Here is a 115,343-nt window from a genome sequence, read left to right on the forward strand (position 1 = left end):
GGACCCGGACAGCCCGTTCGGCGACTTCTACGTCTGGAGCGACACCGACGAGAAGTACCAGGACGCCCGGATCATCTTCGTGGACACCGAGGAATCGAACTGGACCTTCGACCCCATCCGCCGGCAGTTTTTCTGGCACCGGTTCTTCAGCCACCAGCCGGACCTGAATTTTGAGAACCCCAAGGTTATCGAGGCCCTGTTCGACGTGGTGCGTTTCTGGCTGGACCAGGGGATCGACGGATTCCGCGCGGACGCCATCCCGTACCTCTTTGAGGAGGAGGGCACCAACTGCGAGAACCTCCCCGCCACCCACGACTTCCTTCGGAAGCTGCGGACCATGGTGGACGAGAGCTACCCCGGGCGCGTCATCATTGCCGAAGCCAACCAGCCGCCCAACGAGGTGGTGGAGTACTTTGGCACGGAAGAGCAGCCCGAGTGCCATATGGCCTTCCATTTCCCGATCATGCCGCGCCTGTACTACGCCCTCCGGGACCAGAAGGCAGCGCCCATCATCGAGACGATGCAGGACACGCCGGACATTCCCGAGGGCGCACAGTGGGGCACCTTCCTGCGGAACCACGACGAACTGACCCTGGAAATGGTCACCGCCGATGAGCGCGCAGCCATGCTGGGCTGGTATGCGCCGGATCCGCGGATGCGGGCCAACATCGGAATCCGCCGCCGGCTCGCGCCCCTCCTGGACAATTCGCGGGCGGAGATCGAACTGATCAACGCCCTGCTCCTGTCGCTTCCCGGCAGCCCGTTCCTGTACTACGGGGACGAAATCGGCATGGGGGACAACATCTGGCTTGAGGACCGCGACGCCGTCCGCACACCCATGCAGTGGAACCCCGACCGGAACGCGGGCTTCTCCAACGCAGACCCCGGCAAGCTGTACCTGCCGGTGATCCAGTCGCTGGTCTATAACTACAACATGGCCAACGTCGAGGCTGAGGCTGCGCACTCGGGCTCCCTGCTCCGCTGGACCCGGCAGATCCTCAGCGTCCGCAGGAACCATCCGGCTTTCGGCCTCGGTACTTTCAAGCACGTCGAGGCCGACCATGACGCCGTCGTGGCATACCTCCGGGAGTTGCCGAACGGCAATTCCGCGGGGGTGGACGGTGAAACAGTCCTGTGTGCCTTCAACCTCTCGCAGCATCCAGTGGCCGCCAGGCTGCGCGTTCCCGACTACGCCGGGCGCGGCCTTCGGGATGTGTTCGGCGGCCAGCCATTTCCTGGCATCAACGAGGACGGGACGCTGACGCTGACCCTGGGCAGCCACGATTTCTTCTGGCTGCGCGTCCGGTCGGCAGCGTCCAATCCTTCGTCCCCCTATACGCAGGCAATGCCGATCCTCTCGATTGAGAACTGACATGAACCAGCCCATCCTTACTCCCGCCCTGACCGCGCTGCTTCAGGAATGGCTTCCGAGGCAACGCTGGTTCCCCGTCAAGACACCCGGCTTCGAGGTGGCCCAGGCGGGCAGCCTGGGGCTGGAGGATCCTTCCGGCCATGCGGCGCTCGCAGTGTTCCTGCTGAAGGTCACCACCAAGGGGGCCGACGGCGGCCGGCGCACCGAAGTGGTGCAGGTCCCCTTGAGTTTCCGGCCGGCACCGGCGGCGGGCATGGAACGGGCGCTCATCGGTGAAGCCGCGGGAACGGATCCTTCCAGGCCCTGGATCTACGACGCAGTGCACGATCCGGACTTTGTGGGGGCGTGGCTTGAACTGATGCGCGGCGGGGAGAAAGCGCCCAGCGGCACGGCCGCCGGGTTCCGCAGTCCGGGGGACCACAAGCTGCCCACCGCCCGGGGCGTGGTCAAAGTCCTTTCGGGGGAGCAGTCCAACACTTCAGTGATCGTGGACGACGGCGAAGCTGCCACTATCGTGAAGTTCTTCCGCGTCCTGTCAGAAGGGACCAACCCCGAAGTCGAGGTGGGGGCCGCCCTCACCTCTGCGGGTACTGCTGAAGTCCCGGCCACCCTCGGCTGGGTCCGCGGCGAGTGGCTGGCGCAGGGCGTCCCTTCCCCGGATGGGACTGCTACGGGTTCCCGGCACGCGGAGGGGGAGTTGGCCGTAGCGCATGAGTTCCTGGCCGGCGGGCTTGATGCCTGGCGCCTTGCTGTTGATGCGGCGCGGTCCGGAATCGACTTTACGGCGGAGGCGCGCGCCCTCGGCGCCGCCACCGCAACGGTGCACCGCCGGCTGGCCGAAGCACTTGGCCAATCCAAGGAGGCCGAGCCCGGCAAGGTGATCGCGCCGGGAGTAGCCCAGCGGGTCCGGCAGGCCTGGGCGGAAGCCGCCTCCGCCGTCGGGCCTTACGACGCAGCCCTGGACAACCTGCTGGACGGGCTCGACGGCGTCCCTGCAGGTCCGCTGCAGCGGATCCACGGAGACCTCCACCTGGGCCAGATCCTCCAGGTGCCCGGGCAGGCCGGACAACCGCCCCGGTGGGCAATCCTCGACTTTGAAGGCGAACCGCTGCGTCCCATCGCCGAACGGAATTTCCCCGACGTTCCCCTCCGCGACGTGGTGGGGATGCTGCGGTCCTTCGACTATGCGGCAGGGGCCGCGCAGCGCGAGCAGGAAGGCGCGCAGGTGCCCGCCTCCTGGGTTGACGAGTGCGCCGCCGCGTTCCTTGCCGGCTATGCGGAGGTCACGCCCGGCACCGTGGACAAGGACTCGCCCCTCTTTGTGGCATTGTGGCTGGACAAGGCACTCTACGAAGTAGTTTATGAAATGCGTAACAGGCCCGACTGGCTGGCGATCCCCGTGAACGCCGCCAGGCGGCTCCTCAGCGGTAACGGCGCCGGCGACCAGGCCGGGGCAGCATCGGAAGGTAACGAAATGACAGGCTCAGCACGAACCGACCATCCGGGGGTGCCGCTGCATGTGGATGCAGGCATCCTTGGCAGGATCGCGAACGGCGAACACCACGCCCCCCACTCCGTCCTTGGCGCGCACCTCGACGACTACGGCCACGTCACCATCCGTACCGTGAAGCATTTGGCCGAGTCCGTCACCGTGATCACCGCCGCGGGTGAAATTCCGATGGAACATGAGGCCCACGGTGTCTGGGTGGCCGTGATGGAGCCCCTGCAGCAGGGCCACGTCCCGGACTACCGCCTTGCCGTCACCTACCCGGGTGCCGAACCCGTCACCGTGGACGAGCCGTACCGGTACCTGCCCACCGTGGGTGAAGTGGACCTTCACCTCATCGGCGAAGGCCGGCACGAGAAGCTGTGGCAGGTGCTGGGCGCGCACGTCCAGCACTACAAGTCCTCACTCGGCGACGTGGACGGCGTGTCCTTTGCCGTCTGGGCGCCCAACGCCCAGGCCGTGCGGATCAAGGGCGATTTCAACGCCTGGGACGGGCGCGAGAATTCGCTCCGCTCCCTCGGCTCCTCCGGGGTCTGGGAAATCTTCATTCCCGGTGTAACAGCGGGGGCGTGCTACAAATTCGAGATCCGCACCAGGTCCGGCTACTGGGTGGAAAAAGCCGATCCTCTCGCCTTCGGAACCGAGGTCCCGCCGCTGACGGCCTCGCGGGTTGTGGAGCCCTCGTACGCCTTCAAGGACGACGAGTGGATGGAGGCCCGGGCCAAGCGGGATCCGCACAACTCGGCCATGAGCGTCTACGAAGTGCACCTCGGTTCCTGGCGCCTGGGGCTGGGCTACAAGGAACTGGCCAAGGAACTGGTGGACTACGTCAAGTGGCTGGGGTTCACCCACGTGGAGTTCATGCCGGTGGCAGAGCACCCCTTCGGCGGCTCGTGGGGCTACCAGGTCACCTCGTACTTCGCACCCACCTCCCGGTTCGGCCACCCGGACGAATTCCGGTTCCTGGTGGACGCACTCCACCAGGCCGGGATCGGTGTCCTGCTGGACTGGGTGCCCGCGCACTTCCCGAAGGACGCCTGGGCCCTGGCCCAGTTCGACGGCGAGCCACTCTATGAGCATGCAGATCCTTCCCTGGGTGAACACCCGGACTGGGGCACGCTGATCTTCGACTTCGGCCGGACCGAGGTCCGCAACTTCCTCGTGGCCAACGCGCTGTACTGGCTGGAGGAGTTCCACATCGACGGCCTGCGCGTGGATGCGGTAGCTTCCATGCTCTACCTGGACTACTCCCGTGAGGAGGGGCAGTGGCGGCCCAACCGCTTCGGCGGCCGGGAGAACCTGGAAGCGATCTCCTTCCTCCAGGAAGTGAACGCTACCGTGTACAAGACGCACCCCGGAGCGGTGATGATCGCGGAAGAATCCACGGCTTTCCCGGGCGTGACTGCTCCCACCGCGCACGGCGGCCTGGGGTTCGGCCTGAAGTGGAACATGGGCTGGATGCACGACTCCCTCAAGTACGCCTCCGAGGACCCGGTCAACCGCAAGTGGCACCACGGCACCGTCACGTTCTCCCTGGTCTACGCCTTCACGGAGAACTTCCTGCTGCCCATCAGCCACGATGAGGTAGTCCACGGCAAGGGCTCCATGCTCCGGAAGATGCCCGGCGACCGTTGGCAGCAACTGGCCAACCTGCGCGCCTTCCTGGCATACCAGTGGGCCCACCCCGGCAAGCAGCTCATTTTCATGGGCACGGAATTCGGGCAGGAAGCGGAATGGTCCGAACAGCACGGGCTCGACTGGTGGCTTGCGGATATTCCGGCCCACAAGGGAATCCAGCTGCTGACCAAGGACCTCAACGAGCTCTACGCCTCCACGCCGGCGCTCTACAGCCGCGATAACGAACCGGGCGGCTTCCAGTGGATCAACGGGGGAGACGCGGACCGCAACGTCCTGTCGTTCCTCCGCTGGGACAAGGAGGGCAACCCCCTGGTCTGTGCCATCAACTTCTCCGGCGCACCGCATGCCGGCTACACACTCGGAGTCCCGGAGGCCGGTGCCTGGACTGAGGTGCTTAACACCGATGCCACCACCTACGGCGGATCCGGTGTGCTCAACAACGGTGAACTGAAGGCGACCGGGGAGGGGCAGGACGGACAGCCGGCCACGCTGAGCGTCACCTTGCCGCCGCTGGGTGCTGCGTACTTCAAGCCGGCGGCGCCGACCGCCGGCTGACCCTCGGTTTATTTGTGCCGGAAGGGCCCGGGATCCTTGTGATTCCGGGCTTTTTCGTGGCCAGATACCCTACCCAGAGGCGCTGCGGGCAGGGCCGGTTGGCCATCCCGGAAGAGTGGTGGTAGAGTTTATTTCCGCGCTGCTCCACGGAGTCAGACGGAAAAACCGACCCTCAAACCTCAAGTTGATGAGGGTCGCGGAGGCCGGTTTGACAAGTGAGAAGCCAGCCGGTAAGTTTGAAAAGTTGCTCCGGAGCGATCCTGAATGTTTGGTTTGGGTGGTGTCGGGTGTGTCTGTTGTTTGAGAACTCAATAGTGTGCCAAGTTTGTTGATACCGATTTTTTATTAAATTGGTTGGATTTGCCGGGCTGCCCGCCCCTGTGGGTGGTCTGGTTTTTACAGCTGGTTTCAAATTTTGTGCAGCTTTTGGTCCCGTTTTCCCGGGGCTGGGGGTTGTGTCTGTTTTTCTTCAACGGAGAGTTTGATCCTGGCTCAGGATGAACGCTGGCGGCGTGCTTAACACATGCAAGTCGAACGATGATCTCCAGCTTGCTGGGGGGATTAGTGGCGAACGGGTGAGTAACACGTGAGTAACCTGCCCTTAACTCTGGGATAAGCCTGGGAAACTGGGTCTAATACCGGATATGACTGATCATCGCATGGTGGTTGGTGGAAAGCTTTTTTGTGGTTTTGGATGGACTCGCGGCCTATCAGCTTGTTGGTGAGGTAATGGCTCACCAAGGCGACGACGGGTAGCCGGCCTGAGAGGGTGACCGGCCACACTGGGACTGAGACACGGCCCAGACTCCTACGGGAGGCAGCAGTGGGGAATATTGCACAATGGGCGCAAGCCTGATGCAGCGACGCCGCGTGAGGGATGACGGCCTTCGGGTTGTAAACCTCTTTCAGTAGGGAAGAAGCGAAAGTGACGGTACCTGCAGAAGAAGCGCCGGCTAACTACGTGCCAGCAGCCGCGGTAATACGTAGGGCGCAAGCGTTATCCGGAATTATTGGGCGTAAAGAGCTCGTAGGCGGTTTGTCGCGTCTGCCGTGAAAGTCCGGGGCTCAACTCCGGATCTGCGGTGGGTACGGGCAGACTAGAGTGATGTAGGGGAGACTGGAATTCCTGGTGTAGCGGTGAAATGCGCAGATATCAGGAGGAACACCGATGGCGAAGGCAGGTCTCTGGGCATTAACTGACGCTGAGGAGCGAAAGCATGGGGAGCGAACAGGATTAGATACCCTGGTAGTCCATGCCGTAAACGTTGGGCACTAGGTGTGGGGGACATTCCACGTTTTCCGCGCCGTAGCTAACGCATTAAGTGCCCCGCCTGGGGAGTACGGCCGCAAGGCTAAAACTCAAAGGAATTGACGGGGGCCCGCACAAGCGGCGGAGCATGCGGATTAATTCGATGCAACGCGAAGAACCTTACCAAGGCTTGACATGAACCGGAAACGCCTGGAAACAGGTGCCCCGCTTGCGGTCGGTTTACAGGTGGTGCATGGTTGTCGTCAGCTCGTGTCGTGAGATGTTGGGTTAAGTCCCGCAACGAGCGCAACCCTCGTTCTATGTTGCCAGCACGTGATGGTGGGGACTCATAGGAGACTGCCGGGGTCAACTCGGAGGAAGGTGGGGACGACGTCAAATCATCATGCCCCTTATGTCTTGGGCTTCACGCATGCTACAATGGCCGGTACAAAGGGTTGCGATACTGTGAGGTGGAGCTAATCCCAAAAAGCCGGTCTCAGTTCGGATTGGGGTCTGCAACTCGACCCCATGAAGTCGGAGTCGCTAGTAATCGCAGATCAGCAACGCTGCGGTGAATACGTTCCCGGGCCTTGTACACACCGCCCGTCAAGTCACGAAAGTTGGTAACACCCGAAGCCGGTGGCCTAACCCCTTGTGGGAGGGAGCTGTCGAAGGTGGGACTGGCGATTGGGACTAAGTCGTAACAAGGTAGCCGTACCGGAAGGTGCGGCTGGATCACCTCCTTTCTAAGGAGCACCTACGGATTGTTCATGCCATGTATGTGGTGTGGGGGTTTGTCAGGAGTAAAAGCCCGTTGCGCAGACGCAAGTTCTGCGGCGGGTGCTCATGGGTGGAATATCAACGAATAGCGGCTGCTTGTGTTTCTTTCTTGTCTAGTACGGATGCTTTGGTGTCCTGGAACGGCGGGGTTGGGGTGCGGGTGGTTTAGTGTTTGGCACACTGTTGGGTCCTGAGGCAACAGGGCCGGGGGTTGTTCGTGGCTTTGGCTGTGGTTCCCCTGGGTTTGTTTGTTTCTGGTTTCCTGGCTGCACCGATCATGCGCGGAGGCCCTTTCGGGGGTTGTTGTGTGGGGTGTGTGGTTTGGGGTTGTTGTTTGAGAACTACATAGTGGACGCGAGCATCTTTTATAAGAAGCAATTTCCAAGAATATGAACCTGGATCTGGCTGCGCTTGGTGATGACTGGCCTCTTTTTGGGGGTTGGTGGTTGTTGGGTGTGGTTGGTTTTCGTGGTTCTCTCGTGAATTAGTTTTTTGATCTTTTGTGGTCAAGTTTTTAAGAGCACACGGTGGATGCCTTGGCATTAGGAGCCGAAGAAGGACGTAGGAATCTGCGATAAGCCTGGGGGAGTCGATAACCGGACTGTGATCCCAGGGTGTCCGAATGGGGAAACCCCGCCAGACGCGCGAGTGATCTGGTGACCCGCATCTGAACACATAGGGTGCGTGGAGGGAACGCGGGGAAGTGAAACATCTCAGTACCCGCAGGAAGAGAAAACAATAGTGATTCCGTTAGTAGTGGCGAGCGAACGCGGATCAGGCTAAACCGTTCCATGTGTGATAGCCGGCGGGCGTTGCATGGTCGGGGTTGTGGGACTTTCCGTTCTGTCTCTGCCGGGACAGTGGGGTGTGATGTGCAGGCATAGGTGAACGGTCTTGAAAGGCCGGCCAGAGAGGGTGTGAGCCCCGTAACCGTAATGTTGTGTACCGCCTGGAGAGTATCCCAAGTAGCACGGGGCCCGAGAAATCCCGTGTGAATCTGTCAGGACCACCTGATAAGCCTAAATACTCCCTAATGACCGATAGCGGACCAGTACCGTGAGGGAAAGGTGAAAAGTACCCCGGGAGGGGAGTGAAACAGTACCTGAAACCGTGTGCTTACAATCCGTCGGAGCAACCTTAGTAGTTGTGACGGCGTGCCTTTTGAAGAATGAGCCTGCGAGTTAGTGTTACGTCGCGAGGTTAACCCGTGTGGGGAAGCCGTAGCGAAAGCGAGTCTGAATAGGGCGTTGCAGTGGCGTGATCTAGACCCGAAGCGAAGTGATCTACCCATGGCCAGGTTGAAGCGACGGTAAGACGTCGTGGAGGACCGAACCCACTTCAGTTGAAAATGGAGGGGATGAGCTGTGGGTAGGGGTGAAAGGCCAATCAAACTTCGTGATAGCTGGTTCTCCCCGAAATGCATTTAGGTGCAGCGTTGCGTGTTTCTTGCTGGAGGTAGAGCTACTGGATGGCTAATGGGCCCTACAAGGTTACTGACGTCAGCCAAACTCCGAATGCCGGTAAGTGAGAGCGCAGCAGTGAGACTGTGGGGGATAAGCTTCATAGTCGAGAGGGAAACAGCCCAGACCACCAACTAAGGCCCCTAAGCGTGTGCTAAGTGGGAAAGGATGTGGAGTTGCCCAGACAACCAGGAGGTTGGCTTAGAAGCAGCCATCCTTAAAAGAGTGCGTAATAGCTCACTGGTCAAGTGATTCCGCGCCGACAATGTAGCGGGGCTCAAGTACACCGCCGAAGTTGTGGCATTCAGATTTTTGCTAAGCCCTTGTGGTTCAGGCGTCTGGATGGGTAGGGGAGCGTCGTGTGGGCGGTGAAGTCGCGGTGTAAACCAGCGGTGGAGCCTACACGAGTGAGAATGCAGGCATGAGTAGCGAAAGACGGGTGAGAAACCCGTCCGCCGAATGATCAAGGGTTCCAGGGTCAAGCTAATCTGCCCTGGGTAAGTCGGGACCTAAGGCGAGGCCGACAGGCGTAGTCGATGGACAACGGGTTGATATTCCCGTACCGGCGAAAAACCGCCCATGCTGAACAGGGGATACTAACTGCCCGAGACCTGCCCGATCACCCTTGTGGTGTGAGGGTTTTGGTGGAGCGCAGGACCTGATCCTGGGAGGCAAGCGTATTAACAGGTGTGACGCAGGAAGGTAGCCGAGCCGGGCGATGGTTGTCCCGGTCTAAGGATGTAGGGCGAACGGTAGGCAAATCCGCTGTTCATGATGCCTGAGATCTGATGGGACCCCCGTTTGGGGGGATTTGGTGATCCTATGCTGCCGAGAAAAGCATCGACGCGAGGTTTTAGCCGCCCGTACCCCAAACCGACACAGGTGATCAGGTAGAGAATACTAAGGCGATCGAGAGAATTATGGTTAAGGAACTCGGCAAAATGCCCCCGTAACTTCGGGAGAAGGGGGGCCCCAACCTTGATGGACACAAGCTGTCCGGAGGGGATCGGGGCCGCAGAGACCAGGGGGAAGCGACTGTTTACTAAAAACACAGGTCCGTGCGAAGTCGCAAGACGATGTATACGGACTGACTCCTGCCCGGTGCTGGAAGGTTAAGAGGACCGGTTAGCCTCACGGCGAAGCTGAGAATTTAAGCCCCAGTAAACGGCGGTGGTAACTATAACCATCCTAAGGTAGCGAAATTCCTTGTCGGGTAAGTTCCGACCTGCACGAATGGAGTAACGACTTCCCCGCTGTCTCAACCATAAACTCGGCGAAATTGCAGTACGAGTAAAGATGCTCGTTACGCGCAGCAGGACGGAAAGACCCCGAGACCTTTACTATAGTTTGGTATTGGTGTTCGGAGTGGCTTGTGTAGGATAGGTGGGAGACGTTGAAGCCCGGACGCCAGTTCGGGTGGAGTCATCGTTGAAATACCACTCTGGTCACTTTGGACATCTAACTTCGGCCCGTAATCCGGGTCAGGGACAGTGCCTGATGGGTAGTTTAACTGGGGCGGTTGCCTCCTAAAAAGTAACGGAGGCGCCCAAAGGTTCCCTCAGCCTGGTTGGCAATCAGGTGTCGAGTGTAAGTGCACAAGGGAGCTTGACTGTGAGAGAGACATCTCGAGCAGGGACGAAAGTCGGGACTAGTGATCCGGCGGTACATTGTGGAATGGCCGTCGCTCAACGGATAAAAGGTACCTCGGGGATAACAGGCTGATCTTGCCCAAGAGTCCATATCGACGGCATGGTTTGGCACCTCGATGTCGGCTCGTCGCATCCTGGGGCTGGAGTAGGTCCCAAGGGTTGGGCTGTTCGCCCATTAAAGCGGTACGCGAGCTGGGTTTAGAACGTCGTGAGACAGTTCGGTCCCTATCCGCTGCGCGCGCAGGAAATTTGAGAAGGGCTGTCCTTAGTACGAGAGGACCGGGACGGACGAACCTCTGGTGTGTCAGTTGTACTGCCAAGTGCACCGCTGATTAGCTACGTTCGGATGGGATAACCGCTGAAAGCATCTAAGCGGGAAGCTCGCTTCAAGATGAGATTTCCATACACCTTGTGTGTGAGAGGCCCCCAGCCAGACCACTGGGTTGATAGGCCGGATGTGGAAGCGAGGACTAACGACTCGTGAAGCTGACCGGTACTAATAGGCCGATAACTTACACCACACACCATCCACCGTGAACGGACTCTTCAAAGACGTTCACACCAGGTGATGGTAAAAAGAAACAAGACTGCTTGCGTCCACTATGTGGTTCCCAAACAACAAACCAAACCAATGGTTTCGTTGCCACAGGAACACACAATTGAATAACAACACCACTGCTGCATCACTGCAGAACATGTTGTAACCACAGATTTCCCACACCACCCCGCAAAGGGTGTGTGACGGGTAGAAGGGTTACGGCGGTCATAGCGTGGGGGAAACGCCCGGTCCCATTCCGAACCCGGAAGCTAAGACCCACAGCGCCGATGGTACTGCACCCGGGAGGGTGTGGGAGAGTAGGTCACCGCCGGACATAAATTAAAGAGTAGGGCCCTGACAAACGACGTCAGGGCCCTACTCTGCTTTAACCCCCCAAACCACCAACACGCCCCATCACCTCCCGCACCCATCCAGGGAACGCCCCATCACCTCCCGCACCGATCCGCGAAACCCTCCACCACGTCCCGCGCCACATCCCGGAACGCCCCATCAGCTCCCGAGCCCACCGGGCGAACGCACTATCACCAGGGGGAGCAGCGCCGCCGTCGAACTCCTGGAAGTGATGGGGCGTTGGGTCGGAGCCTGCAGGACGTGATGGCGCGTCGCCTCAAAAGCTGCAGGACGTGATGGAGCGTTGTGGGAAGGGGCTGCACGGGTAGAGTTGGGCACCATGAACAGCCTCTTCAGCCACGGTGCCGAGCCCTTCGGAAGCGACGATCAAGCGCCCGCCGGGCTCCTCGAACCGGTGGTCAACACAGTGATCGTGCCCGGGTCCGTTGCCCACGCCTTCGCCGGGTTTACCGACCATACGCACCTCTGGTGGCCCCTGGAGTCATTTGGCATCTACGGCGCCGGTTCGTATGTTGAGTTTGAGGAAAACCTCATCCTGGAGACGGCGGACGACGGCCGGACCAGCACCTGGGGAACACTCGACGACTGGCAGCCGCCATTGTCGTTCCACGCGACCTGGCACCCGGGCTCCACGGCGCTCTGGTCAACCGAGCTGCGGGTGGCCTTCCGCGCGGTAGGGGAGGGCACGGAGGTGCGTGTCTTCCACGACGGCTGGGAGGGGGCCGAGAACCCCGGCGCGGAGCGTCAACGGTACGTGGAGGCGTGGCCCGATATTCTCGCCAGGTATGCCCGCTTTATGGGCGCCCCGGATGCAGGCGGGAGTGAGGGCCGCTAACGGCCGCGCGGGGCCCGGGGGACGGCTGTACTTGTCCTGATCACAAACTCCGTGGGGAACTCCTGGTCGGCTTCCTGCGGGATGGATCCATCGGCGGCATCCTTCGTGCCGGCCTCGAGCAGCTGCAGCGCAGTGGCAGCCGCCAGAACGCCCTGCCTGCGGGGAGCCTGGTCTACCGTGGTCAAGCCGAACGTCTCGCCTAGCTCGTGCCCGTCCATTCCCACCACCGAGAGATCCTGCGGTACCTGCAGCCCGAAGTCCCGGGCCGCGAGGATGGTGCCAACTGCCATTTCGTCCGAGGCCGCGAAGACAGCGGTTGGCCGTTCTGCGGCGCTGCCCAAAAGGCGGCGAGCCGCGGAGTACGCGCCCTGGACGGTGAAATCCGCACTGATCTGCCATTCCGGCCGGATCTCCAAACCGGCCGCCGTCATGGCCTTCTGATAACCGCCCTGGCGGATGCCGGGCAGCTTGAAGTCCTGGTTCAGGGCCGCATCACCGGTGACATGGGCTATCTGCGTATGTCCAAGCCGGATCAGGTGGTCAGTGGCCATCCGGGCGAGCCGTTCGTCGTCGATCCTGATGGTGGAAGCCCCCGGCAGGGTGCCGCCGATACCCACGATGGGACGGTGGACAGCCAGCAGCTGCTGGATTTCGGCGTCACTCAGGACCAGGGCCACTGCGATGACCGCGTCCAGGCGCTTCCGGAGGAGGAAATCGTTCAGCACGCTGCGGCGGCGCTCGGGCTGGTCGCCTACGTTGTACAGCGTCAGGTCGTAGCCGGCATCCAGCAGCGTCTCAGACACACCCTCCAGAACGGAGGAGAAGTACCAGCGGTGGATGGACGGTACCACCAGGCCGATGTTGTGGTTCCGGCCGGAAGCAAGGCTGGAGGCATGGTAGGACGGGACGAACCCCAGTTCCCCCGCCGCCTCCAGCGCCAGCTTCTTGCTCTTCGCAGAGACATTGGACTTTCCGCTCAGCGCCCGCGAGACAGTGGCGATGGATAGCCCGGCCCTGTCTGCGACGTCCTTGATGCCCGCCATGCTCACCCTGCGGAAGAGATGCGGATCCAAGCCGTTTCGCCCGACCCCAGCAGGCCTTCCGAATGCGAGGAGGTACTGCGGACGAGGACCTGCCCGGAAGGCATCTCCAGCGGCTCGTGGTTGAGGTTCATAAGCACCAGCGTAGCGCCGTTGACATACGCCAAGGACGAACATGTGCACCAGTCCTCCGCCCACGCCAGGGACCCCCGCCCCAGGTCCAGCTCGCGGCGCACCGCGAGCATGGTCCGGTAAAGAGCAAGGTGCGACGACGGCGAAGTGGCCTGCACGTCCCGCGCCAATTCCCCAAATGAGGCAGGAATGGGCAGCCAGGGGTCGTCACCGTGGCCGAAGCCGAGGTGGGTTTCGGCGGCGCGCCACGGGAGGGGAACCCGGCAGCCGTCCCTGCCCAGACGTTGCCCGCCGGTACGCGCGAACGTAGGATCCTGGCGGAGGTGCCCGGGAATATCAATGCCGTCGGGCAGGCCAAGCTCCTCGCCCTGGTAGAGATACGCCGCACCGGGCAGCCCCAGCATAAACAGCGATGCGGCTGCGGCCCGCTGTCTTCCCAGATCGGTGTCGGGTTGTGGATCTGCCGGGCCGATGCCGTCGCCATCCCGTGGCCCCTGCCCGTTGTAGCCGAAGCGGCTGGCATGCCGGACGACGTCGTGATTGGACAGCACCCAGGTGCTGGGAGCACCCACGCCGTCCAGGATGGTCAAGGAGTCCGTGATGACCGAGCGAAGCCGGTACACGTCCAGTCCCGCGTGCAGGTACGGAAAGTTGAATGCCTGGTGCATTTCGTCCGGCCTGACCCAGTGGGCGAGGCGGGGCAGGTCGACGCTGGCTTCCGCGCAGAGGATCCGGTCAGGGCCGTATTCGTCGAGGATCCTGCGCCAGTTACGGTAGATGTCGTGGATGGCCGGCTGGCCGAACATCGGGGCCTCATGGCCGGGGAAGCCGTCTGAACTTCCGCCGTCGGCCCGCCCGCCCCAGGCGGGGAGTCCGGGCGCCTTCACCAGCGCGTGCGCTACGTCCACGCGGAAGCCGGAGACACCCCGGTCCAGCCAGAACCGGAGGATCCGCTCGAATTCGCTGTGGACGGCCGGGTTGTCCCAATTGAAGTCGGGCTGGGAGGAGTCGAAGAGGTGCAGGTACCACTGGTCCGGCCGGCCGTCCGGGTTGGTCACCCGGGTCCAGGCGGGCCCGCCGAAGTGGGACTGCCAGTTGTTGGGCGGCTTGTTGCCCTCGGGGCCGGTGCCGTCCCGGAAAATGAACATGTCCCGTTCAGGGCTGCCGGCAGGTGCGGCGAGGGCCGCCTGGAACAGGGCGTGCTGGTCGGAGCAGTGGTTGGGAACGAGGTCCACGATGACCCGCAGGCCCAGCCGGTGGGATTCGGCCATCATCACGTCGAAGTCCCCGAGCGTGCCGAAGATCGGGTCCACGTCGCAGTAGTCACTGACGTCGTATCCGGCATCCCGCTGGGGGGAACGGTAGAAGGGGGACAGCCACACGGCGTCCACCCCGAGGTCCGCCAGATGGGGCAACTCTTCCGTGATGCCCGCAAGGTCTCCCACGCCGTCGCCATTCAGGTCACGGAACGAGCGGGGGTACACCTGGTAGATCACGGCAGATCGCCACCAGCCCGGCAGGTTGTCGGCAGGGTGGATCAGGGTCAGCGGACCCGCGGCGGGTGTCAGGGTTTCAACAGACATGAGCCCAAGCTTAGGTCGCGTTACCGCCTTTATGGAAACGCTTCCACGATTGCTTAGAGCCGCCTTCGCGTCCATATCACTGTTTCTGCTGGTCAGGACTGGAAGCGCTTGCATGAGTGTTACAGGCTCCGGCCAATAGACTGATGGAAAACGTGCGACGGCGGATGGAGGCCTTGTGGGAAGCGTGGCAATCGAGGAGCTGGAGACCATCCTGTCGGCTGGCCAGGTGGACCGGGAAGAGATCACCCTTCGCCGGTATGCGGTGGACCAGGCACCCGTCCTTGATTATCAGCTCCCCTTGGCGGTGGTGTTTCCCGAGTCCGTGCCAGACGTGCAGGCAGTGGTACGGATCTGTGCGGCCCGCAAGGTGACGATTGTGCCCCGTGGAGCGGGAACGGGAGTGTCGGGCGGCGCCCATGCCACAAAAGACTGCATCATCCTGTCCCTCGAGCGGATGGACCGGGTCCTGTCGCTGAGCCCGGACGATGAAACAGCAGTGGTGGAGCCGGGCGTCATCAACGCCGTGCTCAATGAGGCTGCCGCGGAACATGGGCTGATGTACGCGCCGGACCCCGCCAGCTTTCGCAGCTCAACCATCGGCGGAAACGTAGCGACGAATGCCGGCGGTCTGCGCTGCGCCAAGTACGGCGTCACCCGGGACTCCGTCCTGGCGCTGGACGTCGTCCTCGCGGACGGCTCGCTCCTGCACACCGGCCATCAGACCTTCAAGGGCGTTGCCGGGTACGACCTCACCGGGCTCTTTGTGGGGTCGGAAGGGACGTTGGGCATCGTGGTGGGCGTGACCGTGCGCCTGAAGTACCTACCCCGGGACGTGCACACTGTCGCCGCCTTCTACCCGGACTTCCGCCAAGCCGCAACCGGGGTCCTGGCCGTGGGCAGGGCACGGGTCCAGCCGGCCATTATGGAACTGCTCGACGGCGGCACGCTGGCCCAGCTGGACAGCATCCACGGCTCGGACCTGACCGCCCGCGGAAGCTCCCTGCTGCTGATCCAGACGGACGGCTTCGGCGCCGCGGCCGAGGCCCGGATGGTCCGGGAAGTCCTGGCAGCCGGCGGGGCAACTGTTACCACTGAAGCCAGTGCGGAAGCGGAACGGCTCGTGGAACTGAGGCGCCACAGCCGGGGCGTGGAAGTGGACGACGAGTTCCGGGTGGGGGAGGACGTTGCCGTTCCCCGCTCGCGCCTGGTTGACTACGTGGCCGCCCTGGAGGTCATGGCCGTGAAACACGACGTGCACCTCAAAGTGGTGGCACACGCCGGCGACGGGAACCTGCACCCGACTTTCTGGATCGACCGCAAGGACAACGCGGTGGACGGCGAGGCGCTGGGGAGGCTCCATCGGGTACTGGACGAATCCATTACGGCAGCCCTGGGCATGGGTGGCACCATCACCGGCGAACACGGCGTGGGCCAGTACAAACTGCGGTGGCTGGGCCAGGAACAGCCCGAACCGCTCCGGGAACTCCAGCGCCGGATCAAGGACCTGTTCGATCCGGCAGGGATCCTGAACCCCGGAAAGGCGATCTAGCGTTTAGTCGTCAGAGTCCGGGTATTCGTCGACGTCCTCGTCGTCGCCGTACCGCGACTCCTCAGTCTCCACTTCGAGGATCTTCAGCAGCCCGGTGGGCGGGTCCAGCATGATGGCCGCTTCATCCCGGCGGTGCCGCAGGATGGAGTCGATGTAGGACTGGACGGCCTCCGCCAAGGGAATGTGCCGCTCCTGCTTTTCGGACATGTACCAGCGGTGCTCCAGGACCTCGTGCACCGCTTCGGCCGGCTCCAGTTTTCCGGAGAGGTCGCGCGGAATGGACCGGACGATCGGCTCGAAAATCTGGCTGACCCACAGGTGGGCACTGTATTCCTCGTCCATGTCCGGGTTGTTGTCCGCCCGGAAGGAATCCATGTCATTGAGCAGCCGCCGCGCCTGGTTCTCCTGGGCGTCCAGGCCGGTCAGCCGCAGCAGGCGCCGCATGTGGTGCCCGGCGTCCACCACCTTGGGCTGGAGCTGGATGGTGGTCCCGTTCTGGGTAGTCTTGATGGCGTACTCCTCGACGTCGAAGCCGAGTTCGTTGAGCCGCCGGATGCGCGCTCCCACCCGCCAGCGTTCGCCGAGTTCGAAGGATTCCTTCTCCGTCAGTTCCGCCCACAGGCGGCGGTAGCTGTCCATAATGAGCTCGCTGGTGGCTACGGGGTCCACCTTTTCCTCGATCAGCCCGCCGTCCAGCAGGTCCATCAGCTCTCCGGCGATGTTCACGCGGGCAATTTCCAGATCGTACTCGCGCTGGCCCATGGAAAGGTCCGGATACAGCTCACCGGTTTCGGCGTCCACGAGGTAGGCGGCAAAGGCGCCGGCGTCGCGGCGGAACAACGTGTTGGACAAGGAGACGTCGCCCCAGTAGAAGCCGATCAGGTGCAGCCGCACCAGCAGCAGCGCCTGCGCGTCGATGAGCCTGGTGAGGGTGTCCTTGCGGAGCATCTGGGAGAAGAGGGCGCGGTAGGGCATGGAGAACTTCAGGTGCCGGGTGACCAGCACTGGGTTCAGCGGCCTTCCATCCAACGTGGTGCGGCCTGTGATGACGGCAACCGGCTCCACGCACGGAACGTCCAGCCGGGCCAGTTTGCGGAGCATGTGGTACTCATGCCGGGCGACGTGCTCGGAGGTTTCCTTGATGGCGATCACCGAACCGCCGAGGTGGGCGAACCGGACGATGTGCCGGGAGATGCCGCGGGGAAGGGCGGCCAGGTTTTCTGCCGGCCAGTCCTCCAGCGCGATGTGCCACGGCAGGTCAAGCAGTTCAGGATCAGCCGCTGCTGCCGTGATGTTCAGCGAGCTGGAGACCGAGGCGATCTTGCCGTCATCGGCACTCGCCGCAACGAACCGGGGCAGTTTGCCCACCTGCGCATAGTCGGTGGGTTCGTCGTGCCACTGGGCGCTGTATTCCTCGGTCATATTTCAATTCTTCCGTACATGGGCGCGGCCAGCTAATTCTTCTGCAGGAACGGTTAAAAGGCCGACGGCGGCCGTCCAATAAGGAGGCCGCCGTCGGTAATTCAGCGCCGGTGGTTAGGGCGCCGGTGGGGATTAGTCGCCCAGGCGCAGGCCGGTCTTGGTGTCGAACAGGTGCACGTGGCCCGACTGCGGACGGACGTAGATGGACTCGCCCTTCATCGGAGGGCGGCGGCCGTCGACGCGTGCCACGATGTCGTGGTCCTTGCCGTCAAGCGTGGTGTGGCCGTACACGTAAGCGTCGGCACCCAGCTCTTCGACGACGTCGACCTCTACCTTCAGGCCCTCGCCGTGGGGAGCGGTCTCGAGGTCTTCGGGACGGCTTCCGAGGGTAACGGTGGAGCCGTGTGCTTCTTCGAGGACGTCGCGCGGTACAGGGTAAACCGTGCCGCCGAACTGGACGCCGCCGTCGACGACGGGCAGTTCCAGCAGGTTCATGGCAGGGGAGCCGATGAAGCCGGCAACGAAGACGTTCTTGGGCTTGTCGTAGAGGTTGCGCGGGGTGTCAACCTGCATCAGGAGGCCGTCCTTCAGCACAGCGACGCGGTCACCCATGGTCATGGCCTCGACCTGGTCGTGGGTCACGTAGACCGTGGTGACGCCGAGGCGGCGGGTCAGGGATGCGATCTGCGTACGGGTCTGCACGCGGAGCTTGGCGTCCAGGTTGGACAGCGGCTCATCCATGAGGAAGACCTGCGGGTTACGGACGATGGCGCGGCCCATAGCAACACGCTGGCGCTGACCGCCGGAGAGTGCCTTCGGCTTACGGTCCAGGTAGGGCTCAAGGTCAAGGAGCTTTGCAGCTTCACGGACGCGCTCGGCGCGCTCTTCCTTGGAAACGCCTGCGATCTTCAGGGCGAAGCCCATGTTGTCGGCCACAGTCATGTGCGGGTACAACGCGTAGTTCTGGAAAACCATCGCGATGTCGCGGTCCTTCGGCGGAACGTCGGTGACATCGCGGTCGCCAATGAGGATACGGCCTGCGTTGACGTCCTCGAGGCCTGCGAGCATGCGCAGGGAGGTGGACTTACCGCAACCGGAGGGTCCAACGAGGACTAGGAATTCGCCATCGGCGATGTCGATGTTGAGCTTATCGACGGCGGGCTTTTCTGTGCCCGGGTACAGACGCGTAGCGTTATCAAAAGTAACTGTAGCCACAGTTATCAATCCCTTCACCGGCAGGTACGTGCCGGACGATCCGTTGTGAATGGTTCATGTTTGTTCAGTTTTGTGGTGCAGATGCTCCCCGGCCAAGGCCAGAGAGCATCATGTGACGCCGCACGGTACTTGTGCGCCACATCACAAAGAAGAGTATGTCAGATACTGTTCGAATTGGTGCGAATGTTACGAACGTCACAAGTGAGCTTCGTAACTGTCACCCCTGCGGGTCTTCCTCCGCGACGGCGAGGCTCCGTTCCTGGAGCAGGACTTCGAGCATCTCCGCCACATGGACAGGAGCTTCCACACGGTACTGCGCCTGGGTGAAATCAAGGCCCACTTTGATGCCCACGTCGCCGGGCTCCAGCCGGGCAAGCGCATCCTCATCAGTGGTGTCGTCGCCGGCGAACAGGACGGCGCTGGCACCGCTGATCTGCCGCAGGAACGTGACGCCCTCGCCCTTGGACGCGTTCACCACAGAGGTTTCCAGGACCCGCTTTCCGTCCTTGAGGAAAACGCCTTTGCGGTCCTGCAGCAGCGAGCGTGCAGCTGCCACCGCATCCTCGGCCACGTCGTCCGCGGCCTGGCGGGTGTGCAGCACCACGCCCGCCGGCTTGTCCTCCAGCATGGTGCCCGGCGCTTCCGCAACAATGTCGGCGAGGATGCTGCGCACCTCGGCGAGGAGTGCTTTCTGCTCATCTTCCAGCGTCAGCCCGGCCGACCCGGGGCCGAGCCACGCTTCTGCCCCGTGGCTGCCGATCAGGAGTGTGTCCACCGGTGGCGAAGCGACCTGGCGCAGGCTGGCGAGGGCGCGCCCGGAGATGAGTGCCGTCGTCGTGCGCGGCAGCACGGCGAGCCCGGCGAAAGCTGTGGCCGCCCGGGGAAGCGGCCGCGCGTCGTCGGCATGCCCCACGATGGGCGCCATGGTTCCGTCAAAGTCCATCGCCACCAGCAGGTGGTCTGTCCGGGCGATGGCGCGGATGGCTTGGCGGAGCTCCGGCGTCAGCGCCAGCTTGCCGTTTCCGGTCCGGTTCTCACGTGTCATCGCGGACCACTTTCTCCTTCAACGCCTGCAGGAAGTCCGCGGACCAGTGGTCCACGTCGTGCTCCAGGATCTGTTTCCGCATGGCCCGCATCCGCCGCGACGCATCCCGGGGGGACATCTCGACGGCGCGCATGATGGCATTTTTCAGGCCGTCGATGTCGTGCGGGTTCATCAGCAGGGCCTGCTTGAGCTGGTCCGCTGCGCCGGCGAACTCGCTGAGCACCAGCGCGCCGTCGTTGTTGGTGCGCGCCGTGACGTATTCCTTGGCCACCAGGTTCATGCCGTCCCGCAGTGCGGTGACCAGCATGACGTCGGCCGCCAGGTACAGGGCCACCATTTCCTCCACCGGGTAGCTGTGGTGCAGGTAGCGGACGGCCGTGTTCTCCAGGGTGTCGTAGGTACCGTTGATGTGGCCCACCGTGCCCTCCACCTCTTCACGGAGGAGCCGGTACTGCTCAACGCGTTCACGGCTGGGGCTGGCCACCTGGATCAGGGTGGCGTCGCTGACGGACAGCTTGCCGTCGGCCAGGAGTTCCTCGAACGCCTTCAGCCGGTGCCGGATGCCCTTGGTGTAGTCCAGGCGGTCCACACCCAGCAGGATGGTTTTCGGATTTCCGAGGTCCTGGCGGATCTGCCGTGCCCGCTCAATGATTTCCGGTTTGGCGGCCAGCTCGCTGATCTGCCGCACGTCGATGGAAATGGGGAACGCCTGGGCCCTGGCGATGTGGGTGATTTCCCCGTCCTGGCCCTTGACGTGCACCTGCTGCTGCTTGACGCTGGCGCCCAGGAAGCGGCGGGCCGAGCGCATGAAGTTGCCTGCGTCGCTGGGCCGCTGGAAGCCCACCAGGTCAGCACCGAGGAGGCCATCGATGATGGCCTGGCGCCAGGGCAGCTGGGCGAAGATCTCGGGCGGGGGGAAGGGGATGTGGTTGAAGAAGCCGATCTTGAGGTCGGGCCGCGCTTCCCGGAGCATCCGCGGCACCAGCTGCAGCTGGTAGTCCTGGATCCATACCGTCGCGCCGTCGTCGGCATGGCGTACGACGGCGTCGGCGAACCTTTTGTTCACCATGCGGTAGGCGTCCCACCAGGTGCGGTGGAACTCCGGCGGGGCGATCACGTCATGGTAAAGCGGCCAAAGGGTGGCGTTGGAGAAGCCTTCGTAGTAAAGCTCGACGTCGTCCGCGCTGAGCTGGACGGGCACCAGGTCCATGCCGCCGTGGCTGAAGGGTTCCACGGTCTCGTCGGGGGCGCCGTGCCAGCCCACCCAGGCGCCGTCGGTCTTGGTCATCATGGGTGCCAGCGCCGTCACCAGTCCGCCGGGGGATCGCCGCCACCCGGAGCCGTCGTCGCCGTTTTCGCCGGGAGCGACGCGGTCCACGGGCAGCCTGTTCGAGACCACCATGAAGTCATACTTGGTCTCCGCGCTTTCGCCCGCGCCGGCGGCGCCTGGTGCGGCTGCGGCGGCGGAATTTTCCTGGACAGGTGTTTGCATTGCGGCCCCCTGGGGTTGCTTGTGCCTCTTAGCCCACCCTAACGGGAGGGAATCTTCGGTGCTATTCGTCTTTTGGCCGGCCCGTAAGAATACTTGAACCAGCAAGCTCTCAGATTTCTCCCCTAAAATGAGGGGGTTGCCACGAAATGGTCCCCCTCGTCGATCGACCCAAGGAACACATGAGCCCCGCAAACGAAGTACGTAAGTCCAAGGCTGAGCGCACCGCGGACGCCCGCGAGAAAGCGCGGCTGATCCGCGAAGAGCAGCTGAAAAAGGACAAGCGCAACAAGCTGCTGATCGGGTGGGGGATTGTGGCTGCCGTGGTGGCCATCCTGGTGGTGGTGGCACTGGTTGTCACCACGTCGATGAAGCAGAACGGACCGGTTGCCGACCAAGGCCCGACGCCGGCCAACGGCAACGCCCACGGCGGCGTTACGCTGCTGGCCAACACGGAAGTTGCCAAGCTGGACCCTGCCACGGTTGACGCAGCCGCTGTTGGCGAACCCCCGCAGGCTGCGCCGGCCGAAGTGGTGGCTCCGGGCGCCGAGGCCGAAGCAGGCAAACCGGTGAAGGTTGTCCTCTACATCGACTTCATCTGCCCGGTCTGCAAGAATTTCGAGGCCCAGTACAACGAACAGCTCACGTCCCTGCGCAACGAAGGCAAGATTACGGTCGAATACCGCGCGCTCGGATTCCTCGACAGCCGCTCCACCACGAACTACTCGTCGCGGGCAGCCAACGCCGCCGCCTGTGTTGTGAACGAATCGCCGGAGAAGTACGCGGAGTTTGTGGACGCACTCTTCGCCAACCAGCCTGCAGAAGGCGGCGCAGGGCTCTCAGACGACAAGCTCAAGAGCATGGCCTCGGACATCGGCGTTGACATCAACAGCTGTGTGGACGAAAAGACCTACCGGCCCTTCGTAAAGTTCACCACCAAGGAGGCCTCAGCGATCGGAGTCACCGGCACGCCGAGCGTCTTTGTGGAAGGCAGGCAGTGGGGCAAGGGCGCCAGCGCCCAGACCCCGTTCCCCGAGTTCCTCCAGGCCGCGATCGACGCCAAGGCCTAAGGGTTCTGTACAGGGCCCGCCTCCGGATCAATTCCGGAGGCGGGCTCTTTCCTTTGGCCCCCCTGTCTTGACCGCCAACGAGGCCGGCGTTTTTACCACCGGGAGGACTTGGGCTAACCTTATCTAGCGTCGTTCAGGCGCCCGCCCGCAAGGGCACGCCTCCTTAGCTCAGTTGGCCAGAGCACCGCTCTTGTAAAGCGGGGGTCGTCGGTTCGAATCCGACAGGGGGCTCTATTTTTTTGCCCGATCCCGGCCCTGCCCGGCCTGCTAACCGCCCGACGGCGCTATGTTGTGGTTCAGGCGCAGGAGATTCTGCGGATCGTAGCGGTCCTTAAGGGCCACGAGGCGCTGGTACTTTTCCTGTCCGTAGGCGCTGCGCGCGGCGTCCGGCGCCTGCACTCCCAGCTCCGCCCCCAGGAAGTTGACGTATTCGCCCTGCTCCGCGAACGGCTGCATCACCGCGTAGGCTTTGCGGGCGAATGCTGTGAGCCGTTCGTCTTCGGCGGGATCGCGCCAGAATCCGTAGACGTTGAGCCAGTACCGCGCGGACCTGTTCGGGAACGCCGTGGCGTCTTCCGGCACCCGCCCGAACACGCCCTCCAGGTGATGGATATCGATGCCCGTTCCCTCCCATGCCAGCCCGGAAGCGAAGCCAACCACAACATCCACCACCTCCTCGTCCAGGCGGGAGAACGAAAGGTTCTTCCAGTAGCCGCGTGAACCCTTGGGGAACACGGCGTCCATAACGCTTTGCCAGTCCGGCCACGACGTCGGTCCCACCTCCTCGCCGTCCGGCGGAGCAGCGACGCGGAGCTGGTCCACGAGCCGCAGACCTGCCTGGTGGTCTTCGGCTACCCACGCAAATCCAATGCTCATCCAGGGCTCGCTGCCCATGCCGAACTCTGGTGGGAGTACCACGAACGAGATGATGGAGTTCATCTCGTCGGGCAGATCCCTGGTCCACGCATCGAAAGCGAGAAGGGCATGGCGCCAGTTGTCCGGGCGGTAGAAGAGATTCCCACCCAACGGCGCGGCCGGCAACGCGAGGGCGCGGAAGGTAAAGGAGGACACCACGCCGAAGTTTCCGCCGCCGCCGCGCACTCCCCAGAACAACTCCGGGTTCTCCTGGGCGCTGGCGCGGACATGCTCCCCGGCGGGAGTGACCACCTCCACAGCGTCCAGGTTGTCCAGGCTCAAGCCTCCGCTCCGGGTCAGCCAGCCCACCCCGCCGCCCAAGGTGAGTCCTGCCACTCCCGTTCCACTGATGACCCCTAGGGGTACTGCCAGGCCATGCGCGGCGGTGGCCCGGTCCACGTCCCCAAGGGTCGCTCCGGGTTCGACGGCAACAAGCCGGCTTTCGGCGTCGACGCTAACGCCCCGGTGCGATCCCAGGTCCAGGACCAGGCCGCCTTCCACAGTGCCGTGGCCGGCGATGTTGTGCCCGCCGCCGCGGACGGCCAGGGCGAGGCCTGTGCGCCGCGCGCTCTCCAGGACGACGTCGATGTCCGCTACGGCCCCTGCCCTTGCGATGGCACGCGGACGCAGGTCGATCATGCCGTTCCATACCGCACGGGCTTCCTCATACTGGGCATCTTGCGGCTCGATCAACGATCCCTGCAGCCGCCCGCGCAACTCGTGCAGGGACTGCTGGAGCTCAGGTTCCGCCTGGTGTTCATGAACAGTGGCCATCGCTGATACTTCCAGATCAAGGGCGAAAAGAATCCACCGGGAATACCGATGCCTGAGTTTAGGAGTGGCCCTTGAACGGGTCAACAACTTCTTTTTGCAGGAGCCCACCCGGGTATTACCGCACCGGATTAATCTGGGCGAGACCAGGACGAAACGCACCCACAACAATGGCTGCGTAGCCTCGCAGGCATGACAACCCGATTTCCCGCCCGAGTCCGGACCTGGCTGGCGGATGCCTTCTACTACGAGACCCCCGGACAGGCGGCCGACGCTATGGCCGATGCCACCCGTTGGGGGTGGCTGCCGGCGCTCAGCGGAGTGGCGGCGGGGGCGGATCAGGCCCGCGGAAAGCACTCAGAAACCGCATCACAAGAGGCTGGATTGTCCGGTTGAGCACACTATTGCGCGGGTAAGGGCATTATGACCTAAACTGCTTCACTGAGGTGCCTGAAATGGCGCTGTGCAGCAACGAAAGTGAACACGCTATGGCTACCGATTACGATGCTCCACGCAAGCAAGAAGAAGAGTCTCCCGGCGACTCACTCGAAGCCCTCCAGGCCTCCCGCGGCGGCAACGCCCAGACCGCGGTTATCGACGTTGACGAAAACGACACGGCCGAGGGCATTGACCTGCCCGGCGCCGATCTTTCCAACGAGGAACTGACGGTCATCGTTGTTCCCGAGCAGTCAGACGAATTCACCTGCTCATCGTGCTTCCTGGTCCGCCACCGCTCTCAGGTGGCCCGCGAGAAGAACGGCATGAAGTACTGCCGCGAGTGCGAAGGCTGAAACTTCAAGGGCAAGACAGCGCCGGCCACCCCTTCGGGTGACCGGCGCTGTTTCGTCTTTCCGCCGCGCCGTTATCCGGCATAACGGCCGGGTCCAGAAACGGCACCGGAACGGTTAAGGACAGCCGCAAATGGCCCCTGGATTTACAGCCGCGTGACACGGATCCGGTGTTCCTTACGGTTGCGCGCCGAAGCGGCTACAACCCTCGTTTCGGGCACCTGACACTCCTACGCTTGAGCTATCCAACCGCACCACTTCCTCTGGATGGCACCCACAATGAAAAAGCTCCTCCTCTGGCTCACGGCGCTCCTCGCGGCCGTCGGGCTGGGAATCCTGGCACCGGGGCCCGCCTCGGCAGCCACATCGTATTGCGGTCTCACATGGGGATCCCTGGCCAAAACCGGGCCGGATCTGAGCACCGCCTCCGTCACCAACGTCCGCACGGGGCAGCATTACTGCTTCGACCGGATGGTGGTCGACCTCAACGGCCCCGTCAAGGGCTACACCGTCCGCTACGTCCCGGACATCGTCCAGGACGGCTCCGGCTTCACCATTCCGGTGCAGGGCAATGCTCGCCTGCAGGTCACCGTGAACGCACCCTCCTACGACCAGAACGGCAACGTCACCTACAACCCCGCCGCCAAGGCCGAGCTGTCCAACGTGGCCGGCTACCAGACCTTCCGGCAGGTGGTCTACGCCGGAAGCTTCGAGGGTTACACCAGTATCGGTATGGGCGTCCGCGCCCGGCTGCCGTTCCGGGTCCTGACACTGGACGGCCCGGGTTCGGGGTCCCGGCTGATAGTGGACGTGGCCCACTTCTGGTGACGATCACTGCACGGCGACAACCGTGCAGCGGTAACCGCAAAAAAGGGTGCCGCACCCCGCTGATCCGGGATGCGGCACCTTTTTCCGTGCGCTTGCTAGGCCCTATTCCGGCACCACCAGGGCCGGGGTGTCCTGCTTCAGGGTCTCGCCGCGGAAAAAGCCGGGGTGCGTGCGGGACATGACGAGCATGACGACGGCGCCCAAGGCCAGGATGCCGATGCCCAGGATGAACACCAGGCCCACGCCGAAGACCTCGGAACCACTGCCGAACTCCGGCGCCAGGCTGTCCACGGCGGTCTGGGCGAACACCACGAACAGGCCCACGCCGCCCACCACCGGGCAAACCAGCCGGAGCACGAAGTGGCGCACGCTGTTGAACAGGCTGTGGCGGAAGTACCAGGTGCAGGCCAGTGCGGTGAGGCCGTAGTAGAAGCAGATCATCAGGCCCAGGGCCAGGATGGTGTCGTTCAGGACGTTTTCGCTGAGCACGTGCATCACCGCGTAGAACCCCGCGGACAGGATGCCGGCCGCGATGGTGGCGTAGCCCGGTGTCGCAAAGCGCTTGCTCACGCGGCTGAACGGTTCCGGCAGCGCCCCGTAGTGGGCCATGGCCAGCAGGCTCCTCGATGGCGACATGAACGTGGACTGCAGGGAAGCCGCGGAGCTGGAGAGCACGGCGAGGGACATCAGGATGGCGAACGGTCCCATGATGGGCGAGGCCAGTGCCGTGAAGATGTTCTCGTGGTTTTCGACGTTGTTCAGGCCGTTGCCGGTATCACCCACGCCGGCGAACATCATGGTGGCGATGCTGACCAGGAGGTAGATGGCCAGGACGATGACAGCCGTCAGGGTGCCGGCCACGCCGGCGGTCTTCTTGCCGTTGGCGGTTTCCTCGTTGACCGTCAGGCAGACGTCCCAGCCCCAGTACACAAAGATGGACAGGGAGATGCCGGCGGCGATCTGGCCGAAGGTTTCGATCTTGGTGACGTCGAACCAGTCCCAGCTGAACGGGATCGCCGTTTCAGACGCGGACCAGTTGGCGAACGCCATGCCCACGAACAGGCCCAGCACCAGCAGCTGGAACCCCACCAGGCCGTACTGCACCACTTTGGTGGTGTGCAGGCCGCGGTAGCTGACCCACACTGCAAGGGCCACGAACACGAAGCAGGTGAGCACGTTCAGCGGCTTGTTGGCTGCGAGGTCAGCCAGTTCGGGTGAACCGGTGAGCTGGGAGAGGAAGAGGTAGAAGAAGTCGACGGCGACCCCGGCCAGGTTGGACAGGACGATGATGTTGGCTGCGAGGAGGCCCCATCCGCCCATCCAGCCCACCCAGGGGCCGAACGCTTTGGTGACCCACGTGAAGGTGGTGCCGCTGTCCGGGGAGTCGGCGTTGAGCTCCCGGTAGGCCAGGGACACCAGGATCATCGGGATGAACCCAATGAGGAAGATGACGGGCAGTTGCAGCCCTGCTTCGTTGACGGTGGGGCCCAGCGCGCTGGTGAGCGTGTAGGCCGGGGCGATGGTGGAAATACCAAGGACGACGACGGCGAGGAGTCCCAGCTGCCCGCCCTTCAGGCCCTTGGGGCTAATGCCGTGGGCGGTGCCGGAGGCATGCCCGCCTGCGGCGGGGGTACCGGTGCGGATGGTTTCTGTCATGACACCACTTTCTGGGAGGCAGCGGGCTGCTGTTGGGTGATGCAGTGGATCCCCCCGCCGCGGGCAAAAAGCTTGCGCGCGTCGATGGCGACAATACGCCGTCCGGGGTAGGCCTCCGCCAGGATCTGCAGGGCCTTGTCGTCCTGGGGGTCGTTGAAGCTGCAGGCGATGACGCCGCCGTTGACCACCACGTGATTGATGTAGCTGTAGTCCACAAAGCCCTCATCGTCCCGCAGGGTTTCGGGGGCGGGGACCTCGATGATCTTCCACTGCCGGCCGGCGGCGTCGGTGGTGCCCCGGAGGAAGTCGATGATTTCCCGGGAGACCTCGAAATCGGGGTGTTCCGGGTTTTCCTGGGAGTGGACCAGGAGCGTGCCGGGCGAGGGGATCGCGGCCACAATATCCACGTGGCCGCGGGTGCCGAACCGCTCCGAGTCCCGGGTCAGGCCGCGCGGCAGCCACACCACATGGGTGGCGCCGATGGTGCGGGCAAGTTCCCGCTCGACGTCGGCCCGGCTGAGGTCCGGATTGCGTCCGGGATCCAGCTGCACGGTTTCCGTCACCAGCACCGTTCCCTGGCCGTCCACCTGGATGCCGCCGCCCTCGTTGACCAGTGCTGACACGATGTGCCGGGCTGCGGAGCGGCCGGCCACCTCGCCGGCGATCAGCGCGTCCTTGTCCCACTGCGCCCAGTCCTGGCCGCCCCAGCCGTTGAACACCCAGTCCACGGCACCGAGCCGGCCGTCGCCGTCCAGGACGAACGTGGGCCCGATGTCGCGCATCCATGCATCATTCAGCGGGGCGGCGAGCACCTCAACGTCAGGGTGCAGGTAGGCGGCGGCCGTGCCGACGTCGTCGGGATCCACCACCATGGTGACCGGCTGGAACTCGACGGCGGCGTTCGCCACGGCAGCCCAGGTGGACCTGGCAGCATGGGCGGCCTCCGCGGATTCGCCGAGCGTGTAGCCGCCAGCCGGGAAAGCCATCCACAGCCGCTCCTGGCGGGCAGTTTCGGCAGGCATCCGCCACTGCCCGGTGCTGGCTGCGGCCTGCTGCAGCGCGGTCATGAGCAGGCCTCTGCGAAGCCGCGCTCGCCGCCCAGGAGTTCGTTCGGGCGGACGGGTTCGGTGAGGCGGGCGTAGGTGTCCGGGCGGCGGGTGGCCAGGAACGGGAACAGGGTCAGCCAGTCCTTCCGCTGGTCCAGGTCGAGGTCGGCCACGAGGACCGCGGACTCGTCCCGCGGCGCTTGGGCAAGGATCCGGCCGTAGGGATCGGAGATGAAGGACGAGCCGTAGAAGTTCAGGGTCCCTTCGCTGCCCCACCGGTTCGGGGCGATCATGAACAGGCCGTTGGCAATGCCGTTGCCCACGATGACCTGCTGCCACAGCGGCTGGGTGTCGAAGTCCGGGTGGTCCGGTTCGGAGCCGATCGCGGTGGGGTAGACCAGGATTTCCGCCCCGCCCAGGGAGTACAGCCGTGCGACCTCGGGGAACCATTCGTCCCAGCAGGTGGGCATTCCCAGCCGGGCGCCGCCAAGTTCCGCGGGAGCGTGGACTTCATAGGCGTCGGCGGCGGCCGGTCCCTGGCGGAAGAACTTGTCCTCGTAGTATCCGGCGGTGACGGGGATGTGGAGCTTGTGCGTCCGGGCCAGGAGCTCTCCTTCAGGGGAGACCAGGATGGCGGTGTTCAAGCCCAGGCCGTCGTCCGTGCCGTCCGGGTCTCCCGCGCGCTGGTACAGGGACGCATGCACGGATACTCCGTGGCGGCGGGCAGCATCGGCGGCGAAACGGAAGGTGGGGCCGGTGAGCAGGTCTTCGGCGGTGTCCGAGGGCCGGGTTCGGGTGGGGCCTTCGGACGGGTCGTTGTGCGGGCGGGTGTCTGCCGGGTAGCGCGAAAGCGTCAACTCCGGCAGGAAGACCACGGAGGCTCCCAGCCGTGCGGCCCGGCCGATGCCCTCGTCCAGTTCGGCCTCGACGGCGGCGCTGTCCGCTTGCCACCGGTGCTGGACCACGCCGACGCGCAGGGAGGGCCGGGCGGACGGCGTTGTCCGGGCCAGGGAAGCGGGTGCGCCGAGGCAGGAAATTTCAATCATGTTTGCTACTCCAGTGAGACGACGGTCACTAAATGAATGACGTTCATTTAGTATGAGGTGCGACGGGCGCGGATGCAAGGGGAAATATGAATCACGTTCTTTTATGTCGGCTGATGGGGAGTTAGTAAGCTCACTGAGAAATTGCCGTACGCCCCTCTGTTGCTCGATGAAGGGCTGGTAGCGTCGGGATTACTGGACCAATCGAGGAGGATGCATGAAAGCTTCACCGACACTGACCAACAACCTGCAGGCTGTGCTCGCGGACCTGATCGAACTGCACATCCAGGGCAAGCAGGCCCACTGGAACATCGTGGGAACCAACTTCCGTGACCTTCACCTGCAGTTGGATGAGATCGTGGACGCCGCCCGCCAGTTTGCCGATGATGCTGCCGAGCGGATGCGGGCACTGCACGCCCTGCCGGACGGGCGCAGTTCCACCGTGGCTGAATCCACCAGCCTCGCTCCTTTTCCCGAGGGCCTCATCAGTACCAAGGACGCCATCGAGCGCATTGTTGCCGCCCTTGAGGCTGCGGTAGGCACCATGCGCAAGGTCCATGACGAGGTGGACGAGGAGGATCCCACGACGGCGGACCTCCTGCACGAGTTCATTGCCAAACTCGAGCAGTTCGCATGGATGGTCAATGCCGAGACCATGAAGGCCACCGCGAGCGTCACCGCCCCGGACGCGCAGTAGCCCGTTCCGGCGCACGTAGCTATCCAGCGCCCGGCTCCGGACTTCCTGTCCGGACCCGGGCGCTGCGTTTTGCCGGGAAGTATTCAGGCGGCGTGCTGCCTTATCCGGCCTTGGGCACTTGCCGCAGGACGACGGCGGCAAGTACTGCCGCCGTCGCCATCAGCACCAGCCCGATCGCCGCAGTGACGTGCACACCCGAGTCGAAGGCTGAGCCGGCGGCCTGCCGGACGGCATCCGCCAGGGGAGCAGGCAGTCCCGCTGCCAGGTCCATGGCTCCGGCCAGAGTCTCGCCGGCATGGGCGGTGCCCTGGCCGCCGGCAGCTTCCGCGACGCCGGCCGGCAGATGCAGGTTGTGCTGGTAGGAGGCCGTGAGGATCGAGCCCAGCACCGCGGTGCCCAGCAGGGCGCCCACCTCGTACCCCGTCTCAGAGATAGCCGATGCCGCACCGGATTTTTCCGCCGGCACGCTGCCCAGGATGAGGTCATTGGAGATGGTCTCCGCCGTCCCCACGCCCAGCGCCAGGACCAGCAGCGCTGCGAGCAGGAGCGCCGGCCCGTTGGAATGGCTCCCGAAAGTCACCAGGCTGTACCCGCCGGCGCTCATGCCGAGTCCGGCTGCCACCACAAAGCCGGGACGGACCTTGCGGACCAGGGGCACCACCGCCAGGCCTGCCGCCACGGTAGCCAGCAGCGCCGGAATCATGGCCATTCCTGCGGCCGAAGGGGACATGCCTTCGAGGAGTTGCAGGTGCTGGGCCAGGAAGAGGATAAAGCCGTTGAAGGAGAACAGGGCAAGGACGTTCGCCGTGATGGCCGTGCTGAACACCCGGTTTTGGAACAGGGACATGTCCAGCAAGGGGCTGTCCAGCCGCTGTTGCCGGCGGACGAACGCGGCGCCCATGGCCAGTCCGAAGGCTATGCTTCCCAGGGCCAGGGGTGCCGGTCCCTTGGTGGCGTATTCCTTGATGCCGTAGACCACCGGCACCATGGTCAGCAGCGAGAGCAGGATACTCGGCGCGTCCACCCTGCCCGGCGAGGGGTCCCGGGATTCCGGAATGAACGCCGGGCCGAAAGCCAGCAGCGGCAACATGATGGGCACCGCCACCAGGAGCACCGCTCCCCACCAAAATTGTTCCACGAGCCACCCGCCGAAGATCGGCCCGAGGGCCGCGCCGCCGGAAAACCCGGCCGCCCAGATGGCGATTGCCAGCCGGCGGCGGTTGGGGTCCGGGAAGATGTTGCGGATCAGGGACAGTGTGGAGGGCATCAGCATCGCGCCGAAGAAACCCAGGGCGGCCCGGCCCGCTATCAGCCAGCCGGCAGTGGGGGCGAATGCCGTTGCGGCTGACACTGCCGCGAAGCCGATGCTGCCGATGATCAGGAGCCGGCGCCGTCCGATCCGGTCGCCCAGGCTCCCCATGGCAACGAGCAGTCCCGCCAGCACCAGCGGGTAGGCGTCCACGATCCACAGAAGTTCCACGCCGGAGGTGCCTAGGGCCCGGGCAATCGCCGGCAGGGCAAACGTCAGGGCTGTGTTGTCGACGGCGACGAGCAGGACCGGGAACATCAGCAGTCCCAGGGCAAGCCAGTCGCGCCAGGTGCCCCGGGTTAAATCAGGGTGGCGGGCTGCCGGGGCCTTCAGTGTGGTTCGGTCCTGCTGCGGGGTGGAGAAAGCGGTCATCCAATTAACTATACCGTCCAGACGGTACAGTTAAGAAACGGGATCCGGACAATGCATGATTGGAACCATGGCCAGAAAACCCGTTGCGCGAGATGCAGTCCTCGATGCCTTTGAAGAACTCCTGATCGACGTGGGGGAGCGCGCCGCCACCCTGGACGCGGTGGCGAAACGGGCAGGTGTCTCCAAAGGCGGGCTGCTGTACCACTTCCCCAACAAGGAGGCGCTGATCGCGGCGACCCTTGAGCGGCTGGACCGCCTGGCGGGGGAGGATCTGGGCGTCATGGAATCCGCGCCCGAAGGCGCGGCGGCCTATTTCATCCGGTCATCGCTCTGGTCCGACACCCCCATGGACAGGTCCTTCGTGGCCGCCACGCGCCTCGCTGAAGTGGCCCACGAGGAGGCCCGCCGCCGCTTCGCCGCCATCCAGCGGCAATGGCTGGAGCTCATCGGCAGGGATGTGGGCCCGGCAATGGCAAAGGCCGTGCTGTACATGGGGGACGGGCTGTACTTCAACGCCATGTGGGAGAGCGGGCCGTCCGGAAAGGCCGGCAACCGGCAGGCCGAGGTGGACGAACTCCTGGCCGCCGTCGAGCGGCTCAGGGGCTAGCAGCCATTTGCTCCACGGCTGGCGGCATAGGAGAATTGGTCAATGTACGGGCCGCCTCCGGGCTCCCGTGACAACCCAAATGAATAGCCTTTGATCTGCGGCGGGAGAGTTCTGCCAGAAGGTACAAGCAGGCGCCGTAGGAGCAATACCTCCCCAGGAATCTCACAGGCCCATGTACCGCCGCGGCGAGGCACCTCTGGAAAGCAGCACGCTGTCCGCCCCGGTATCCGGTCCCGGATACTTGGACTGCCGTGCTCACCGACGGTGCAAGCGGGGCCGGCGAAAGCAGGCACCGCGGAAACTCTCAGGTCCAGTTACAGAGCGGGGAGGACCCGAATCGATGTGGCGTACCCTTCGCCGCCTTAGTTATGGAGTTCCTCGTGACTGTTTCTCCGGCCCCCGCCTCCCCGGCCCCCGTCGCTCCGGCCGCCACTGCGCCGGCTGCCACCTTTGTTGACCGTCACATTGGCGCCCGCCGCCAGGCTGACGTCGACACCATGCTCAAAGCCGTGGGCTACGACACCGTGGACGCACTGGTTGACACCGCGGTGCCCAAGGACATCCGCCAGGATTCGGCACTGGAACTGGCTGGCGCCCTGAGCGAGGTGGAGGCGCTCGCCGAACTTCGCAGGCTGGCCGCGAAGAACAAGACCGCGGTGCAGATGATTGGCCAGGGTTATTACGACACGGTGACGCCGCCGGTGATCCGCCGCAACATCCTTGAGGGTCCGGCCTGGTACACCGCCTACACGCCCTACCAGCCCGAGATCTCCCAGGGCCGCCTCGAAGCGCTGCTGAACTTCCAGACCATGGTCCAGGACCTCGTTGGCCTGCCCATCGCCAACGCCTCCCTGCTGGACGAAGCCACGGCAGTGGCCGAGGCCGTGCTGATGATGCGCCGGGCGAACAAGAACAAAGAGGCGCACGACGGCAAGACGGTGCTGGATGCCGACTGCCTGCCGCAGACCATTGCCATCGTCAAGGGCCGCGCCGAGGCGCTGGGCTTCGAGGTGGAGGTCGCTGACCTCACCCAAGGCCTTCCCGACGGCGTCATCAACGGCGTGGTGCTCCAGCAGCCCGGCGCCTCCGGCCGGGTATTCGACCACAGCGCAGTGATTGCCAACGCCAAGGAGCGCGGCGCACTTGTCACCGTCGCCGCGGACCTCCTCGCGCTGACCCTCATCACTCCTCCGGGCGAGCAGGGCGCGGACATCGCCGTCGGATCGGCGCAGCGCTTCGGCGTCCCGCTGTTCTACGGCGGCCCGCACGCAGCCTACATGGCCGTGCAGAAAGGCCTGGAACGCTCCATGCCCGGCCGACTGGTGGGTGTCTCCAAGGACTCCGCGGGCGTCCCGGCCTACCGCCTTGCCCTGCAGACCCGCGAGCAGCACATCCGCCGCGAGAAGGCCACCTCCAACATCTGCACGGCCCAGGCGCTCCTGGCCATCGTGGCCTCAATGTACGCCGTGTACCATGGCCCCGAGGGCCTGAAGGCTATCGCCCGGTCCGCCCACGCCCATGCCGCGACGCTCGCCACCTCCCTGAAGGCCGCCGGCTTCGACGTCCTGCACACCAGCTTCTTCGACACCGTCACGGTCTCCGTTCCGGGCAAGGCCGCAGGCATCGTCGCAGGCGCTGAGGCCCGGGGCATCAACCTGCGCAGCATCGACGCGGACACGGTGGGCTTCTCCACCGATGAAACCACGACGCCGACCATTGTCGACGCCGTCCTTGAAGCCTTTGGTGCCCGGCTGGCCGAGGTTACGGACGCGTTTGGCCTGGACGCCGCCGTCGAGCGTTCCTCCGACTTCCTGCAGCACCCGGTGTTCAACACCCACCGGTCCGAAACGCAGCTGCTGCGCTACATCAGGAAGCTCAGCGACCGCGACCTGGCGCTGGACCGCACCATGATCCCGCTGGGTTCCTGCACCATGAAGCTGAACGCGACGGCCGAAATGGAAGCCATCTCCTGGCCCGAGTTCGCGTCCATCCACCCGTTCGCCCCGGATTCCCAGACCGAAGGCTGGCGCGAGCTGATTGCGGACCTGGAAGCCCAGCTGACCGAGATCACCGGGTACGACCAGGTGTCCATCCAGCCCAACGCCGGCTCACAGGGCGAACTCGCCGGCCTGCTGGCCATCCGCGGCTACCACCACTCCCGGGGAGACCAGCAGCGCAACGTCTGCCTGATCCCGGCTTCGGCCCACGGCACCAATGCTGCCTCGGCTGTCCTTGCGGGCATGAAGGTTGTTGTGGTAGCCACGGCTGCTGACGGCACCATCGACCACGCCGACCTCTACGCCAAGATCGAGGCCAACAAGGATGCCCTGTCCTGCATTATGATCACTTACCCGTCCACGCACGGCGTGTACGACGCCGACGTGCGCGAAGTCTGCGACGCGATCCACGCCGCAGGCGGACAGGTTTACATTGACGGCGCCAACCTCAACGCCCTCGTTGGCCTGGCCCAGCCGGGCAAGTTCGGCGGCGACGTGTCCCACCTGAACCTCCACAAGACGTTCTGCATCCCGCACGGCGGCGGCGGACCCGGCGTCGGCCCCGTTGCTGCCAAGGCGCACCTGGCCCCGTTCATGCCCGGAAACGCGGCCACCTGGACCGAAGGCAACGACGTCCCGATCTCCGCGTCCAAGTACGGCTCCGCCGGCGTGCTGCCCATTTCCTGGGCCTACGTGAAGCTGATGGGTGGCCAGGGACTTACCGAAGCAACCAAGTCTGCCCTGCTCGCCGCGAACTACATCGCCGCCCGCCTGAACGACTTCTTCCCGGTCCTGTACACGGGAGAAGGCGGCCTGGTGGCGCACGAGTGCATCCTGGACCTGCGCGAGCTGACGGCCAAGACGGGTGTCACCGCCGAGGACGTGGCCAAGCGCCTCATCGACTACGGCTTTCACGCTCCCACCCTGGCGTTCCCCGTTGCGGGGACCCTGATGGTGGAGCCCACCGAGTCCGAGGACCTCGGCGAGATGGACCGCTTCATCGAGGCCATGATCTCCATCCGCGCCGAAATTGACCAGGTGGCGCACGGTGAGTTCTCCGTGACTGACAGCCCGCTGCGCAATGCCCCGCACACCGCGGCGGCCGTCATCAGCAGCGACTGGGACCGCGCCTACCCGCGCGAGCAGGCCGTGTTCCCGGTGAAGTCGCTCAAGCAGGACAAGTACTTCCCGCCGGTTGGGCGCATCGACGGCGCGGCCGGCGACCGGAACCTGATCTGCTCCTGCCCGCCGCTTTCCGAGTTCGAGAACTGAGGGCCCGGGCCATGACTGAGAAGTACACCGCTCTTTACGAGGAGCACAAGAAGCTGGGAGCCTCCTTTACCGACTTCGGCGGCCGGCAGATGCCCCTGAAGTACAGCTCCGAGCTCGCCGAGCACCACGCCGTCCGCAAGAGCGCCGGGCTGTTCGACCTGTCCCACATGGGCGAGGTCTGGGTGACCGGCCCGGATGCGGCGGCGTTCCTGGATTATGCCCTCGTGGGAAAGATTTCCGCCATGCCGGTGGGCAAGGCAAAATACTCCCTCATCTGCAACGAGGCCGGTGGCATCATCGACGACCTCATCACGTACCGCCAGCCCACAGCTGCCGACGGCACCGACGTTTTCCTTGTGGTTCCTAACGCGGGCAATGCCGGAGTGGTGGCTGCTGCCCTGGCCGGGCGGGCTGAAGGATTTGATGCCCAGGTCGACGACGCCTCCGCAGCCACCTCCCTGATCGCGGTCCAGGGCCCGAAAGCGCAGGAGCTGCTGCTCCGCCTGGTCCCCGCCGCCCAGCACGGCCTGGTGACCGAGCTGAAGTACTACGCCGCAGTGGAGGTTCCGATCCTCGTCGGCGGTACCGGACTGGACCTGCTGCTCGCCCGCACCGGCTACACCGGCGAGGACGGGTTCGAGATCTTTGTGTCCGACGACCACGCCGTCGGCCTGTGGCAGGCGCTCGTCGCCATCGCGGACGACGGGGAGCTGACGCCCGCGGGCCTCGCCTGCCGCGACTCCCTCCGGCTCGAAGCGGGGATGCCCCTCTACGGGAACGAGCTCTCCCTGGAGGGTGACCCGTTCGCAGCAGGCCTGGGACCCGTCGTCGCACTGTCCAAGGAAGGCGACTTCGTGGGCAAGGCCGCACTGGCCGCCAAAAAGGAAGCAGGCGCCGGCAGCACCACCGGGCGCAGGCTCGTGGGGCTCAAGGGATTGGGCCGCCGCGCCGGCCGCGCCCACTACCCGGTCCTCAAGGATGGCAACGTCGTCGGCGAAGTCACTTCCGGCCAGCCCTCGCCCACCCTTGGCTATCCCGTGGCCATGGCCTACGTCGACGTTGAGCTCACCGGACCCGGCACGGCACTGGACATCGATCTCCGCGGCAAAGCAGAGCCCTTCGAAGTCGTCGACCTCCCGTTCTACAAGCGCACCAGGTAGTTTCCGGTTTTTGGTTGCGTCCGGTCCCAGCGGACCGGACTTTTCACGCGTGCTGCTCCTTCGTCGCTTTGACGCACGCTTTCGAAAAGCCCGGCTCCGCCGGGCCCTCAAGGTCACGTCACCACCTCGGTGGTTGAGCCTGTCGAAACCTTCGGGTTGCGTCCGGGCCCGTCGGGTTCGGCCTCCTCTGCGTGCTCGGTCGCGAAGACGCCCGCTGCGCGGACGTGACGCTCCCTTAGACGCACGCTGCCGGAGGCCGCACCCGAAGGGGCCCGCAAAGCTCACCACCCCCGGTGGTTGAGCCTGTCGAGACCCGAGGGGTGCGTCCGGGCCCGCCGGACGGGACTTTTCACGCGTGCTGCTCCTTCGTCGCTTTGACGCACGCTTTCGAAAAGCCCGGCTCCGCCGGGCCCTCAAGGTCAGGTCACCTGCGAGCATGGGGCCACGCCGTCCGGGTTCCCTGGCCGAGCTTGCGAGGTCAGGGAGACGGTGGGGAGTACGCGGAGGAATTCGGCCACCCACCACCAACCCAGCCACAAAGATTTGCACCACAGTTTCAAGAAGCAAAGGAAAAACACATGGCTAAAGTTGCCGCTGAATTGCAGTACTCCGACGAGCACGAGTGGGTGGCCCGGGAGGATGGAAACCTGGTTTCGATCGGGATTTCCGCTGTCGCAACGGATGCGTTGGGCGACATTGTGTACGTGGACCTGCCCGAGGTGGGCTCTGCTGTGACGGCGGGGGAGACCTGTGGCGAGGTGGAATCCACGAAGTCTGTTTCTGATTTGTATTCGCCCGTGACGGGTGAGGTGGTGGAGATCAATACTGGAGTTGTGGATGATCCCGCCCTGATCAACAACGATCCGTACGGAGCCGGCTGGCTCTTCAAGGTAGCTGCCGAATCCGAAGGGCCCCTGCTGTCCGCTCAGGACTACGCGTCCAAAAACGGCGGGGACCTGTAGAACCTTTGCTGTCGGTTCTACAGGTTCAACCACCGGTGATTGAGACTGTCGAAACTCTCGGCAAGCCCAACCACCGACCCCCTTTTAGTTAGGAACTGACCATGGCTGTTGGTGTCTTTGATCTCTTTTCCATCGGGATCGGGCCTTCGAGCTCGCATACGGTGGGGCCGATGCGGGCTGCCGCTGTCTTCGCCGAGGAGCTGAAGTCCACCGGAGCCCTGGACCGGGTGGCGTCGCTGCGGGTTGACCTGTACGGCTCGCTCGCGGCGACCGGCCACGGGCACGGCACCATGACCGCCATCCTGCTGGGGCTGGAGGGCTTCCATCCGGAGCTGATCCTGCCGGAGGAGGTGGAGGAGCGGCTGGCAACGATTGCCGAGACCGGGATCCTGCAGCTGGCCGGTGCCGTGCCCCTGCCGTATGGGGTGAAGGATATGGTGCTGCGGCCGCTGACCATCCTGCCGCGGCACACCAACGGCATGGCCTTCACTATCTTTGATGCCGAGGACGAGATCCTTCACACAGCAACGTTCTTTTCGGTGGGCGGCGGGTTTATCGTCCGGGAGGGCGAGGAGGACGCGGCACAGCAGCAGCTGGAGGAATCCAAGAAGGAACTGCCACTGCCCTTCCGCACAGCGGCGGAACTCCTGGGCCGCTGCCAGAGCAAGGGCCTCTCGATCGCCGACATCATGCTGGTCAACGAGAAGGCCTCCCGCTCGGAGGAGGACATCCGCGAAGGCCTGCTGCACATCTACTCGGTGATGGAGGGCTGTGTGCAGACCAGCCTGAAGCGCGACGGCGTGCTGCCCGGGGGGCTGAAGGTCCGCCGTCGGGCGCCGGACTGGTACGACCGGCTGAAGAAGGAAAGCTCACGGCCGGACGCTGAGGGCCAGGACCAGGAGTTCCATGACCCGAAGTATTGGCAGGAGTGGGTTAACTTGATTGCCCTGGCGGTGAATGAGGAGAACGCGTCGGGCGGCCGGGTGGTCACCGCACCCACGAACGGGGCCGCGGGGATTATTCCGGCGGTGCTGTACTACGCGCTGCACTTTGCCCCGGGGATGGAGAACGCCAGCCAGGAGGACCGCGACGACGTGGTGGTCAGGTTCCTGCTCGCTGCCGGCGCCGTCGGGGTGCTGTACAAGGAGCAGGCGTCCATTTCCGGTGCTGAGGTGGGCTGCCAGGGCGAGGTGGGCTCGGCGTCGTCCATGGCCGCGGCAGGCCTGGCCGAGGTGATGGGCGGAACCCCTGCCCAGGTGGAGAACGCCGCGGAGATCGCGATGGAGCACAACCTGGGCCTGACGTGCGATCCGATCGGCGGGCTGGTGCAGGTGCCCTGCATCGAACGGAACGCGATCGCTGCGGCGAAGGCGATCAACGCGGCGAAGATGGCCCTCTGGGGCGACGGCTCCCACCGGGTCTCGCTCGATGAAGTGATCGTGACCATGCGCGAAACCGGCAAGGACATGAGCTCCAAATACAAGGAAACGGCCATGGGCGGCCTCGCCGTCAACGTAGCTGTGTGCTAGCGGCGGCCTTAGCCCAGGCCGCGGTGACGGGCCCGGTCAGTTGTTGAGGGCAACCCACCAGTTCAGCGTGCCGGCGAACACCAGCCAGGACACGTACGGCAGCAGAAGCAGGCCTGCCATGCGGCTGATGGGGCCGAAGGACAGTACCGCCACCGCGACGGCGGCGATCAAGGCAACGATGATGGCCAGCGCCAACCACAGAGCAGCTCCGCCGATAGCGGGATAAAGCCCGAAGAATACCGGGGTCCACGCAAGGTTCAGAGCCAATTGGATTCCGTAAACCTTCAAAGCGCGCGGGGTCCCCGGGGCATGCTTCCGCCAAACCAGCCAGGCGGATACGGCCATCGCCGTGTACAGAAATGTCCAGACCGGGCCGAAGATCCAGTTGGGCGGCGACCAGGGAGCCTTGTCCGCAGTGGCATACCAGCCGTTCACGCTGTTGAACGTGGCCAGTGACCCGAGACCCGCAACGACGAACGACGCTGCCAGGAAGCCAGCCAACACCAGGACCTGCCTGCCGGTGCCCGGCCGTTCCGCATCCTTGGTCCGGGCTGGTTTCACTTCTCCGGGATACGGCTGCATGCCTCAACCCTTGCCAGGACCCTTGCTGGAGTCAAGGCAACAGGCCCGTCCGCAGCAGCGGCAAAAGGGCGCCGGCCCCACCCCGCTGAAAAGGCCCCGCGCCGGCAGGCTTTAGACTTGAGGCTGCATGTCCGCACGCAGCCACGAGTACAGAACCGCGCACAACCCCCGATTGGACACGGCCCCCTTGCGAGAATTCACTGCACGTTTTGCCACCGACGAGGAAATTGAAAACTGGGACAAGCACGTCACGGCCAATCCCAATGGCGGCAACATGCTGCAGTCCGCCGCCTACGCGTCGGTGAAGAACGGCACTGGCTGGAGGGTCCGGTTCCTGGTACTGGAAAGCCCCGGCTCAGCCAGCTACAACCTGGTGCTGGAGAAGACGTTCCCGCTCCTGGGCCGGCTCTGGTACCTTATCAAGGGCCCTGACCTCGCAGCAGCCGGAGACCTCAGCGGGGCACTCGAAGCCTGCGCAGCGTTCGCCCGGGACAGGAAGCTCAACGTCTTCACCATCAAGATCGAACCGGACATCGTGGACTCCGTCGATGCCCAGGCCCAGCTGTCCGCCGCCGGCCTGGTGAAGGCGCCCAACATCCAGTCCAACGACTCCACCGCGCTGCTGGATATCTCCGGCCCGGAAGAAGCGGTCTTCAAAGCAATCTCCTCCCGGGCCCGCAACGCCATCCGCCGCGCCGAGCGGGAAGGCTGCGAGGTGCTCCGGAAAGAACCCGGCCCCGAAACCTACCGTGCGTTGTATGACCTCATGGCGGACACAGTGAACGCCAAAGGTTCCATGCCCCTGCGCAGCTACGAGTACTACGCTGCGTTCTGGGACGAGTTCTGCAACCGCGGCCAGGGCAATTTCTTCTTCGTCTACGAGGACGGAAAACCCAGCGTGGGCGCGTTCGTGATCAACTACGGCGCCAAGGCAACCTACAAGGACGGCGGTTCCACCCAGAACCGCAAACAGTACGGCGATTCGCATCTGGTCCAGTGGGCCGCCATCCGGCGGATGCAGGAACTGGGCTGCACCGAATACGACTTCTGCGGCACCCCGCCCGCCTCCCTGATCAAGGACAAGAGCCACAACCTGTACGGCATGGGGATGTTCAAAACGAGCTTCACCAAAACAGTCACAGATTTTGTGGGCTGCCACGACTACATCCTTGCCCCGCTCCGCCACCGTCTCTGGGTCGGCGGCGCAGAAAAAGTCTTCCGCCGAATCGAAACAGCGCGGACCGGCCAGCAGTTCTACTGACCGCCGCCCCGGCGCAGGCTGAACCACAACAGGCTGACCCTCAACAGGCCGAAGTGGAGCCGCGCCACAACACCCGTCCCTGACCCTGCGCCTGACCCCTAGGCCGAACACCGTGAATAAGGAAATCCCTTGAATCCAGTCACCACCGGCACCGATCTTGAATTTGCCATCCTCAGCGACTCAGAGTTCGAGGCCTTTGCAGTTAAGCACCCGCAAAACAGCTTCCTCCAGTCCGTTGACTTCTCCCGGTTCCAGCGCGCCCGCGGGCAGCAGGTGGAGCTCTTCGGCATCCGGCGAGGCGGCGAACTGGTGGCTGCCGGGAAACTGAACTACACCACCACCCGCTTGGGGTACACGGTGTGCGAATGTGCCAAGGGCCCCCTGATGGACTATGCGGACCTCGAACTGGTGCGCGACGTCGTCGCACTCCTCCGCGGGCGTGCCGCCGAACGCAAAGCCGCGGAGCTGCGGATTTCCCCCAACCTCAAATACATCGCACGCGACGAGGATGGCGCCGAACACCCGGAGAATGAGGACAACCGCCCGCTGGTGGCACAGCTTTCCGGGCTCGGGTTCCAGCACCAGGGACTGGACATGAACTTCGTCAACGTGAACTGGATGTTCATTAAGAGCCTGGAAGGGATCAAAGACGCAGAAGAACTCATCATGGGCACCAGCTACCGGACCCGCAAGGCCATCCGGAAAGCCGAGAAAAACGGTGTCTTCCTGGAACAGGCCACGCTGGAAACCCTCGACGACTTCTACAGTGCCCTGAGCAAGGCCGGGGACGAAAAGGGGTTCGTTTACCGCGAACGCGCTTACTACGAGCATCTGCTCCGCACCACGTCCCCGGAGTTCACCAAACTCATGATGGCCAAGATCGACATTCCGGCCTACCGGAAATCCATCACGGAGCGGCTGGCCGCGGAATCGGCCACTGCGGCCGGGCTCCGCCGCGAAGTGGAAGAGACTGGCAGCAAGAAAAAGGCCAACCGGCTCAAAGTAGTCCAGGACCTCGTGGACAGCTACGAGCGGAGCCTCAAGGACATCGAACGCTTCCCCGACTCCGTAGGCGTTGCCACCGTGGCCGCCATCCACTTCGTCTGCTACGGGGACGAGGTGGTATGCGTGATCGGCGGCACCGTGCAGGACTACATCTACTTCAACGGCGCCACCTCCCTGTACTGGGGAATGATGCTGCACGCGCTGGAAAAGGGCTACGCCCGCTACAACTTCTACGGAACGTTCGGCATCTCGGGACAGGACGAGGAGGGCCACGGCGGCTACGAGTTCAAGAAGGGCTTCGGCGGCGAAGTGGTCCAGCTGATGGGTGACTTCGTGATGCCGGTCCGGCCGGCCGTCTTCCAGGCGAACCGCCTGGCCCGGACCGCGGTGGCCGCGGCCCGCACAGTGCTGGGCAGGCTGCCTTTGAGGCGTTCGGCCTGAAAGACTGTCCACAGCACCGTACCGGTTCACAGCACCGCACTGGGAGGAGGCAACCATGACTAACCGGCCGGAACACCCCGGGCGCAGGCCGCACACGGACGGACTGCCCAAGACCGAGCCCCTGACCCCGTCCCAGGCGCGGCAGAACGCCGCCGCAAAAAGAATGCTGCGGCGGCTGGTGCAGGGCGAAAACCCGCCCACCGCCCCCTTGAGCATCGTGGACCGCCTTACCGGCAGCCCGTACGCCAACCCGATGATCCAGGTGGGCGGCGTTGACACCTCCGCCCGGAAGACCCTCGACTTCGCCCTGCACCTGGCCGAAACCATGTTCCGCTACGGCGCCGGTGCTCTCGAGGTTGAAACCAGCATCATCGCCGTCACCGCGGCGCTGGGCCTGAAAAACATCGAAGTGGACATCACCAACCAGTCCGTGGGCATCAACTACGCCCCGAAGGACCAGACGCCCATCTCCCTGCTGCGGGTGGTGCGTTCCTGGACGAACAACTACGCGGGTCTGGCCAAGGTCCACCAGCTGGTGACGGATATCGTGGCCGGCGGCGTAGGCCGTGACGAGGCGATCCGCCGCCTTGGCGAGGCCATCACCAGCCCCAAGCCCTTCCCCCGGTGGCTGGTCACGGTGGCGTTCGGCACGTTCGCGGCGGCTTTTGTGGGCGTCCTGGGCGGCGGCCCGGTATCGTCTGTCATCGCCTTCGTCGTCAACATCGGCATCAGCCTGCTGGCCCGCCAGCTGGGCCGGTGGCGGGTGCCGGACTTCTTCATCACTGCCAGCTGTTCGTTTGTTGTGACCCAGCTGGCGCTGGTGCTCTGGCAGTTCGGGCTGACAACGTCTCCCGCCATCGTGGTGGTGGGCGGCATCCTCCTGCTCCTGCCCACGGGACGCCTCGTCTCCTCCGTGCAGGATGCGATCAACGGCTTCCCGGTCACGGCAGCTGGACGTTTCCTGTCCACACTGCTGACGTTCGGTGCCATCGTGGCGGGCATCGCCGTCGCGTTTGTGGTGGGGGAGCTGACGGGGATGCAGCGCATCGACGTCACGCAGACATTCCCGCCCGCCTACGACCTCTGGGTCCTGGTGCTCTTCGTGGCGGTGGCCGTGATGGCCATCGGAATCACGGAACAGACCAGCTGGAAGCTATTGCTGCCCACGGCAGGCGTGGGAGTGGCGGGCTACTTCGTCCTGCTCGCTGCCGGCCAGCTGGGAGTCGGGGACCGCTTCTCACCCGCCCTCGCTGCGGTGGTCATCGGCCTGCTGGCCCGGGTGGTTGCCCTCCGGATGGGGGCACCGCAGCTTGTGGTGGCCGTGCCGGCAGCATTGATCCTGTTGCCGGGCCTGACGATCTTCCGGTCCATGTACGTGCTCACCATCGAGGAAGCCGAGATCCTCCTCGGCGCCGGGGGAATGCTCAACGCCGGCGCGATCGTCCTGGGAACGGCGGGCGGGATCGTCCTGGGTGACACCCTCGCGAGGCCGCTGACCCGGAGCCTGGCGAGCAATGAGCGGCGCCGAGCCCGGCGCCGCTGACTGGATCTGCCGCTGATGGGTACCGCCTAAATCTGGCCGACCGGCAGCTTCTTCTCCGCCTGGAACACGTCCTCCACGCGGCCCTTGGCCCAGTAGCCCGAGAGCGAAACCTGCTTGCGGTCCAGGCCGCGCTGCTTGAACAAAACGTCGCGCAGGGCCTTCATGTAGCCACGCTCGCCGTGGGCGAAGACGTCCACGCGGCCGTCGGGCCATTCCGCGTCCGCCACCGCCTGGACCAGGAGGTTGCTCTCGCCGGCGGGGACTCCGTTGCGCCTGAGCCAGTGGAGTTCCACTCCGGCGGGGGCCGCGATGTGCTGGATGTCGGCGTCGGAATCGACTTCAAGGAACGCCAGGCCTGTCGCCTCGGCGGGCAATGATTCCACGCATGCCGCGATGGCCGGGAGCGCCGCCTCGTCGCCGGCAAAGAGGTACCAGTCCGCCTCGGGCGCGGGGTTGTAGGCGCCACCCGGGCCGGTGAACGTCACGGTGTCGCCGGGCTGCGCCGTGGCCGCCCAGGGACCTGCCAGGCCTTCGGCGCCGTGCACCACAAAGTCGATGGCCAGTTCGCGCGCGGCAGCATCCACCCAGCGGACGGTGTAGGTGCGGGTGAAGGGCCACTGCTCCCGCGGCATGGTTTCGCGGATGCTCCACAGATCCAGCGGGGAGGAGTATTCGACGCCGGGCTGCGGGAAGACCAGCTTGATGTACCGGTCCACAAAGTCATTGTTGGTGAAGTCCGCAAAGCCGTCCCCGCCGGCAACAATCCGAACCATATGCGGGGACAGTTCTTCCCGGCGGATCACGGTGAGGTTGACCTGCGGACGGCTTTTTTTGGTGGCGCTGGTGGCGGCGGGCATGGTGCTCATAAGGCAAGCCTAAGCTAGGGGACTGGCGGGAGCTCCCAGGTTACGTCCAGCGCACCCTGGGCGCGCAGGAGTTCGTTGACGCGGCTGAAGGGGCGGGAGCCGAAGAAGCCGCGGGACGCGGACAGCGGGCTGGGATGCGCGCTTGCCACCACGGGGGCCCCGTCCAGGAGCGGCCGGAGGCCTTCCGCGTCCTTTCCCCACAGCACGGCAACGAGGGGCATCGGTGACCCGTCCGTACGGTGCCTGCGTGCCACCGCGGTGACGGCCGCCGTCGTGATTTTCTCCCAGCCTTTGCCGCGGTGGGAACCCGCTGAGCCCGCCCGCACCGTCATGACCCGGTTCAGGAGCAGCACGCCCTGGTCAGCCCACGCGGAAAGGTCCCCGTGCACCCGGGCCGGAACTCCGAGGTCCGCTTCCAGCTCGCGGTAGATATTCGCGAGGCTCCGCGGGATGGGCCGCGTGTGCGGATCAACGGAAAAGGACAGCCCCACCGCGTGCCCCGGCGTGGGGTAGGGATCCTGGCCCACGATGAGGACCCTGACGTCCGCGAGCGGCTGCCGGAAGGCCCGCAGGACGTTCGACGGCGCCGGCAGGACATGGTGCCCCGCTGCCACTTCGCCGGCAAGGAAGGTGAGCACGTGGCGAAGTTCCTCCTCGACGCCCGCCAGCGCTTCTGCCCAATCGGGTGCCATCAGCTCGTCCAGGGGAAGCCGCGCGAGCTCGGCGAAACCCGGCGCGTCTGCCGGTTCCTGCGCCAGTTCGAACAAGGCATCTGATTCAAACACCGTCCCATTCTTGCAGGGGCGCCCTTGGCAAGGGGCCGGCAGCCCTTCCTGCCTGCAAATGACATGGGTGTTCTTCGCCCGTTAGCATGGGGGTCAGACATTTTCGCAAACAGCAAAAGGAGCGTGCAGTGGCGGAACCAGCTCGGGAGCACCTGCCGGAGCAGGAACCACGGCATTCGCTCCTGGCCGACTTTACGCTCCGTGACTCGCCGCTGAGCGAGCGGGACCAGCAGATGCTTGCCCTGGAGCGGCAATGGTGGAAGTACGCCGGGGCCAAGGAACAGGCCATCCGGGAGCTCTTTGACCTGTCTGCGACGCACTACTACCAGCTGCTGAATGCCCTCATCGATACCGAGGACGCACTGGCCCACGATCCCATGCTGGTCAAGCGATTGCGTAGACTACGTACGTCGCGTCACCGTGCCCGTACCGCACGGCGCCTGGGGTCCGACGCGTAAGACGCTCCCGCTGTGCCCTCCAGCAGCAAACCAACAAGGATGTCATCCACCATGACCAGATACGCCCGCGATGAATTCGACAAGGTCCCGGAGACTGCTTCGCGACAAGGTGTCCACCGCACGGCTTCCGCCCCTTCCCGGGTACGGTTGTGGCCGATCCTTGCGGTGGGCGTAGCCGCACTGGCCATCGGACTGGTGTCCTTCCTGATCCTCCCGAAGCTCGGTTTCAGCACCGCCGGCGACCAGGCATCCGTCAGCCAGGAGGCAGCGCCACTGGCCGGCACCGGTTCCACGCCTTCGGCGACTCCGGACACGTCCCCCTCAACCGAAGCACACCCCTCCGCTTCGGTTGAACCCGAACCGAGTGCCGAGGCCGAACCGGAGCCGAGCGCATCTGCCACGGCCCCGGCCTTGATCAACAAGGCGCAAGGCGTTGCCATTTACAACGCCACGGGGACAGCAGGGCTGGCCAGCCGGGTTGGCGGCACGGTCCAGGCTGATGGCTGGACGCTGGGGCAGGTGGGCAACTGGTCCGGCTCCCCGCAGCGAACCTCCATCATCTTCTACTCGGGAGCAGGCCAACTCGCCGGCGCCCAGGCCCTGGCGGACCTCCTGGGTATTCCCACGATGGTGAACAGTACCGAATTCCAGGTACCCCTGGTTGTGGTGCTCGGCCCCGGTTACCGATAAACAGCAATTGTCTTTATGGGCAAACAGCACGGGGATGTCCCTGCCTGGGTACCGGCTGTTACGCCTGAATAACTATTGCCGGTTGTCCCGGAGCCGTCCCGCTCCGGCCGCCATTGAGTTGGCTAGAGTGATTTTCAGGTTCGGTCCGGGCCAGCCGGCACAGCGGCGGGGACGCCCGGACACAATTGAAAGAGTGGTCGGACATGGCACTGGGAACCGTCAAATGGTTCAACGCGGAAAAGGGCTACGGCTTCATTACCGTCGACGGCACGGGCGATGACGTCTTTGTCCACTGGTCCGCAATCCAGGGCGAAGGCTACCGGGCCCTCGACGAAGGCCAGCGCGTGGAGCTCGAGGTGGGCGAAGGCGAGAAGGGCCCGCAGGCCGAAAGCGTCCGGCCGGCCGAGTGAACACCGCTTTCCTGCGTCCCGTGGACATCCGCCGGACGGTCCTGGCCGCGGCGGCCTGTTCTATCCTGGCCCTGGCAGCCTGTTCCGGCGCCACCGGCAATGCGCGGGTGGAACCTGTGGAGGCGTCCGGAGACGGCACTTTGAGGGTGGGGCTGATCCTGGACAGCACCGGCGACAACGCCTTCCTGAACGCACCGCAGCTGGCGGCCGCCAAGCTCGCAGTGCAGGAGATCAATGCCGCCGGCGGCCATAAAGGCAAGCCGGTGGAGCTCCTTCCCACCGGATCCGGGCAGGATGCGGCCGGGCAGGCCCAGGCCCTCGTTGCCGCTAAGGCTGACGTTGTCATCGGCCCCACCGATTCCAGCCACGCCGCCGCCGCCATCGACATCCTCTCCCGCGCCCGGACTCCGCTGATCTCGCCTGCCAACACGGCCGCCGGGCTGAGCACCGCCAACAGCGGCGGCTATTACTTCCGGACCGCAGCTGCCGACGTGGCGCAAGGCCCCGTCCTCGTGAAGCTCGCCAAGGACGCCGGCGCCAACACTGTTGCGGTGATGTACCAGGAAGGCTCCTACGGCAAGGACTTGTCTGCCGCCGTCGCCGCCTCTGCCGGGGAGGCCGGCCTGGCAGTGGCCGCCACTGCCGGCTTCAAGCCGGGCGAGGCGGGCAGTGCCGCTGCTGCCGTGGACAGGGCCAACGCGGACGCGGTAATAGTCATCGCCCGGGATGGTGCGCAGGGCGCCCTGGCCGAACTGGGCAATGCCGGCGTGGACGGGAAACGGATCATCCTCAGCGACGGCGCCTTCGCGCGATACGGCTCCCGCCTGCCGGCCAAGTCACTCGACGGCGCCCGCTCGGTGGTTGCCGGGCAGCTCCCCGAGGCGGACTTCCAGGCCAGGCTGCTCACGGTGGATCCGGGCCTGAAGGATGTATCCTTTGCGGCCGAGGCCTATGACGCCGTGACCGTTGCTGCCTTGGCTGCCGCCCGGGCGCAGGACGACGCGGGCCGCTCCATCGCCGCCAACCTGATCGCTGCTTCCGGAGGAACGGTGGAAGGATCCACCGGGAAACCGGCGGCCGACGCCTGCCTCACCTACAAGGACTGCCGGGCAGGGCTGATGTCCGGCCCGGATATTAATTACGACGGCGTGTCGGGCCCGGTTGCCTTCGACGCCAATGGGGACATCACCACCGCCACCTTCACCGTCTACACCTATGGGGCGGACAACAATCCTGCGCCCAGCGGCCGGGAGACTGCCGGGCGGGCTGCAGGCTGACCCGCCCGGGCCCGGCCTCACTGTTGGCCCGGCTTCGCTGTTGGCCCGGCTTCGCTGTTGGCCCGGCTTCGCCGTTGGCCCGGCTTCGCCGTGGGCTAAACAGGGAGACTGTCCGGCTTCTTTCGCTTGCACTCTCACGTGGGGAGTGCTAATTATTGAGTTAGCACTCTGACGTACCGACTGCTAAGCAAAGCTGGTTCCGGCCTGCGGCGCGCTGCACCGGTCGAGGAGCGAAGAAACACCTAACTGGAGTGAGATCCGCACCCGGAGGCATACAGAGGCCAACGGCGAAGGATCGTCCGTCGCGGGCACTGCAGCGAAGGTTCATTCTTAACGACTGTCCCGAAAGGACTATTGCCGTTATGGCCAAGATCATTGCATTTGATGAAGAGGCACGCCGCGGCCTTGAGCGGGGACTGAACATCCTCGCCGACGCCGTTAAGGTCACCCTCGGCCCGCGTGGACGCAACGTCGTCCTCGAGAAGAAGTGGGGCGCCCCCACGATCACCAACGATGGTGTTTCCATCGCCAAGGAGATCGAGCTGGACGATCCTTACGAGAAGATCGGCGCCGAGCTGGTCAAGGAAGTTGCCAAGAAGACCGATGACGTCGCTGGCGACGGTACCACCACCGCTACTGTGCTGGCACAGGCACTGGTGAAGGAAGGCCTGCGCAACGTTGCTGCCGGCGCCGACCCGCTGTCCCTCAAGCGCGGCATCGAGAAGGCTGTTGAAGCCGTCACCGCCGAGCTGCTGAACTCCGCCAAGGAAATCGAAACCAAGGAAGAGATCGCCGCTACGGCATCCATCTCCGCCGGCGACGAAGAAATTGGTGCCCTCATTGCCGAAGCCCTGGACAAGGTTGGCAAGGAAGGCGTCATCACCGTCGAGGAGTCCAACACCTTCGGCCTGGAGCTTGAGCTCACCGAAGGCATGCGCTTCGACAAGGGCTACATCTCCGCCTACTTCGTCACTGACGCCGAGCGCCAGGAAACGGTCCTCGAGGATCCGTACATCCTGATCGTCAACTCGAAGATCTCCAACGTCAAGGAACTGGTTGCTGTCCTCGAGAAGGTCATGCAGTCCAACAAGCCGCTGCTGATTATCGCAGAGGACATCGAGGGCGAGGCCCTGGCCACCCTGATCGTCAACAAGATCCGCGGCACCTTCAAGTCCGTTGCCGTCAAGGCTCCGGGCTTCGGTGACCGCCGCAAGGCGCAGCTGGCCGACATCGCCGTCCTCACCGGCGGCCAGGTCATCTCCGAAGAAGTTGGCCTCAAGCTGGAGAACGCCGGCCTGGAGCTCCTGGGCAAGGCACGCAAGGTTGTTGTCACCAAGGACGAGACCACCATCGTCGAAGGTGCAGGCGACGCCGACCAGATCGCCGGCCGCGTGGCACAGATCCGCGCCGAGATCGAGAACTCCGATTCGGATTACGACCGCGAGAAGCTGCAGGAGCGCCTGGCCAAGCTGGCCGGCGGCGTTGCAGTCATCAAGGCCGGTGCCGCAACGGAGGTTGAGCTCAAGGAGCGCAAGCACCGCATCGAAGACGCAGTGCGCAACGCCAAGGCTGCAGTTGAAGAAGGCATCGTCGCCGGTGGCGGCGTGGCCCTCATCCAGGCCGGTGCCAAGGCATTCGCCAACCTGCAGCTCTCCGGCGACGAAGCAACCGGTGCGAACATCGTCCGCGTTGCCATCGACGCCCCGCTGAAGCAGATCGCCTTCAACGCCGGCCTGGAGCCGGGCGTTGTGGTTGACAAGGTCCGCGGCCTGCCCGCTGGCCACGGCCTGAACGCTGCAACCGGCGAATACGTCGACCTGCTGGCTGCCGGTGTGAACGACCCCGTCAAGGTAACCCGCTCTGCCCTGCAGAACGCGGCCTCCATTGCCGGCCTGTTCCTCACCACCGAGGCAGTCGTGGCTGACAAGCCCGAGAAGAACGCTGCCCCGGTTGGCGGCGGCGACGACATGGGCGGCATGGGCGGCTTCTAAGCCTTCCCTGCCGGGCCTGGTCCCGCGAGAACATAAATGCGGCCCCCTTGAAAGAGGGGGCCGCATTTTGCGTTCGAAGCCTTTTTACTTCCTGGCGCTGGCCAGCATTCCTTCAACTTCCTTTTTGAAGGCGTCAGCAGCTGCCTGCGGCGTGAGCCTGTCGTAGAGGACTTCATCGGTGTACCGCTTGACCACGTTCTGCACGCTGCCGGCCCCTACAGGGGGAACTGGGGGAGCCCCCTTGATATCCGGGCCGAGATCCTTCAGGAAGCTGACCACCATGGTGTCCGCCGGCTTGAGAGTGGGCTTGATGGCTTCGACGATCTCTGAATTGGTTGGGACGCCGCGGTCCGTCATCAGGATCGCTCCGGCTTCGGGGCTGTTGGCCAAAAAGTTGATGAACGTCGAGGCTTCCTTGGGGTGCTTTGACCGTGAGGAGGCGGACCAGAACATACTGGGCTTGTAGTACATGCCGTTCTGAGCGGCAGAACCGTCAACGCTGGGTGCCCGGAGCATCTTAATCCTGCTGCCGGTAGTAGCCTCGAGCGATCCGAGCTGGTTGGTCCACCACCAGGCCATGCCAACCCTGTTGGTGCCGAAGAGGCTTTCTTCCAGTCCGGCACCGGCGTCCTCGGTGGCGACGGTGGCCGGCGGACTGGCCTTCGAATCTCGCTGTTCCTTCAGGCGCTCCCAGAACGAGGCAGCAGTGGACGTTTCGAAGGCCAGCTTCCCGTCCTCTGAATAAAGATTCTCGCCGTGCTGCCGCAGCCAGATGATCAGGTCGGCTTCATTGGTGCCGTAGGCCGCACCGTAGTTCTTGCCGTCGCCTGCGGCACTGATCTTGGCGGCCGTGGCCATAAAGTCATCCCAGGTCCACTTGGTGTCATCCGGGAGGGGAACGCCGGCTGCGTCGAAGACTTTGGAATTGGCCATGATGACGTAGGCGTTTTGGCCGGTGCTGATCCCGTACTGGGCGTCGTCGTACTGGCCGGAAGCCAAGCCTTCTTTGTCCAGCTTGGAGGTATCGATACCGTCCTGCTTGGACAGATCAAGGAGGGCTCCGCGTCCGCCGTATTCGGCGATGTACTTCTGGTCCATCTGGATGACGTCCGGCGCGTCGTTCGCCGCAGTCTTGGTGGCGAGCTTGTCCCAGTAGCTGGCCCACTCACCAGGCTCGGATTCGATCTTGATATTCGGGTGTTCCGCTTCAAAAGCGTCAATGACCTTTTCGGTCTGGGAATTGAGGTACTCGTTGCCCCACCAGGCAAACCGCAGGGTGACTTCCTCGTTGTTGCCGGAACCGCCGGACGTGCCACAGCCCGTTGCGAGGAGGGAAAAGGCAATGGCCACTGCGCCGAGCCGGATCTTTCCCCGCCTGCCGGTTGGAATCGTCATTGATGTGCCTTTCTCGTTCTGTTGACCACACATTCTCCTGGCCCGCGAAGGGCAACTTCGCCTGCTTCGCCCGGATCCGAGAAAGCGTTTTCTCGTATGACATCCGATTGTGCCGGTGTCCCGATGCCTTCGTCAAGCATTTTCGGTAAACGCTTTCCCTTGCGGGCGCGCCCGCGCGAGCGGCCGCAGCTGTCGCCAGGCGCGCGTTGCAGCGGGAGGTGTGGGAGGGCCGGGACCAGCGCATTTCGGGCGTCTTCTGGCAGGATGGACCGGTGACGATTACTGCAGCGGCCGACGGTTCGGCTTTGGGAAACCCCGGCCCGGCGGGCTGGGCCTGGTACGTGAACGACGACTGCTGGCGCGCCGGCGGGTGGCCTCACGGTACCAATAACCAGGGTGAGCTGATGGCGGTCCTTGATCTTCTGCGGGCTACTGCCCACCTGCCCCAGGAGGACCTGCACATCCTCTGTGACAGCCAGTACGTCATCAACTCGATCACCAAGTGGATGCCGGGCTGGAAACGTAAGGGCTGGCGGAAGGCCGATGGCAAGCCAGTGCTGAACGTGGACCTGCTCAAGGAACTGGACCGGGAACTGGCGGGGCGGAAATACAGGTTCGAGTGGGTCAAGGGGCACGCAGGGCATGACCTGAACGAAGCCGCGGACGAGCGGGCGCGAGCCGCGGCCACGGCCTACCAGCAGGGGGTGGCTGCCCGCTCCGGGCCGGGATTTCCCGGCACCCACCACCTTTCCGCATCCGGAGCCCATGCAGCCGGTGCCGTTTCAGCCACTGCCCAGACTTTGGCAGCACCACCCCGTGAACCCGACCTCTTCAGCCAGCAGGAGCTGGCGCAGCAGGCCGCCTCAGGGCGGAAGACTCAGGAGCCGGCCCTTCCCCGCCAGAGCATCAGCCCGGAATCCACCAGCCAGCAGGACTTCGCGCAGCTGGACTTTGCCCAGCTGGACGACGGGGCCTTTGACCTGGCTGGGGCATCTGGCCAGGCCCAAACGGCACCGCCTGAAGCGCTGGTGGAGGAGCTGGAGCGGGAACTGCTGGGCCCCCTGGTACGCGGCGATATCGGCAGGACAGCTGTCCTCCTGCACCCCGACTTCCTGGAGATCGGCAGCTCGGGCCGGGTCTGGACCAGGGATGCCATGATGATGGCCCTCGAGGAAGATCCCGGCGAGCGGACCGACATTGAGATCCTTGGCGCGGACCGGATCGGCCCCGCCGCGGTCCTGTTGACCTACCGGAGCTTCGCGCGCTCAGGCACAACGCTCCGAAGCTCGCTGTGGGTGCTGGACGGCGACCGGTGGCGGCTGCGGTTCCATCAGGGCACTCCCGAAGCCTGACGCGCGCACTCCGGGCGCCTCGCCGCCCGGTTGGCTCAGCTGAACCGCTGGGTGTTTCCCTGCTCCGCCTGGGCGTAGGTGGCGGCCGCCGACGCCAGGGCCATATTGATCGAGGCGAGGGAAGCTTCCACCCTGCCCTGGGTAAGAGTCCATTCCGTGACGAGGGCCTGGAAGTTGGTGGCTGCGGAGCCGCGCCAGGATCCCTGGAGCTCGTCCAGTCCCCGTTTCATGGCCTGGACGTCGGCGCTGATCCGGTCTACCGTGGCCTGGACGTTGGCCGATTTGAGCTGCAGGAGTTCGGTGTCGACGGAGATGATGCTCATGGCAATGCCTTTCGCAGTACGGGCAGCGTTTGCTCCCATGCCCGGCTGGTCCGGGCAACTGCAACAAGCCTATGGATGCGCATCTTCCCGCGGCCACGACCGGAGCCTATATGTGGATAACCTCGCCGTCGACGCCCTCGGCTTTGGCCTGCACCGGCGCGTCCTCGCGCTGCGGAAGGCTGACCACCAGTGTGGCCCCGCCGCCGTCGGTATTCTCCACCCGGACAGACCCGCCGTGGGAGCCCACAATGGCTGCCACAATGGCCAGGCCCAGGCCGCTGCCGCCCGTCTCCCGCGTGCGCGACGTGTCTGCACGGTAGAAACGCTCGAAGACCTTCGACGCATCTTCCTCGGAGATACCCGGTCCGTGGTCCCGGACTTCAATGACGGACCTCTGGCGCCCGTCCTCTGACGCGCGGACGCCAACAGCCAGCTCAATGGGGGTGTCATCGGGGGTGTAACGCAAGGCATTGCCCACAAGGTTGCCCACCACCTGGCGGAGTTTGGCCTCGTCGCCCAACACGGGTGCGGGAGCTGCCTTGCCGCCGTCGAGCCCGACCAGGGAGATGACCCGCGCACGGGAGCTGGCCTGTGTGTCCACCACGGCATCGTGGGCAATCAGCTGGAGGTCGACAGGCTTTTGCTGCAAGGGCCGCTGCTCATCGAGGCGGGCGAGCAGCAGCAGGTCCTCCACCATGGAGCCCATGCGCTTGGCTTCGCTTTCGATCCTGCCCATGGCGGTGGCAACGTCTTCGTCGGTGGCCAGGGCGCCATGCCGGTAGAGCTCGGAGAAGCCGCGGATGGTCACCAGCGGGGTCCGCAGTTCGTGCGAGGCGTCGGCAGCGAACCGGCGCATCCTCGCCTCCGACGCGGTGCGTGCGGCAAAGGCCGATTCGATGTGGGCGAGCATGGCGTTCAGGGAACTGCCCAGCCGGCCCAATTCCGTGTGCGGGTTGTCCACATCGACCCGGCGCGACAGGTCACCGGCGGCAATGGCCGCGGCAGTCTTCTCCACCCGTGCCAGCGGCCTGAAGGACCGGCTGACCGTCCAGCTGCCGATCAGCGATGCCAGCAGCAGCGTCAGCAGGCCCACTCCGGCCACCACCAGGTTGGCGTGCTTAACGACATCATCCACGTTTCGCAGGGGCAGCCCGATCACCACCACGGCGGGCTCGTCATTGCTCAGGACGTTAACCGCCACCACGCGCCAGTTTTCCCCGTCGGTGCCGCGCACCTGGAAGGGGACCCGGCCCTGGGACTCTGCCTGCGCCACGGACATGTTCGCGATGTCCGGATGGTTCTGCTTGTCGCCGCCGAAGGGGTAGGGCTCCTGCTGGTCCCGGTACAGGATCAGGGAATAGTCGGTGGGGATGATGGGGTTCGTCGGCGTCTGCAGCTGACTGAACGACTGCTGCTTTGCCGCCAGGGCGACGGCGGCGTACAGCTTGTCATCCACCTGCTCCTGAAGGTAGCTGTGCAGCAGCGTCAGGGTGACGCCGCCGGTTGCCGTCAGTGCCACCACCAGCAGGCCCATGATCATTGCTACCAGCTGGGACCGCAGGGAGGCTGTTTTCCACCGCTTCAACAAGGTCAGCGCTTTTCGGCCGTCCGCAGCACGTAGCCCACGCCGCGCTTGGTCTGGATCAGCGCCGGAGCCTCCGGATCGAGGTCAACCTTCCGGCGCAGGTAGGAGATATACGACTCAACGATGGACGCGTCACCGTTGAAGTTGTACTCCCACACGTGATCCAGGATCTGCGACTTGGACAGCACCCGGTTGGGGTTGAGCATGAGGTAGCGGAGCAACTTGAACTCGGTGGGGGAGAGTTCGATGACAGTGCCGCCACGGCGCACTTCGTGGGCATCGTCGTCGAGTTCCAAGTCATCCACGCGGATGACGGCGTCGTCGTCGAGCATGGGCTGGGTCCGGCGCAGGACGGCGCGGATTCTCGCCACTACCTCGTCCAGGCTGAAGGGTTTGGTGACGTAATCGTCGCCGCCAACAGTGAGGCCGGTGACTTTGTCCTCGGTATCGTCCTTGGCGGTCAGGAACAGGACAGGGAAGTGCTTGCCTGATGCGCGCAGTCGGCGGGTGACGGTGAACCCGTCCATGTCCGGAAGCATCACGTCCAGGACGGCGAGGTCCGGTGCGTGCAGGTCCGCAGCGGCAAGGGCGTCGCGTCCGTTGGCTGCGGAAACGACGTCGAATCCGGCGAACCGCAGGGAGGTTGAGAGCAGTTCGCGGATGTTGGGCTCGTCGTCCACCACGAGGAGCTTCGCTTCAGGGCCGTTCTTGTTCATGCTCCCATCATGCTCCCATACTCTGGGAGTTGTCTGGATATTCGTTGGGAGCCTGTTGTGAAGAGCAAACGTGAAGATTCAGTGGAAAGAGGAGCGGTTCACCAAAACATCGTGCCCGGCTCGCCCTTGAATGGCCCAACCACCCGGCTGGTGATCCACCCGGCATAGAAAGCACCAGCTTGGGGACGGACGCGCTCACCGTCCACCTCGCAATAGTCCATCCTGCCCGGGTACAGTGCCACATGCCCGGTCAACGTTGTGTAGGGCGGCGCAGGCTGCGGATAGAACCATCCTGCCGCAGCAGCCAACAGGCCACCGCCGCGGATGTTCAGGTACTGTCCTGTCCCCTTGAACTCGCAATAGCTGGTCCCTGAGGCAAGCTCCAGTGTTGCGGGCCTGAAGGCTTCCCGGGAGAAGTAATAGACCGGCGGGTGGCTGGTCTCCAGAACGCGCACTGACTCCGTGACGTCGAGGATGAGCTCTCCGCCAAGGGCGACCCGGATCCGTTCCTGGCTCGGCTCAACGCGTGGGGGACGGGGGTAGCCCCAGACAGATTCCTGGCCAGGCTGCGGTACAACGGGTTCCACAGGGTGTCGCATGCTTCCAGTATGCAATGGCTGAGCAGAACTGCGGCGGGTGGTCCGGGTGCGACAACCGGGGATACGGCTACTCCGCCGTTTCCACGTCCTTGGCGTCCATGATCCGGTAGGCATAGCCCTGCTCGGCGAGGAAACGCTGGCGTTTGGCGGCGAAGTCCTGGTCCAGGGTGTCCCGCGCCACCAGCGAGTAGAACCGGGCTGCCCGGCCGTCCTTCTTGGGACGGAGCAGCCGGCCCAGGCGCTGCGCTTCCTCCTGCCGCGACCCGAAGGAACCCGATACCTGGATCGCCACCGACGCTTCCGGGAGGTCGATGGAAAAGTTGGCCACCTTGGAAACCACGAGCGTCTGGATCTCGCCGGCACGGAAGGCATCGAAGAGCTTCTGGCGCACCTTCACGGAGGTGTCGCCTTTGATGACCGGCGCCTGGAGGCGCTCGCCGAGCTCGTCCAGCTGGTCGATGTACTGGCCGATGACCAGCAGCTGCTCCCCGGTGTGCCGGGCCACGAGCTGCTCCACCACCTGCGTCTTGGACTCCGACGTGGCGCAGAGCCGGTACTTGTCGGCGTCGTCCGCCATGGCGTAGGCGACGCGCTCATCCCGCGGCAGGTCCACCCGGACCTCCACGCAGTCCGCGGGGGCGATGTAGCCCTGGGACTCGATGTCTTTCCACGGCGCGTCGTAGCGCTTGGGTCCAATCAGGCTGAAGACCTCGCCCTCGCGGCCGTCTTCGCGCACCAGTGTTGCGGTGAGGCCCAGGCGGCGCCGGGCCTGCAGGTCCGCCGTCATCCGGAAAATCGGGGCAGGAAGCAGGTGGACCTCGTCGTAGATGATCAGGCCCCAGTCATGCCCGTCCACCAGTTCAAGGTGCGGATACAGGCCGCCGCGCTTGGTGGTGAGCACCTGGTAGGTGGCAATGGTCACTGGCCGCACTTCCTTGACGGCGCCTGAATACTCGCCGATTTCTTCCTCGGTGAGGGAGGTGCGCCTGAGCAGCTCATCCTTCCACTGCCGGGCGGCCACGGTGTTGGTGACAAGGATCAGGGTGGTGGTGGAGCCGGTTGCCATCGCCGCCGCGCCCACTAGGGTTTTGCCCGCCCCGCAGGGAAGCACCACGACGCCGCTGCCGCCGGCCCAGAAATTATCACTGGCCATCTGCTGGTAGGGCCGCAGTTTCCAGCCGTCCTCGTTCAGCGCGATCAGGTGCGGGGTGCCGTCCACATAGCCGGCCAAATCCTCGGCGGGCCAGCCGATCTTGAGCAGGAGCTGCTTCAGCTGGCCTCGCTGGGACGCGTGCACCACCACTGTTTCGCCGTCAATCCGCGGGCCCAGGAGCGGCTGGATCTTCTTGGACCGGATCACTTCCTCAAGCACCGGGTAGTCGTCCGTCCGCATCACCAGACCGTGCTGCGGGTCCTTTTCCAGGCGCAGCCGGCCATAGCGCGACATGGTCTCCTCGACGTCGATCAGCAGCGAATGCGGCACCGGGAAGCGCGAATACTTCAGCAGTGTGTCCAGGACTCTTTCGGCGTCCAGGCCGGCGGCCCGGGCATTCCACAGGCCCAAGGGCGTCAACCGGTAGCTGTGGACATGCTCGGGCGCACGTTCCAGTTCGGCGAACGGCGCTATGGCGTGCCGGGCTTCGGCGGCGAGCTCATGGTCCACCTCAAGGAGGATGGTCTTGTCGCTCTGGACAATCAGGGGTCCGTCGTTCACTCGGGAGAGTCCTTCACTGGCGCAGTTCCTCTGCGGCCTCAATATCGATAATGCGGTGGATGGACAGCACCCGTTCGGTGTCCTTCGCAGGGTCGAAGACCCGGACGCGTCCGCCGCTCACTGAGAGGGGAACAACAATTTCGAGGTTGGCATTCCCCATGCCGTCCACCACGTTCATGCTGATCCGCTGCTTCAGCCGGATGGCGCGCTGCAGGGCTTCCAGCCCCAGCTGGGTGGCTGCTTCGGAGCCAATGTCCGCCTGCCCCGGGTGGTGGCTTACGACGGCGACAGGGCGGTGGCGGAGCACGTCCAGTTGAGCTTGCACTTCCTCCGCTTCCGGCGCGGTCCGTGGGGCGGTGTATACGGGCCGGGAAGGGGTGTGCGGCGCAGGGACGCGCCGGAGCCGGAGTACAGGCTGTTCGGATTCGTCCAGCGATGGCGAGAGACCCAGGCTGCGCAACACCTGCGCTGTTTCGCGTGGGGCAGCGGAGGAGATGAGGACCGTGGGAGCAATCCGTACCAGGCCGAGCCCCTCGGTTTTGGGCCCTTGCAGCAGGTCAAGCAGCGCCCCTTCGTCCTCGCTTTGGATAAAGCTCCCGGCGGCGCCCACCCGCAGCCGGCCGTGCCGGGCGGCCGTGTCCTCCACGAGGTACTGCAGCGGCTGCGGGACGGCCGTGGCTGAGTGTTCCCGCAGGAACTCCAGCAGGGCCTGGGCATTATGTCCGGCGTCCAGGGCCCGGCGGATGGAACCGGGCGAGAACCGGTAGATGGTGGCCGGCCCCTGTCCTTCCGCGTCCGCCATCAGCAGCAGTTTCTCCGTCAGGGCCGGCGCAAGGTATCCGGGGGCCACAGCAGTCAGGTCCGCCTGGAGCAGCACGTGGTTCAGCTCGGCCGGCAGGTGCTCGCCCAGGATGGCGAGTGCGGCGTCCGGATCATCGGCGGCGATGGCGCTCCCCAGCTGGCTCAGCGCTCCGGAGCCCAGCAGACCGAGGATTTCGGCTTCGGCCAGCACTCCGCGGATCAGGGAACTGAAGCGCCGGGCCATCCGCGGCTGGGCCCACTCGGCGCGCTGCAGGACCGCGGCTGCGTCCAGCACCGGCGCAGTTCCGTCCGGTGCCGCCGCTTCCTGGGTGAGTTCGTTGAGAATCTCCAGGATCCGCTTGCGCACCACCGGGGCGTCAGGCCGCTGCGCCTCCGCCGACAACGCAATAACGGTGCTCCCCGATGCGGCGCGGTGCCCCGCCGCTGCTCCCGGAGTTCCGCTGATGGGCTGCCCCACCATGGACGGTACGCGCTCGCTGGCCAGCCAGGCGTTCACCAGCCAGAGCCATTGTTCCTGCCGGGGCAGGACGAGCCACTCCAACTCGGGCGGCTGGATCCAGGACGAGGAGTCAACGTCCAGCCGGATCAGGCCCGCGAGCCCGCAGAGCTCCAGGAGCAGCCCGACGCGTAGCTGGTCGATCCGGAGCACATCAGCGAGCCGCCTCATCTCGCGGACGCCCACACCTCCGCTCCGGAGGGTGGCCAGCGGTTGTTCCTTCACAGCATGCAGCATTTCGCCCACGAGCCGCAGGGTTTCTGCGATGGCGCCGAGCGCCGCGTTCCGGCGCAGGGCGGCGCTGGTGCGGCCGAGCTCGGGGACCGGCGGTGACAGTGTGAAGTCATTGATGATGGCGCCGCCGCGCAGCGACAGTCCCACGCTGTGGGGCAGTTCCACGTGGGCGGCGTCCAACGGCACCAGCAGGCCCCGGGCCAGGAGCCAGTCGACGGGGCCGACGTCGGATCCCTCGGTGGTGATGGATGCCTTGCGTTGCGCCTGGGGGACGGCACCCATGGCCCAGTTCCGGAATTTGGCGAGCAACGCCGTCGTGCGTTCCGGAGCGGTGGACAAGATATCCTGCAACGCCTCAGGGGAGGACGTCCAGTGCTGCAGCGCCAGCGCTGCCTCCATGGGCGTGGTGGCGCCATGGATGGCGACGCCCCTCCGGTGCAGTTCGGAAACAAGCTGAACCGCCCGTTGCGCGAACGCGGGCTGGAGGCGCACCAGCTCCGTGTAGCTTCGCCCCAGTCCGGCGGGATATATCCCCACCACGTCCTTCAGGCTGCCCACGGGGAGGTAGTAGCGCTGCTTGCCGGCGGGAGTTCCGTGCGGGGGTTCGGCGCGGTGTACCAGCGCGAGGTCCTGGAGTGACGCCAGGATCCGCTCCACGGCTGCGAGGGTGGATCCTGAAATCAGGTGGCGGAGGCCCGCGGCTGAAGCGCTGTGCTTCGTGTCGGTGTTCGTACACAGATGGAGGGTTTCCAGGACCTGCATCTGGGGCCGGTTGAGGCGCTCCAGGGCGCGCTGGACGCTGACCCTCCCGCTGGCCCTGGCGGCCAAGGCGGCGAAATCCGGCACGGCGGGGGAGATGAGGTCCGGCCGCGCGTCGAACAGCGACCGCAACGAGTCGTCGCTGCGGGCCTCCAGGTCCTTGCTGAGCGCGCGAATAAGGGACATCAGTCCAACGTTACCGCCCGTCCGGTTTTCCTGCCCGGCGGCGCCCGGCAACGCTGTCCAGGACAAGGAACAGCATCAGGAGGAACGCCAGCGGCAGGCCGTACAGCGCGGCATAGGTGACCCAGGCCGGAGCCACCGAACCTGCGAAGGCAAAGGCCATGACGGCTGCCACCGCTGCCAGCGAGAGCACGGCAATAACCGCGGCGAAGATCGTCAGGGGCCGCCGGTAACGCGAGGGTGTCATGGACGTAACGCTAACAGCCCGGTCCGACAGGGCCGGCATGCGTTCCGGGAGGCTAGGGCGCGGGTGGGGGGCCCACGCCCGTAGGGTTCCCTGGCCGAGCTTGCGAGGCTAGGGCGCGGGTGGGGAGGTGCCGCCGAAAGCAGGATTAGGGGATGGGGCAGGATAACCTTGAGGGATACAGACCAACACGGTCTCCAGCCGTCATACCCTGAACCCGCACAACAATGCGGATGCGGTGACAGCTGGCCGTGTCTCAAGACGTCAGAACGAAGAAGGTTGATTACGTGCCTACCGGCAAGGTCAAGTGGTATGACAAGGACAAAGGCTTCGGTTTCCTCGCGGGCGAAGACGGCCAGGAAGTGTTCCTGCCTAAATCCTCGCTGCCAGAGGGTGTAACGGAGCTTAAGGCCGGCACCCGCGTTGAATTTGGTGTCGCAGACGGCCGCAAGGGTGCGCAGGCCCTGGGGCTGCGCGTGCTCGATAAGACGCCGTCCATCGCCAAGGCGAAACGGCCCAGCGCCCGGGACCTTGCCCCGCTGGTCCAGGACTTGGTGAGCGTGCTGGACAACCTGTCCGGAACCCTCTCCAAAGGCAAATACCCGGAAGGCAACAAGGGTAAGGCCATCGCCGCCGCCCTGCGCAAGGTTGCCGACGAGTTGGACGTTTAGCCCTGATGAGTTCGGAAGCTGATCAGCAGGAGCCGGCTGCGGAGTCGCAGGAGTTGGTGTCCCTGGAGCCGGTGTCCCCGGAACCGGAGCCGGAGGGGACCGTTTCGGCCGCCGCGTCACCGGCCCCTGCTGCCGTGAGGACTGCGAGGCCGCGCGCCGGTGTGCCGGCATGGCGCACCGGAAAGCCCGACGCCTTCCTTGCCGCCGCCGTGGAAACTGCCCGAAGCGCGATCGAAGGCATTACGGCGCCGGCGGATATCGGGCGCCACCTGGGAGCCAAGAGCGAGGGCGACCGCCTGGTGACGCACCTCTTTGAATCCCGGTTGCCCGGCTACGGCGGCTGGCAGTGGTTCGCGGTCCTGACGCGGAACTCACGCTCCAAGGTTGTGACGGTCAATGAGCTGGGCCTGCTGCCGTCCGAGGACTCCATCCTGGCCCCGGAATGGGTTCCCTGGGCGGAACGTGTCCGGCCTGAAGATGAGCAGGAACCTGAGCGGGAACAGGAACCGGAAACAGAAACAGAAACAGCCGAGGCTGGGCCGGCGGAAACCGATGCTGCGGAAGATGCTGTTGGAGGGCCTGAAGGCCAGGAATCTGAGGCAGGCGCACCTGAAGCGGGTGCCTCTGCAGCTGCTGAGCCGGACCAGTCCGCCGAGGGCGACGCCGGCACTTCCTGACCGGGACGCTCTCATGGAGCGCTCCTCCGAAGACAGACAAAAGGCGCCGCCCGGGGAAAACCCGGGCGGCGCCGTCGTACTTAATGCCTCAGCGCCCTGGTGGCTTGGGGAGGGGCAACTGACCCGGCTGGCGGACTGCGCGAGCAGCCCGCAGCCCGCGCCGGTTCGGTTGCTTGTGCAGTCCTACTTGCGCAGCTCGCCCACCACGTAATCGATGCTTGCCAGCAGGGCGGAAACGTCGGCGGGCTCGATGGCCACGAACGTTGCGATCCGCAGCTGGTTGCGGCCCAGCTTCCGGTAAGGCTCGGTGTCCACCACGCCATTGGCGCGCAGAACCTTGGCAACCACGGCCGCGTCCACGGAGTCATCGAAGTCGATGGTGGCGATGACGTTGGAGCGCTCGTCCGGGTTGGTGACAAAGGGAGTGGCGAACCCGGAGGCGTCAGCCCAGCTGTAGATGCGGCCGGCGGAGTCAGCCGTGCGGGCGGACGCGAAGTCCAGGCCGCCGTTGGAGTTCAGCCACTGCACCTGCGCGTCCAGAGTCACCAGGGTGGACAGCGACGGGGTGTTGTAGGTCTGGTTCAGGCGCGAGTTGTCGATGGCCGTCTGCAGATCCAGGAAGTCCGGAATCCAGCGGTCGCTGGCCTTGATCCTCGCTGCCCGTTCCAGGGCGGCCGGGGAGAAGAGCCCAAGCCAAAGTCCGCCGTCGGAGGCAAAGTTTTTCTGCGGCGCGAAGTAGTAAACGTCACTCTGGGCAACATCGACATCCAGGCCGCCTGCGGCAGAGGTGGCGTCCACCAGGACCAATGCACCTTCGTCCGCGCCGGCAACGCGCTGCACAGGGGCCGAAACGCCTGTGCTGGTCTCGTTCTGCGGCCAGGCGTAAACATCCACGCCTGCTTCTGCCTGCGCCGAGGGGCGGGTACCGGGTTCGGACTTGATGATGGAGGACGCGTCCAGGAAGGGGGCTTTGTTGGTGGCTGCGGCGAATTTGGAGCCGAATTCACCAAAGGACAGGTGCTGTGCCTTCTTCTCCACCAGGCCAAAGCTTGCAATATCCCAGAAGGCGGTGGAACCGCCCACGCCGAGCACCACCTCATACCCTTCGGGTGCGCGGAAGAACTGGCTCAGGCCTTCCCGGACAGAGCCCACCAGGTTCTTGACAGGGGCCTGGCGGTGGGACGTGCCGAGGATCTTCTTTGACGCGGCTGACAGCGCATCAATCTGTTCCTGCCGGACTTTGGAGGGCCCGGCGCCGAACCGTCCGTCCTTCGGCAGGAGGTCGGCGGGAATAGTGATGCTGGTTTCGCTCACAAGTGCTCCAATTTCGGCGTGGACGTAACTTTGGTCCGGACGGGTGTTGGCGGCCGGCAGTCGGCGGTGACTGCAACCAGGGCCTTCCTCATTCTGCCTGAAGCGCTGATTCGGCGGGAACCCGGGCCGTCATAGTCCAGCCAATGAGACGCCTGCGTAGCACAGGCGCGAACTATTCGGACAAAGTCAAAATAGGCTAAGCTTTTCCACGGACTACGTCGCAGTCAAGGCGATACGGTGGGACAACGCAAGGTACTGCGCTCGAGGAGCTGAGCTGGATGACGGATCTGATCGACACTACGGAAATGTACCTTCGGACCATTCTGGAGCTTGAAGAAGAGAACATCGTGGCTCTTCGTGCGCGCATCGCCGAGCGGCTCCGCCACTCCGGGCCCACCGTCTCCCAGACCATCGGCCGGATGGAGCGGGACGGCCTGGTGGTCGTCTCCGGAGACCGGCACCTTGAGCTCACCGAAACGGGGCGGAAGCGCGCCACGGAGGTCATGCGCAAGCACCGCCTTGCCGAGCGCCTGCTCGCCGACGTCATCGGTCTCGACTGGGCCTACGTCCACGACGAAGCCTGCCGCTGGGAGCATGTCATGAGCGAACGCGTGGAGCGGCGCATCTACGAGCTGCTCAACCATCCCACGGAGTCTCCGTACGGGAATCCGATTCCAGGCCTGGCAGCCTTGGGCGGTTCTCCGTCACTGGGCCTTGCCGACGGTGCCATCAGCCTCCTGGAAGCGATGAAATCCTATGGTCCGGCATCAGAGGTGACCGTGAGCCGGCTCGCGGAGCCCATCCAGGTGGAGCCGGAGCTGCTGTCCCAGCTTGACGAGGGCGGTATCCGTCCGGGCGCCGCCGTTTCACTGGAGCGGGTGGGTGATTACATTTCGGTGCGCGTTCCCGGCATTGAGGGGGCCCTGGAGCTGCCGCCGGAGGTTGCTGCGCACGTGTTTGTGGCCATCCGCCAGCCCGCGGGCTAGGGACGGCGTACCCCATAACGGGGTGTTTAGGCAAAGATAACGGAATTGTTACTAAGGGGCTTAAGCCTCTATAGTTGAACCAAGCGTTGATATTAAAGCGTTACCTGATCTGGAGCCGAGCTCTGCCAGCGGATCAGGAGCACGAGTCGTAACTGGCAGAGGCGGGGGAACCACAACCGGCAGCGGGGGACTGTCTTGGGGTGAAGTCCGTCAGCAGCAAGCCTCTTCCAGCGAAGGATCCTTAACGGGATATCTCTGTGCCGAAGCTTGCTTACGGCGGACCGGGTCTTTGAACTCTCTGACCTGAATCCGACAGCTAACTTCGCAGGCTTTCCAGAGAGGAACCGTTCTTGACCATGCAGAATTCCAGGGGACGCCGCCGCGCGGCGGGCCCTGCTTCGACACCGCGCGTTGTCGAAGTCATCACCTCGGAGCGCCCACGCGATCCGCACCGTGATGCTCGCCGGCGTCGGGGTCCCCTCCGCCAGGTGACCGAATTCGCAGCCGCCAGCGGCATCGGCCAGAAGGCCGGCATAGCGCTTGCTGCCACCGGCCTGGTCCTCACCGTGACAGTCCCGGCCACCAGTCCTGTTATGGCCACTGACGCCTCGGGCACCGCCCCCGTTGCCGCCTCCTCCGTGACGCCCCAGCCCCAGATTTCCGCGGAAGCCGGGGCCCAGATCGACTTCAGCCGCTCCGCCGTGGTGACCCAGGCTGATCCGGACGGGAAACTGAAGCAGCTGCTCAGCGCGCAGTCGGCCGGCGCTATCAGCCGGGCCGCCTCGGCCGGAAGCCTCGGCGCCCCGCTGGCCGTGATGACCACCGCATCGCCATTCGGCTACCGGGTCAGCCCCATCACCGGCGGCACCGGGGACTTCCACCGCGGACAGGACTATGTGGCCCAATGCGGGACGTCCGTCATGGCTGCGGCCACCGGTACCGTCACGTTTGTGGGCTGGCACCAGTTCGGCGGCGGGAACCGCGTCGTGATCGACCACGGCAACGGTCTGGAAACCACCTACAACCACCTGTCGTCCTTCAACGTCAAGGAAGGCCAGACGGTCTCCCGCGGGGAAGTTGTGGCGCTCAGCGGCACTACGGGGGCGTCCACAGGCTGCCACCTCCACTTCGAAGTCCAGGTCAACGGCGAAGTGGTTGACCCCACCGTCTGGCTGTAGTCAAGTGACGGTGAACTATCAGATGATCTTGACTTGCCGTGACCTGAATGTGACATTCAGTCAAAACTGCTGTACCGTCTAACTCGCGTCAACTTTTCCGAAGTTGACGCTCTTGTGCGGATTGCCTAACTCTGCCACCGCTCAAGGTCCGTTCGCATGACATCGTCTGGCAGGGGCGGGGGAACCAATTTTGGCCTTTCCAGCGGGAAGGCCTTGGGGTTAAGTCACAAAGCTTCCTTGGAAGCCGCGTGGCCGGGTGACTCCCATCCGAATCCGACAGCTCACCTCGCAGGCATTGGGAGAGGCTACCTTCGTGTCTTCACGCCATAATTCTGCGCGCCACCGTGCGCAAACGGTTCGTACCAACCCCTTGGACGCGGTGTCCAAGGCTGTTAGTGCCAATGCCGGGACAGTTGGTCGCCAGGCTGCCGTTATCGCAGCTGCTTCCGGCCTCATCCTGACCATGGGCTTGCCGGCCACCGCCGCAGACACCAACGCTGGTGTGTCCGCCTCAACGGAGTCCGGGTCGGCGCAGACCGCCCTTGCCGTTACTGCGGCCCCCACGGCCACTGTCTCTTTCGAGCGCCCCGTGGTCAAGACCACAGCCGCTCCCAAAGTGCAGGCCGTACGCACCCAGTCCACAGACTCGGGTAACGGAACCGCTGCCACCGGAACCGCTTCCTCCGCCAAGGAGAAGTTGGCCGAAACCGTCTCCTCCGCCTCCACCTCAGGCATCGCCGCCATCGCGTACACCGGCATCGGCCACTCGTACGTGTGGGGCGGCACCAGCCCCGTCACCGGCTGGGACTGCTCGGGCTTCACCCAGTGGGTCTACGCGCAGGCCGGCATCAGCATCCCACGCACCAATGCATGGACTGCCATGACGCCCACATCCACTCCTCAGGCGGGCGACCTGGTGATGCAGAATGGCGGCGCACACGTTGGCATCTACGTCGGCAACGGCATGATGATCAGCGCCCTGAACCCCTCCCAGGGAACGCTGCTGCACGCCGTGGCCGCAACCGGCTCCTCCGCGTTCTTCACTATCTCCAAGGGCTAGTTCTTCGACCTTCGGGTCCAAGGGCTTTTTCTATGCCCAAACACACTTTTCGCTAAATCACCACATCCCCGTTCGGGACGTGCCGGCGTACCCCCAAGATGCCGGCACGTCCAAAACCCCCTGTCTGCCTACAAGGCGACAGGGGAAAACGAAAGAGAGAACTGATGACTACTCGTGCAACCGCACGGCATCGCGCCGAGGTCACCAAAACCAATTCGCTGGCCATCATTGCCAAAGCTGTGGGCGAGAACGCCGGCGGCGTCGGACGCCAGGCGGCAGTGATCGCTGCCGCGTCCGGCCTGGTCCTCACCAGCGGCCTGGCCGCCAACGCTGCCGACGCCAACGTCCAGCGTGACTCTGCCCCGGCCTCCAACCTGGAAGTTGAATCAACGGTTGAGGCTCCGATTTCGGCTGAGTCCACCATTGCCATTTCCTACGAGAAGCCCGCAGTGACCACCACTCCGGCTCCCGTTGTGGAAGCGCCGGAGCCCGAGGTTCAGGTTGAGGTCCAGGAAGCAGCCGCTCCGGCTGCCAAGCCCGTCGTTGCCGCCAAGGTGACCGCATCCGCTCCTGCCGCAGCCCCTGCCGCTTCGGCGAGCGGCAAGGGTGCAGCTATCCTCTCCGCCGCCTACGCCCAGCTCGGTGTGATGCAGGACTGCACCATGCTGGTCACCAACTCCCTGGCCGCCGTCGGCATCAACTTCCACGACTGGCCCGCCGGCTACCTCTCCCTGGGCCGCACCGTGAGCGCCGCCGAAGCGCAGGCGGGCGACCTGATCTACTACGCCGACGGTGGCGCCGGAATGGCACACATCGCTGTCTACGCCGGAAACGGCCAGGCAGTGCACGGCGGCTACAACGGCAACCAGACCGTTGTTTTCAGCGCCAACGTTGGTTCCGGCCCGGTCTTCATCCGCGTCAACTGACATCCCCGGCCCGTTGATTCGGGCTGACGGAATTGAACACAACCCCTGCCCAACGGCAGGGGTTGTTTCGTTTAAGCGGCATGTCGCCCCGGTCACCGCGGCCGGACACGGCGGGGGCTGTAGGCCGCAATTAGCCGATAGTGCACTTCTTTGTTTACTCTTGTGGTGTCGATCCATAGCCCGGATATGCCGGGGGCAGCCGGCCCTCGTGCCCCTGACGGGTGCGGCCGTGAAGAGGTACGTGCATGCGCACTCTCGTTCTGAATGCTGGATATGAACCGCTGGCGGTTATTACCTTCCGCCGGGCGCTGGTGCTTGTGCTTACGGGCAAGGCGAGCGTCGTGGCCGAAGGGGACGATCCTGTCGTGGGACCCCAGGAGATTCTGGGCCGCCCGTCCGTGATCCTCCTGAACCGCTACATCCGTCCCAGATACAACCAGTCCACGGCTGTCAGCAGACGCGGCGTGCTCCGGCGTGACGGGCACAAGTGCGCCTATTGCGGAAAAGCTGCGCACACTATCGACCACGTCCACCCCAAGTCCCGCGGCGGAGCGGATTCCTGGGAGAACCTCGTGGCCGCATGCCTTCGGTGCAACAACGTCAAAGGTGATCACACCCCGGCGGAGATGGGCTGGAAGCTGCGGTTCGTGCCCGAGCCTCCGCACGGCACCATCTGGCAGATCAAGGAACTCGAGAAGCCAACCCCTGCCTGGGATCCGTTCCTGCTGCCGGAGCGCGCTGCCTGAAAGACCTCGGGCTTGGCTCGGGTGCGCTCCCGATTAGGCTGGGGGAGTGGAGCAGAACAGGTTGGACTTCGACGCCCTGGTCCTTGCCGGCGGCAGGTCTTCCCGCCTGGGCGGGGTACCTAAGCAGGGGCTGGTCTTTGAAGGCGCCACCCTGCTGCAGCGGTCTCTTGCGGCATGCTCCGCCGCGTCCCTGACAGCAGTGGTGGGCCCGGATCCGGGGCCGTTGCCTGCGGGGGTGGTCGCCTGCCGCGAGGAGCCGGAGTTCGCAGGACCGGCTGCTGCTGTCGCGGCCGGGCTCGAAGCGCTCGGCCGGGCCGGCGGCGGACGGGATTTCACGTTGGTGCTGGCCTGCGACATGCCCCGGGTTACCGGCGCCGTGCAGGCATTGGCGGAGTCCCTCGCCTTGGCGGGGTATGCCGGCGACGGCGTGATGGCCTGTTCCGAAGACGGTACTGCCCAAATGCTGGTGGGTTTTTACCGCACGGACGGGTTAAAAAGAGCCGTGCAGGAGTTGGCCTCGCGCGGCAGGTTAATCGACGGCTCCATGCGCTCCCTCCTTGCTAGTCTTGATCTGCAGCTTGTCACCGTCCCCGCCGGTACCACAGCCGATGTGGATACCTGGGATGATGCCGCCGCATTAGGAGTTGACGCCGGGAAGCCGGACGTGCGCCAGGACCGGCGCGGCAGCAGTTGAATTGGGAGGCAAAGAGTGAAAAGCCAGGATGAAACGCTGGAGGAGTGGTGCAGGTCCCTCCTTCAGGCCTATGAGCTTGAGGACGTCCAGGTGGACGTCAATGCCATCCTTGCCCTGGCGGGCGTTGCTGCGCACTCCGTGGTGCGGCCGGCAGCGCCCCTGACCACCTTCATTGCCGGCTACGCCGCCGGCCTGGCCTCGGGCTCCGGACAAAGCACGGAGGCTTCATCCATGGAAGAGGCCCTGGCCGTGGCACGTTCCCTGGCTGCAGATTACGATGCCGAAGCCGCCGGGGCTCCCGGCGAATGACTGAAGAACCCGGGGAAGAACGGAGTTCAGCAGACCCGCCAGAGGCGACGCACCACCTCGCCCATACCTGGGAGGAAGCCCGGCAGGCTGCCTTCGCGGCAGCAACGCCGATTCCTGCCGGACCGGTTCCCCTGCATCTGGCCCTTGGCCGCACCCTGCACCAGGACATCGTGGCACTGCAGGACATGCCTCACTACGCGTCCTCGGCCATGGACGGCTGGGCGGTCAACGGTACCGGCCCGTGGATCCTCGTGGAGCCCGGCACGCGGCTGGCGCCGCACCAGGCAAGCCCCATTGTGACCGGCGGGCTCATTCCTCCCGGCGGAAAAGCCGTGCTTCGCAGCGAGAGTGCTTTGCTGGGCAAGGACGAGGACGGACTGCCGGTCCTGACTACCGGCGGAAGCGCCCGGCCGGGTGAGCCGCGCACCGGCCAGCACATCCGGAAAGCCGGTGAGGAAGCCCTGGAAGGGGACATCCTGGTGAAAGCGGGAGTGTTGCTTAACCCTGCGCATCTTGCACTGGCCGCCCTGGCCGGCTACGACGAAGTGCCCGTCCAGGGCAAACCCATGGTCCGGCTTTTGCTGACCGGTTCCGAAGTGATTGGCGAGGGTATGCCGCTTCCGGGCCAGGTACGCGACACTTTTGGTCCGCAACTGCCGGCAGTGGTGAACATGCTTGGAGGAATAGCAGGCGAACAGCAGCGGATCGGCGACTCTTACGCCGAGTGGCTTGCCGCCCTCGAAGACGTGGTGCCGGAGGTGCCGGGCGCGCCGGACCTGCCGGCCGACGTCGTCATCACCACGGGCGGGACAGGAAAGTCTGGCACCGATCATCTCCGCCAGGCCGTGGCCGAGCTGGGCGGCCGGCTGGTCATCGACGGGATAGCGATGCGGCCGGGGCACCCGGCGGTCCTCGCGGAGCTGCCGGACGGGCGGTTTGTGCTGGGACTGCCGGGGAATCCCCTCGCCGCGATGATGGCGCTGTGTACTGTGGGGGCGCCGCTGCTCGCCGCGCTGGGCCACGGCGCCCTGCCGGAGATCCAAGAGGTGCCGTCCGGAAGCATCATCGAACCCGATCCGGGGCGCACGCGCCTGATGCCGTTCCGCCTCGTGTACGGGATGGCTTCGCCGGCACAGCACACCGGTCCCGGCATGATGCGCGGGCTGGCGTCGGCCGACGGCGTTATGGTGGTGCCGCCGCATGGGGTCCAGCTCGGTGAACTGGTACCGGCTTTCGCCCTGCCCTGGGGCCCGCCCATTCCGGCAGCTGCGGATCCCGGTTCGAAAGCAAAGACCAGGAACGCGGGGCGGCCTGCCCGAACGGCCGCCAAGCCGGCAGCCACGGGCCCCGTGGACTGGAGCGCGCTCCTTGGCTGAGCATCGCTGCGTGTGTGCGTCCCGGCTGGTATCCGGCTCCGGCAGTTGCCATGATGGAGCTATGAACAAGCAGGGGTGGCCGTGGGCCGCGTGACCCAGCGCCGCAAGGTGCACAAGTATGTCCTCGATGGTTCTCCGAAGGCCCTCGAATTTCCGGTGCGGCACCGCGAGGATGTCCTCGCGGTGGAGGAGCCGCTGGAGATCCGGCTGGGCCAGCTGTCCTTCTCGGTGACCATGCGCACCCCGGGTGACGACTTTGACCTGGTGGCCGGGTTCCTGGTGTCGGAGGGCATCATCTGGAGCGCCGAGCAACTCGTGTCGCTGCGTTTCTGCGCCGGCGAGGACGAGAACGGCATGCAGACCTTCAACGTGGTGGAGGTCCAGCTGCGGCCGGACGTCACCATTCCCTCCATCGGCCGCCACATCTACACATCCAGCTCCTGTGGCATTTGCGGGACGGATTCGATTGAATCCGTCCGGAAGTCCTCGCGCTACAACCTCGCCGAGGACCCCCTGGGCATCGACGCGGAACTCCTGGCATCGCTGCCGGGGCTGCTGCGGAAATCCCAGCGCGTTTTTGAGGATACCGGGGGAGTGCACGCTGCCGGGCTGTTCAAGATAGGGGACGACGGCGGCGCGGAACTTTTGTGCCTCCGTGAGGACGTGGGCCGCCACAACGCCGTGGACAAGGTAGTGGGCTGGGCCCTGCGTGAAGGACTGCTCCCGCTGCGCGGGACCGTCCTCCAGGTGTCCGGCCGGGCCTCCTTCGAGCTGGTGCAGAAAGCGGCGCTGGCAGGAATCCCGGTGCTGGCTGCCGTCAGCGCGCCCTCCAGCCTTGCCGTGGAGCTTGCGGAGGCAAGCGGCATGACACTGGCCGGATTCAGCCGGGGCACCAGCCTTAACATCTACACAGGGGACCAGCGGATCGTCAGGCCCGCTGTACACGTTCCGGCCCGCGCGCTGCCCTGATCCAGGGGACCATTTTGTAGGTCTGTCCACAAACCGCTTTGGGGTTGTTCCCCCCTGAGCAGTTGGCTAGTAGGCTACCGGTGGGTAGTTAATCTACCGAATGGACACCTTGGTCCACATTTCCAGCGTTTAAGAGGGCCAACATTGCATGACGACCGACGGATCACGGAAGTCCGCCTCGAAAGGTTCGTCCGCGAACGCATCACCCCTGCCGTCTACAGCCGGAGCCTGCCTCTGGCCTTGAGCAGCTGGGATGTTTCCGACGAGCCGGTCCCGGCCCTCGAAGCCATGCGGCAGGACTTCCAGCCGCAGGAACATGGCGCTCCGTGGGGGAAACCGTGGGGCACCAAGTGGCTGCGCCTCCAGGGCGAGGTGCCGGAATTCTGGGGTGCCGGGCCGGACACCACGGTGGAAGTGGTGGTGGACCTTGGCTTCACTATCGAGGTCCCGGGTTTCCAATGCGAAGGCATCGCCTGGCGCGCCGACGGCACCATCATCAAGGCGGTCTCTCCCCGCAACCAGTACATCCCGCTGAAGCTGCTTGGCGGCGGCATGGCCGTGGACTTTTACGTGGAGGCAGCCGCCAATCCGGACGTTGCCCAGGGCTGGACTTTTGCCCCCACGCCATACGGGGATAAGTCGACGGCGGGAACGGCGCCGCAGTACCGGTTGGGAACCATTGCCATCGCGGAGCTGAACCAGACCGTGTGGGAACTCCAGCAGGACATCTGGACGCTGTCCGGGCTGATGGCTGAGCTGCCCTGGGAACAGCCACGGCGGCACGAGATCCTGCGTGCCCTCGAGCGCATGATGGACGTGATGGACCCCGATGACGTGGCCGGCACTGCAGCAGCCGGACGTGAAGCGCTTGCCGAAGTCCTGGCAAGGCCCGCCTACGCGTCCGCGCACCAGCTGGTGGCCACCGGCCACGCCCATATTGACTCCGCCTGGTTGTGGCCGGTCCGGGAAACCATCCGTAAATGCGCCCGCACGTTCTCGAACGTCGTGGCCCTGATGGATGAATACCCGGACTTCGTCTTCTCGTGCTCCTCCGCCCAGCAGCTCGCCTGGATCAAGGAGTTCTACCCCGAACTTTTCGGCCGGATCCGGGAGAAAGTGCGGGCCGGCCAGTTCGTTCCCGTCGGCGGCATGTGGGTGGAATCCGATACGAACATGCCCGGCGGGGAGGCCATGGCCCGCCAGTTCGTTGAGGGCAAGAGCTTCTTCCTAGCCGAATTCGGGGTGGACTGCCAGGAAGCCTGGCTGCCTGACTCCTTTGGCTATTCCGCAGCCCTGCCGCAGATCGTCAAATCCGCCGGCAGCAGATGGTTCCTCACCCAAAAGATCTCCTGGAACCAGACCAACAGGATGCCGCACCACACCTTCAACTGGGAGGGCATCGACGGCACCCGGCTCTTCACCCACTTCCCGCCGGTGGACACCTACAATTCGGAGCTCAGCGGACGCGAACTGGCCCACGCCGAGCGCAACTACCGCGACCATGGCCGCGGCACAGTGTCCCTCGTGCCCTTCGGCTATGGCGACGGCGGCGGCGGACCTACCAGGGAAATGCTTGCCGCTGCTGCCAGGACGGCGGACCTGGAAGGCTCACCGAAGGTGCGGATCGGATCGGCGGCGAGCTTCTTCGAACAGGCCGAGACAGAGTATCCGTCCCTCCCGGTCTGGGCGGGCGAGATGTACCTCGAACTGCACCGCGGCACGTACACCAGCCAGGCCCGGACCAAGAAGGGCAACCGGCGCAGCGAGCATCTTCTGCGCGAGGCGGAACTGTGGTGTGCTACCGCCGCGGTACGCACGGATTCGTTCGTTTATCCGGCGGCCGAGCTCAAGCGGTTGTGGCGGCTGGTGCTGCTGCACCAGTTCCATGACATCCTCCCGGGCAGCTCCATCGCCTGGGTGCACCAGGATGCCGAACGCAATTACCAGGCCATTGGCGTTGCCCTCGAAGCGCTCATCGCCGACGCCGCTGCCGCCATGCTTGGCAGCGGTGAACGGACCTTCCTGCTCAATGCCGCCCCGCATCCGCGGGCCGGAGTATCCGCGTTCGCGGCGGGGGAGCCGGCCGCGCCGGCGCTGCCGGCACGGGCCACCGCGCAGGACGGCGGCTACGTCCTGGACAATGGCATCATTCGTGCGGTGGTGGATGCCGAGGGGCTGATCACCTCGCTCAAGGACTACGCCAGCGGCCGCGAGGCGATTGCCCCGGGGGAGCGCGGCAACCTGCTTGAGCTGCACCGTGACACGCCCAACGAGTGGGATGCCTGGGACATTGACGAGTTTTACCGGCGTAACGTCACGCCTTTGACAAGCGCTCAGTGCGTGCGGCTGGCGGAGGATGAAGGCGGCGTTGCTGTTGTGGTGGAACGGCTGGCAGGGTCCTCTGCCATCACCCAACGCATCGGCCTTGCCGCTGGAAGCCCATCGCTGTCCATCACCACGTCTGCTGACTGGCAGGAGCGGGAAAAGCTGTTGAAGCTCGGCTTTGCCCTGGATGTGCGGGCTGACCGGTCAGCCGCCGAGACCCAGTTCGGGCACGTCTTCCGCGCCACCCACACCAACACGTCCTGGGAAGCCGCCAAGTTCGAAATCTGCGCGCACCGCTGGATCCACGTGGCGGAGCCGGGCTACGGCGTAGCAGTCTCCAACTCGTCCACCTACGGGCACGATGTCACCAGGAGCATCAGGGAGGCCGACGGCGGCACCACCACCACAGTGCGCTTGTCACTGCTGCGTGCCCCGAAGTTTCCGGACCCGGACGCGGACCGCGGGCAGCACGAGCTCACCGTGACCATCCGGCCTGGCGCTGGCATCGCCGATGCCGTCCAGGAGGGGTATCGCACCAATTTGGCACCGCGCCTGGTCAGCGGAGGATCGCCGGTGGAGCCGCTGTTCACCTTATCCAACCCGGCCGTTGTTGTTGAGGCGGTGAAGCTTGCAGAGGACGGCTCCGGGGACGTGATCGCCAGGCTGTACGAATCGTTGGGCCAGCGCTCGGCCGGAAGGCTCACCGCCAATTTCCCGGTCCGGAGCGTCACTGCCGTGGACCTGCTGGAGCGGGCAGCCGAGGCGGTTGGAGTGGAGGCCGGCCCCGATGGCGCCAAACTGCTGCTCCGGCCGTTCCAGCTGGTGACCTTGCGTTTTGAGCGCGCGGACGGCTGAAAGCCAGGCCAGGGAAGACCCTAATCAGGCGGAAGAAGCCCCGGAAGAATTTGCTATAAGGCCTTAAATGGCTGAGTGGGGGCGGTCCCCAACGGCCGCCACCACTCATCCCCCCAAAGCATGCAAAGGCCCCCGGAGGCTGCATTCGTTCAAGAAAGTATCCCCGTTCGTAAACTCCCGGCAACCCCCGCCTTCACACATCCATGATTATTGCACGTTCTAATGATTGTGTGAAAGCCCCCAGGGTTACGTTTCGGTAGATGACCTCGGCGCGCGGGGTGGCCTCCGGCTTCTGACCCTGGCAGCCCAGATAAGCGCCAGGCCCACAACGAAGCAGAGCACGGCGGTGTAGTTGATGATGAATTCGACCGCGCCCCATTCCGGTGGCACCACAGGGAACAGCAAAGTGAGGGCAATAGCCACTCCGCCTACGGCCAACAGCCCGGCGGCCAGCCGGACCAGCACAGGCAGCCTGCTGCCGACAGCACGCACCATGGCTGGCAGCAGAACCAGGGAAACGTAGGACGGATAGGCGCGCCCGGCTGCCCCGTAGTACTCCACCAGCACAAAATTGCGTTCGCTCTTGCGTGATATTGCCAGCAGTCCTGCAGATGATCCTGAAGTGTCAATCAGGAAGAACACGCCTACCATCACCAGGGATATCACCAGCAGGACTGTCATCCCGGTTCTGCCCGTGATGAGCCGGTAGGCGTGGTCCGCACCGAAACCGCGGGTCACGCGGATGCCCACAAAGTAGATCGCGGCGAAGATGATGAAGCGCAGCAGCAGGTTGGCGAGGTTGATCCCGCCCAGGGCTGCGTCCACAACAAGGTACGGTGCCTCGATGCTCAACAGGATGGCTGCGGTCATCAGGGCGAAGATGTAGAAAAGTGACCTGTTCTCACCGCGGATCGCGCTGGGGACGCGGGCCGCCGCGATAAGGCCGCAGGTGGCCAGTGTTGACCACTGGAGTATTTCGATCATCCCAGGTTCTCCCAAATCTTTTCCGTTTGCGCCTGGTCCTGCTCCTGGCGTCGCAACACCTTGCCCAAGGCCTGCAGCCGGTCGCCGGCCAAAACGGCGAGGTCGCCGTCCGACAGGCTGGCCAGTGCGGCCCGGCGTGCACCGGGGGCCCAGCCCGCTTCCTCTTCGGTAACGAGGCCGGTGGCCACCAGGCCGCCGGTCAGTCCAACCCCGGCCGCCCGGGCCGTGGCAACTGCCAGCTCAGCCGTCAGCCGGTTGGCCGTCAGCTGCGCCGAATAATTCTGGGGCGCAATCCCGGTCGCGGCAGAGACGCGGTGCCGCACCTCGCCGTCGTCAATTGCCTCAACCCAGTTCTTGACTGAGGTGGCGTGCGGCGCCGGCGAGAGGACGGGCGGTTCATCGCCGGCCTCCCTGCCGGGGTCCAGGGCCGGACGCGCCAGCACGGCGCCCAACAGGTCGGCGGTGGAGATCTGGCTGACCAGTTCCCAGCGCGTGGGCGGCGGCTGGGGATCGGCCAACTGCCGGTAGGCCTCAAAATCGGCCAGGGCGGCCACCGGGTTGATGCCATAGGCGCGGCTGATGCTGACGACTGTGGTGACCGATACTTTTCCGCGGACCAGTTGCTGGGCGAGGGTGGTCCGCTTGATCCCGGAGATCCTGCAGACGTCAGCCGTGCTGGCCTCCGGCGCAACGCCTTGCAGCCAGCGCTGGAACGCCTTGGCGGGGAGGGTCATAAAGGGCTCTCTGCAGAACGGATGGTGTGTTGAGTTTAGCTTCCGGTATCCCGCCGGTTTTACCCGGGCTCCGGTTTCGACTATGCTTGATGGTCGAGCCCGTTGGTCCGTACACCCCCCAAGTCCGGACCAGCGGGTTCTTTTATGTCCGCCGCCTCCGGCGCCCTCCCTCCTGCGGATCAGCAAGGCTGATGCGCGCCGGAAAGTGGACAAACCGGCTGCGGATGCTCCGGTGAAAGGAAGGATCAATGACTGCGACCCTTGTGGCCAAGGAGGTTTCCGGCGGTCACGACCACCGGCAGCTTTTCTCCCGGCTCTCCCTGACCGTTGCCCCCGGTGACGTTGTAGGCGTTGTGGGTGCCAACGGCGCCGGAAAGTCCACCTTGCTGCGGCTCCTGGCCGGTGTCGACCAGCCGCAGGAAGGAACGGTCAGCCTTGCCCCGGCAGACGCTTTCGTGGGCTGGCTTCCCCAGGAACACGAACGGATCCATGGTGAAACCGTGGCCGGCTACATCGCCCGGCGGACAGGCTGCGCCGAGGCCACAGTCGAGATGGAATCCACCGCCGAGGCGCTTGGCTCCGGCGCGCCCGGTGCCGATGATGCCTATTCCCGGGCCTTTGACCGCTGGATGGCCTCAGGTGCCGCGGACCTCGATGAGCGCATCCCCGCTGTCCTGGCAGAGCTGGGCCTCGAAACCGGTGCTGATGCCGAAATGACCGGCTTGTCCGGCGGCCAGGCGGCGCGGGTGGCGCTAGCGGCCCTGCTGCTGAGCCGGTTCGACGTTGTCCTCCTGGACGAACCCACGAATGATCTGGACCTTGCCGGCCTGGCAAAACTGGAGGATTTTGTCCGGGGCCTGCGCGGCGGCGTAGTGCTGGTCAGCCACGACCGGGAATTCCTGGCCCGCTGCGTCACCACGGTGGTGGAGTTGGACCTGGCGCAGAATTCGGTAGCGGTTTACGACGGCGGCTACGACGCCTTCCTGGAGGAACGCGCCGTTTCACGGCGGCACGCACGCGAGAAGTATGAGGAGTTCGCCGCCACCAAAGCGGACCTGGTGTCCCGGGCGCGGACCCAGCGCGAGTGGAGTTCCCAGGGTGTGCGGAACGCCATGAAGAAGAGCCCGGACAACGACAAGATCCGCCGGGCGGCCAGCACTGAGTCTTCGGAGAAGCAGGCCCAGAAGGTGCGGCAGATGGAATCGCGGATCGCCCGGCTGGACGTGGTGGAAGAGCCGCGGAAGGAATGGCAGCTGCAGTTCTCCATTGGCCAGGCGCCCCGCTCCAGCTCGGTCGTAGCCACCCTCCGTGACGCCGTGGTGAGCCAGGGCAGTTTCACCCTGGGCCCGGTAAATCTCCAGCTCAACGCGGGGGAGCGGATCGGCATTACCGGCCCTAACGGTGCCGGCAAGTCCACCCTGCTCCGCCTGCTGCTGGGCGGCCTCGCGCCGGAGTCCGGCAGCGCAGCCATGGGCGCTTCCGTGGCGATCGGCGAGATTGACCAGGCGCGCGGGCTGCTTGCCGGCCACCTTCCCCTGGCTGACGCTGTAGAGGCTGTCCTGGTGGACCTCACTCCGGCGGAGGTCCGCACGCTGCTGGCCAAGTTCGGCCTCAAGGCGGACCACACTGCCAGGACCATTGATTCGCTGTCGCCCGGTGAGCGCACCAGGGCGGCCTTGGCCCTGCTGCAGGCGCGGGGTGTGAACCTCCTTGTCCTGGACGAGCCAACGAACCATCTCGACCTGCCCGCCATCGAGCAGCTTGAGGAGGCGCTGGAAAGCTACGACGGCGCCCTGCTGCTGGTGACGCACGACCGCAGGCTGCTGGAAAACGTGCGGCTGGATGTACGTTGGAATGTGGAGAACGGAACCGTCACTGAAGTGCTGGCCGACAGCGCCTTGAAAGGCAACCAAAAATGAGTATGGACAGGGTTGCCTGGAGCTCCCTCTACAACATCACCCGCGCCTCCAACGGCTCCAAGCCGTTCTCCAGGGAGCTCCTCAAGCGTGTGTTTGGTTTCGCGCGGCCGCACCGCGGCCGGCTGATCGCCTTCGTGCTGCTGTCCATCGTGATGGCCGTCCTGGCTGTGGCAACACCGGTGCTCGCCGGCCAGGTGGTGGACGCGATCATCGCGAAGACGGACGCCGGAACCGTGGTCTGGCTCGCAATACTGATTGCGATCGTGGCTGTGGCCGAGGCCGGGCTGGGACTCGTGACGCGTTGGTTGTCCGCTTCCATCGGCGAGGGCGTGATCCTGGACCTGCGCACCAAGGTGTTTGACCACGTGCAGAAGATGCCTATCGCCTTCTTTACCCGGACCCGCACCGGTGCCCTGGTGAGCCGTCTTAACAATGATGTGATCGGGGCGCAGTCGGCCTTCGCCGGCACGCTTTCCGGTGTGGTCAGCAATGCGGTGGCGCTGGCCCTGACCCTTGTGGTGATGCTGAATAAATCCTGGCTGGTGACTGTGCTTGCCATGATCCTGCTCCCGATCTTCCTCATCCCCGCCCGTCGTATGGGTTCCAGGCTGGCCGAGCTGCGCCGCGAAGCCGCCGAGCACAATGCCACCATGGGCACGCAGATGACCGAGCGCTTTTCCGCCCCTGGCGCCACCTTGGTGAAGCTCTTCGGGCGGCCGGACGAGGAATCCCGCGAGTTCGCCGTCCGCGCAGGCCGCGTCCGCGACATCGGGGTCCGTACTGCCATGCTGCAGTTCACCTTCGTGACCGCCCTGACGCTGGTCTCGGCGCTCGCCCTCGCTTTGGTGTACGGGCTGGGCGGCTGGCTGGCGCTGGGAGGGCAGCTGGCCGCGGGCGACGTCGTTGTATTGGCTCTGCTGCTCACGCGCCTCTACGCTCCGCTCACCGCCCTCTCCAACGCACGGGTGGAAATCATGAGTGCCCTGGTCAGCTTCGAGCGCGTCTTCGAAATCCTGGACCTCAAGCCGCTCATCCGCCAGAAGCCGGATGCTGTGGAATCGCCGCGCGGCCCGCTCTCCGTGGAGTTTGACGACGTCCAGTTCTCCTACCCCTCTGCGGACAAGGTGTCCCTGGCCTCCCTCGAAGACGTCTCCACCCTGGACACCCGCGGCGGCGAGGAAGTCCTGCACGGGGTCAGCTTCCGGGTTGAGCCTGGGCAGACGGTGGCGCTGGTGGGCTCTTCGGGCGCCGGCAAGTCAACCATCGCCCAGCTGCTGGCCCGACTTTATGACGTCGATTCCGGCGCCATCCGTTTTGGTGGCGTGAGGCCCGGAACAGGGGTGGATGTCCGCGACCTGACCTTCGATTCCCTCCGGGAGACCCTGGGAATGGTCACCCAGGACGGCCACCTCTTCCACGAAACCATTGCCTCCAACCTCCGGCTGGCCAAGCCGGACGCCACGGACGAGGACATGTGGTCGGTCATCCGCCAGGCCCGGCTCGAAACCATGATCCGGTCCCTGCCGGACGGGCTGGACACCGTGGTGGGGGAGCGCGGCTACCGGCTCTCCGGCGGGGAACGGCAGCGGCTCACCATCGCGCGGCTACTCATCGCGCAGCCTCGCGTCGTCATCCTCGATGAGGCGACTGCCGCGCTGGATTCAACCAATGAAGCCGCCGTGCAGGCTGCCCTGGGCGCCGCGCTCGAGGGACGGACCGCCGTCGTCATTGCCCACCGGCTCTCCACCGTCCGTGCCGCCGACGCCATCCTGGTGGTGGAGGACGGCCGGATTGTGGAGCGCGGCACCCACACCGAACTGCTGGCCGCCGAAGGCCGTTATGCCGAGCTGTACCGGACGCAGTTCGCCGAAGCCACCGCAGTGGTCCAGGAAGCAGTTCCGGAGTTCTAGTTGCCCCGCGGCTTCGGGGACGGCGGCTTTAGGGCTGGCGGCTTCAGGGCTGGCGGGCCAGCACGGGCAGGATATGGTCCGTCAGGAGCGGGGCGAGGTCGCCGGGCAGTTCGGCGACCCCGTCCAGGGCTGGCAGGTCCAGCCACCGGATCTCCGCAATCTCCGCGGAGGGGCGGGCCTCCCACGTGCCCGGAGCCATAAACACCGTTGCCTCGATGTCAGTGGCAGCCTCGTTGGCGGCGTCGGCAATCCAGACCCCCATCAGCCTCAGTTCGCCTGGATCGAGGACGATCCCTACTTCCTCAGCCAGCTCCCGGGCAGCGGCCTGGACGGCGCTTTCGCCTGCTTCGGGCTTCCCGCCGGGGTGCATAAACATGGACGTGCCGCGCTTCCTGACGGTCAGAAGCCGGCCGGCGTTGTCGAAGACGCAGACGGCCGAGACCACGATGCGGTTTTTCATGCTTCCCGTTCCGCCCGCCGGACCAGCCGCGACGTGAGCAGCAGGTTTTTCCGCGGCCCCAAGACGTCCCAGCTGTAACTGAAGCTGTTGGCATCCGTGTAGTGGTAGGCCACGCGGTAGGTGTCGGGATCGCACCAGTGCTGGTCCAGGTTGGCCTCGGGAGAGAAGCTCATGCTGTGGAAGGGGCGGCCGTCCGGGAAGAAGAAGTCCAGCGCGTCGGGACGGGCAGTGGTTTTCAGCACGTAGTCGCGGGTGGCGGGGCCGGTAAAAGTAGGCCAGCGCATGGTGCCTTCCTCGCGGAGGGCCAGGCCGCCGTCGTCCGCGGGAACAAAATGTACGACGCCGGAGAAGGTTCCGCGGGTGCCAGCGGCGCGGTCCAGCAGGTCACGTTGGACCTTCCACAGTCCGGCCTCGGCAGGTTCGTGCCCTGTGGCCGCAGTTGGGCCGAGCAGGTAGGCGCGGAGGCCGAACTCCGGGGGAGGAACGTTCAAGTGCCCTCGATTGGAATCGAACCAACGACACCGGCTTTAGGAGAGCCGTGCTCTATCCACTGAGCTACGAGGGCGCGCATCCGTTGGATCGGCAGGGCCGGGCCGTGGCGGACACGGATACAAGCATACAAGGTGCGGAGCCGTACTACGCTCAAGGCATGAGTTCAGCGCCGTCCACATCGTCAGCCGCTGCCGTTATTCCGGACACCGCCTCCACCCGGCAGTACATCGGGGCGTGGTCGGTGCTCAGCGTGCTGCAGTATTTCGCGGCGGAAGCTGCGGTGATCCTGGCCTGGGCAGGTCCACGGCCCTACGACCTCCGCACGGGCTACATCAGTGACCTTGGTGCCTTGCACTGCGGTGTCTTTGACGGCCGTGCGGTGTGTTCGCCGTTGAACTGGCTGATGAACGCCTCCTTTGTGGTCCAGGGACTCGGGATGCTTTTGGGTGCGCTGCTGCTGAGCTCGGGGCTGCTGCGCGTGGCTGCCCTTGCCGGCGCCCGGGTGCAAGCGGGACGGCCGAGACCGTGGGTCGCTGCAGTCTGCGTGCGCCTGCTGATCGGAACGGCGGGGGCCGGCACGGTGATCGTGGGGCTGGTTCCAGAGGACGCCGGTTCCGGCTGGCACTATTCCGGCGCCGTAATTTACTTCATTACAGGAGCGGCGGCCCTGCTGGTTCTGGGGTTCCTTTGGCTCCGGAAAACAGCTATGGCGTGGTTCATCCTGGCCTGCGGTGTCGTGTCCGCTGCTGCCTTGGTGACGGGCGGGCTGACCGGCATGCACGTGCCCGAACCCGGCACCTTGGAGCGGCTCATGGGTTACCCCGTTACGGTGGGGATGGCGACCGCGGGTCTGGTCATCGCGCAGCGGGTGCGCCGGCACCGGAAGCAACGTGCCCAGCTGCGCGCCCGCGCAGCCCGCTGATGCCACTTCGGCTGACCAGAACCGCTTACTTGACGAAGAACTCGCGGAACCTGCTCAGCGATTTCCCCCCCGAGTAGCCGAGTGTGCCAGCCCCGGCAGACACGGCGTCGTCCGGCGAGAAGATACCGACGGCGAAGGAACCCGACTCAAGCTCTTCAGTCGTCGCGAGAATCGGCGGGAGCGCATCGCCGAGAATTTTTGTGAGGCCGGCCTCGTCATAGCTGGACCCAACCAACTTCACGGTGATGAACTTTCCCGATGTGTTAAGAATTACGTCAACCTCCGCCGACTCGATTCCAGCAACTGACATCGCGGCTTCGTGCATGTCGCCTTCCAGCCGGTCAGCAGTGGAAGGACCCTTCGCCATACACGCTGAGAGCCCTAAGGCCACCAACGCTAAGGCCAGCACCCTGGCAACGGTATAAAGTCGGCGCATTATTACTGCTTTCGGGACACGTTGGTCACGGTTGAGGTTACCTGGCTGGCATCCATGGTTAGGAATCGTTGGGTTGATTGCTGTTCGCTGTAATGGGCAATCGGTCCGCCGGCCTCGTACTGGCTGACTGAATCCACGTAACGATTGGCGTCGTGGTAATTGATGCCCGCGATCCCAGCGTCGATGTCAGGATTTGGCAGCTCCACGATGGTGGCCCCGTTGTCCCGGGTGGCGGTGACGATCCCTCCCGGCCACGCCGTGGAGTCGGCCAGGTCCACCTTCGGTACCGGATCTCCGGCATGCTGCAGCGCCAGGACATCGATGGACGGCGGGATGGGCGTGGAATCCACGGGTGAACCGAACGTGACGAGATTGGTGACATTGAAGCGGTCAGTGAAGCTGCCGTCGGAAGCAAGTGCCGCAGCAATCATTCCACCCTGGGAGTGCCCCGAGAGCATCACCGGCGCACCTTCGGGAATGGCGGCCTGCTCCATGGCCAGCCGGACTGCCTCCGCCGCGGTGGACAGGTTGCCGCCGGCCAGTTCAAGGTTTCCTGTGAGGTCGGTCGAATTTGCCGCACCATCGGGCAACCACCGCGTGGTGCCGGGGATACTGACGATATAGGCAGGCGGCTCGCCCGGCTTCTCAACCGTAGTGATACGGACGCCCGTGTCCGGAACCCCGGACTTTCCGGCGTCGGAATAGGCGGTGTCAGTGGCGTCGAGGAGTGCGCTGATAGTGGATGGGACCGGTGTTACTAACCGACGGTTGCTGTCTATGTCGTTGGGAGTGCCAACGCCAACAGGGATGGGCTCCCCGGCAACTGGCCGGCCGTCGTCCAACAGGTGGGGGTTGAACAAACCCAGGGTGAGCGCGGTTGCCTGCAGGTTTTCCATGGTGGCCGCCATCAGCAGGCCGTTCGAGACAAGCTCTGTCACCGATGGCGGCTCACCGGATGTCAGCCACCGCCAGCCCATGTCCATCGCGTCGCGGGCTTGGCTGGCGACATTTCCCTGCGCGTCCATGAGGTTGCGGATGGGAAGCGGAGCCGAGTCCTGCACAGAGTTCCACAGGTTACCCGCGGTGTCCTGAACAGCAGTGGTGACGTTCCCGCCCGTGTCCCACAGGTCCCCTGCGGTGACGGCGACGGAGCCAACCAGCGAGTCGAAGAACGATGGAGCCTGTGCAGCCGACGGTCGGCCCGTCCCCTTGCTGCTGGCGGCCACCTGCTCCTCGACATTTCGCTTGACAGCATTGGAGGCGGCAGCGAGCGCATCGGCTGTGCTGATCAGCTTGGTCCTCTGGCCGGTCCATTCGTCGGTAAACTTCTGCGCGTCTGCGCCCTTCCAGGGCGAGCCCTGGATCAGGGGTGTGAGGCTGCGGCTCAGGGCAGCCAGCCGGTCACTGGCGCGGGCCAACTCTTCGCTGAGGCGCCGCCCGCTTTCCACGTCCATTCCGTAGAAGGTCATCTTCAGGCCGCCTGTTCCGCGGCGCTGGCCAGGTATTCCCTGGCGCCCAACAGGCGCCACGCGAATCCGAGGCGAATGGCATCCGAGGGAACAGGAGTCAGGGCGGAACCCTCGCCGGATGGACCGGTACTGACTGAATAGAGACGCTCCCCAAGCGCCCAGACGTCCCAGCTGACGTGGTCCGGACCTGGGGCCGGGGCAGACGGCCGCACTGTGCGTGATCCCGCAGGATGAGCCGACACTTGGAGATGGATGGTGTACCTGGCATTGGCGGCGATTTCGCCGAGCGCGGCGCCCGGTGCCTTCGGGAGTTCCGTGGCCTCGGGGACTTCCCTAATGTCCGGGAGGTGGCGATTGAGGGCGGCCCAGGCATTTTCCTCAGCGAAGAAGGATATTTCGACGGCGTTCCGGACCTCCGTCACGTCGACGCCCCCGTCACCGTGCCTGATGCGCCGGGCATAGGTGACTCCGATACCCCGGCCGCGTGCCAGGGCGAGTTCGGTGTGGACGGATGATTCGCCGGACTGGACCACTGCAGTGGCCTTCAGCGGGCCGAGTGCTGCAATCGAGACTGCCAGCACCCACTGCCGGGTAATGGCACCGCTCGCGTCAACTATTCCCGCCCGACGCAGTTCGGCCCCGGCCGCCTCTACTTCTTGCGAATCCAGCGCCTCCAACGCCTCGGCACGGATTGAATCCCGGTAAGCGGACAGGTCCGCCTCTGGCTCATGCGCGAGTACCTCAGCCGCCTTGTGGACCGTCAAAGCCCAGGCCACCCCGCTGATCTCAAAGACGTTGAGAGCAACGTTTGTCCGTGATTCCCCCAAAGATTCCCCCAAAGATCCCCCCGATATTAAGCCCGCAGCATGCAGCCAGTGCCTGTATTCAACACCCTATCCGGCCCCTCTGAGGAGCGGGAATGGGGAGTTCTATCGGGCCTCCTGCCGCTCCTGCGGCTTTTTCCGCAGAAGCACTGCTGCTGCGCCGGCGAGCAGGCTTAGGACCAGGAGGACCCAGCCGGCAACGGTGAGGCCGGACGCGAGGGCCACTTGGCCGGCGTCGGGCGCTTCCGATGCCAGCACGCCGTCGATGGCTGCGTTGGCCCAGAGCCGGACCACCACAAAGAGCAGCGGAAGGGCCCACAGCGCCCAACGCAATGTTTTCCTGGCAACGTTGGTGCCGATCAGCAGCAGCCAGGTGAACCCGAAGATCAGGGGGAACAGAGTGCCGGCCGTTTTGTGGACATAGTTGAGCTGGCCGCGGGCGTCGTCGTTCATGACCGCATGCAGCTGGCCGATGTAGGCCGGATCGAATCCGCCGATGAGCGAGTCCGGCATGGGCAGGCCCTGGGAGAGCTGCCTCAGCTGGTCCAGCGTGAGCAGGTGCAGGTACCAGAACAGGAAGATGCAGGCCACCACACCGGCGATCAGGATCAGGCTGCCGTTGTTCTCTGCCTTCTGCGGGGTGCGGGCGGTGGTGGGGTTGACCACGGGCGGAAGATGGTGCTGGGGTACAGCCGCCTTGGAGCCGTGCTTCTTGATCCGCTGCGCAGGGGTTTTGGCCATGGCACCATTATCCCGCCCCATAAACTGAAGCCATGACCATTGGCCGGCACAGCGCCGTTGAACTTGACCCCTCCCTGGACGATTACGAACTGGCAGCGGCCCTGGTCCGCGAAGCCGGGCAGCTGGCAGCGTTGATGCGGATGGCGGGCCTGCAGTCCGAACAGAAGACGTCGGTTTCCGATGTGGTGACAGCTGCCGACCATGCCGCCGAGGCCTACGTGCTGGAGCAACTGCGGCGCTGCCGGCCGGACGACGGCATCCTGGGGGAGGAGGGGGCGTCGGTCCCGGGGACCAGCGGCCGGACCTGGGTCATTGATCCGGTGGACGGCACCTATAACTTCCTGCACGGCTCCACCTATTGGTGCTCCGCGATTGCCCTGAAGGACGCCTCCGACGTTGTGCTCGGAGCCATCTTCCAGCCGGACGAGGACAAGCTCTGGGCCGGCGGCAGGGCACGTCCGGCAACCTTGAATGGTGAACCCCTCACGGTTTTCCACGACGACAGGGGAGCACGCAACAGCACAGCCGTTGCGGAGCTGGGTGCCGCCACCTACATCCACCCGAGCTGGCTGATGGATCCCCTGTGCGCAATGCCGTGGCACGCGGCCGCCACGTCGGCCGCCGCGCTGCGCATGCTGGGCTCGGGTTCCTGCGACCTGGGCCGGGTGGCGGACGGTCAGCTGGGCTGCTGGTTCCAGCACAGCTGCCCCGAGTGGGACTGGCTGCCGGGCAAGGCGATCGTCCGGGCTGCCGGCGGTGCCGTGGACACCGTCCGTGTGAACGGCCTGGAGTGGTTCATGGCCGGCGGAACGATGGCGGTACGCGAGCTGCGCGCTGCCCTCGAATCCGGGTCGGTGGCATAAGAGCCCACAGCCTATGTGGATAACGCCCCGTCATCCACAGGCTGGAGCTGGCTGTCAGTCCCACCGCCTAGACTTGTAGGCACCATGGATATGTTGTTTGACCCGTACTCTGACGGACCCTTCAAAGCCGCTCCCACCGCCGCTGCCCGCACCAAGTCGCCTTCCGAGGGCGCAGCTGCGGCTCCGGGGACGGGCGGCGCCGGCGTGGACCGGGCACCGGAGGGGCAGGCCCATCGAGGCCACCGGATGGACCCGGCCAAGCTCCTGGAGGGGCTCAACCCCCAGCAGGAGGAGGCCGTCAAGCACGCAGGTTCGGCGCTGCTCATCGTGGCCGGTGCGGGTTCGGGAAAGACCCGCGTGCTCAGCAACCGGATCGCCTACCTGATCGCTACCGGGCGGGCCCACCACGGCGAAATCCTGGCCATCACCTTCACGAACAAAGCCGCCGCGGAGATGCGCGAACGCATAGAAAAGCTTGTGGGCGGACGAGCCAAGATCATGTGGATCTCCACCTTCCACTCGTCCTGCGTCCGCATCCTGCGGCAGGAGGCGGCCAACGTGGGCCTGAAATCGAACTTCTCCATCTACGACTCCGCTGACTCCCTGCGGCTGGTCACCCAGGTCTCCAAGGCCCTGGACCTGGATCCCAAGAAGTTTGCGCCCAAAGCAATCCAGCACAAGATCTCAGCGTTGAAGAACGAGCTCATTGATGCCGATTCGTACGCCTCTGCAGCAAACTACAACGATCCCTTCGAGCAGGCTGTAGCTGATGTCTTCAAGGGCTACACCCAGCGCCTACGGCAGGCGAACGCCATGGACTTTGACGACCTCATCGCGGAAACCGTCTACATGTTCCGGGCCTTCCCTGCCCTCGCGGAATCCTACCGCCGGCGGTTCAGGCACGTGCTGGTGGACGAATACCAGGACACCAACCATGCCCAATACTCCTTGGTGCGCGAGATCGTGGGGGAAGGCCCGGGAGCATCCGAGCTAACGGTCGTGGGCGACTCGGACCAGTCCATCTACGCCTTCCGCGGAGCTGATATCCGCAACATCGTTGAGTTCGAGAAGGATTACCCCGAGGCGCGGACCATCAAGCTGGAGCAGAACTACCGGTCCACGCAGAACATCCTCAGCGCGGCCAACTCGGTGATCTCCCGGAACCCCAACCGCCCGGAAAAGCGGTTGTGGACCGCAGAGGGCGAAGGCCACAAGATCATCGGCTACGTGGGCGAGAACGAGCACGACGAAGCCCAGTTCATCGCCAAGGAAATTGACCGGCTCCAGGACGAGGACAACCTCCGCCCCGGGGACGTCGCCATCTTCTACCGGACCAACGCCCAGTCGCGCTCCATCGAAGACGTGCTGGTCCGGGTCGGCCTGCCCTACAAAGTGGTGGGCGGTACGCGCTTCTACGAGCGCAAGGAGATCAAGGACGCCCTCGCCTACCTGCGCGTCCTGGTTAACCCGGACGACGACGTCAACCTGCGCCGGGTGCTCAACGAACCAAAGCGCGGCATCGGTGACCGCGCCGAAGGCGCCGTGGCCGCCCTGGCGCAGCGCGAACGTACGTCGTTCATGGCGGCCGCCCGCCGCGCCGAACAGGCCCCGGGCATGGCAACCCGCTCCGTGAACGCCGTACTCGGGTTCGTGAAACTCTTGGATGACCTGGCGGAAGTGGCCAGCGGTTCTGGCGCGGCGGCAGCACTTGAAGCCGTCCTGGAGCAGACCGGCTACCTGGCCGCGCTGCGCGCCAGCACTGATCCGCAGGACGAGTCCAGGGTGGAAAACCTGGCGGAACTCGTCGCCGTCGTGCGCGAATACGAACAGGAGAACCCGGAAGGGTCACTGGCTGCCTTCCTGGAGCAGGTATCCCTGGTGGCTGATGCCGACCAAATTCCCGATGCTCCGGGAGCGGACATCGACGCCGCCGTCGCCGAGGCAAAACGGCTCGGCGTGGTCACGCTCATGACGCTGCACACTGCCAAGGGGCTCGAATTCCCGGTGGTGTTCCTGACCGGGATGGAACACGGGCTGTTCCCACACCAGCGTTCCGCTACGGATCCGAAGGAACTCGCGGAAGAACGCCGGCTTGCCTACGTAGGGCTCACACGCGCCCGGAAGCGCCTCTATGTCACCCGTTCCGAGGTCCGCAGCATGTGGGGGCAGAGCCAGTACAACCCTGCCAGCCAGTTCCTGGAGGAGATTCCGGCCGAGCTCCTGGAATGGAAGCGCGAAGGAACCAGCAGGCAGTCCAACTGGGGCGGCGGCTCCATCAGTTCGGGCCGCTACAGCGGATCCTTCTGGGGCGCCGGGACCTCCCGCGGTGCTGCCGCCGACCCTTCAGCCGGCTTCAACGCTGATGTCCCCGCTGTCATTGCCCGCAACCGGGTGCAGCCGCAGAAGGAGATCGTCGCCGTCAGCGTGGGGGACAAGGTCAACCACACGAGTTTCGGCAATGGAACCGTCCTGGCACTCGAAGGAGCCGGGGACAAGACGGTGGCAAAGGTGAAGTTCGACGTCGGCGAAAAACGGCTGCTGCTGCGGTATGCGCCCCTTACCAAGCTCGACGCCTAAGAGCAGCTGACCCGGACAGGCCCAGCCCCTTGTCCGCCCCGGCAGGTGGGTCTACAGTTCAGGAACGCGCAGGCAGCCCGGCAAGGTGGGGCCCAGGCGGATCCAGTACGGCAGATTCGGGGCACTACCGTGAAAATTCTGTTCGCCAGCCAGGCAATCGACGGCCACTTCAACCCCATGACCGGGGTGGCCATGGAGCTCAAGGAACGCGGCCATGATGTCCGCTGGTACACGGGTCCGGTCCTTGCGGACAAGCTCAACGGGCTCGGGATTCCGTTGTTCCCTTTCCAGCGGGCCATTGAGCACCGCGCCGACAACCTCACGGAGCTGTATCCGGAACGCGCCAGGCTCAAGGGGCCCAGGGCCATGGGCTTCGACGGCGAAAAAATCTTCGCCAGCAACATCAGCAACTTTTTTGAGGACATCCGGGATCTCGACCGCGACTTTTCCTTCGACGTCCTGGTGGCAGACGCCAGCATGTTCATCCACCGGCTTGTCACACACCTGATGGCAAAACCGGTGGTGAATTTTGTCGCCGTTCCCAATATGGAAAGCGATCCGCTGGTGCCTCCGCTGTTTTTCGGCTTCCGCCCGGCGCGCAACCCCGCGGAAAAAGCCCTGCAGGCCGCGGCCGGCCTTCTTTCGGACAAGGTCATCCTCCGCCCCGCCAGCCAGAGCTACCGGCGGCAGCACACCTTCTATGGGCAGGAGGTGCCCAAAGGGGGCCGGCTCACCGACGAGCCCTACAGGTGCTCGGAGGCCATCATCCAGACCGGCACGGAATCGCTGGACTTTCCGCGGCGGAAGGACAACCCCAAAGTCCACTACGTCGGGGCGCTCCTGCCCTACCGGCTCCCCGGAGCAGCCGCCCCGGACATTGCCCCGGAGGGTTTCGCCAGGACAGTTGTGGTCACCCAGGGCACCGTAGACAACCTGGACCAGAACAAACTCATCATTCCCGCCGTGGAGGCCCTGAAAGGCACGGACACCCTGGTCATGGTGGCCACCGCTGGCCATGGAACGGCGGAACTCCGGGCCCGCTATCCACAGCGGAACATCCATGTCCACGACTACATCGACTTCGCGGCCGTGTTCGAATTCACCGACGTCTTCGTGACCAACGGCGGATTCGGCGGCGTGCAGCTGGCCCTTTCCAAGGGTGTGCCCCTCGTGGTGTCCGGCATCAACGAAGGCAAGAGCGACGTCAATGCCAGGGTGGAGTATGCCGGTGTGGGCATCAACCTGCGGACAGACGCCCCCTCGGCGGAAAACATCAGCAAGGCCGTGAACAGCATCCTGGACCCCGTGTGGAAGGAACGGGCGCAGCAGATGGCCCAAGACTTCGGCTCCCACAACCCTGCAGAGGCCGCGGCCAAGGTGGTGGAAGGGGTATTCAGCAACAGGTAGGGCGCCGCCATGAAGCATAATGGGGCCCATGCGACGGACTGTTCTGGGGATCTTCGCCGCCCTGATCCTGGCGGCGGCCACGGCATGTACCATCACCACCAAGGACCCCGGCTACGTCCCGCCGGCGCCGCTGCCGCCTATGGAACAGCTGGAACAGGCCGCTGTGGTGGGCGCCAAAAACTTTGCCAACGGTGATGGTGTCATCTCCTTCATCACCGAAGACCGCACCGTTGCCTGTTCCCTGACGGCGGCCAGGGGGGAGCACGTGAACCTGCCCTACGAGCAGAACAACTTTGCTGATACCGCCAACAACAAACTGGCAACTGTCCCCGTGGCCCACTGTGAGCTGGCCAAGTACCCGCAGCCAAAAAGCGAAGATGCCAAGGACGACTGCGCCGGAACCAACCTCGGCTACCTGGGCGGCGTTGCCCTGCTCACCCCGGACAGCGCCCGGTACGGGGAATGCCGGTCCGGCGTCACACAAATGGAAGCAACGTACGGTCCCAAGGGAAGCAAAGCCGGTGCCCTGGCCCAACTGCAGGTACTCGGGGACGGGCAGAACCTCGAAGGGAACGGGTTGCGCTGTTCGGCCTACAACGGCGGGGTGGCATGCGGAAACGTCTCCGCCGGCGTCGGATTCTTTGTTTCCCCGGAGCATTACGAGCTAATTTCCAGGCCGGCTGAAACTGCCTCGCCGGTACCGGGCAACCCCTCAAAAACCCCGTAATTCCGCGGTTTTTCTACGCTCCATAGAATAGTGTCGTTACTCACATAAGCGGTAGTCTGGAACGGGCCGGTCCCTCCAAAGGACTAGAGTTCCCAGTGGAGCATCACGCCGCGTGGCTCGTTTCCAACAGGCCGCCGGTGCATGCAATTCCGCAGCCCGGTCATCGTCTTCGATGGTGTCCGACTGTACAGAAACTACTTCGACGTAGAAGGACACTAAACCGTGGACCTGTTTGAATACCAGGCGCGCGATATGTTCGAGGCGCACGGTGTACCCGTGCTTGCCGGCATCGTGGCGCACACCCCAGAAGAAGCAAAGGCAGCTGCCGAGAAGATCGGCGGCGTAACTGTCGTCAAAGCACAGGTCAAGGCTGGCGGCCGTGGCAAGGCCGGCGGCGTCAAGGTCGCAAAGTCCGCCGACGAGGCACTCGAGTACGCCACCAACATCCTGGGCATGGACATCAAGGGCCACACCGTCAACAAGGTGATGATCGCCCAGGGTGCGGATATCGCCGAGGAATACTACTTCTCCGTCCTGCTGGACCGGGCCAACCGCAACTACCTGGCCATGTGCTCGGTTGAAGGCGGCATGGAAATCGAACAGCTCGCCGTCGAACGCCCCGAGGCGCTGGCCAAGGTTGCCATCGACCCCGCCGTCGGCATCGACCAGGCAAAGGCCGACGAAATCGTCGCAGCTGCAGGCTTCGCTGAGGAACTCCGCGGCAAGGTCGCCGACGTGATCCTCAAGCTGTGGGACGTCTTCAAGAAGGAAGACGCCACCCTCGTTGAGGTCAACCCCCTCGTCAAGACCGGCGCCGGCGAAATCGTTGCGCTGGACGGCAAGGTCTCCCTGGACGAAAATGCGGACTTCCGCCACGCGAAGCACGCGCTCCTTGAGGACAAGGACGCAGCTGACCCGCTTGAGGCCAAGGCAAAGGCGCAGGACCTCAACTACGTCAAGCTGGACGGCGAAGTGGGCATCATCGGCAACGGTGCAGGCCTGGTCATGTCCACCCTCGACGTCGTTGCCTACGCCGGCGAGAACCACGGCAACGTCAAGCCCGCCAACTTCCTGGACATCGGCGGTGGAGCATCCGCAGAGGTCATGGCAGCCGGCCTGGACGTCATCCTCGGCGATGAGCAGGTCAAGTCCGTGTTCGTCAACGTTTTCGGTGGCATCACCGCCTGTGACGCCGTTGCCAAGGGCATCGTCGGCGCGCTGGCTGAACTCGGCCACACTGCAAACAAGCCGCTGGTAGTCCGCCTCGACGGCAACAACGTCGAAGAAGGCCGCCGCATCCTGAACGAGGCCAACCACCCGCTGGTTACCCTGGCCGCCACCATGGACGAGGGCGCCGACAAGGCCGCCGAGCTCGCCAACGCAGCGAAGTAAAGGGACGCGACAATGTCTATCTACCTCAACAAAGACTCCAAGGTCATCGTCCAGGGCATCACCGGCGGCGAAGGCACCAAGCACACCGCCCTGATGCTGAAGGCCGGCACCAACATCGTGGGCGGCGTCAACGCCCGCAAGGCCGGCACCACCGTCCTGCACGGTGACAACGAAATCAATGTCTACGGCACCGTCAAGGAAGCCATCGCGGAAACCGGCGCTGACGTCTCCATCGTCTTCGTCCCGCCGGCATTCACCAAGAACGCTGTTGTTGAAGCCATCGAGGCAGGCATCGGCCTCGTCGTCGTCATCACCGAAGGCGTACCGGTCCAGGACTCCGCCGAGTTCTGGGCACTGGCCCAGTCCAAGCTCGACGCCGACGGCAACCGGGTCACCCGCATCATCGGCCCGAACTGCCCCGGCATCATCACCCCAGGCGAAGCACTGGTGGGCATTACCCCGGCCAACATCACGGGCAAGGGCCCCATCGGACTGGTCTCCAAGTCCGGCACCCTGACCTACCAGATGATGTACGAACTGCGCGACCTGGGCTTCTCCACCGCCATCGGCATCGGCGGCGACCCCGTCATCGGCACCACGCACATCGACGCCCTGGCCGCGTTCGAGGCTGACCCCGAGACCAAGGCGATCGTGATGATCGGCGAAATCGGTGGCGACGCCGAAGAGCGCGCAGCCGATTTCATCAAGGCCAACGTCACCAAGCCGGTTGTCGGCTACGTGGCCGGTTTCACGGCGCCCGAAGGCAAGACCATGGGCCACGCCGGCGCCATCGTCTCCGGTTCCGCCGGAACCGCCCAGGCCAAGAAGGAAGCCCTCGAAGCTGCAGGTGTCAAGGTCGGCAAGACGCCGTCCGAGACCGCCAAGCTGCTGCGCGAAGTTTTCGCAGCACTCTAGAGGTTCTGTACGAACAACGCGGGGTTGCTTCCCGCCCATTCCGCACGATCGGATGGGCAGGGAGTGACCCCGCGTTGCTTGTTTAAGCAGGACGACGACGGCAGGTCACCTTTCCGGGAAAGGTGACCTGCCGTCGTCGTACTTCTTTCCTAGACCTTGGCGCCGCTGAGCAGCTCGTCCAGGCGCTCGTAGCCTTCGCTCATGCCGCCCTCCATTCCGGACTGCGCCATCCCGTCGCGCGCCTCCTGGCTGGGGTAGACGGAGTGGCCGCGCAGCCGGGTCCGGCCGTTGCCGAGGTCCTCGAACGTCATGAACTCCAGGCTGACCACATCCGGGTAGCCGCCGAACTCGAAGGTCTGGATGGCGAATTCGTTTTCGCGGACTGTGTGGAAGATGCCCTTGAATTCATAGGGGACCCCTTCCGGCCCGGTGTGCAGGTAGCTGTAACTGCCGCCGGTGCGGAAATCGTAATGGTCGATATCCATCTTGTAGCCCCGCGGGCCCAGCCACTGGACGATCAGGTCCGGTTCCTTGTGCGCACGGAACACGTCCGCGACGGGAAAATCGAACTCGCGCTCATAATCGATGAAGGGGACGCCTTCAGGAACGCTGAGTTTCAGGGAATTGCTCATGATGACTCCTTGGAGGTTAGTCGCCGCTGGCCGCAGCGTTTGATCTGAGTACGGCGTCGAGGCTCCGGAACTGCCCTTCCCGGACCAGCCTGTACTGGTCGATCCAGGCGGTGAGCGCCTCAAGCCGTGCCGGGTTCAGGTGTACGGGCCGGCGCTGTGCATCCCTGGTCCGGGTGACCAGTTCAGCCTGCTCGAGCACCTGGATATGTTTCGAGACGGCCTGCTTGGAAATCTCGAAGGGTTCTGCCAATTCATTAACAGTGGCCGGGCCCCGGCTGAGCCGGGCGATGATGCTCCGCCGCACGGGGTCGGCCAGGGCCATAAAAGCCGAGTCCAGTGCCGCGTCGTTGTCGGAATTCATAACGAGCCCTTCACTTATTCAATCGTTCGCTTTTCAACCTGTAGTTTTATCAACCTTTGGGTTGATTAATGGTACGGCCGATAGTTGACCCTTTCAAGAGGAAGGGCTTGTTTCGTGCCAAGTCGCTTTGTTAGTATGTCAGCACAAATTGCTTCCGAAGGAGAAGGCCCTTGCCTCTTGTCCGTATTGACGTCAATGAAGGCCGCAGCGCCGATGAACTGCAGCAGCTTAGCCGTGGCATTCACGATGCCATCCTCGCCGAATATGGCATCCCGGAGCGCGACTACTTCCATATCCTCACTGAGCACCCGCAGGGGCAGATCTTCGCCCAGGATGCAGGGCTGGGATTCGAGCGGACCGGCGGAGTGGTGATGATCCAGGTCTTCACTCAGGGGGGCCGCTCCCAGGAGGCCAAGCAGCGACTTTTCGCGGCAGTTGCCGAAAAGCTTTCCGAGGCAGGGGTTGCCGGCGAGGACGTATTCATCGGCTACGTGGAAAACACGGCAGGCGACTGGTCGTTCGGCTTTGGCCGCGCCCAGTATGTGACGGGAGAACTGGCGGTCCCCAAGAAGTAATCTGGGCCCGAGCCGCAGGAGTAATCCATGCAGTGAAGCCATGTTGTAAGTATGTCATTACAAACCTTTGACAGGACATTCGATCTAGGGCAAAGTAGTGCCTGTGGCCCACACCACGGCCTGCCAGTTCCGGAGCTCCTGCAGATTCAGAGGTTCAGAGTTCCACACCAGAAAGGTCCACGATCACCGTGACCCACGAGCTTCTTACGATCGGGCGCATCAGCGTTGATATCTACCCGAACGACATCGGGGTTGGCTTGGAGGATGTTAATTCCTTCGGCAAATACCTTGGTGGTTCCCCCTCCAACGTAGCCGTTGCCGCGGCCCGGCATGGCCGCCGGACCGGCGTGATCACCCGCACCGGGGATGATGCCTTCGGTAAGTACCTCCACCGTGAGCTGAGCAAGTTCAACGTCGATGACAGCTTCGTGACCCCGGTCAGCGAGTGGCCGACGGCGGTCACGTTCTGCGCGATCAAGCCGCCGGAGGACTTCCCGCTCTACTTCTACGGCCGTTTTCCCACCGCCCCGGACCTGCAGATTAAGGCCGGCGAGCTGGACCTGGACGCCATCCGCAATGCGGGGATCTTCTGGTCCACAGTGACGGGCCTGTGCCAGGAACCCAGCCGAAGCGCACACATCGCCGCTCATGAGGCACGTCCCCGGACCGGCCTGGCCGAGGGACAGTTCACCATCCTGGACCTGGACTACCGGCCAATGTTCTGGGCCTCGGAAGAGGAGGCCCGCGCCGAGGTCGCCAAGATTCTGCCCCACGTCACGGTCGCGATTGGCAATGACAAGGAATGCGCCGTGGCCGTCGGGGAGGGGAGTCCCGATGAGCAGGCTGACCGGCTGCTGGCCGCCGGTGTCGAGATCGCCGTCGTCAAGCTCGGTCCCGAAGGCGTAATGGCCAAGACCCGCACGGAGCGTGTCGTCTCGGCCCCTGTGCCGGTGGAAACCCTCAACGGCCTGGGTGCCGGAGATTCCTTCGGCGGGGCCTTCTGCCACGGACTGCTCTCAGGCTGGCCGCTGGCCCAGGTCCTGGACTACGCCAACGCCGCCGGCGCCATCGTTGCGTCCCGCCTGTCCTGTGCCGATGCCATGCCGACGCCGGAGGAGGTCACCTCGCTGCTGGCCGAACGCGGGCGCCCTGTACCCGGCACCGTTTCCGGCGCCGACCCGCAGCTTGCCACCGAAGGAGCAGCACTGTGACCCTCACGCCTCTTACCTCCAGCAACGCTGTGGACGACGATCCCCGCCGCTACGAGCACCTGAGCACTATCCGGCTCGAAGATCCCGAAGCTGTGGCCCGCGCAGCCAAAGCCCGGCGCCGCCACCCCGGCGTGAAAGCGGGAAAGCAGAACTTCATCGTCGCGGCCGATCACCCGGCGCGCGGCGCCCTGGCTGTCGGCTCGGATCCGGTAGCCATGGCTGATCGCCGCCAGCTGTTGGACCGTTTGCAGATCGCGTTGGCCAATCCGGCCGTTGACGGTGTCCTGGCCTCGCCGGACATCATGGATGACCTGCTGCTGCTGGGCGCCCTGGACGGCAAGCTGGTGTTCGGTTCGATGAACCGCGGCGGCCTGTCCGGCCTGGTCAACGAGTTCGATGACCGCTTCACCGGCCACACGGCCGCGGCGCTGGAAGCCCTCGGTGCGGACGGTGGCAAGATGCTGACCCGCATCTGCCTGGGCGACCCCGACACCGTTGCCACGCTGGAGGCCACGGCGAAGGCCATTGATTCGCTGGCCGAGCGTAAGCTGATCGCGATGGTGGAACCGTTCCTGTCCCTCCGCGAGAACGGCCGGGTCCGGAACGACCTGTCCACCAACGCGGTGATCAAGTCCGTTGCGATCGCCGAAGGACTGGGCTCCACCAGCGCCTACACATGGATGAAGCTCCCTGTCGTGGCGGACATGGAACGCGTCATGGCCGCGACCACCATGCCCACGGTCCTGCTGGGCGGGGACCCGGACGGGTCCCAGGATGAAGTCTTCGCCACCTGGAAAGCCGCCCTCGCCTTGCCTGGTGTTCAAGGCCTCACCGTGGGCCGGACGCTTTTGTACCCAGCTGACGGGGATGTGGCAGGCGCCGTCGCCATGGCCGCTTCCCTTCTCAACCACACCGCAGAAGTATCGGAGTAGCCTCCCATGGGAACCACAACAGGAACGCGCAGAATGACGGTGGCCCAGGCCGTCGTCGAGTACCTCTCCCGCCAGTACACCGTTGATTCGATCGGTGGTGTCCAGTACCGTGAGCGGCTGATCCCGGGCACGTTCGGGATTTTCGGGCACGGGAATGTGGCCGGGGTGGGCCAGGCCCTGAAGCAGTACCAGCAGCTGGACCCGGCCATCATGCCGTACTACCAGGGCCGGAACGAACAGGCCCAGGTCCATCAGGCCGTGGGGTACGCCCGGCACACCCGGCGCCGCCAAACCTTCGCCATCAGCACCTCGATCGGCCCCGGCTCCTCCAACCTGCTGACCGGCGCGGCGCTGGCCACCACGAACCGCCTGCCGGTGCTGCTGCTGCCCAGTGACACGTTCGCCACCCGCGCCGCGGACCCGGTCCTGCAGCAGCTGGAACAGCCCTACGCCTACGACCTCACTGTCAATGACGCGTTCCGGCCGCTGTCCAAGTTCTTCGACCGGGTCACCCGGCCAGAGCAGCTGTTTTCCGCGTTCCACCACGGCCTGCGCGTCCTGACCGACCCGGCCGAGACCGGCGCCGTAACCATCTCGCTGCCGCAGGACGTCCAGGCCGAGGCCTTCGACGTTCCTGAGGAGTTCCTGGCTGAGCGTGAGTGGCGGATCCGCCGTCCGGACGCGGACGACGACGACATCGCCCGGGCTGCCGACGCCATCCGGGCCGCCAAGCGGCCGCTGATCATCGCCGGCGGCGGCGTGCTCTACGCCTACGCCAACGCCGAACTCGCCAAATTCGCGGAGCTGACCGGGATCCCGGTGGGCAACACCCAGGCGGGCGTCGGCGTCCTGCCGTGGGACCACCAGTTCTCCCTTGGAGCCATTGGCTCGACCGGCACGACGGCGGCGAACGCCATTGCGGCGGAGGCGGACCTGATCATCGGTATCGGCACCCGCTACGAGGACTTCACCACCGCGTCCCGCACGGCGTTCCAGAATCCGGACGTGCGCTTCATCAACATCAACGTCGCCCCGATCGACGCGTACAAGCACGGCACAGCCCTGCCCATCGTCGCCGATGCCCGCAAGGCACTGGTGAAGCTCAACCAGGCGCTGGGCGGCTACCGCGTCGGTGCGGACCTCGAGCAGAAGATCGCGGCTGAGAAAAAGCGCTGGGACGCCACTGTCGACGAGGCGTTCGACACCCGCTTCACGCCGCTGCCGGCGCAGAACGAGATCATCGGCGCCGCGTCCCGGGCCATGGAAGCCCGCGACGTGGTGATCTGCGCCGCAGGGTCCCTGCCTGGTGACCTGCACAAGATGTGGCGCGTCCGCGACCCGTTCGGCTACCACGTGGAATACGCGTACTCCTGCATGGGCTACGAAATCCCCGGCGGCCTGGGCGTCAAGCGCGCCGCCCTGGCCGAAGCCGCAAGCGGACAGACGGAGGCAAGGGACGTCGTCGTGATGGTGGGGGACGGTTCCTACCTGATGATGCATACCGAACTGGTCACCGCCGTCGCCGAACGCATCAAGTTGATCGTGGTCCTGATCCAGAACCACGGCTACGCCTCCATCGGTTCGCTCTCCGAATCCCTGGGGTCGCAGCGGTTCGGCACCCAGTACCGGGCGTTGAACGAGGAACAGCACAGCTTCGACGAGGGCGACACCCTGCCCGTGGACCTGGCGCTGAACGCCGAGTCCCTGGGCGTGAAGGTCATTCGGATCGAGCCGGGGGAGAAGGTCATCGCCGAACTCGAGCAGGCCATCCGTGACGCCAAGGCCGCACCGGAGCGCGGTGGGCCGATCCTGATCCACGTCGAATCCGACCCGCTCCTGGACGCCCCCTCCTCGGAGTCATGGTGGGACGTTCCCGTCTCCCAGGTCTCCGGGCTGGACTCCACGAAGCAGGCCTTCCAGACCTACACCGGCCACAAGAACCGCCAGCGCAAACTGCTCGGCTGACAGCACTCCACCCCCCACTCTCTTTTCACTACTCAAGGAAGAGTCCCCATGACTGCCACCACCACTGACACCACTGTCATCAACCACTTCATCAACGGCGCCGAAACCGCCGGCGAAGGTGACCGCACCACGTCCGTCTATAACCCGGCTACCGGTAAGGTCTCGGCAGAACTGCGCTTAGCGAACCGCGCGGACCTTGACGCCACTGTCGCCGCCGCCCGCAAGGCCGCCGATACCTGGGGCGACATCTCCCTGGCCAAGCGCACCGCCGTGCTCTTCAAATTCCGCGAACTCGTCGCCGCCCACGTGGACGACCTCGCCGCCCTGATCACCGCAGAGCACGGCAAGGTCCTTTCCGACGCCAAGGGTGAGATCGGCCGCGGCCTGGAGGTTATCGAGTACGCCTGCGGCATCCCCACCCTGGTCAAGGGCGACTACTCGGACCAGGTTTCCACCGGCATCGATGTTTTCTCCTTCCGCGAACCGCTCGGCGTCGTTGCCGGCATCACCCCGTTCAACTTCCCCGTGATGGTCCCTTTGTGGATGGCGCCGATGGCCATCGCCACCGGCAACGCCTTCATCCTCAAGCCCTCCGAGCGGGACCCGTCGGCGTCCATGCTGCTGGCGAAGCTGTGGAAGCAGGCCGGCCTGCCGGACGGCGTGTTCCAGGTCCTGCACGGCGATAAGGAGACCGTGGACGGCCTGCTGACCCACCCGGACGTGGACGGCATCTCCTTCGTCGGCTCCACCCCGATCGCCCAGTACGTCCACGAGACCGCCACCAGGCACGGCAAGCGCGTCCAGGCCCTGGGCGGGGCGAAGAACCACGCCATCATCATGCCCGACGCCGACCTGGACAACGCCGCCGACCACCTCGCCGCCGCCGCCTTCGGCTCCGCCGGGGAGCGCTGCATGGCCATCTCCGTTGCCGTCGCCGTCGGCGGCGCCGCCGACCTCATCGTCAAAAAGGTCGAAGAGCGCGCCCTGGCCGTGAAGGTCAACAACGGGACCGCGCCCGACGCCGAAATGGGGCCGGTTATCACCCCGGCGTCGAAGGAACGTATCGTCAGGATCGTCACGGAAGCCGAAGTCGCCGGCGCGGCCATGGTGGTGGACGGCCGCGACCTCGTGGTCCCCGGCCACGAAGACGGCTTCTGGGTAGGCCCCACCGTCATCGACCACGTCAAGACGGAAATGACCGCCTACACCGAGGAAATCTTCGGACCCGTCCTCGTCGTGGTCCGCGTCGACACCCTCGAAGACGGGATTGCCCTAATCAACGCCAACCCCTACGGCAACGGCACCGCCATCTTCACCTCCTCCGGCGCCGCAGCCCGCAAGTTCCAGCGCTCCGTCACCGTGGGCATGATTGGTGTGAACGTGCCGCTCCCGGTCCCGGTGGCCTACCACTCCTTCGGCGGCTGGAAAGCTTCCCTCTTCGGCGACAAGCACATCTACGGCCCCGAAGGCGTCTCCTTCTACACCCGCGGCAAAGTCATCACCTCCCGCTGGCCCGAAACCCACCACGCCTCCGGCGCCTCCTACAACTTCCCGTCCAACTAACCGGGTCCAGAAGAAAGACAATGCAGTCATGACTGAGAACAAGCTGATTATCGGCACGGCACCGGATTCCTGGGGCGTCTGGTTCGCGGACGATCCGAAGCAGACCCCGTGGGAACGTTTCCTCGACGAAGTGGCCGAGTCCGGCTACAAGTGGATTGAACTTGGCCCCTATGGCTACCTGCCCAACGATCCCGCCCGGCTTGCCGATGAACTGAAGCAACGCGACCTCAAGGTCACCGCCGGCACTGTGTTCACAGCTTTCCACCGCGGCTTGGACCAGTGGGAGACCGCCTGGGAACCGGCCCGCAGGGTTGCCGAACTCACCGCGGCCATGGGCGGCGAGCACATCGTGGTCATCCCGGCGATGTGGAGGGACGACGTCACCGGCGAAGCAGTGGAAAGCGGCACACTGAGCGACAAGGCCTGGAGCGACCTGTTCGCCGGGCACAACCGCCTGGGCAAAACCCTGCTGGAGGACTTCGGCCTGAAGCAGCAGTTCCACTCTCATGCCGACTCCCACGTGGGCGCACAGGAGGACATCGAAACATTGCTGGGCGCCAGCGACCCGCAGTACCTGAACCTCTGCCTGGACACCGGCCACGCGGAATACTGCGGTGCCTCCAGCCTCGAACTCATCAAGAACTACCCCGACCGGATCGGCTACCTGCACCTGAAGCAGATCAACCCGGAGATCCTCAAGAAGGTCAACGAGGAAAACATGACGTGGGCCGCCGCCAACCTCGCCGGCGTCATGACCGAGCCGCCGAACGGCCTGCCGGACCTGCGCGCCGTCATTGAAGCCGTTGAGGCCCTGAACCGCCCCATCTTCGGGATCGTGGAGCAGGACATGTACCCGGTGGCCTTCGATGTGCCCATGCCCATCGCCAAGCGCACCCGCAACTACCTGCTGTCCTGCGGCTCCCGCACTGCCGTCAGTTGACGGACGAGCACAGACAGACAACCACCGCTCTCATCCAGACACCGAAGGACAGAACAATGACTGAAACCCTCCGCGTCGCCGTCATCGGCGCAGGCCGCATGGGCACCGACCACATCCAGCGCCTCAGCAAGCGTATCCACGGAGCCGAAGTTGCCGCCGTCGTGGACGTCGACCTGGCCCGTGCCCAGGCCGCCATCGAAGGAATCCCCGGCGCCGTGGCCCTTGCCGATGCCGAGGAAGCCCTCAACAACGGCGACGTCAACGCCGTCCTCATCGCCACGCCTGGCTTCCTGCACGAGGACATCCTGCTCAAGGCGATCGCCAAGGACATCCCGATCCTTTGCGAAAAGCCCCTCACCCCCGACGCCGAATCCTCCTGGAAGGTCGTCGAAGCCGAGGTGGCGCTGGGCCACAAGCGGATCCAGGTGGGCTTCATGCGCCGCTTCGATGCCGAATACGCCGCGCTTGGCTCGGTCATCCGGAACAACGAACTTGGCGAACTGCTGATGCTGCACCACCAGCACCGTAACCCCAGCACACCCGAGGGCTTCACCAACGAGATGCTGATCAATGACTCCGTGGTGCACGAATTCGACGCCATCCGGTTCTTCACGGGCGAGGAAATCACCAGCATCCAGGTCCGCCTGGGCAAGGCCACCAAAAACGCCCCGAACGGACAGCACGATCCCCAGCACGTCCTGCTGGAGACCGAATCCGGTGTACTGGCCGACGTCGAAATCTACGTCAACGCCAAGTATGGCTACGAGGTTGGAACCCAGGCGTCGTTCGAAGAAGGTGTTGTCAGCATTGGGGGCGACAAAGGCCCTTACACCCGCAGCGCCGGCCGCTGGGGCGGGAACGTCACTCCGGGATTCGAGGAGCGCTTCGGTGCGGCGTACGACGTCGAAATCCAGTCCTGGGTGGACGCGGCGCTTAGTGGCGAAATCGGCGGCCCCACCGCTTGGGACGGTTACGCCACCGCTGCCTGCTGCGAAGCCGGCGTTGAGGCGCAGAAGAACGGCGAAAAGGTGGCCGTGAAGCTGGCCGCCAAGCCGGACCTCTACAAGTAGGACCTTAGGAAGGGGACGGGTTTTCCGTCCCCTTCCCCGGCTCCGTCCATAACTGATCCACAATGGAGTGTTTTTCGTGAAAATCGCCCTTGACCCCACCCCGTTCCACCACTCGCACAGCCTGCTGGAGTTCCCCAGGGTGGCGGCGGACCTCGGCTACAAGTACATGCAGATGACCCCGCACGCGGACTTTATCCCCTTCTACAACCACCCCAAAGCGGACGACGAACTGGTGGGCCAGCTCAGCAAGGCCTGCAAGGACGCCGGCATTGAAATCGCGTCCGTGCTTCCGGTGCTCCGCTGGTCTGGTCCGGACGAGGACGCGCGCGAGGCGGCGGTCCGCTACTGGAAGCGTGCCATCCAGATCACCGTGGACCTCGGAGTCGGGACCATGAACACTGAATTCTCCGGCCGGCCGGAGAAGGCGGAGGAGTCCGAGCGGGCCTTCTACCGCTCCATGGAGGAACTGCTTCCCATCATCGAACGGGAGGGCATCGACCTGTTGATCGACCCGCACCCGGACGACTTCGTGGAGGAAGGGCTGGCCGCGATCCGCGTCATCCGTGGCCTGAATTCGAAGAACGTGGGCATGGTGTATGTGGCCTCGCATAGCTTCCACATGAAGGATCCGGCGCTGGAGATCATGCGGGCGGCGGGGGACAGGCTGCGCCTGGTCCACGTTGCGGACACCATGGACCACCACGCCTCGCACGGGCTCCGCTACATCACCAACCCCCCGGGGAACCCGGTCCGGGTCCACCAGCACCTGAAAATCGGCGACGGCGACGTCAACTGGGATGAGTTCTTCGGCGGCCTGAAGGAGATCGGCTTCCTGGACCGGGACGACACCGTGATGGTGTCCAGCGTGTTTGCCGAGGACGATAACGCCGAAGACGTCTCCCGCTACCAGTTGGAGACGATGAAGCAGTACGTCCAAAAGGTGAGCGTATGAGTTCGCCGGCTTCCGCTGAACCAACCGCCAGGCCAGCCGCCAACCATCGGCGGGCCCTGCGGACCGCCACCATCATCTCCACGTTCGGCGGCCTGCTCTTCGGCTACGACACCGGCGTGATCAACGGCGCCTTGCCGTACATGCAGGAGGACCTGGGCCTGACACCGCTGACCGAGGGCCTGGTCACGTCCTCGCTCCTGTTCGGCGCCGCCTTCGGCGCGCTGTTCGGCGGCCGCCTGGCGGACCGCAACGGCCGTCGCAAGATGATCATGGTCCTCGCAGTCGTCTTCCTGGCGGGCACGCTGGCCTGCACCTTCGCACCGAGTACCGAGGTAATGATCGCGGCCCGTTTCGTGCTGGGACTCGCCGTCGGTGGTGCGTCCGTGACTGTTCCCGTGTACCTCGCGGAGGTGTCGCCGAGCGGGCGGCGCGGGCGGATCGTCACCCAGAACGAACTCATGATCGTCACCGGGCAGTTGCTGGCCTTCATCTTCAACGCCTACCTCGGCAACTCGTTCGGGGAGTCCCACGGCATCTGGCGCTGGATGCTGGTGATCGCCACACTGCCGGCCATCGCGCTGTGGATCGGGATGAACTTCATGCCGGAAAGCCCCCGCTGGCTCGCTTCTATCGGCAGCTTCGGCGAAACGCTCAGTGTGCTGCAGCGGATCCGGTCGCAGGAGGAGGCGCGCGCCGAGTTCGAAGAGGTCAAGGCGATGGCCGTTGAGGACTACAAGTCCAAGATGGGCTCGTGGAAAGACCTGGGCATTCCGTGGCTCCGCCGGATCTTCTTCGTGGGCCTGGGCCTGGCGGTGATCCAGCAGATCACGGGCGTGAACTCCATCATGTATTACGGAACCCAGATCCTGGCCCAGTCCGGCTTTGGCCGGGAGGCAGCCCTGACCGCCAACATCGCCAACGGTGCCATCTCCGTACTGGCCACGTTTGTGGGCATCTGGCTGTTGGGCAAGGTGGGGCGCCGCAGGATGCTGATTACCGGGCAGGCAGGTACCACGACGGCGCTGCTGCTGATTGGCCTGTTCTCACTGATCCTGCCGGAGGGATCCACCCGCGGCTTCGTTATCCTGTCATTGACGGTGACTTTCCTGGCCTTCCAGCAGGGCGCGATCTCGCCCGTGACATGGCTGATGCTCTCGGAAATCTTCCCGTTGAAGATGCGCGGCCTGGGTATGGGTGCTTCCGCTTTCCTGCTGTGGATCGTGAACTTCCTGGTGGGCTTTGGCTTCCCGCAACTGCTGGCGGCCATCGGGCTCTCCAACACGTTCTTCGTTTTTGCCGTGCTCGGGCTTGGAGCCATTGCCTTCGCCGCTAAGTATGTTCCGGAAACCAGGGACAAGAGCCTGGAGGACCTCGAACACTACTTCAAGAACGTGGCGGGAGAAAAATCCGAACCAGCCGAAAGCACAAGCCAGTAGCGGGGCGGGCCCCGCAATTTTCTTGTACAGATAATGCCCCTTGAGCGTCTCAAGGGGCATTATCTGTACCAAGAGCACTAGGCGCTTGCGTGCAGCTGCGGCAGGGCATCGACGAGCGGTGCCAGCTCAGGGATGTCAAGAGCCTCGCCCAGGGCGCCTTCCAAGGTTGCGTCGTGAACCGGCCGGGCTTCCTCCAGTAGCCTGCTTCCGCTGGCGGTCAACCCGGTGTAAGTTCCGCGGCGGTACCCGGCCTCCTGATGCGGGTCATGGAATACGCCAGCAGCGCGCCCACACTGGCGTCCGGTGCCAGCATCGGTGCTTTCAATGTAGGCAACGCCCTGGGTGCCTGGCTGGGCGGCGTCACCATTACCGCTCGCCTCAGCTACACCTCACCAATCTGGGCGGGTGCGGGCATCACCCTCCTGGGCCTCGTGGCTATGGCATTGGCAGCGGCAAAGGCGCGGCGGTCAGGCGTGATAGCTGGCCGGCCAGTCGGCGCTGCAGGTTCCCTGGCAAACCCGTAGCGCCGGAGGCTCTCCACGCGCCCCTCTAGAGTGCTGCCTTGAGGGTTGCGGCGGCGACCTGGAGACCCTCAAGGCGGCCCAGTTCCATATCTTCGTGTTCGATATTTACAGCCATACCCGGGTCTACGGCTGCGAGGGCGGCCAGGAAATTCCGCCAGAATTCGACGTCGTGTCCGCGCCCGACAGCCACGAAATCCCAGCTGGAGTTCTTTGGCCACTCATTGACGAAGTAGCGGCCGCCGATATTGAGGCGCTCCTCGCCGGGCGTCAGCCGGCGGAAGCGGTCGTCCAGGACGCCGTTAATCTTGCAGGCCTCATTGATCCGGGTGTCCTTGGCGGCCGCATGGTAAACGAGGGGGCCCAGGTGCTTGATGGCGGCAACCGGATCTATGCCCTGCCAGAACAGGTGGCTTGGGTCCATTTCAGCACCGACGTGGGTGGCTCCGGTTCGCTCAACGAGGCGGATCATCGTGGCCGGATTGAAGACAAGGTTCTGGGGATGCATCTCAATGGCCACCTTGACGTCATGGCTTGCAGCGCGTGCGTTGATGTCCTTCCAGTACTCAACGGCGATGTCCCACTGGTAGTCCAGGATGTCCAAGTAGGCGCTGTCCCAAGGATTCACGGCCCAGTTCGGGGCGGTTGCGCCAAGGTGACCGCCCGGGAGGCCTGACATGGCAACGATTCGCTTCACGCCGAGGCGGGCAGCGACTTCGATGGATCGTTGCAGGTCTGCGCTGTGCTTTTCGCGGACCTCAGTGTCCGGATGGAGCGGGTTGCCATTGACGTTCAGCCCGGTGAGGGTAATGCCCGCATCAGCGAAGGCCCCCAGGTAGTCCTCGACGGCGGCATCCGAAGTCAGGATGTCGGCGACAGGCAGATGTGGGGTGCCGATGAAGCCGCCGGCACTGATCTCCGCGCCGTCGAGCCCGAGATCCTTGATGGTCTTGAGGGCCTCAGGCAGCTCGTACTGGTGCAGGACGGCGGTGTAGACGCCTAGTTTGATGTTGTTTTCAGGCATGGGGGTGGCTGGGCTTTCTGGAGTGCGGGAGGGTGGTACCTCAGATTAGAGCGCTCTAATTCCAGGTGTCAATGGGCGGCGGCGGTTATCAGGTCCAGTTATTGCTTTTTGTCCGTGGCCGTCGACTTGCGGACCATCAGGGCCGGTGGGAGCTTGCGGGTTATGGTGGCCCCGCCAGGGTTGGCAATCCGGGCCAGAATGACTTCTGCGGCCGCGCGGCCGAGTTCCCCGGCATGTTGATCGATGGAGGTAAGCCCGATCAGCGGTGAAGCCGCCACCTCGATGTTGTCGCAGCCGACAACGGCCACGTCGTCCGGAACGGCCACTCCGTGGGCGTGCAACGCCTCCATGACACCAATTGCGGTGAGGTCATTGTGGGTGAAGATTGCTGTGGGGAGCGCACTGCCGCTGGCCAGGAAATTCTCCATCACCTGCCGTCCGCCGCGCTCGGTCATGTCACTGTGGACCAGCATCGGCTCCAGGCCGAACTGCTCCATAGCGTGAAGGTAGCCTTCCCTTCGGGCTGTGTAGGGGAGCCAGTCGGAGATGTCCACGTGGGCGATGCGCCGGTGCCCCAATTCGTAGAGGTGCTGCACGGCCAGTACTCCGGACTGGAAGTCGTCGGTGAGGACGGAATCGACGCCATCGGCTTCTAACTCCCGGGTGATGACGACCGCGGGCGTCCCCCGCAGGGCAGCCGCCAATTCACCGGACGTGCCGGTGTAGCCCGCCAGCAGCACACCGTCGGCCCGCAGGTCCACGAAGGACCGGACCGCTTCAAGTTCCGTCCCAGGATCAGCGGAGCCGACCGCGACCATCAGCTGGTTGCCGCTGCCCGCCAGTCCTTCGGTGATGCCGTCATAAATGTCGGCGAAGACGGAGTTGTGCAGGTCAAGGAAGAGAACGCCCAGCGTCTTGGTGCGGTGGCTGGCCAGGCGGCTGGCCAACCGGTTGGGCGAATAGCCCAGCGCGGCGGCGGCTTCCAGGACGGCCGCGCGCTTGGCGGGCGAAACCTTGGGCGACTCGCGCATGACCAGCGACACAAGTGCCCGGCTTACGCCTGCTTCACGGGCTACGTCCTCCATGGTGACGGAACGGTTGGCGACGGGACTCTGCTTCACAGGAGTCCACTATGCCATCGGCGGAAGCGGGGTTACGCCCGGAACGGCAGCCTTGGGTCGATGTCCTGGCCGTCCCAGCTCTGGCGCACCCAGCCGTGGTGGGGGTCATCGCTGATAAGCCATTCGCGGACGGGGCCAGGGCCGGCCATCACGTTGAGGTAGTAGAGGTCGTAGCCCGGGGCAGCCATGGCGGGGCCGTGCCAGCCGTAGGGAACCAGGACGACGTCGCCGGTGCGGACCTCGGCGGACACGTCGATCGGGCGCTCGTCGGAGGCATAGACGCGCTGGTAGCCGATGGCGTCGGCGTCGGCTGGGGCGGGGGAGCCGGATGCCACCTGGGTTTCGAAGTAGTAGATCTCCTCGAGGTGGGTCTCGCCGTCTTTCTCTTCGTCGTGTTTGTGCGGGGGGTAGGAGGACCAGTTGCCGGCGGGGGTGAGGACTTCGCAGACGATGAACCGGTCGGCTTCCAGAGCGGCGGGAGTGCCGAAGTTGTGGACCTGGCGGGAGCAGTTCCCCGCTCCCCGCAGCTCCACGGGCGTTTCGGCGGCGGTTACCAGGCGGGTCGGGTAGGAGGCATTGGCGGGGGCCGTGGCAACAGCAACCCGGCCGCCGTCGGCAGAGCTGATGGTTACGGCACGGCCGGTTCCCGAGTAGAGGACGTCGCTGGGGCCTTGGAACACCGAGGCGCGGCCCTTCAGTGGGTAGCCGGTTCCGTCCACCGTCACGGTGAAGGATCCGTTGAGCGGCACCACGATGCGTTCCTCATCGGCGGCGGGAAGGACGATGTCGGCCCCTGCGGCGAGCGTGGCCACCTTCAGTCCGGTGTGTACCCACCCCTCCACGGTGAGGGAGGAATCGGAGGTTCCGATCGAGACGTCCCATTTGCCGTCGGTGGCGGTTCCCAGCGGGTAGACCCAGTTGGTCATAAGCTTTCGCTCCTTGCGTTAGCGCTGTACGAGTGTCATTTCAAAGCTGTAGGAGTCCGCACGGTAGACGTGGTGGCCCGTTTCCACGCGCCGGCCGGTATCGTCCACGGCCGTACGCTCCATGGTGACCAGGGCAGACCCTTCGCCGGCGTCCAGCATGGACGCCTGGTATTCGTTGGCCGTCATGGCACCGATGCGCTGGGTAGCGAGCCGGAAGTTGACGCCACCGCGCCGCAGGATCGAATACAGGCCTTCGGCGGCCAGCATGGCTTCATCCATGGCCGCGATGTCATCACGCACCCAGTTCTCCATGAGTGCCAGCGGCTTGCCGCCCACCTTCCGCAGCCGCGTGAAGTGGTAAACCTTCGATCCGGCCGGTAATTGAAGGGTGGCCAGGGTTGCCTCGTCCGCCTCCACATGGGCGAAGCTCAAAACGTCCGTGGTGGGCTTTTTGCCGTTATTGGTGAGGTCGTCATAGAGGCTGGAAAGCTCCAGCGGGCGGCGCACCTGGCTGGAGACCACCTGCGTGCCCACCCCGCGTTTGCGGACAAGCAGTCCCGACCGGACCAGCTCGTCCATGGCCTTGCGCATGGTGGGGCGGGACAGGTTCAGCTGGGCGGCGAGGTCGATCTCGTTGTCCAGCCGGCTGCCCGGTTCCAGCACTCCGCTGTGGATCGCCGCTTCGATACCCTGCACCACCTGGTGGTAGAGGGGAACCGGGGAGGATCGGTCAATGCTGAGACCCAGGTTGTTCGCCACGTTTCGTTCCTGTTCCAGGCTGCAGCTTCGGCCCGCCTCGTGAGGCACGAACAGCAGCTTTGCCACTATATGTTCTCTTGATAGGACATACCTTCGTATCGATCGTAGCAGGCGGGCAGGGTAGGTCAAGGTTCCTTCTTCGGCCTCGGGTGGGCAGGGCTGGCCAATTCAATGTGCTGACATTAAGACTTTTGCTTGACGACGAGTATTAGAGCGCTCTAAAGTCAGTGGCACGCATCACATTCTGATCGGGTCGTTCCGGTCCCAACGAATCTGAGAGGCAACAATGCTGTTGCAAAAACCATCCCCGAGCGCCGCCGGCAGCCAACGCCGCGGCTACCTTGCCCGGCTGACCGTCATCTCCACCTTGGGCGGCCTGCTCTTCGGGTACGACACCGGCGTGATTTCCGGCGCCCTGCTGTACATGAACGATTCCCTGAACATGAACGCCGTCGAGGAAGCAACAGTAGTCAGCGCGCTGCTGTTTCCCGGTGCCGCAATGGGCGCGCTGACGGGCGGCCGCATGGCGGACAAGCTGGGACGCCGCGGCTCCCTGCTGGTCTGCTCGCTGCTGTTCCTCTTCGGCGCCATTGGCTGCGCCATTGCCCCCAACGTTTCCTTCATGATCGGCGCGCGGATTCTACTGGGCCTGGGCGTTGGCGCTGCCGCCGTCACCTGCCCGCTGTATCTGGCGGAGATGGCGCCGGCCCACCTCCGGGGCCGCATGGTGACCATCAACGAGCTCATGATCGTTACCGGCCAGATGCTGGCCTTCGCCATTAATGCCCTGCTGGACGCCCTGATCCACGACACCGAGGTCTGGCGCACCATGCTGGCAATCGCTTCGCTTCCTGCCCTCGCGTTGCTCGCCGGCATGTTGCTGCTGCCGGAGTCTCCGCGCTGGTACGCCGTCCGGGGCCGGCTGGATGACACCCGCCGCGTCCTGAACCTGAGCCGCAGTCCCGAAGAGGCAGCCACTGAATTCGAAGAAATCGCCCAAGCTGCCGTGACGGCCAAGGAGGAACGCGGCCACGCCTGGCGGGATCTCCGCGACAACCCGTGGATGCGCCGGCTCCTCTGGATTGGCATCGGCCTTGCCACAGTACAGCAGGCAACAGGCATCAACACCGTGAACTACTACGCGCCCACCATCCTGGAAAAGAGCGGGCTGGGAGTGAGCGCCTCGCTGGTTGCCACCATCGGGGTGGGCGTCACCTCAGTGCTGATGACCATCCTCGGCATCTGGCTGCTGGGCTTCATCGGCCGCCGCAAGATGCTGATCATCGGTTTCTCCGGCGTGGTCGGCTCGCAGGCCCTGCTGGCAGTTGTCTTCCTGCTGCCCCAGTCCGACCTGGCCAGTTACACGATCCTCGCCGCCATGATGCTCTTCGTCGCCTTCGTCCAGTGCTTTATCGGCACCTGCGTCTGGCTGCTCCTTTCGGAGATGTTCCCGCTGGCCATTCGCGGTTTCGCCATGGGAATCGCAGTGTTCGCACTCTGGACGGTCAACGCCGCCATCTCCTTCCTGTTCCCGATCGTGGTCGAGGCACTGGGGTCCACCGGTACGTTCGGACTGTTCGTCCTGGTCAATGTTGCGTCCCTGGCCTTCGTCATCAAGTGCGTACCGGAAACCAAGGGCCGGTCGCTGGAACAGCTTGAGGCGCACTTCCGTGGCGGTGAAGTCCCCGCCCGGCTGCCGGCCTAGCCAGCGTTTCCCTGAGCAGCGCGGGGTGAGACACGGCCCTGTCCGGGACTCCGGATGGGCCGTGTCTGACCCCGCGCTGCTTGGTTCCCCTACGCTGGGTGGATGAGCACCATGAAGGCGCGGCCGTGAATCTCTCCGGAAAACTGGGGCCCGGCCCGCGCATCCTCGATGTGGAGGACCTGGCCAGCTTCGACCGGCTGGTCAGCGCCGGAGCCGAGCAGATGGACGGCTGGCATGCCCAGTCGCTGGACCTCCGCGGGCGGTCTGCCGCGCTGAGCCAAATCCGCGTTGAGGGTGCCATCTTCCTGGGCTGCACTTTTGACGAAGGGATGGAGGACGCGCTCCGCCGCCGGGGCGCACTCATTTTTCCGCGCCTCGAGGGCGTGCCCTTCAACCCCTACCGGGCCGGGCTGTACTCGCCCCAGGAACTGTATGCGGGACTCGCGGACTCGCCGTATGAGGAACTGCCGGACGCGCGGATCTACCAGTGGAGCATCCAGCCCGGGCTGCGGCACCGGCTGGACGCCACCCTGGCCTCGGCGCTTCACGACCACGCCATCGGCGATGCTTTGGAGGAGCTTCACGGCTCGGACGCCCGGCTGGGCAGGAAAATGGTGGGCGTGATGGGCGGGCACGCCGCCCAGCGGGGGAGCGCCGACTACGCCCAGGCGGCACTGCTGGGCAGGCTGCTGGCGCGGGACGGCCACGCGGTGGCCACAGGCGGCGGGCCCGGCGCCATGGAGGCTGCCAACCTTGGCGCCTACCTCAGCCAGGCCGACGACGGCGCGCTGCAGGGCGCGCTGGAGATGCTCGCCTCCGTCCCGGGCTTTCGTCCCTCGGTGTCCGCGTGGGCGCGCGCGGCGGCTGCCGTCGTCGAACGCTATCCCCGCGGAACGCAGTCGCTGGGGATCCCCACCTGGTTCTACGGCCACGAGCCGCCCAACTACTTCGCCACGCACATCGCCAAGTACTTCGCCAACGCCATCCGGGAAGCCATCCTGCTGGAGCTCTGCCATGGCGGCATTGTGTTCCTGCCCGGGGCGGCCGGAACCGTCCAGGAGATCTTCCAGGATGCGTGCGAGAACTACTATGCTCCGGACGCGAAAGTTACCCCGATGGTGCTGGTGGGCAAGAATCACTGGGAGCATCAATACCCGGCCTGGCCCATGCTCCGCAGCCTGGCGGCGGGACGGTCCATGGAAGGCCGGATCTTCCTCGTTGACTCAGTGGAGGACGCAGCGGCAGTCCTGCGCGGCTGACCTCACCGGCCGGCCGCACGCAGCCGGTCCGGAACGGGTTACAGGTCCTTGCGGCACTGCGCCTTGCTCAGCTCGTACAGCCCGTTGAGGTCCCCGGCGGACAGCCCCTCGGGAGTGCCAATCTCCGGATACATCAGCTGGGTGGGATCCTCCACGTGGTCCAGCCCCATCACGTGGCTGAGCTCGTGCAGGATCACGGCGGTGGCGTAGAGGTGGCCGTCGGGGTTCATGAGTTCATCGGCGATCTGCGGCGCGTCCAGGTCAAGGCCGCCGGACACAAAGGTTTGGGGACCGCCGTCGTAGCTGTAATGTGTGCTGCCGCCCGTGCCGATCACCTTGCCCTTGAGTTGCGGTGCAACCTCCGGGGTTGTCCACGCGATGAGCAGCGGCGCCCAGCGTTCGCCGTAGGCTTCAGGCTGGTACGAGGGCCGCTGCGGTGAAGGCTGTTCCCTCGTGGTGCCGTCGTACACAAAGGGGATGCCGGTGGCAGCCGAAATAGTGGTGATCGCATCGGAGACCAGTTGCTGCGCGCCGGCCGGGGCCAGGTCATCGTTGACCACATAGTGCAGCGGCCGGCAGGGGGAGTAGCCCACGGGACTGCCGTCGCCGTTGACAGCGAGGAACTTGTAGGAGTCGCTCCCTACCGCCGGCGGCTCAGGCTCGCCCAAGGGCGTTTCCGCTTCTTCGAATCCCACCGGTGGAGCTCCGGTCCGTGCCTCGGCCGGTGCATGCGATACAGCGTCGCCGGTTGAGTGTGCCCGTGGCCCCTCCTGTTGCCCGCCCGGGCCGAGGCGGATATCAAGGAGATCCCTGAACCGGGGATTGTCCAGCACCAGTGCGGCGCCGAAGAGCACGGCCGAGAAGACGGCCCCCGTGAGCACGAACCCCAGGGCGCCCCGGGTACTTCCGGTGCTTGCCCGTCGTCCGGCATGGCGCGGCGGCTCGCCCTCCATGACTGCACCCCCATTTTGTCCCTGTGATCCACTGCTGGCAGTGAATCCTGCTGCTAATGGAGCCTACTGCCAAAGGCTGCTGTGTTAACCAACCGGTGTGCTGACCAACGGGTGTGCTAACCAACAACAGTGCCGAAGACGAGCCCCAGCAGGTAGGTGACCGCAGCGGCGCCCAGCCCGATCGCGAGCTGGCGCAGGCCGCGGGTCAGGGGTGATGTTCCGGAGAGCAGGCCGACAATGCCGCCGGTGGCCAGCAGGGCCACGCCCACGAGCACGCCCGCCACTACGAGCGCGGGTACTCCGGTCAGCCCGAACAGGAACGGCAGGATGGGCACGATGGCGCCGGAGGCAAAGAAGCAGAAGCTGGACAGGGCCGCGCCCCAGGCCGTGCCCACGGCCTCGTGCTGGTCCTCGTCGTCTGGGAGCTCCGGATGAAGGGAAAGGCTCGGATCGCAGTCGCAGGACAGCAGTCCCATGCGTTCGGCCACCCGGTGCTGCGCCGCTTCCTGGGACATGCCCCTGGCCAGGTAAACGAGCAGCAGTTCGTTATGCTCGAGATCCAGCTTTGGGGCCGCAGCCAGGGTGACTTGGGTGGGGCGGGTGGCTGCGAGGAGCTCGCGCTGGGAGCGGACGGAGATGAACTCACCGGCACCCATGGACATCGCCCCGGCCAGCAGCCCGGCAATGCCGCTGAGCAGCACCACACTGCTGGCCACACCGGACGCCGCCATACCCATCACCAGGGAGAGGTTGCTGACCAGGCCGTCGTTCGCGCCGAAGACGGCGGCGCGGAACGTGCCTGCCAGGCGGTTGCGGCCGCGCGTGGCAAGCCCGCGGACCACTTCCTCGTGAATCTGCTCGTCCGCAGCCATCGCCTCGGTGGCGTTGGGGTCCTTGGCGTAGGGGGAGCGGCCTTCGGCGCGCTGGGCCAGGGCGAGGACGAAGACCGAACCGAAGTGCCGGGCCAGGAAACCCAGCAGCTGGCTGCGGAGGGAGGCCGGACGCGGTTTGCCTGCGTGCTCACCAAGAAGGCGGAGCCAGTGTTCCTCGTGCCGGCCCTCTGCTTCTGCGAGTGCAAGCAGGATGTCCCGCTCTTCGCCCTGCCGGTTTTGCGCGAGGTCCCTGTAGACAGCGGCCTCGGCGCGTTCGTCGGCCAGGTACTGGCGCCAGCGGCGGATATCCGACGGCGTGGGCTGGGCCTCATCCAGGGCTGGGGTGTGGTGATGGCTGGGATGGGCGTGCTGAGACACGAAAACTCCTGGGCTGGACGGGCATGATGCGGCCCCATTGCCAAGCCAGCTTACCGCGGAATTCCGCGGTTTTTCGGCTGGCTTCCCTTACTCCGGAGTTTCGGTAACCCTCAAAATCCAGCTGAATTTGGGGGCTGCTGCAGCTGG

At 64.9% G+C, this 115,343-nt stretch carries 94 protein-coding genes, 2 tRNA genes, 3 rRNA genes, 2 pseudogenes and 4 riboswitches (1 of these 105 running past the window's edge); of the genes and pseudogenes, 60 read left to right on the top strand and 41 right to left on the bottom strand.

The annotated features are described in order from the left end of the window. The 6 genes from treS to QFZ36_RS17025 all read left to right on the top strand — a co-directional run. On the top strand, positions 1-1,372 hold the 3' portion of the coding sequence (gene treS, locus QFZ36_RS17000; protein ID WP_306638134.1) for a maltose alpha-D-glucosyltransferase. It extends 425 nt beyond the left edge of the window; only the last 1,372 of its 1,797 coding nucleotides appear in the window; its start codon lies beyond the left edge, outside the window; it ends in the stop codon at positions 1,370-1,372. 1 nt (position 1,373) lies between these two features. Then, positions 1,374-5,072 (top strand): 1,4-alpha-glucan branching enzyme, encoded by a 3,699-nt coding sequence (locus QFZ36_RS17005; protein WP_306638135.1) that lies wholly within the window; start codon positions 1,374-1,376, stop codon positions 5,070-5,072. Between the two features lie 469 nt (positions 5,073-5,541). After that, positions 5,542-7,067: ribosomal RNA gene (locus QFZ36_RS17010) — 16S ribosomal RNA — on the top strand. A 538-nt stretch (positions 7,068-7,605) separates the two neighbouring features. Continuing rightward, positions 7,606-10,731 (top strand): 23S ribosomal RNA (locus QFZ36_RS17015). A 234-nt stretch (positions 10,732-10,965) separates the two neighbouring features. Continuing rightward, a 5S ribosomal RNA gene (gene rrf, locus QFZ36_RS17020) occupies positions 10,966-11,082 on the top strand. Together the 16S, 23S and 5S rRNA genes form the textbook arrangement of a ribosomal RNA operon. A 357-nt stretch (positions 11,083-11,439) precedes the next feature. Then, positions 11,440-11,955 carry a hypothetical protein gene (locus tag QFZ36_RS17025; protein ID WP_306638136.1) on the top strand — a complete coding sequence of 172 codons (516 nt, stop codon included), beginning with the start codon at positions 11,440-11,442 and terminating at the stop codon, positions 11,953-11,955. Here the strand turns inward: QFZ36_RS17025 and QFZ36_RS17030 are convergent. Beyond that, the gene (locus QFZ36_RS17030) at positions 11,952-12,998 is read right to left on the bottom strand and encodes a LacI family DNA-binding transcriptional regulator (protein WP_306638137.1); all 1,047 of its coding nucleotides are present in this window, start codon (positions 12,996-12,998) and stop codon (positions 11,952-11,954) included. The genes QFZ36_RS17025 and QFZ36_RS17030 overlap by 4 nt on opposite strands. A gap of 2 nt (positions 12,999-13,000) precedes the next feature. Continuing rightward, complete coding sequence (locus tag QFZ36_RS17035) at positions 13,001-14,710, bottom strand: glycoside hydrolase family 13 protein (RefSeq protein WP_306638138.1); 1,710 nt, start codon at positions 14,708-14,710, stop codon at positions 13,001-13,003. A gap of 175 nt (positions 14,711-14,885) precedes the next feature. Between QFZ36_RS17035 and QFZ36_RS17040 the strand changes: the two genes are divergently transcribed. Next, positions 14,886-16,259: an FAD-binding oxidoreductase gene (locus tag QFZ36_RS17040; protein ID WP_306638139.1), complete on the top strand. Its 1,374-nt coding sequence runs from the start codon at positions 14,886-14,888 to the stop codon at positions 16,257-16,259. 3 nt (positions 16,260-16,262) lie between these two features. Here the strand turns inward: QFZ36_RS17040 and QFZ36_RS17045 are convergent, their stop codons facing one another. The 4 genes from QFZ36_RS17045 to QFZ36_RS17060 form a co-directional block, all read right to left on the bottom strand. Continuing rightward, the gene (locus tag QFZ36_RS17045; RefSeq protein WP_306638140.1) at positions 16,263-17,681 is read right to left on the bottom strand and encodes a DUF4032 domain-containing protein; all 1,419 of its coding nucleotides are present in this window, start codon (positions 17,679-17,681) and stop codon (positions 16,263-16,265) included. Positions 17,682-17,813: 132 nt separating this feature from the next. Further along, a complete protein-coding gene (locus QFZ36_RS17050) occupies positions 17,814-18,896 on the bottom strand; it encodes an ABC transporter ATP-binding protein (protein WP_306638141.1) in 1,083 nt (360 codons plus the stop codon). A gap of 217 nt (positions 18,897-19,113) precedes the next feature. After that, positions 19,114-19,941, bottom strand: coding sequence for a trehalose-phosphatase (gene otsB, locus QFZ36_RS17055; RefSeq protein ID WP_306638142.1), 828 nt, complete (start codon positions 19,939-19,941; stop codon positions 19,114-19,116). Then, a complete protein-coding gene (locus QFZ36_RS17060) occupies positions 19,931-21,433 on the bottom strand; it encodes an alpha,alpha-trehalose-phosphate synthase (UDP-forming) (RefSeq protein WP_306638143.1) in 1,503 nt (500 codons plus the stop codon). The genes otsB and QFZ36_RS17060 overlap by 11 nt, the downstream gene beginning before the upstream one ends. 179 nt (positions 21,434-21,612) lie before the next feature. Between QFZ36_RS17060 and QFZ36_RS17065 the strand changes: the two genes are divergently transcribed. Together QFZ36_RS17065 and QFZ36_RS17070 are read left to right on the top strand one after the other, a co-directional pair. After that, positions 21,613-22,500 carry a DsbA family protein gene (locus QFZ36_RS17065; RefSeq protein ID WP_306638144.1) on the top strand — a complete coding sequence of 296 codons (888 nt, stop codon included), beginning with the start codon at positions 21,613-21,615 and terminating at the stop codon, positions 22,498-22,500. A 157-nt stretch (positions 22,501-22,657) separates the two neighbouring features. Then, a tRNA-Thr gene (locus QFZ36_RS17070) sits at positions 22,658-22,731 on the top strand. 36 nt (positions 22,732-22,767) lie between these two features. Here the strand turns inward: QFZ36_RS17070 and QFZ36_RS17075 are convergent. Next, a complete protein-coding gene (locus QFZ36_RS17075) occupies positions 22,768-24,189 on the bottom strand; it encodes an FAD-binding oxidoreductase (RefSeq protein WP_306638145.1) in 1,422 nt (473 codons plus the stop codon). A gap of 189 nt (positions 24,190-24,378) precedes the next feature. Between QFZ36_RS17075 and QFZ36_RS17080 the strand changes: the two genes are divergently transcribed. The 3 genes from QFZ36_RS17080 (at position 24,379) to QFZ36_RS17090 (ending at position 25,802) form a co-directional block, all read left to right on the top strand. Next, complete coding sequence (locus tag QFZ36_RS17080) at positions 24,379-24,582, top strand: hypothetical protein (protein ID WP_306638146.1); 204 nt, start codon at positions 24,379-24,381, stop codon at positions 24,580-24,582. Positions 24,583-24,674: 92 nt separating this feature from the next. After that, on the top strand, positions 24,675-24,977 hold the full coding sequence (locus QFZ36_RS17085) for a DUF4193 domain-containing protein (RefSeq protein WP_142043716.1): 303 nt from the start codon (positions 24,675-24,677) through the stop codon (positions 24,975-24,977). A gap of 276 nt (positions 24,978-25,253) precedes the next feature. Next, positions 25,254-25,802 carry an AMIN-like domain-containing (lipo)protein gene (locus tag QFZ36_RS17090; protein ID WP_306638147.1) on the top strand — a complete coding sequence of 183 codons (549 nt, stop codon included), beginning with the start codon at positions 25,254-25,256 and terminating at the stop codon, positions 25,800-25,802. Between the two features lie 102 nt (positions 25,803-25,904). Here QFZ36_RS17090 and QFZ36_RS17095 read toward each other — a convergent pair whose 3' ends face one another. Genes QFZ36_RS17095 through QFZ36_RS17105 form a run of 3 tightly spaced genes read right to left on the bottom strand, consistent with a single transcriptional unit; the run spans position 25,905 to position 29,550 of the window. Then, a complete protein-coding gene (locus tag QFZ36_RS17095; RefSeq protein ID WP_306638148.1) occupies positions 25,905-27,458 on the bottom strand; it encodes an APC family permease in 1,554 nt (517 codons plus the stop codon). Beyond that, a complete protein-coding gene (locus QFZ36_RS17100) occupies positions 27,455-28,480 on the bottom strand; it encodes an agmatine deiminase family protein (protein ID WP_306639258.1) in 1,026 nt (341 codons plus the stop codon). The genes QFZ36_RS17095 and QFZ36_RS17100 overlap by 4 nt, the downstream gene beginning before the upstream one ends. A gap of 41 nt (positions 28,481-28,521) precedes the next feature. Continuing rightward, positions 28,522-29,550 carry a nitrilase-related carbon-nitrogen hydrolase gene (locus QFZ36_RS17105; protein WP_306638149.1) on the bottom strand — a complete coding sequence of 343 codons (1,029 nt, stop codon included), beginning with the start codon at positions 29,548-29,550 and terminating at the stop codon, positions 28,522-28,524. Positions 29,551-29,764: 214 nt separating this feature from the next. On the opposite strand from QFZ36_RS17105, the gene QFZ36_RS17110 reads away from it, so the two are divergent. Next, a complete protein-coding gene (locus QFZ36_RS17110) occupies positions 29,765-30,244 on the top strand; it encodes a Dps family protein (protein ID WP_306638150.1) in 480 nt (159 codons plus the stop codon). Positions 30,245-30,344: 100 nt separating this feature from the next. Here QFZ36_RS17110 and QFZ36_RS17115 read toward each other — a convergent pair whose 3' ends face one another. After that, entirely contained in the window at positions 30,345-31,925 is a 1,581-nt protein-coding gene (locus QFZ36_RS17115; RefSeq protein ID WP_306638151.1) for an MFS transporter, read from the bottom strand. A gap of 67 nt (positions 31,926-31,992) precedes the next feature. Between QFZ36_RS17115 and QFZ36_RS17120 the strand changes: the two genes are divergently transcribed. From QFZ36_RS17120 to QFZ36_RS17140, 5 genes are all read left to right on the top strand, one after another. Further along, positions 31,993-32,532 carry a TetR/AcrR family transcriptional regulator gene (locus QFZ36_RS17120; RefSeq protein WP_306638152.1) on the top strand — a complete coding sequence of 180 codons (540 nt, stop codon included), beginning with the start codon at positions 31,993-31,995 and terminating at the stop codon, positions 32,530-32,532. 91 nt (positions 32,533-32,623) lie between these two features. Beyond that, positions 32,624-32,722, top strand: a riboswitch (glycine riboswitch). A gap of 1 nt (position 32,723) precedes the next feature. Then, positions 32,724-32,862, top strand: a riboswitch (glycine riboswitch). A 38-nt stretch (positions 32,863-32,900) separates the two neighbouring features. Next, positions 32,901-35,801 carry an aminomethyl-transferring glycine dehydrogenase gene (gcvP, locus tag QFZ36_RS17125; RefSeq protein ID WP_306638153.1) on the top strand — a complete coding sequence of 967 codons (2,901 nt, stop codon included), beginning with the start codon at positions 32,901-32,903 and terminating at the stop codon, positions 35,799-35,801. An 11-nt stretch (positions 35,802-35,812) separates the two neighbouring features. Then, positions 35,813-36,961, top strand: coding sequence for a glycine cleavage system aminomethyltransferase GcvT (gcvT, locus tag QFZ36_RS17130; protein ID WP_306638154.1), 1,149 nt, complete (start codon positions 35,813-35,815; stop codon positions 36,959-36,961). Between the two features lie 578 nt (positions 36,962-37,539). Then, positions 37,540-37,923, top strand: coding sequence for a glycine cleavage system protein GcvH (gene gcvH / locus QFZ36_RS17135; RefSeq protein WP_306638155.1), 384 nt, complete (start codon positions 37,540-37,542; stop codon positions 37,921-37,923). 101 nt (positions 37,924-38,024) lie between these two features. Beyond that, positions 38,025-39,452, top strand: coding sequence for an L-serine ammonia-lyase (locus QFZ36_RS17140; protein ID WP_306638156.1), 1,428 nt, complete (start codon positions 38,025-38,027; stop codon positions 39,450-39,452). A gap of 36 nt (positions 39,453-39,488) precedes the next feature. On the opposite strand, the gene QFZ36_RS17145 is transcribed toward QFZ36_RS17140, so the two are convergent. After that, entirely contained in the window at positions 39,489-40,034 is a 546-nt protein-coding gene (locus QFZ36_RS17145) for a TspO/MBR family protein (RefSeq protein ID WP_306638157.1), read from the bottom strand. Positions 40,035-40,161: 127 nt separating this feature from the next. On the opposite strand from QFZ36_RS17145, the gene QFZ36_RS17150 reads away from it, so the two are divergent. The 3 genes from QFZ36_RS17150 (at position 40,162) to QFZ36_RS17160 (ending at position 44,284) form a co-directional block, all read left to right on the top strand. After that, on the top strand, positions 40,162-41,295 hold the full coding sequence (locus tag QFZ36_RS17150; protein WP_306638158.1) for a lipid II:glycine glycyltransferase FemX: 1,134 nt from the start codon (positions 40,162-40,164) through the stop codon (positions 41,293-41,295). Between the two features lie 129 nt (positions 41,296-41,424). Beyond that, the gene (locus QFZ36_RS17155; protein ID WP_306638159.1) at positions 41,425-42,741 is read left to right on the top strand and encodes a peptidoglycan bridge formation glycyltransferase FemA/FemB family protein; all 1,317 of its coding nucleotides are present in this window, start codon (positions 41,425-41,427) and stop codon (positions 42,739-42,741) included. A gap of 55 nt (positions 42,742-42,796) precedes the next feature. Beyond that, positions 42,797-44,284 carry a threonine/serine exporter family protein gene (locus QFZ36_RS17160; protein ID WP_306638160.1) on the top strand — a complete coding sequence of 496 codons (1,488 nt, stop codon included), beginning with the start codon at positions 42,797-42,799 and terminating at the stop codon, positions 44,282-44,284. A gap of 26 nt (positions 44,285-44,310) precedes the next feature. Here QFZ36_RS17160 and QFZ36_RS17165 read toward each other — a convergent pair whose 3' ends face one another. Further along, the gene (locus tag QFZ36_RS17165; protein ID WP_306638162.1) at positions 44,311-45,150 is read right to left on the bottom strand and encodes a siderophore-interacting protein; all 840 of its coding nucleotides are present in this window, start codon (positions 45,148-45,150) and stop codon (positions 44,311-44,313) included. Between the two features lie 14 nt (positions 45,151-45,164). Continuing rightward, the gene (locus QFZ36_RS17170; protein WP_306638163.1) at positions 45,165-45,935 is read right to left on the bottom strand and encodes a uracil-DNA glycosylase; all 771 of its coding nucleotides are present in this window, start codon (positions 45,933-45,935) and stop codon (positions 45,165-45,167) included. Positions 45,936-46,063: 128 nt separating this feature from the next. Between QFZ36_RS17170 and QFZ36_RS17175 the strand changes: the two genes are divergently transcribed. The 5 genes from QFZ36_RS17175 (at position 46,064) to groL (ending at position 50,761) form a co-directional block, all read left to right on the top strand. Beyond that, positions 46,064-46,393, top strand: a complete 330-nt coding sequence (locus QFZ36_RS17175) for a DUF3263 domain-containing protein (RefSeq protein WP_306638165.1) — start codon at positions 46,064-46,066, stop codon at positions 46,391-46,393. A 51-nt stretch (positions 46,394-46,444) separates the two neighbouring features. Then, on the top strand, positions 46,445-47,083 hold the full coding sequence (locus tag QFZ36_RS17180; protein WP_306638167.1) for a LytR C-terminal domain-containing protein: 639 nt from the start codon (positions 46,445-46,447) through the stop codon (positions 47,081-47,083). A 203-nt stretch (positions 47,084-47,286) separates the two neighbouring features. Further along, positions 47,287-47,493, top strand: coding sequence for a cold-shock protein (locus QFZ36_RS17185; protein ID WP_306638169.1), 207 nt, complete (start codon positions 47,287-47,289; stop codon positions 47,491-47,493). Then, positions 47,490-48,770, top strand: a complete 1,281-nt coding sequence (locus tag QFZ36_RS17190) for an ABC transporter substrate-binding protein (protein ID WP_306638170.1) — start codon at positions 47,490-47,492, stop codon at positions 48,768-48,770. The genes QFZ36_RS17185 and QFZ36_RS17190 overlap by 4 nt, the downstream gene beginning before the upstream one ends. Positions 48,771-49,132: 362 nt before the next feature. Next, positions 49,133-50,761 carry a chaperonin GroEL gene (gene groL, locus QFZ36_RS17195; protein WP_091417205.1) on the top strand — a complete coding sequence of 543 codons (1,629 nt, stop codon included), beginning with the start codon at positions 49,133-49,135 and terminating at the stop codon, positions 50,759-50,761. 84 nt (positions 50,762-50,845) lie between these two features. Here groL and QFZ36_RS17200 read toward each other — a convergent pair whose 3' ends face one another. Beyond that, positions 50,846-52,156: an ABC transporter substrate-binding protein gene (locus QFZ36_RS17200; RefSeq protein WP_306638172.1), complete on the bottom strand. Its 1,311-nt coding sequence runs from the start codon at positions 52,154-52,156 to the stop codon at positions 50,846-50,848. A gap of 272 nt (positions 52,157-52,428) precedes the next feature. Here QFZ36_RS17200 and QFZ36_RS17205 point away from each other — a divergent pair, with 272 nt between their 5' ends. Next, positions 52,429-53,508 (top strand): ribonuclease HI family protein, encoded by a 1,080-nt coding sequence (locus tag QFZ36_RS17205; RefSeq protein ID WP_306638174.1) that lies wholly within the window; start codon positions 52,429-52,431, stop codon positions 53,506-53,508. Positions 53,509-53,543: 35 nt separating this feature from the next. On the opposite strand, the gene QFZ36_RS17210 is transcribed toward QFZ36_RS17205, so the two are convergent. From QFZ36_RS17210 to QFZ36_RS17240, 7 genes are all read right to left on the bottom strand, one after another. Further along, complete coding sequence (locus tag QFZ36_RS17210; protein ID WP_306638176.1) at positions 53,544-53,831, bottom strand: WXG100 family type VII secretion target; 288 nt, start codon at positions 53,829-53,831, stop codon at positions 53,544-53,546. A 106-nt stretch (positions 53,832-53,937) separates the two neighbouring features. Further along, the gene (locus tag QFZ36_RS17215; RefSeq protein ID WP_306638177.1) at positions 53,938-55,419 is read right to left on the bottom strand and encodes a sensor histidine kinase; all 1,482 of its coding nucleotides are present in this window, start codon (positions 55,417-55,419) and stop codon (positions 53,938-53,940) included. Between the two features lie 2 nt (positions 55,420-55,421). Continuing rightward, positions 55,422-56,132: a response regulator transcription factor gene (locus tag QFZ36_RS17220; protein WP_306638178.1), complete on the bottom strand. Its 711-nt coding sequence runs from the start codon at positions 56,130-56,132 to the stop codon at positions 55,422-55,424. Positions 56,133-56,230: 98 nt separating this feature from the next. Then, entirely contained in the window at positions 56,231-56,731 is a 501-nt protein-coding gene (locus tag QFZ36_RS17225) for a DUF427 domain-containing protein (RefSeq protein WP_306638179.1), read from the bottom strand. Between the two features lie 67 nt (positions 56,732-56,798). Further along, a complete protein-coding gene (locus QFZ36_RS17230; RefSeq protein WP_306638180.1) occupies positions 56,799-58,445 on the bottom strand; it encodes a DNA repair helicase XPB in 1,647 nt (548 codons plus the stop codon). Between the two features lie 13 nt (positions 58,446-58,458). Beyond that, a complete protein-coding gene (locus QFZ36_RS17235) occupies positions 58,459-60,942 on the bottom strand; it encodes a helicase-associated domain-containing protein (protein WP_306638182.1) in 2,484 nt (827 codons plus the stop codon). Between the two features lie 10 nt (positions 60,943-60,952). Further along, positions 60,953-61,186, bottom strand: coding sequence for a hypothetical protein (locus QFZ36_RS17240; RefSeq protein ID WP_306638185.1), 234 nt, complete (start codon positions 61,184-61,186; stop codon positions 60,953-60,955). Positions 61,187-61,470: 284 nt separating this feature from the next. Between QFZ36_RS17240 and QFZ36_RS17245 the strand changes: the two genes are divergently transcribed. Beyond that, positions 61,471-61,854 carry a cold-shock protein gene (locus QFZ36_RS17245; protein ID WP_009358151.1) on the top strand — a complete coding sequence of 128 codons (384 nt, stop codon included), beginning with the start codon at positions 61,471-61,473 and terminating at the stop codon, positions 61,852-61,854. A gap of 5 nt (positions 61,855-61,859) precedes the next feature. Next, a complete protein-coding gene (locus tag QFZ36_RS17250) occupies positions 61,860-62,531 on the top strand; it encodes a DUF3027 domain-containing protein (protein ID WP_306638187.1) in 672 nt (223 codons plus the stop codon). 183 nt (positions 62,532-62,714) lie between these two features. Here the strand turns inward: QFZ36_RS17250 and serC are convergent, their stop codons facing one another. After that, positions 62,715-63,845: a phosphoserine transaminase gene (gene serC / locus QFZ36_RS17255; protein WP_306638189.1), complete on the bottom strand. Its 1,131-nt coding sequence runs from the start codon at positions 63,843-63,845 to the stop codon at positions 62,715-62,717. A 278-nt stretch (positions 63,846-64,123) separates the two neighbouring features. Here serC and QFZ36_RS17260 point away from each other — a divergent pair, with 278 nt between their 5' ends. The 10 genes from QFZ36_RS17260 (at position 64,124) to QFZ36_RS17305 (ending at position 75,269) form a co-directional block, all read left to right on the top strand. Next, positions 64,124-64,831 (top strand): metal-dependent transcriptional regulator, encoded by a 708-nt coding sequence (locus tag QFZ36_RS17260; RefSeq protein WP_306638191.1) that lies wholly within the window; start codon positions 64,124-64,126, stop codon positions 64,829-64,831. Positions 64,832-64,965: 134 nt separating this feature from the next. Continuing rightward, positions 64,966-65,177: riboswitch (cyclic di-AMP (ydaO/yuaA leader) on the top strand. 10 nt (positions 65,178-65,187) lie between these two features. Continuing rightward, a complete protein-coding gene (locus QFZ36_RS17265; RefSeq protein WP_306639259.1) occupies positions 65,188-66,009 on the top strand; it encodes a M23 family metallopeptidase in 822 nt (273 codons plus the stop codon). 147 nt (positions 66,010-66,156) lie between these two features. Then, a riboswitch (cyclic di-AMP (ydaO/yuaA leader) is annotated at positions 66,157-66,318 on the top strand. Positions 66,319-66,388: 70 nt separating this feature from the next. Then, positions 66,389-67,069 carry a C40 family peptidase gene (locus QFZ36_RS17270; protein WP_306638193.1) on the top strand — a complete coding sequence of 227 codons (681 nt, stop codon included), beginning with the start codon at positions 66,389-66,391 and terminating at the stop codon, positions 67,067-67,069. Between the two features lie 164 nt (positions 67,070-67,233). After that, a complete protein-coding gene (locus tag QFZ36_RS17275; protein WP_306638195.1) occupies positions 67,234-67,995 on the top strand; it encodes an NlpC/P60 family protein in 762 nt (253 codons plus the stop codon). A gap of 245 nt (positions 67,996-68,240) precedes the next feature. Beyond that, on the top strand, positions 68,241-68,741 hold the full coding sequence (locus QFZ36_RS17280; RefSeq protein WP_306638196.1) for an HNH endonuclease: 501 nt from the start codon (positions 68,241-68,243) through the stop codon (positions 68,739-68,741). A 46-nt stretch (positions 68,742-68,787) separates the two neighbouring features. Then, positions 68,788-69,435 carry a molybdenum cofactor guanylyltransferase gene (gene mobA / locus QFZ36_RS17285; protein WP_306638197.1) on the top strand — a complete coding sequence of 216 codons (648 nt, stop codon included), beginning with the start codon at positions 68,788-68,790 and terminating at the stop codon, positions 69,433-69,435. Between the two features lie 15 nt (positions 69,436-69,450). After that, on the top strand, positions 69,451-69,744 hold the full coding sequence (locus QFZ36_RS17290; protein ID WP_306638198.1) for a DUF6457 domain-containing protein: 294 nt from the start codon (positions 69,451-69,453) through the stop codon (positions 69,742-69,744). Beyond that, positions 69,741-71,120 carry a molybdopterin molybdotransferase MoeA gene (locus QFZ36_RS17295; protein WP_306638199.1) on the top strand — a complete coding sequence of 460 codons (1,380 nt, stop codon included), beginning with the start codon at positions 69,741-69,743 and terminating at the stop codon, positions 71,118-71,120. The genes QFZ36_RS17290 and QFZ36_RS17295 overlap by 4 nt, the downstream gene beginning before the upstream one ends. Positions 71,121-71,201: 81 nt before the next feature. Beyond that, the gene (gene fdhD, locus QFZ36_RS17300) at positions 71,202-72,089 is read left to right on the top strand and encodes a formate dehydrogenase accessory sulfurtransferase FdhD (protein ID WP_306638200.1); all 888 of its coding nucleotides are present in this window, start codon (positions 71,202-71,204) and stop codon (positions 72,087-72,089) included. Positions 72,090-72,233: 144 nt separating this feature from the next. Beyond that, positions 72,234-75,269: an alpha-mannosidase gene (locus QFZ36_RS17305; RefSeq protein WP_306638202.1), complete on the top strand. Its 3,036-nt coding sequence runs from the start codon at positions 72,234-72,236 to the stop codon at positions 75,267-75,269. Positions 75,270-75,515: 246 nt separating this feature from the next. Here QFZ36_RS17305 and QFZ36_RS17310 read toward each other — a convergent pair whose 3' ends face one another. Together QFZ36_RS17310 and QFZ36_RS17315 are read right to left on the bottom strand one after the other, a co-directional pair. Then, positions 75,516-76,253: a hypothetical protein gene (locus tag QFZ36_RS17310; protein WP_306638203.1), complete on the bottom strand. Its 738-nt coding sequence runs from the start codon at positions 76,251-76,253 to the stop codon at positions 75,516-75,518. Further along, positions 76,250-76,987 (bottom strand): hypothetical protein, encoded by a 738-nt coding sequence (locus QFZ36_RS17315; protein ID WP_306638204.1) that lies wholly within the window; start codon positions 76,985-76,987, stop codon positions 76,250-76,252. The genes QFZ36_RS17310 and QFZ36_RS17315 overlap by 4 nt, the downstream gene beginning before the upstream one ends. Before the next feature lie 248 nt (positions 76,988-77,235). Between QFZ36_RS17315 and QFZ36_RS17320 the strand changes: the two genes are divergently transcribed. Beyond that, positions 77,236-78,906: an ABC-F family ATP-binding cassette domain-containing protein gene (locus QFZ36_RS17320; protein ID WP_306638206.1), complete on the top strand. Its 1,671-nt coding sequence runs from the start codon at positions 77,236-77,238 to the stop codon at positions 78,904-78,906. Then, a complete protein-coding gene (locus QFZ36_RS17325; RefSeq protein WP_306638207.1) occupies positions 78,903-80,816 on the top strand; it encodes an ABC transporter ATP-binding protein in 1,914 nt (637 codons plus the stop codon). Before QFZ36_RS17320 ends, QFZ36_RS17325 begins: the two co-directional genes overlap by 4 nt. Positions 80,817-80,859: 43 nt before the next feature. Here QFZ36_RS17325 and QFZ36_RS17330 read toward each other — a convergent pair whose 3' ends face one another. From QFZ36_RS17330 to QFZ36_RS17340, 3 genes are all read right to left on the bottom strand, one after another. Then, positions 80,860-81,276, bottom strand: coding sequence for an NUDIX hydrolase (locus QFZ36_RS17330; protein ID WP_306638209.1), 417 nt, complete (start codon positions 81,274-81,276; stop codon positions 80,860-80,862). Then, positions 81,273-81,767: a DUF6314 family protein gene (locus QFZ36_RS17335; protein ID WP_306638211.1), complete on the bottom strand. Its 495-nt coding sequence runs from the start codon at positions 81,765-81,767 to the stop codon at positions 81,273-81,275. Before QFZ36_RS17335 ends, QFZ36_RS17330 begins: the two co-directional genes overlap by 4 nt. 1 nt (position 81,768) lies before the next feature. Next, positions 81,769-81,841 (bottom strand) — tRNA-Arg (locus QFZ36_RS17340). An 84-nt stretch (positions 81,842-81,925) separates the two neighbouring features. On the opposite strand from QFZ36_RS17340, the gene QFZ36_RS17345 reads away from it, so the two are divergent. Then, positions 81,926-82,690, top strand: coding sequence for a DUF998 domain-containing protein (locus tag QFZ36_RS17345; protein WP_306638213.1), 765 nt, complete (start codon positions 81,926-81,928; stop codon positions 82,688-82,690). A gap of 25 nt (positions 82,691-82,715) precedes the next feature. Here the strand turns inward: QFZ36_RS17345 and QFZ36_RS17350 are convergent, their stop codons facing one another. The 4 genes from QFZ36_RS17350 to QFZ36_RS17365 form a co-directional block, all read right to left on the bottom strand. Continuing rightward, positions 82,716-83,126 (bottom strand): hypothetical protein, encoded by a 411-nt coding sequence (locus QFZ36_RS17350; protein ID WP_306638215.1) that lies wholly within the window; start codon positions 83,124-83,126, stop codon positions 82,716-82,718. A gap of 2 nt (positions 83,127-83,128) precedes the next feature. Further along, on the bottom strand, positions 83,129-84,595 hold the full coding sequence (locus QFZ36_RS17355) for a PGAP1-like alpha/beta domain-containing protein (protein ID WP_306638217.1): 1,467 nt from the start codon (positions 84,593-84,595) through the stop codon (positions 83,129-83,131). Between the two features lie 2 nt (positions 84,596-84,597). Continuing rightward, the gene (locus QFZ36_RS17360) at positions 84,598-85,371 is read right to left on the bottom strand and encodes a hypothetical protein (RefSeq protein ID WP_306638219.1); all 774 of its coding nucleotides are present in this window, start codon (positions 85,369-85,371) and stop codon (positions 84,598-84,600) included. Between the two features lie 153 nt (positions 85,372-85,524). Continuing rightward, positions 85,525-86,160 (bottom strand): hypothetical protein, encoded by a 636-nt coding sequence (locus tag QFZ36_RS17365; RefSeq protein WP_306638220.1) that lies wholly within the window; start codon positions 86,158-86,160, stop codon positions 85,525-85,527. Positions 86,161-86,192: 32 nt separating this feature from the next. On the opposite strand from QFZ36_RS17365, the gene QFZ36_RS17370 reads away from it, so the two are divergent. The 6 genes from QFZ36_RS17370 (at position 86,193) to sucD (ending at position 94,041) form a co-directional block, all read left to right on the top strand. Further along, positions 86,193-87,023 (top strand): inositol monophosphatase family protein, encoded by an 831-nt coding sequence (locus QFZ36_RS17370; protein ID WP_306638222.1) that lies wholly within the window; start codon positions 86,193-86,195, stop codon positions 87,021-87,023. Positions 87,024-87,107: 84 nt separating this feature from the next. Further along, positions 87,108-89,600 carry a DNA helicase PcrA gene (pcrA, locus tag QFZ36_RS17375; RefSeq protein WP_306638224.1) on the top strand — a complete coding sequence of 831 codons (2,493 nt, stop codon included), beginning with the start codon at positions 87,108-87,110 and terminating at the stop codon, positions 89,598-89,600. Between the two features lie 129 nt (positions 89,601-89,729). Then, on the top strand, positions 89,730-91,007 hold the full coding sequence (locus tag QFZ36_RS17380) for a glycosyltransferase (protein ID WP_306638225.1): 1,278 nt from the start codon (positions 89,730-89,732) through the stop codon (positions 91,005-91,007). A 19-nt stretch (positions 91,008-91,026) separates the two neighbouring features. Further along, complete coding sequence (locus QFZ36_RS17385) at positions 91,027-91,734, top strand: hypothetical protein (RefSeq protein ID WP_306638227.1); 708 nt, start codon at positions 91,027-91,029, stop codon at positions 91,732-91,734. A gap of 222 nt (positions 91,735-91,956) precedes the next feature. Further along, the gene (gene sucC, locus QFZ36_RS17390; RefSeq protein ID WP_306638228.1) at positions 91,957-93,126 is read left to right on the top strand and encodes an ADP-forming succinate--CoA ligase subunit beta; all 1,170 of its coding nucleotides are present in this window, start codon (positions 91,957-91,959) and stop codon (positions 93,124-93,126) included. A 12-nt stretch (positions 93,127-93,138) separates the two neighbouring features. Further along, a complete protein-coding gene (gene sucD / locus QFZ36_RS17395; RefSeq protein ID WP_306638229.1) occupies positions 93,139-94,041 on the top strand; it encodes a succinate--CoA ligase subunit alpha in 903 nt (300 codons plus the stop codon). Between the two features lie 149 nt (positions 94,042-94,190). Here the strand turns inward: sucD and QFZ36_RS17400 are convergent, their stop codons facing one another. Together QFZ36_RS17400 and QFZ36_RS17405 are read right to left on the bottom strand one after the other, a co-directional pair. Beyond that, complete coding sequence (locus QFZ36_RS17400; RefSeq protein ID WP_306638231.1) at positions 94,191-94,673, bottom strand: SRPBCC family protein; 483 nt, start codon at positions 94,671-94,673, stop codon at positions 94,191-94,193. A gap of 16 nt (positions 94,674-94,689) precedes the next feature. After that, positions 94,690-95,034, bottom strand: a complete 345-nt coding sequence (locus QFZ36_RS17405) for an ArsR/SmtB family transcription factor (RefSeq protein ID WP_306638232.1) — start codon at positions 95,032-95,034, stop codon at positions 94,690-94,692. Between the two features lie 170 nt (positions 95,035-95,204). Here QFZ36_RS17405 and QFZ36_RS17410 point away from each other — a divergent pair, with 170 nt between their 5' ends. The 9 genes from QFZ36_RS17410 to QFZ36_RS17450 all read left to right on the top strand — a co-directional run bounded on the left by QFZ36_RS17410 (position 95,205) and on the right by QFZ36_RS17450 (position 105,678). Next, complete coding sequence (locus QFZ36_RS17410) at positions 95,205-95,609, top strand: tautomerase family protein (protein WP_306638233.1); 405 nt, start codon at positions 95,205-95,207, stop codon at positions 95,607-95,609. 188 nt (positions 95,610-95,797) lie between these two features. Further along, positions 95,798-96,820, top strand: a complete 1,023-nt coding sequence (gene iolC, locus QFZ36_RS17415; RefSeq protein ID WP_306638235.1) for a 5-dehydro-2-deoxygluconokinase — start codon at positions 95,798-95,800, stop codon at positions 96,818-96,820. Continuing rightward, positions 96,817-97,752, top strand: coding sequence for a Cgl0159 family (beta/alpha)8-fold protein (locus QFZ36_RS17420; protein ID WP_306638237.1), 936 nt, complete (start codon positions 96,817-96,819; stop codon positions 97,750-97,752). The genes iolC and QFZ36_RS17420 overlap by 4 nt, the downstream gene beginning before the upstream one ends. A gap of 33 nt (positions 97,753-97,785) precedes the next feature. Then, on the top strand, positions 97,786-99,717 hold the full coding sequence (gene iolD / locus QFZ36_RS17425) for a 3D-(3,5/4)-trihydroxycyclohexane-1,2-dione acylhydrolase (decyclizing) (protein ID WP_373427087.1): 1,932 nt from the start codon (positions 97,786-97,788) through the stop codon (positions 99,715-99,717). Positions 99,718-99,765: 48 nt separating this feature from the next. Then, positions 99,766-101,280: a CoA-acylating methylmalonate-semialdehyde dehydrogenase gene (locus QFZ36_RS17430; protein ID WP_306638241.1), complete on the top strand. Its 1,515-nt coding sequence runs from the start codon at positions 99,766-99,768 to the stop codon at positions 101,278-101,280. Positions 101,281-101,308: 28 nt separating this feature from the next. Beyond that, positions 101,309-102,220 (top strand): sugar phosphate isomerase/epimerase family protein, encoded by a 912-nt coding sequence (locus QFZ36_RS17435; protein ID WP_306638243.1) that lies wholly within the window; start codon positions 101,309-101,311, stop codon positions 102,218-102,220. Between the two features lie 56 nt (positions 102,221-102,276). Beyond that, positions 102,277-103,290 carry a Gfo/Idh/MocA family protein gene (locus QFZ36_RS17440; protein ID WP_306638245.1) on the top strand — a complete coding sequence of 338 codons (1,014 nt, stop codon included), beginning with the start codon at positions 102,277-102,279 and terminating at the stop codon, positions 103,288-103,290. A gap of 76 nt (positions 103,291-103,366) precedes the next feature. Further along, positions 103,367-104,242: a sugar phosphate isomerase/epimerase family protein gene (locus tag QFZ36_RS17445; RefSeq protein WP_306638247.1), complete on the top strand. Its 876-nt coding sequence runs from the start codon at positions 103,367-103,369 to the stop codon at positions 104,240-104,242. After that, positions 104,239-105,678 carry a sugar porter family MFS transporter gene (locus tag QFZ36_RS17450; RefSeq protein WP_306638249.1) on the top strand — a complete coding sequence of 480 codons (1,440 nt, stop codon included), beginning with the start codon at positions 104,239-104,241 and terminating at the stop codon, positions 105,676-105,678. Before QFZ36_RS17445 ends, QFZ36_RS17450 begins: the two co-directional genes overlap by 4 nt. A 77-nt stretch (positions 105,679-105,755) precedes the next feature. On the opposite strand, the pseudogene QFZ36_RS17455 reads toward QFZ36_RS17450, so the two are convergent. Beyond that, a pseudogene (locus tag QFZ36_RS17455) lies at positions 105,756-105,920 on the bottom strand (MarR family transcriptional regulator); the annotation flags it as partial. On the opposite strand from QFZ36_RS17455, the pseudogene QFZ36_RS17460 reads away from it, so the two are divergent. Further along, positions 105,903-106,202: pseudogene (locus QFZ36_RS17460) on the top strand (MFS transporter); the annotation flags it as partial. The pseudogenes QFZ36_RS17455 and QFZ36_RS17460 sit on opposite strands and share 18 nt — an antisense overlap. Positions 106,203-106,227: 25 nt before the next feature. Here QFZ36_RS17460 and QFZ36_RS17465 read toward each other — a convergent pair. From QFZ36_RS17465 to QFZ36_RS17480, 4 genes are all read right to left on the bottom strand, one after another. Further along, positions 106,228-107,208 carry a sugar phosphate isomerase/epimerase family protein gene (locus QFZ36_RS17465; protein ID WP_306639260.1) on the bottom strand — a complete coding sequence of 327 codons (981 nt, stop codon included), beginning with the start codon at positions 107,206-107,208 and terminating at the stop codon, positions 106,228-106,230. Positions 107,209-107,321: 113 nt separating this feature from the next. After that, entirely contained in the window at positions 107,322-108,344 is a 1,023-nt protein-coding gene (locus QFZ36_RS17470; RefSeq protein WP_306638251.1) for a LacI family DNA-binding transcriptional regulator, read from the bottom strand. A 32-nt stretch (positions 108,345-108,376) separates the two neighbouring features. After that, entirely contained in the window at positions 108,377-109,270 is an 894-nt protein-coding gene (iolB, locus tag QFZ36_RS17475; RefSeq protein WP_306638253.1) for a 5-deoxy-glucuronate isomerase, read from the bottom strand. Between the two features lie 18 nt (positions 109,271-109,288). Continuing rightward, on the bottom strand, positions 109,289-110,029 hold the full coding sequence (locus tag QFZ36_RS17480) for a GntR family transcriptional regulator (RefSeq protein ID WP_306638255.1): 741 nt from the start codon (positions 110,027-110,029) through the stop codon (positions 109,289-109,291). A gap of 286 nt (positions 110,030-110,315) precedes the next feature. Here QFZ36_RS17480 and QFZ36_RS17485 point away from each other — a divergent pair, with 286 nt between their 5' ends. Further along, entirely contained in the window at positions 110,316-111,734 is a 1,419-nt protein-coding gene (locus tag QFZ36_RS17485) for a sugar porter family MFS transporter (RefSeq protein WP_306638257.1), read from the top strand. A gap of 125 nt (positions 111,735-111,859) precedes the next feature. Beyond that, positions 111,860-112,993, top strand: coding sequence for an LOG family protein (locus QFZ36_RS17490; RefSeq protein ID WP_306638259.1), 1,134 nt, complete (start codon positions 111,860-111,862; stop codon positions 112,991-112,993). A gap of 38 nt (positions 112,994-113,031) precedes the next feature. On the opposite strand, the gene QFZ36_RS17495 is transcribed toward QFZ36_RS17490, so the two are convergent. Together QFZ36_RS17495 and QFZ36_RS17500 are read right to left on the bottom strand one after the other, a co-directional pair. Then, entirely contained in the window at positions 113,032-113,946 is a 915-nt protein-coding gene (locus QFZ36_RS17495) for a matrixin family metalloprotease (protein ID WP_306638263.1), read from the bottom strand. Positions 113,947-114,062: 116 nt separating this feature from the next. Then, on the bottom strand, positions 114,063-115,196 hold the full coding sequence (locus QFZ36_RS17500) for a VIT1/CCC1 transporter family protein (RefSeq protein ID WP_306638264.1): 1,134 nt from the start codon (positions 115,194-115,196) through the stop codon (positions 114,063-114,065). Positions 115,197-115,343 lie beyond the last annotated feature (147 nt).

Source organism: Pseudarthrobacter siccitolerans, from assembly GCF_030823375.1.
GTDB classification, from domain to species: domain Bacteria; phylum Actinomycetota; class Actinomycetes; order Actinomycetales; family Micrococcaceae; genus Arthrobacter; species Arthrobacter siccitolerans_A.

Coding starts and splice junctions, on each gene's coding strand:
- QFZ36_RS17005 (WP_306638135.1), top strand. CDS start 1,374: ATGAACCAGCCCATCCTTACTCCCGCCCTGACCGCGCTGCTTCAGGAA.
- QFZ36_RS17025 (WP_306638136.1), top strand. CDS start 11,440: ATGAACAGCCTCTTCAGCCACGGTGCCGAGCCCTTCGGAAGCGACGAT.
- QFZ36_RS17030 (WP_306638137.1), bottom strand. CDS start 12,998: ATGGCGGGCATCAAGGACGTCGCAGACAGGGCCGGGCTATCCATCGCC.
- QFZ36_RS17035 (WP_306638138.1), bottom strand. CDS start 14,710: ATGTCTGTTGAAACCCTGACACCCGCCGCGGGTCCGCTGACCCTGATC.
- QFZ36_RS17045 (WP_306638140.1), bottom strand. CDS start 17,681: ATGACCGAGGAATACAGCGCCCAGTGGCACGACGAACCCACCGACTAT.
- otsB (WP_306638142.1), bottom strand. CDS start 19,941: ATGACACGTGAGAACCGGACCGGAAACGGCAAGCTGGCGCTGACGCCG.
- QFZ36_RS17060 (WP_306638143.1), bottom strand. CDS start 21,433: ATGCAAACACCTGTCCAGGAAAATTCCGCCGCCGCAGCCGCACCAGGC.
- QFZ36_RS17065 (WP_306638144.1), top strand. CDS start 21,613: ATGAGCCCCGCAAACGAAGTACGTAAGTCCAAGGCTGAGCGCACCGCG.
- QFZ36_RS17075 (WP_306638145.1), bottom strand. CDS start 24,189: ATGGCCACTGTTCATGAACACCAGGCGGAACCTGAGCTCCAGCAGTCC.
- QFZ36_RS17080 (WP_306638146.1), top strand. CDS start 24,379: ATGACAACCCGATTTCCCGCCCGAGTCCGGACCTGGCTGGCGGATGCC.
- QFZ36_RS17085 (WP_142043716.1), top strand. CDS start 24,675: ATGGCTACCGATTACGATGCTCCACGCAAGCAAGAAGAAGAGTCTCCC.
- QFZ36_RS17090 (WP_306638147.1), top strand. CDS start 25,254: ATGAAAAAGCTCCTCCTCTGGCTCACGGCGCTCCTCGCGGCCGTCGGG.
- QFZ36_RS17095 (WP_306638148.1), bottom strand. CDS start 27,458: ATGACAGAAACCATCCGCACCGGTACCCCCGCCGCAGGCGGGCATGCC.
- QFZ36_RS17100 (WP_306639258.1), bottom strand. CDS start 28,480: ATGCCTGCCGAAACTGCCCGCCAGGAGCGGCTGTGGATGGCTTTCCCG.
- QFZ36_RS17105 (WP_306638149.1), bottom strand. CDS start 29,550: ATGATTGAAATTTCCTGCCTCGGCGCACCCGCTTCCCTGGCCCGGACA.
- QFZ36_RS17110 (WP_306638150.1), top strand. CDS start 29,765: ATGAAAGCTTCACCGACACTGACCAACAACCTGCAGGCTGTGCTCGCG.
- QFZ36_RS17115 (WP_306638151.1), bottom strand. CDS start 31,925: ATGACCGCTTTCTCCACCCCGCAGCAGGACCGAACCACACTGAAGGCC.
- QFZ36_RS17120 (WP_306638152.1), top strand. CDS start 31,993: ATGGCCAGAAAACCCGTTGCGCGAGATGCAGTCCTCGATGCCTTTGAA.
- gcvP (WP_306638153.1), top strand. CDS start 32,901: ATGGAGTTCCTCGTGACTGTTTCTCCGGCCCCCGCCTCCCCGGCCCCC.
- gcvT (WP_306638154.1), top strand. CDS start 35,813: ATGACTGAGAAGTACACCGCTCTTTACGAGGAGCACAAGAAGCTGGGA.
- gcvH (WP_306638155.1), top strand. CDS start 37,540: ATGGCTAAAGTTGCCGCTGAATTGCAGTACTCCGACGAGCACGAGTGG.
- QFZ36_RS17140 (WP_306638156.1), top strand. CDS start 38,025: ATGGCTGTTGGTGTCTTTGATCTCTTTTCCATCGGGATCGGGCCTTCG.
- QFZ36_RS17145 (WP_306638157.1), bottom strand. CDS start 40,034: ATGCAGCCGTATCCCGGAGAAGTGAAACCAGCCCGGACCAAGGATGCG.
- QFZ36_RS17150 (WP_306638158.1), top strand. CDS start 40,162: ATGTCCGCACGCAGCCACGAGTACAGAACCGCGCACAACCCCCGATTG.
- QFZ36_RS17160 (WP_306638160.1), top strand. CDS start 42,797: ATGACTAACCGGCCGGAACACCCCGGGCGCAGGCCGCACACGGACGGA.
- QFZ36_RS17165 (WP_306638162.1), bottom strand. CDS start 45,150: ATGAGCACCATGCCCGCCGCCACCAGCGCCACCAAAAAAAGCCGTCCG.
- QFZ36_RS17180 (WP_306638167.1), top strand. CDS start 46,445: ATGACCAGATACGCCCGCGATGAATTCGACAAGGTCCCGGAGACTGCT.
- QFZ36_RS17185 (WP_306638169.1), top strand. CDS start 47,287: ATGGCACTGGGAACCGTCAAATGGTTCAACGCGGAAAAGGGCTACGGC.
- groL (WP_091417205.1), top strand. CDS start 49,133: ATGGCCAAGATCATTGCATTTGATGAAGAGGCACGCCGCGGCCTTGAG.
- QFZ36_RS17200 (WP_306638172.1), bottom strand. CDS start 52,156: ATGACGATTCCAACCGGCAGGCGGGGAAAGATCCGGCTCGGCGCAGTG.
- QFZ36_RS17210 (WP_306638176.1), bottom strand. CDS start 53,831: ATGAGCATCATCTCCGTCGACACCGAACTCCTGCAGCTCAAATCGGCC.
- QFZ36_RS17220 (WP_306638178.1), bottom strand. CDS start 56,132: ATGAACAAGAACGGCCCTGAAGCGAAGCTCCTCGTGGTGGACGACGAG.
- QFZ36_RS17225 (WP_306638179.1), bottom strand. CDS start 56,731: ATGCGACACCCTGTGGAACCCGTTGTACCGCAGCCTGGCCAGGAATCT.
- QFZ36_RS17235 (WP_306638182.1), bottom strand. CDS start 60,942: ATGTCCCTTATTCGCGCGCTCAGCAAGGACCTGGAGGCCCGCAGCGAC.
- QFZ36_RS17240 (WP_306638185.1), bottom strand. CDS start 61,186: ATGACACCCTCGCGTTACCGGCGGCCCCTGACGATCTTCGCCGCGGTT.
- QFZ36_RS17250 (WP_306638187.1), top strand. CDS start 61,860: ATGAGTTCGGAAGCTGATCAGCAGGAGCCGGCTGCGGAGTCGCAGGAG.
- QFZ36_RS17260 (WP_306638191.1), top strand. CDS start 64,124: ATGACGGATCTGATCGACACTACGGAAATGTACCTTCGGACCATTCTG.
- QFZ36_RS17265 (WP_306639259.1), top strand. CDS start 65,188: ATGCAGAATTCCAGGGGACGCCGCCGCGCGGCGGGCCCTGCTTCGACA.
- QFZ36_RS17275 (WP_306638195.1), top strand. CDS start 67,234: ATGACTACTCGTGCAACCGCACGGCATCGCGCCGAGGTCACCAAAACC.
- QFZ36_RS17280 (WP_306638196.1), top strand. CDS start 68,241: ATGCGCACTCTCGTTCTGAATGCTGGATATGAACCGCTGGCGGTTATT.
- QFZ36_RS17295 (WP_306638199.1), top strand. CDS start 69,741: ATGACTGAAGAACCCGGGGAAGAACGGAGTTCAGCAGACCCGCCAGAG.
- QFZ36_RS17310 (WP_306638203.1), bottom strand. CDS start 76,253: ATGATCGAAATACTCCAGTGGTCAACACTGGCCACCTGCGGCCTTATC.
- QFZ36_RS17315 (WP_306638204.1), bottom strand. CDS start 76,987: ATGACCCTCCCCGCCAAGGCGTTCCAGCGCTGGCTGCAAGGCGTTGCG.
- QFZ36_RS17320 (WP_306638206.1), top strand. CDS start 77,236: ATGACTGCGACCCTTGTGGCCAAGGAGGTTTCCGGCGGTCACGACCAC.
- QFZ36_RS17325 (WP_306638207.1), top strand. CDS start 78,903: ATGAGTATGGACAGGGTTGCCTGGAGCTCCCTCTACAACATCACCCGC.
- QFZ36_RS17330 (WP_306638209.1), bottom strand. CDS start 81,276: ATGAAAAACCGCATCGTGGTCTCGGCCGTCTGCGTCTTCGACAACGCC.
- QFZ36_RS17345 (WP_306638213.1), top strand. CDS start 81,926: ATGAGTTCAGCGCCGTCCACATCGTCAGCCGCTGCCGTTATTCCGGAC.
- QFZ36_RS17350 (WP_306638215.1), bottom strand. CDS start 83,126: ATGCGCCGACTTTATACCGTTGCCAGGGTGCTGGCCTTAGCGTTGGTG.
- QFZ36_RS17355 (WP_306638217.1), bottom strand. CDS start 84,595: ATGACCTTCTACGGAATGGACGTGGAAAGCGGGCGGCGCCTCAGCGAA.
- QFZ36_RS17365 (WP_306638220.1), bottom strand. CDS start 86,160: ATGGCCAAAACCCCTGCGCAGCGGATCAAGAAGCACGGCTCCAAGGCG.
- QFZ36_RS17370 (WP_306638222.1), top strand. CDS start 86,193: ATGACCATTGGCCGGCACAGCGCCGTTGAACTTGACCCCTCCCTGGAC.
- pcrA (WP_306638224.1), top strand. CDS start 87,108: ATGGATATGTTGTTTGACCCGTACTCTGACGGACCCTTCAAAGCCGCT.
- QFZ36_RS17385 (WP_306638227.1), top strand. CDS start 91,027: ATGGGGCCCATGCGACGGACTGTTCTGGGGATCTTCGCCGCCCTGATC.
- sucD (WP_306638229.1), top strand. CDS start 93,139: ATGTCTATCTACCTCAACAAAGACTCCAAGGTCATCGTCCAGGGCATC.
- QFZ36_RS17400 (WP_306638231.1), bottom strand. CDS start 94,673: ATGAGCAATTCCCTGAAACTCAGCGTTCCTGAAGGCGTCCCCTTCATC.
- QFZ36_RS17405 (WP_306638232.1), bottom strand. CDS start 95,034: ATGAATTCCGACAACGACGCGGCACTGGACTCGGCTTTTATGGCCCTG.
- iolD (WP_373427087.1), top strand. CDS start 97,786: ATGACGGTGGCCCAGGCCGTCGTCGAGTACCTCTCCCGCCAGTACACC.
- QFZ36_RS17430 (WP_306638241.1), top strand. CDS start 99,766: ATGACTGCCACCACCACTGACACCACTGTCATCAACCACTTCATCAAC.
- QFZ36_RS17435 (WP_306638243.1), top strand. CDS start 101,309: ATGACTGAGAACAAGCTGATTATCGGCACGGCACCGGATTCCTGGGGC.
- QFZ36_RS17440 (WP_306638245.1), top strand. CDS start 102,277: ATGACTGAAACCCTCCGCGTCGCCGTCATCGGCGCAGGCCGCATGGGC.
- QFZ36_RS17450 (WP_306638249.1), top strand. CDS start 104,239: ATGAGTTCGCCGGCTTCCGCTGAACCAACCGCCAGGCCAGCCGCCAAC.
- iolB (WP_306638253.1), bottom strand. CDS start 109,270: ATGACCAACTGGGTCTACCCGCTGGGAACCGCCACCGACGGCAAATGG.
- QFZ36_RS17485 (WP_306638257.1), top strand. CDS start 110,316: ATGCTGTTGCAAAAACCATCCCCGAGCGCCGCCGGCAGCCAACGCCGC.
- QFZ36_RS17495 (WP_306638263.1), bottom strand. CDS start 113,946: ATGGAGGGCGAGCCGCCGCGCCATGCCGGACGACGGGCAAGCACCGGA.